Source organism: Streptomyces sp. S465 (assembly GCF_026898115.1).
In the GTDB taxonomy this organism is placed as follows: Bacteria; Actinomycetota; Actinomycetes; order Streptomycetales; family Streptomycetaceae; genus Streptomyces; species Streptomyces luomodiensis.
Window position 1 is genome coordinate 5737480 of the sequence record NZ_CP114036.1, and the last position, 112561, is coordinate 5850040.

Consider the following 112561-nt stretch of genomic DNA (forward strand, 5'->3'; position numbering starts at 1 on the left):
CCAACGAGCGGGAACCTGCCGTATCCGCCACGACTACTGAACCCGGGTGAGGAGCTCGGCACGGGGGGCAGCGGAGGGAATCTGGATGCTTGAGACATTGGGTCTCGACCCGACTACCGAGAACGTCTACCGTGCCATACTCGGCCAGCCGCAGATGAGCGTGGCTGATCTTCAGGACCATCTCGGCATTTCGGAAGAAACGTTACGTCTTGCTCTGGACCGACTCAGCGCGCTCGCCCTGGTGCGACCGTCCCTCCACGATCCGCAGCGCTTCCGGATCGTGGACCCCGAAGTGCCCATGCGCCTTCTGCTCGCCCGGCAGGAAGAACGTCTCGCCCAGGAACACCAGCGGATCGAGCAGACCCGTCTCGCCGTCAGCAAGCTCATGGTCGACTTCGCCGCCACGCAGTCCCGGAAGAACGCTCCGGGTGTCGAGCAACTCGAGGGAATCGAGGAGATCAGGGAGCGGATCAACGTCCTGAGCCATTCGGTGCGCACGGAGGTCATGGCCCTCGCTCCGGGCGGTGCGCAGAGCGCCGCGAGCATCGAGGCGGCCCGGCCGCAGGACGCCGAACTCCTCCGGCGGGGCGTGCTCATGCGGACCGTCTACCTGGACAGCATCCGTAACAACCCCCTGACCATGCAATACGCGAACTGGCTCCGCGAACAGGGCGGCCAGGTGCGGACGGCGCCGTCGCTGCCGATCCGCATGACCATCCTGGACCGCGAGATCGCCGTCGTGCCCACGGACGGTGAGAACAGCGCTGCCGGAGCCCTGGTCCTCAACGGGACCGGGGCCCTGGTGGCGCTGACCGCGTTCTTCGAGAACATCTGGGAGAGCGCCCTGCCGCTGGGCAACGAGCCCAACCGCCGTGACGAGCGCGGCCTCGTCGGGCAGGAGGCGGAGGCGATCAAGCTGCTGGGGCAGGGGCTGACGGACGAGGCGATAGCCAAACGCCTGGGCGTCTCCCCGCGCACCGCACGCCGGATCGCCGCCGACCTGATGGAGAAAATGGGCGCCCGCAGCCGGTTCCAGGCAGGCGCCCGCGCCACGGCCATGGGGTGGATCACCGGAACCGAGTAGCGCGTCCTTCGGTACGGCATACGGCATACGCCGCGTATGCCGTATGCCGCGCATCCCGTCGGCGAGCGGTGAGTCGTCCCCTCAGGCTCCGGCGCGGCTTCCAGGGCCGGTTTCCCGATGCGCGCCGATTGGGCAAAACCGCGCGGTCGGCGTCAGCATGGGGCGTCCCCCCGCCCGTACCGGCGCCTGTCAGGGCTTCGGGACGGGGACGCCCGCCCCGCCGCCCCGGAAGGACACCCGTGCCGACCCCATCCCCCTCCCGGTCTCAATCCCGGTCATCCCGCCGGGACTCGGCCACACCCCCGCGACCGCGCCCCCTGGACGCACTGCCGTACGCGCATCGGCTCTCGCCGTTCACCGGCGAGATCGAGCCCGAGGGCGTCTACGAGTGGCTCCACTTCGACGGCTCCGCTCTCGAGGACCTCGACGGTGAGAGCTCCCGCTTCAGCGAGTCGGCCTTCTCCTCGGTGACCTTCACCGGCGGCGGTTACCGGCGCTCACGCTTCGACGACGTCTGGCTGAACACGGTCCGCATGGTCGGCACCGATCTGTCGGAGACCACCTGGCTGAACAGCGAATGCTCCGCCGGCATCCTCGCGGGCACGGAGATCCACAGCGCCGGGATGCACCGCGTGGTCTTCCACGGCTGCAAGTTCGACTCGGTCAACCTGCGCGGTGCCGCGCTGCGGGACGTGGCGTTCGTCGACTGCCTCTTGCGCGATGTGGACTTCGGCGGGGCGACCCTGACCGGCACATCGTTCCCCGGCTCGACCCTGGACGGCGTGCACTTCCGCAAGGCCGCACTGGCCGACGTCGATCTCCACGAGGCGGCCGGACTGCACATCGCCTCCGGGCTGGAAGCCCTGAACGGCGCGACGATCAGCTCGACCCAGCTGCTCGACCTGGCACCCGCTCTGGCCCAGGTCATCGGCCTCACGGTGCGGGACGGTGCGGGCCGGCCGTGATACGCCGGTGGCCCGGCCCGGACGAGCCGGGCCAGGCCACTGACGCCCACTGACGGCGCTGTGCACGACGGCGTCGCGCACAGCGCCGCCGTACTACTTCGTCGCGGGCCCGGACAGCTCCGTGCCGAAGGCGGCCTTGGCCGCCGGGGAGCCGAGGTCACTCGGCCCGATGAGGGCGGAGCCCTCGGCGGTGAGGCCGTCGCCGCCCGCGTACAGGAGGGCTACCGCGCCCGCGCCGTCGGTCCGCTTCGGGACGCCGATGGCCAGGTCGGGCTTGCCGTCGCCGTTGTAGTCGGCCGGCGAGACGGACTCGCCGAAGTGGTCGTTGCCCTCCATGGAGCCGGGGACGCCCTCGGTGTCGAGGGAGAAGGTCTGCGCACCCGCGTCGGTCAGCCACTCCTTGGTGCCCTTGAGCACGGTGATGGCGCCGGCGTCGTTGTAGCCACCGGGGGCCTCGGCGGCGGTGTCGCTGACGACGAGGTCGTCGTAGCCGTCGCCGTTGATGTCGGTGAGCTGGGAGGCGGTGCCGTTCTGCGCCTCACCCTTCCAGGTCACCGGGTTGGCGGTGTCGAGCCCCGAGGCGGTGCCCGGGTACGTCCGCAGGCGGGCGTCGTCCGGACCGTCCGAGAAGCCGGTGTCGATGACGACGTCGTCCTTGCCGTCGCCGTTGACGTCACCCACCACGGCCCGGTACGAGGCGAACCACAGTGCCACGTCCTCGCCCAGCGGCGTGCTCTTCAGCCCCCCGGACGAGCCGGGCAGCACGCCGAGCGTGCCCTCGTCGGCGGGGTCGTCCTGGTAGGCGACGGTGACCAGGTCGGCGAAGCCGTCCCCGTTGATGTCGCCGGACGACAGGTGCTCGATGCCCGCTCCGCCACCGGGCGGGGTGACGGCGGACATCTTCGGGGTGGCGGTGTCGCGCAGGTTCGCCGCGCCGTTGACGACCTGGACCTTGTCGCCGTCGGAGATGGCGATGTCGTCACGGCCGTCGTGGTTGTAGTCGCCCACGGCCATGGTGTCGCCGAAGTACCGGTAGGCGGTGGCCGTCGGCGCGTGGAAGGCGATCGCGTCGCTGGAGAGGCCGTCCTTGGAGCCGAAGACGACCGTGACGGAACCGGCCCGCTCGGCGTCGCCGATGGACTCGTAGTTCGCGGCGACGATCAGATCGGTGTAGCCGTCCCCGTCCACATCGCCGCGCACCACGGCCGAGCCGAAGTGGTCCCCGGCCTCGGGCGTGCCGGGCACTCCCGGGCTGGCCTGCGTCAATGTGCTGTGCCGGGCGGTGTCGACACCGCCCTGGGCCCCGTAGGTCACGGCCACGTAGCCCGCCTTGGACTTCCCGGAGACGGTGCCGTCGGGCGCGCCCACGCCGAGGTCGGCATAGCCGTCCCCGTCGATGTCGCCCGTGGTCTTACCTGCCGCGGCGGCTGCGGGGGAGGGCTGGTTCTGGTCGGTTCCGTCGCCGTTCGACACCACGGCACTGGCTCCGGCGGCCACGGCGGCGGTCACGGCGGCGCCGACCGCCACACCGACCACAGCTCTGGTCCTGTTGCGCACAAATCCTCCATGTAGTAACGCATCGGGCGCCCTCGATCCCCGGCCGCCACATGTCTCCCCCGGCAGCGGGAACGGAAGGGTCGTGGAATGAGAGCTCTCTGGAAGCTGAACGGTTGCAGAACCCAAGGAAAACGAGACAGGGTCGTAATCTTGGCCCCGCCTCGCCAACTCCCGTGCGGACCAGCGCGTTTGTCGCCAAAGACGTCCCCTTGTCCCGTTGCGGTCCGACTCGTCACCGCCCTCCGCTCCGTCAGCCCCCGTCACCGACCGTGACGGGCCAGAGTGCGCCGCGCACCGCACCGGCGCACTCTGGACGCACGACGCACGACGCACGTACGACGCACGACGCGCGACGTACGAACACGACCTGACCGGATCGCAGTCCGCGCACCGGAACGACGCCCGCATCACCACGGGAGGTCTCACCATGTCGCACCACGAGTCGGCGGTAGGCGGCCCGGAGAGCCGGCCGCGCTCGGAAGCGTGGAAGACGGCGCTCACCGTGCTCCAGTCGGTGAAACCGCCGTTCGTACCGGAGGGAGCGGAGGCGATGACGGTTCTCGTCGCCTACCCGCCCGGCGACCCCGGCGCCCCTCCGCACCGCCACTCGGGGCCCGCTTTCGGCTACATGCTGGAGGGGGAGATGCTCTTCGAGCTCGAAGGCGAGCCGGAGCGGGTGATCAAGGCCGGGGAGACGTTCTGGGAGCCGGGCGGCGATGTCATCCACTACCAGGACGGGAACAACCGGACCGACTCCTGGAGCCGCTTCGTCGTCACCATGCTCTGCGCGCCGGGCCGCCCCATGCTCACCGTGGTCGACGACGAAGAACTGGCCCAGCGCCGACACCTGCGAGCCCCCCGCTCCACCAGCTGACCAGCTGACCCGCCCCTACAACTCCTCGCCGGGAATCGCCAGGTAGGTCTCGCGTAGCGTGCTCAGCACCGGGTGCTCGATGGCCATGGCCGTGTCGTCGATGGCCGACAGCGCACGGACGCCGATGGACGTATTGGTGGCGAAGGCGACCCGCATCTCCTTGGCCTGGCCGACGGTGACGGCGGCGACCTGGTGACCCACCCGCTCCCGCAGAAGGGCCATGGTGACGCCGGGCAGGACCGGCGCCGCCGGCCACACCACCGTGCCGTCGCCGTCGATGAAGCCCACGTTCCAGGTGCCCCCTTCGGACACGCGCCCGTCGGCCCCGACGAACAGTGCGTCGTCGAACCCGCTGAGCTGCGCGCTCCGGCGGGCGTGCAGGGGTCCGAACAGCCCGGTGTGCTTGACCTCGGGAAGGTCGCGCTCGTACCGCACGGTCATCGCGCGCAACGGCGGCGGAGACATCGCACCGGCCGCCCGCACGGTCACCAGAACGCGCGGCTGGTCGGCGGCCGCGGGGTGCCCCATGTCCACCGTGGGGTCGTAGACCGTGACGCGAACCACACACGGCCCGCTCCGCCCGCCGAGAGCCTGCCGGACCTGCTCCCGGACCCGCCCGATGTCCAGGCCGGCACCCCACACCGTCGCGCAGTCCCGCTCGAGACGTTCCATATGCAAGGCCAGCCCCCGGACCCGGCCGTCGGCGTCGACGCGCATCGACGTGAAGTGGCCCAGATTCGTGAGCGCCAGGGGCATCAGGTCATCGGCGGTCACGGGCCGTCCGTCGAGTGTCGCCATACCGCCCAGCATGTCAGCGCGCCCCGCGACTGTCAGAACTGTCGCTTACTGTTCCCATCATGGCGATGGCTGACATAACCCGTAGGGAAGTCGAACAAGCGATGGCCGAGTTCGATCGGCTGGAGCGCGACCCCTTCCTCCAGCACTACGGGTTCAGGCGCGCTCGTCGCTATATGGTGTCCCACGACGGCAAGCTCTACGACTCCAAAGCGATTGTCGGCGCAGCACACGGCTTTCTCCCTGGTCAACAGCCGCTGACGTGGCAACAGCTCTCCGGGGGAGCGAAACACGCCGCCCGCCTCCTCAGAAGGCTCGGCTTCGCCGTGGAGGAACCAGGAGGAGCCGGCCCCCACGAGGACCTGATCACCCGTGTCACCAACCTCAAGGTGAACCGCTCATCCGGGCAACCGGCCTTGTACCAACCGATCACGCTGCTGTGGGCCTTCGGCCGCGCCCGCCGCGGCGAAGCCCGACTGCTGTCCTGGATCGAGACCGAAGACGCGATCAAGGCGCTCCTGGAACGACACGGCATGCGGGGAGAGCGGCCACGCCCCGACTACCCCATCGCGGCGCTGCACCGCGCCGGTCTCTGGGAACTGCACGGCCACACCGGCTCGGTGCCCACTGCTCGAGGCGACAGCAAGCTGCGGCGCTGGTTCGCCGAACACCACCCCTCCGGCGGCCTCCCGGAACCCGTGTACCACCTCGTACAGCACTCAGCGCAGACCCGCCTCGCCGCGATCGACACGCTGCTGAGCACGTTCTTCCAGGACCTCGACTACGAGCCACTGCTCACCGAGGTCGGCCTTTACGACGACAACGTGGCCGACGACGTTCTCGACGCAGACGAGCAGGACGACGAAGGGAAAGGGTCGCTGAACCTGGCGGCCCAGTACGAACGGTGGTGCCGCATCGTCGACAACCGCGAGAACCAGAACCGAGGCAGACGAGTCCCGCGCACCAGATACGACCCCATACGCTCCGGCTCCGCCCGAAGAGCCGTTCTGCACCGCAGCCAGGGCCGCTGTGAGAACCCCAACTGCTCAGGGCAGCCCACCGACGTCACCGACGCCGGCCGGCCCATACTCGAAGTCGATCACGTCATGGACCTCGCCCTCGATGGGCGCGACCACCCGAGCCAGATGGTCGCCCTCTGCCCCAACTGCCATGCTGTCAAGACCCGTGGACGCACGCGCGAACAGCTTCGCGTGACCCTGCTCGACGTGGCGCTGGAGCGCCACACCGCCCTGCGTACGGCGCAGGAGGCCGAATGACCTCATTCGCTTCAGGTGAAGGGAAGTTGACGATGGACAAGTAGACTCCGTATTGCCCAGCCGTCTCGCAGCTCGGAGGAAGTGACCATGGCGAAGGTCCCGTTCGGTTCCCTGTCCGCCGCGATCGCGGCGCTCGGAACGGTGCTCGCTTTCTTCGCGCTCCAGCTTCGCGCGGACGGCTACGAGCAGTACGTCGAATCCGTGGCCAACTTCAGCGTCGTGATGTTCGTCACCGCGGCTCTGATCGTGGTGACGTGGGTCCGTGACGGTCGGCCGCACTCGGACTGAGCCCTTCGTCGGCCGCGTATCCCGCCATCCCCTCGGCCAGGAGCCGTTCGGCGAGGGCGTTGCGGAAGTCCCTGTCCTGCTCGGTATCGGCGACCGGCGACGAGATCCGGTGGGAAGTCCGATGGCGGCGTCGCACCGGGTACGGCCGGGGGAACCGAGATCCTCATAGGGGATGGTCCAACAAGGTCGTGGGTGAGGTGGTGGCGTCGGCGGCGGCCCGTAGGCGTTGCCGGGCCAGTTCGCCCGCCGCCTGCGCCGGGGTCCGGCCATGGCGCTGCGCGGTGTCCAGCAGGTGGTCGACGGTCTCCTCGATGGCATCGACCCGCGCACGGGCGTCGTCCGCACCGACGTGGTGGAGTTCGGTGCTGATGGCGTGGATGACGCCGCCCGCGCCGGCGACGAAGTCCGGTACCCAGATGATGCCGCGCTGGTGCAGCAGATCGGCGACATCCGGCGTGGCGAGCTGGTTGTTCGCCGGGCCGACCACGGCACGGCAGCGCAGCTCCGCCGAGGTCTGCCGGGTCAGGACGGAGCCGAGTGCCGCGGGGACCACGATGTCCACGTCCGCGGCGATGATCTCCTCGGGCGACTGCCAGACGGCGCCGAGCTCGTCGCTGACCGTCCGCTTGCCGGGGTCGATGTCCGTCACCGTCAGAGTGGCTCCGTCGGCCACGAGAAGGCGGGCCAGGCCGGCGCCCACGCGGCCCAGGCCGATCACGGCGAGACGGCGGCCCGCCAGGCTGGAGGTGCCGTACAGCCGCCGGCTGACGGCCCGTAGCGCGGCGAGCGTCCCCTGCGCGGTGTGCGGGGACGAGTCGCCGCTTCCCCCCAGATCCTTCGGCCTGCAGAACACGTGGGGGGTGGATTCCCCGATGACCGCCATGTCGGCGGGGCCGGTCCCGACATCCGGTCCGGTGGCGTACGCACCGCCCAGCGACGCGATGACCTCGGCCGCGTCACGCAGCACGTCGCGCCGCCGGTCGGGCCTGAGTTCCAGCCCTTCCGGCAGGGCTACGACGGCCTTCCCGCCGCCGCTGGACAGCCCGGCCACGGCGAACTTCGAGGTCATCGCAGCCGACAGGCGAAGGGCGTCGGTGAGACCGTCCCGCCAGTCGGCGTAAGTCCAGAGCCGGAGGCCGCCGGCCGCCGGACCGAGTGCCGTGGAGTGCACAGCCACGATCACCGGCAGACGGGAGCGCCGACCTGTGTGCATCACGACCTGCTCGTGATCGAGCATGGGACCTCTCCCTTTTCATTCATCCGGTTCGATGACGCCATGCTGCACAAACGTCTTCTCCGACACCCATCTGACCGAACGTATGGCAGATATTCGGGTACGGTCGTCGACCATGGACGAACTTGATTCGGAGATTGTCCGGCTCCTCCAGACAGATGCACGGCGGTCCAACCGCGAACTCGCCCGGCAGCTCGGCATCGCCCCCTCGACCTGCCTGGAGCGGGTCCGGGCACTCCACCGCCGGGGCGTCATCCGCGGCTACCACGCCGACATCGACCCCGCCGCCCTCAACCGCGGCGTTCAGGCGCTCGTCTCCGTTCAGGTGCGCCCCCTCAGCCGCGCCGCCATCGACGCGTTCAAGGGCTACGCCAGTGGTCTGCCGGAAGTCCTGCACACCTTCGTGCTCTCCGGAGGCGACGACTTCCTGCTGCACGTCGCCGTACAGGACCTCGACCGGCTGCACGCCTTCCTCACGGACCGGCTCAGCAAGCGCGGCGAAATCACCGGCTTCCGCACCTCGGTCATTTTCCAGCAGGTGAGCAACACCGCCCCCACCCGGCTTCCCGCGCCGGACTAGGCACCGCCCCGTGCGGATCGAGCGGTGCGGAGCGGGCGGTGCGGAGGATGGTCAGCCCGCCGGTGCCTCTTTTCGGGTGAGCCATGGGCGGCAAAACCGCCAGTAAAGTGACTCCCGATGCCGGAAACCCGCCAGCTCTCACCAACGCCCTCCGCACCGGACGAGCCGCTCTTGCAGGGAGGCGCGTGGCTGCCGCACGGCTATCAGCTCGACCCTCACTCGCACCTCCAGGGACAGCTCGTATACGCCGCTGCCGGCGCGCTGGCCACCGCGACCGAACGTGGCACCTGGGTCGCCCCGGCCAACCGTGTCACCTGGACACCACCGCGCTTCGCCCACTCCCACCGCTTCTACGGCCGGACCGACGTGCGCCTCGTCTCCGTCCCGCTCGATCTGTGCGGCGAGCTGGTGGACCACCCCAGCGTCTTCGTGGTCAGTCCCCTCCTCAGAGAGGCGCTTCTGGCGCTGACCGACAAGCCGGAGCGACGGCCCGGCGCGCACCGGCGGCTGCTCGCGGTGGTCGTGGATCAGCTCGCGGACGCCGCCGAGCACTCCCTGCACCTGCCCGAACCCCGTGACGACCGGCTGCGCGCCGCCACCGCTCTCCTCCACAAGGATCCCGCCCGGCCCGCCACCCTGGCCGAGCTGGGCCGAACGGTGGGGGCGAGCGAGCGCACCCTGAGCCGCCTGTTCCACACGGAACTGAGCATGAGTTTCCACCGCTGGCGCACCACCCTGCGCATCCACCACGCCCTGGCTCACCTCGCCGACGGCATGTCCGTCACCGAGACCGCGGTGGCGTGCGGCTGGTCCAATCCCTCCAGCTTCATCGACGCCTTCACCGAAGTCATCGGCCAGACGCCCGGCCGCTACCAGGCAGATCTGCGTAACCGCCGGTAGCAGTGGTCACCCCGCAGGTGTGCCGAGCGCCCACCCGCGAGGTTGGCGGCTTTCCGGTACTGGCCGTCCGTACACCGGTGGTTCGCAAGCCCCCGCCCGTTTCACAGTAAGAGCCGTACGCCGCACCACCACCGCGGCACCGTCGTTCGCGCCACCGGCGTGCCCGACCACCGCTTTGAGCACGAAAGGCTCGCACACCCATGGCAGAGACACGCGAACACACGGCCGTCGTCATCGTCGGGGCCGGCGTCGCCGGTCTGACGCTCGGCAACTTCCTGCTGCGCAACGGCATCGACTGCACCGTGCTGGAGAAGCACCCCCGCGCCTATGTCGAGCAGCGCCAGCGCGCAGGGACCATCGACACGTTCGGGGTGCGCATGTTCCGTGAGTGGGGCCTGGAAGAGGTGCTGGAAGGCGACCCCATCCCGCACCGCGAGGGCGGCTTCTACATCGACGGACAGGCGATGCCGATCGACGTGGACGACGATGACAACGACAGCCTCTACTGTCCCCAGCAGACCCTGGTGCGCAACCTCACCGACGTCTTCCTGCGTGACGGCGGAGACCTCCGCTACGAAGCCGTCGACGTGGCCCTGGAAGACATCACCGGCGAGCACCCCGTCGTCCGCTACCAGGACGCCGACGGCACGGCCAAGGCCATCGACTGCGACGTCATAGCCGGATGCGACGGCTTCCACGGCGTGAGCCGACGCACCATCCCCGCCTCCGCCCTGACCGAGTACTCCCACGCGTACGGGTACTCCTGGCTCAGCGTCCTGGCCGCCGTCCCGACCAACCCGTCCGGCATGGCGATCCACTCACTGGGACTCGCCGGCATGATCCCCCGCGGCCCGCACGCCAGCCGCGTCTACCTCCAGTGCGCCGTCGACGACACCCCCGAGCAGTGGCCCGACGAGCGCATCTGGAGCCAGCTGGAAGCCCGCTTCGGCACCCCCGTGTCAACCGGCGAGATCATCGACAAGCGGATCGTGCCGCTGCGCAGCGTGGTCTTCGACCCGATGAGTCACGGCAACCTCTACCTCCTCGGAGACGCCGCCCACATCGTCCCGCCGATGAGCGCCAAGGGCATCCACCTAGCCCTCCACGACACCGAGATCTTCGCCCGCGCCGTCATCCGCCAGCTCAAGGAGGGCGACCGAAGCCTCCTCGACAGCTACTCCGAGACCTGCCTGCCCCACATCTGGAACTACCAGGCATTCGCGACCTGGATCACCGACACCATGCACAACGCCGGCTTCACCGGCTACGAAGGCGAATTCCGCAAGCAGGTCGCCCGCGCCGAGCTCCAGCGCCAGTTCACCTCGGACGCGGCGAACAAGCTCTTCAGCGAACTCACCGCCGGAACCAACTAGCTAGGCCCTGTCCGGCGGATCATGGTCGGAGCCGTAGTCGGATCGCGGCTGCGGTGACTGTGCCGTGGAAGACATAGGCTCTCTTGGCCTAACGGGGCGGCGACCGCCCGGGAGTTCTTGAGCCGGTTGATGGTCCGCTCGACTTCGTTTCGGCGCCGGTAGTGCTCCTGGTCGAACCCGGCGGGCCTGCCGCCCGCGCTGCCTCTGCGCCGGGGGTGGGCCCGCTGGTCCCTCGGCTCCGGGATCGTGTGCTGCATCCGGCGTCTTCGCAAGGTAACTGCGGTTGCGGCGGGAACGCGCGGGGGCGGTTCGGGCAGTTCGGGCGGTCCGGTCGCTCACGGCGCGCGGGTCGGACCCTGCGAGCCGCACGGCAGGGTGGTCCTGGGTCCACCCCTGTGGGGGTGCTGGACCGCTGGTGGGCCGAACGGGCCGTTCATAGCGTGGTGTTCATGATGGATGACACGAACGAAGAACGAAAAGGTGCCACCCGGCGGACGGCGCTGCGTGGGCTGGGACTCGGGGTGGGAGGCATGGCGCTGGCCACCGGGCTCGGAACCTCGCCGGCCGCGGCGGCCCCGCGTCGCGGGCTCGGAACGTACGTGCTGGTGCACGGTACCCACAGCGCCGGCGCGTTCTGGATGCCGATTGCGCGGGAACTGGTGCTGCGCGGCCACCGCGTCGTCATGGTGGACCAGCCGCGGCACGGCGCGGAGGCTTTCGTGGCGGAGTCGTACCAGCGGCAGGACCTCACAGCGATGGCGGTCGAGCCCTCCCCGCTGAAGGGCCTCGGGCTGGACGACTACGAGGCGCGCGTCACGGGCATCGTGCGGCAGGCCGCACGGAACGGGCCGGTGGTGCTGGTCGGGCACAGCCTGGGTGGCGTGTCGGTCAGCCGTGTCGGTGACGCCGTCCCGCACCTGCTTCACCACATCTGCTACATGGCGGCCTTCTGTCCCAGCCGCGTCCTGCCCACGGCGGACGCCTGCACGGCGGCACCCGAGAACGCGAACGCCGTCAGCCCGGTGGAGCTGACGGTGGGCGACCCGGACCGGCTCGGGGTATTGCGGCTGAACTTCCGTACGGGTGTCAGCGGTGAGTTGGCCCTCCTGAAGGAGATGATCTGCGCGGACTACCCCGACGCCGACTTCCGCCGGATACTGGCCGGCATGCAGACCGACGAGCCCGTCGCCGCCTATGCGGGCCGAGCGGTCGGCCGGGCCGGCAACTGGGGACGCATTCCCCGCACGTACCTGCGTTTCGGCAGGGACCGTACGATCGCCACCGCGCTCCAGGACAGAATGATCGCGGAAGCCGACGCGGCCACCCCCGGCAACAGCTTCCGCGTGCACGATTTCCCCGATGCGTCACACGTCGGCCCTCTGGATCCCACCCCGGTTGCGGACGTCCTGGACACGCTCGCAGGGCAGGGGGGCTAGGTTCCGTCCGGGGGATTATGCGACCTTCTGATTGATCGCTCGTTGGTCCGGTCATGCGTCGGGGGGCTCTGACGAATCGCGAGTGGTCGCTTCCGGGGCCGCACCTGCCGCCGTCGGGTGGTCGGGGAGGCCGGTGGAGTGACCACCGCACGGTGCTGAACGGCAACCTGTTCCGGGTCCGGACCGGAGTTCCGTGGCGTGATCTGCCGGAACGCTACGGATCGATCCTGGAAATCCATGTACGAACGGCATCGCCGATGGTCGGCGGAGCGGACCATCAACTGGCTCAAGAACTCCCGGGCGGTCGCCACCCGTGACGACAAGAGAGCCTATGTCTTCCACGGCACAGTCACCGCAGCCGCGATCCGACTATGGCTCCGACCATGATCCGCCGGACAGGACTAGCCCACGTCCCAGCGGCTTCACCGGCGCGCTCGGCGTCGGCTCTCTGCTGGAGCGCAACATCCTGACATCCTGCCCCGGCCTTTCGGAACGCGGCAGCCTCGCCACCACGGCGCATGCCGGCGGCATCCCGTACTCCGAGCTGGTGCACCGTCTCGTACGGGCCGCGTTCACCAAGCCGGCGTACGTACCGTAGGCAAGACTGGGACGCATGAGCGTCCCGACGATCACTCATCCTGTCCCGTACTACTCACAGTGGGAGTCCGCGTCTTGGGTACCGGATTTCCTCTCCGGTACCAAGGACGCGGCGGATGACCCGCTGTGGCAGAAGTCCGGCGCCGGCTCCCCGCAGGAATACGCCTTCTGGGCACCGCGCATGTGTGGTGTGGCGTGTCTGCGGATGGCGCTGGACTTCTGGCGGCATCCGGTGCCGCCCTCTGTGCCGCTCGTGCGCGAGCTGTGCGAGGCCGGTGCCTACGTCCGCGAGGGGAACACGGTGAAAGGGCTGATCTACCAACCGTTCGCCGACCACGTACAAGCACGTTGGGGATTGGAGGCCCGCTCCGCCCCCGACCTGTCCGCCGAGCGACTTCCGGAGATCATCGCCAGTGGGCGCCTGGCCATGCTGTCCGTACACAACACGATCCGTACACCCCAAGCAGAACCACCGAGCAAGGGCGGACACCTGGTGCTCGCCATCGGCGTCAGCGAGGAGGGCGTGATGCTGCACAACCCCTCAGGGCTTCCCGACCTGTCCCAAGAAGCCGCAACGGTGTCGTGGGGCCGCTTGGACCACTTCTTCGCGGGGCGGGGCGTGATCCTCGGTGACTGATGAGAGCGACGCCAGGACCACGGAGAACGGACCCTGCACGCGGCGGATCGCCGTGCTCGGCGAGATGTACGAACTCGGAGACGAGGCGGCACAGGCGCATTGGACCATCGGCCAAGAGGCCGGCCGGCTCGGCATCGACATCGTGATCGCGGTGGGCGGGGCCATGGCCAAGCAACTCGCCCTCGGGGCTGCTCAAGCCGGAGCCGATACCGCCATCGTCAGCGACAACGAGACGGCTACGGCTCTCCTGGAAAAGATTGTCCAGCCTGATGACGTGGTCCTGATCAAGGGATCGCGAGGCGGGATGCGATGGCAGATCGCCCAGGCCCTCACCGGGCAGAAGATCACTGGTCTTCTGAGCTGATCTCGCCCGGACGGGGCTTGAACGGATCGTCCTCGCCTTCGATCCGACGCGCTCAGCCGGTACTCGGCGGTCGGGTAGTCGCCAAGCCCCAGGCGCGCTGGGCGTTTCGTCGTGCTCAGCCGTCGGGGTGGCGTGCGGCCTGGCACTCGACGGCGGCGTCATGCCAGCGCTTCCACTGGACGGCGTGTTCGTCGCCGTCGAGGCCGCGGAGCTTGGCGTGCTCGTTGTCGTCCGCTGTCCGGAGTTCGATGAGTCTGTTGGGAGTGTCCACTCGGGTGGATCATCAAACCGACGCATCAGACACCTGTGCGTTTTTCTTACCTCATCAGGAGCTTCAGCATTCTCTCAGTGTCGGCAAGGTCCTCGACGACCTCCGTAGCTCCGGCGGTCCGTAGGTCGTCCGCGCTGGTACGTCCGGTAGCTACGCCGATCACGCGCACGCCGCAGCTTCGCCCGCCCTCGACATCGAAAGAAGTGTCCCCGACGAGGACGGCGCGCTCCGCGGACATCTGGGCACGCTGAAGCGCAGTACTCACTAGCTGCGGCCGCTCGTCCGCGTCCTCACCGAACGCGCCAATGGACAGGTCGATGTACCGGTCGAGACCGAACGCGGACAGCTTCACTTCCGCAGCGGCCCGGATGTTGCCGGTCATTACGGTCTGTGTGACCTCATCGTGTGCAGCCAGGGCCGCGAGCAGCGACGGCGCCCCAGGGAGGGCGTGCCCGCGCTCGCGAAGCTCGGCCGCGCGCCGCACGTGTACAGCTCCCAGTGCCTGCGCGAACCGCTCGAACACCTCACGGCTGTCCCGCAACCCGTGCAGTTGCAGTGTCTCTCGAAGGATGACCGGCTCGGTCGATCCGTCGATCTTCGCTTGCTCCCGCATGGGTTGACCGGTGACCTCCTCGAACGCTTCAGCCCAGAGATCGCGGCCGACCCCTCGGGTATCTACGAGTGTGTGGTCGATGTCCCACAACACGAGCAGCGACACTGTCTCGCCTTCCGTTCGTTGGATACCGGCCCCCGGTTGGTGACGGGCGCCATACGCTGAGTGGGGATACGTACGGAGGTAGGCATGGTCGCATCCGATCTGCCCATCGGAGACAGGATCAGGCACTATCGCGGTGAACGCCGCCAGGACGTCGTGGCCGGGCTCGTCGGAATCTCGCCCGACTATCTGTCCCAGATTGAACGGGGCCTGAAAATTCCGTCGCTGCCCATTTTGTACGCCATAGCTCAGGAGCTCGGAGTGCCCACCGCCGCACTGCTCGCTGACGCACCCGCGCCCAGCCGTGTGCCTCCGGACACCACCGAACCCGCGATCGTGCAGGTCCTGATGGGCTACGGACCGCCTCGCAGTGCTGTCGCTGCGCCTCCGGCGGCGCTGCGGGAGCGAGTGGAGAGCGCCTGGCGAGCCTGGCAGAGAAGCAAGACCCGCTTCACGGACATGGCGGCGGTGCTCCCCAGTTTGATCGCCGATACCGAGCACGCCGCCCGTGCCCATCGGTCAGCTGAAGGCTCCGGTACGCGCCGCGACGTCATGCGCGTGGCCGCTGACCTGTACTTCCTGCTTCGGTCCTACCTACGGCGCACTGGCCGAGTCGACTTGTCGATGATAGCCGCCGATCGAGCCGTACGGGCAGCCCAGGAAGCCGACGACCCACTACGTATAGCGGCCGCTCAATGGAATTTGGGGCACGTCCTGCTTGCTGCGCATGAGCCGGATGGTGCCGAGCAGGTCGCGCTACGAGCTGTCGAGGAGCTACGCAGGGCGTCCATGACGGAGCCGGAACGAATCGCGATGTCCGGTGCCCTCCAGCTGGTGGCGGTCGTCGCGCAGGCTCGGCGCCAGGACTGGTCGGCGGCGCGGCAGCGGCTGCGGACCCAGGCTCGCCCAGCGGCGCAGAGCGTCGGCGAGGGCAACATCATGTGGACTGTCTTCGGGCCGACCAACGTGGACCTGCACGAGGTCAGCATCGAAATGGAGGCGGGCGACGCAAGCGAGGCGCTGCACGTAGCAGACGAGGTGGACACCAGCGGCCTGCCATCGGTGGAGCGGTCCTTCACCTTCAACCTGGAGGTGGCCCGCTGTCATAACCTGCGCCGCGAGGACGCGGCGGTGCTCCTGAGCCTCATGGAGTTGGAGGACTTGGCGCCGGAGGACCTGGCACGGACTCCACTGGCGCGGAAGTTGATGTTGACGGTGATCCGACGCGGTCGAGCAATGCACGCCCGGCAGGCGGAGAAGTTGGCGGAGCGGGTCGGAGTCTTCTGACCGGCGAGCTTGTGGTTCACCCGAGCTGTCAGTTCGGGTGAACAGCCTCGGGTGTCTCTACGGTCAGTCATCACCTGATCACCGATGACGCCCGGGGGCTACCGTGCCGACGAATCCCCAAGTCCTGCCGTGGACACCACCGAACACCGCGGACGTCGAGGCGTTACCCGTGGGCAAATGGTGGGACGCCATCTCCGCGCCCACTCCTGTCGCCGACCGCGCCCTGGAGCTGCTCGGGCGGGACTCGGGCGCCGTCATCCAAGACGACACCCACGGCAAGGCGTACTGGCTGATCGGAGTCGGCACCGCCCGCAGCTGGTGCATGCGACAGGTCCGCGTCCTCACCGAACTCGCCGACGAAAGCACCCTCCTCGGCGTACCGCCCGCATCCTGGGGAGCCGAGCACCGGACGTACTGGCGGATCCCGCTCGGCCCGGACCGGTACCTGACCGACACCCATCACCTGGCCCCCGCCCTGGGCCAGGCCGTTTACGACGTTCTCGGCCCGAGGCCGAACGGCCGCCAGCTGTGCTACCGATGCCAGCTGCCCACCGACGAGCCGGTCATCGTAGAAGTCCACCACAGCGTCAGCGGCGCCGGACGCACCACCTACTCCTGCCCGTCCCACGCCCCTACCTACCAGCGCGACCCGGTCGCCGAGGCCGCCGCCAGGCGCCGCGCCCTCGAACAGGGCAGGACCCGATGACAGACGACGTGACCACCCCTGATCGTGGACCCGCGCCCCTGGTCCTGGGCGCATACCTGCGGTCCCTACGGCTCGCCAAGGGCCTCACGCCCACCGCCGCCGCCGACGCCATCCGCAGCTCACCATCCAAGATCAACCGGATGGAAACCGGCCAGGCAGCACAGCGATGGCAGGACGTATCCACCCTGACCAGGCTCTACGGCGTGACCGACATGGACACCATCACCGGCGCAATGCGCTGGACAGGCCGGCAGACGACAGACCCCACACGCTTCCCAGGCCCCGTCCGCGATGACGCCGAGGGCTGGATGGACCGACTGCGCGCCTGCGAACACCACGCGTCCGAAATCTGCGTCTACGCCTCGGTCACCATGCCCCGCATCGTGCAGACCACCGGATACCCCGTGGACCACCTGACCCTGCTGACCTCGTCGGCCCAACCCCCGCGGGTCCCGGCGCACACCGTGCTCCCCGACAACCAGACGCAGGACGTCACCGTGCTCCTCGACGGAGCGATGCTCCTGCGGACGCGCGGAAATCCGCTGGCGATGGCAGCGCAAATGGCCTACCTGCAGCAACTGGCAACCTCCCCACACCGCCCGCGCGTCTTGGTGGTGCCCCTTCGGACAGGGACCGTACCGCCCCCTGGCACCCTGCACCGCTTCCACCTCCACGGGCAGGAGGTGTTCGCCGAGGAGACATGGAGCGCGGTCTACGCCAGCGGAACGGACGGCCAGGCAGCGCGCGACCGCCTCGCGGCCGGACTCCAGGCCGCCAAGGATCCCGAGGCCAGCGCCGCTCTGCTGGACGCAGCACGCCGGCGGTTCCAACTGCTGGCCGAGGACCCGGCGTCCGATCCTCTCCTCAAGGAGGTGGCGACATGACCGCGAGTCTGCTGGGCCCGGCCGCCGAGACCGAGTGGCGCGCAGCCCTGGAGCACGCCGCAGGCTGCCCGGCCTGCCGGACGCCCGGCACCAGGTGCGAGACCGGGGAGCGCCTGCTGGGCGCCTACGAGGAGGCCGCACGGCGGGCCCGGTCAGGAGCTACCGGATGAGGCACCGCCGACAGCCTCCCGCCGAACGAGCGGCGCTGCTCGCCGTCCGAGCAGCCCGGATGGGCCTGCTGCTCAGCGTGATCCCGCTGCTGCTGGCGCTCGCGGTCTACCTCTGCCTGGTCGGGGACCCGGCCCGATAGACGGGGCGGCTAGCTGGTGTTCCGGGCCCCCGTACCGGAGAGGACGGCGCCGGCGGCCCACCCTCCCAGACACCCTGTGGCCGGTGCAGCCAGGCACGGCCGCCGACCGCAGGGCAGGGACTCCGGCCCCGACGTGGGGATCGCCGGCCGGAGTTCCCACACAGAAAAGCCCCGCCCCGGACGCGCGCTTGGACGGCCGGCGACCGGGACGAGGACCACGCACCACCCCAACGAGAGAGAGGCACGCATGACCGACGTTACTGCGTTACTCGAACGCCCCGAGCGCAACGGAGTGATCCGGACCGTCCTCAACAACAACCGCGGCATGGAAGCCGAGATGGCCGAGCGGATCGTCGACGAGGCCGTCAAGTTCACCGCGACCTGCGCCGCGTTCCCCAACGCTCGGCTGCGCCCGTCCCGGGTGGTCGATGAGGGTTGGCACGCCCTGATCCTCCACACCCGCGTCTACAGCGAGCTGTGCGAGGGGCTCGGCCGCTTCGTACACCACAAGCCGGAGCCGCCGGACCCATCCCGGCACAACGCGGGCGAGCTGACACGCACCCAGGAGATGATCGCTCGGGTGGGTTCACGGTGGATGACGCGCTGTGGCTGGCGCCGACCGACCAGACCATCCCGGTCGCGGCCGACTGCGAGCACAGCGAGCCCGGCGGCGAGAACACATGCACTGGCGACTGCAGCAACACCGGCCCGAACTGACCCAGCGAGAGGAGCTGACACCCGTGCACGCCATCCGTACTCTCGACAACAGGAGGTGACCATCGTGTCGCAATGGGTGAATCCTCGTGCTGTCGAGACCGTGCGGTTCGCGAGCCAGTTCCAGGCGCCCGCCGCACTCCCGGATGACGCCTGCGGATGCTGGACTGGGCGCCGGCGGCGATGGGGCACGGCTCAGCGCCCTCGACGGCGGCTTGCGGCAACCGTGTTCGCCGCCCCCGACGGGGCGCTCTACGCCGTGCCGTGCAGTCGGTGCGGCGGCAAGGGCGTCGTTTCGTAGGGCAATGGTACGGAAACGCCCGTCCGCGTGTCGCTCTCGCGATGCGCGGACGGGCCTGCCCAGAGCACCCGGTCTGCCGCCGTTCCTGGCTCCGTTGATCAGCGTCCCGACCTTGGTTCCGGCTGCCTATGGCCCTCCCAAGGGCCCGCGTATCCAGCCGATTCCCCCGGGCACGCCACCCGACCCCCGCTTTCCACCCCTCACGCCCGGACAGCAGAAGAACTTGCGATGTCTCGAGTGGCAGGCCGGCGGAGATCGCCCGGCTTTCAACCCGGCTGCTGGCGTGGCCCTGCCCATAGCGGTACCGGCCAATCACGTCTACCTGGACGACGCGCAGGCTGAAGCGCTGGCCGACGCGGCGGGCGCGTACCGCGTGTTCATCCTGCTGCTGGCCTATACCGGGCTGCGTTGGGGCGAGGCGTCCGCGCTGAAGGTAGGGCCGGTCGACCTTGACACGTGCCGTGCGCACATCGTTGAGGCGTACGTCGAGGACAACGGCAAGCTCTACCTTGACAGCCCCAAGAACCACGAGCGCCGGTCGGTGCCGGCCGCAGAGGTTCTTCGCTCCTGCGGTGGACGCGGCGGGGCTGGGCCACCTGAAGCTCACCCTGCACAAGCTGCGGGACACGGAGGCTTCGCTCGCCATCGCCGGCGTTGCAGACGTCCACGTCGTGCAGACCATGCTCGGGCACAAGTCGGCGACGTTGACGCTGGACACGTAGGGACCTCTCGTCCCGGACCGCCTCGACGAGGTCTCAAAGAAGATGCACAAGCGCCGCACGATGCAACTCGCCAGGGTGCAGAAGAAGCTGGAGAAGGTGGAACGGAAGGCGCGGGAGGCGGTCGAGACTATGGCTGTCTTGGAGGGCGGTGCATCCTGATGCCCGCAACCGGGGGGCAGGGGTAGGTTCTGTCTGATCAATCCGGAAGAGCAGCCGCTGTGGTGTTCCGAGGTCGAGCCATTGGGCAATACACTCGCTCAGCAGGGCAGTTGCGGTCATATCGTGTTTGCGGCATCATCGCTGGCGGGCCGGATAGGCGGCCTGTCCCGGCACTGCGCTGCCCCGTCGGCGGTGCCATCAGAGGGACGAAGAAGCCAGCGCTGCACCTGTCGTAGACGAGCTCTGTCTTTGCGCGCCCAGACGCAGGCGCACTGATCAGTTTTCGAGTGCTCAGGGGCGGCAGTGCTCGGGGACGGATCGAACCATGGCCGCTGGCGGTCGTCTTACTCGCCTTGCTCGCACCCGAAGCTGCTACTCGGGGGAGCCGTATCAAAGCGCCTTGGAGGCTCTGCGGACGCATCGTCAAGCTCCCTTCCTCCCGGATGCTCGTGGCGAACAAGCGCTGCTTGAGGCTCAGGTGATGAAGGAGCTTGGCCGCGGAGGGGAGTGGTGGGCACACCCTGTCGGAATTGCCGGCGTGCGGTTGACGGACGGACGTCCTGTTGTGGTCCTTGATCCTCACAGTGGGTCCCGTCCTGGACGGAAGCATCCCACGGCTGACTACGCGCTGCGGCGAATGCTTCCCTATGCGGAACCCAGCGTTCAGGTCGGTGGCGTGGTGGGGCTCCGCGTTGCGGGTGTCCGCAAAGCGGACCTTCACCTCAAATTGGTCGGTACTGACAGTCGATTGGTGCTGAGAGCCGCCGCAAGTACGCGCTGGTGCCAACTACTTGCCGGGTTCAAGCGCGACCTGGGAGAGGACGGTCTCGTGCCCTTGTGGGACGTAGACGGGCCTTCGTCCCACGAGCTGGAGCATGAATGTGAGTTCGCCTCTCTCGCGCAGGTGGACCGAGACTTGGCATGGCTCGGCTCACGGCTTCTCCGACGCATCGCGACGTTCCAGAACTTCAGCACTGCCTATTCGACTCGGTCATGGATTACCGGGGATGAGTGGATCTTCGAGCTGGACACGCATCGCAACGTTCCTCTTGCGCACGACGCGTTCCTCGATCGCCTCATGGACGATGTCTGGGGTCTGCCACTGAGAATCGGGCGTCACTACTGCGACTGCAGGCTCCAAGCGACAGCACAGCGGGCCTACCAGTGCACGTTCTACTTGGAACACCAGGAACCCGGAGTGCCAGGAGTGATGCAGATCCGCTTCAGGTGGGGGGACCCCGCATACGGTGATGACGTGCGAGACAGGTTGGAAGCTCTCGACGCTGATCGAGACTGGCTCGACAGGGTGCTACCCCGCCGAACCGCCCAGCTCGGCCGCTCGGCTGCGGGGGAGGGTGGTGGTCGATGAATTGGGACAGCCTCGCCTTGGTCATCCTGGCCGCGTCAGGGGCATTGAGCCTGTTTCTCTCCCAGACGAGGGATCTGCTGGCGAAAATCGCGGAGGTCGTCCGTGCCTGGCATGAGCTCAGGCGTAGTGTCCGGGCGACCGACGGTGGCAGCGGGGACGGCGATCAGGCGTCTGACTGAGCACGCCCCTCTGCCAGGTTCCCCGTACAGGGGCGGTGACTGCGACCGGGTCAGTCGCCGTGATAGAGGCGAATTGGATCGATCAGCTGGATGGCGGGGTCATTCTCGGCGAGGTGGCGCAGTTCGTCGGTGAAGCCGGTGCCGCTGTAGCACTGCAGCCGGGTGACGTCGGTGGCGGTGCCGCGCGCGGTGAGGAGAGCACGGATGTGCTGGAGACGTTCGAGGTGGCCCTTCCCCATGACGTCGTTCCATTTGGCTTCGCCGATGGCGAGTAGTGTTTCGCGACCGTTGTCGGTCTCGCCATGGACTGCGACGTCGACTTCGTGGCTGGTCTTCGCGGCAGGATCGTTGACGGTCCCGCTGGCGACCCTTGTGACCTGCCCGCCGTGGGTTGCGGGGGATGCGTGCCAGCGGGCCCATTCGCGGCAGACCTGTTCGAAGTGCGGGCCGACAACCTTGCTGCGGAAGGTGGACTGGGCTCGGCGCCAGACGGCGGGGGCGCGTCCGGGGCGTTCCAGATCGCCCCAGGCGGGGCGCATGACCGCGTGGTAGAAGGCGATGAGAGGTTCAGCGATGCGGTAGGCGGAGCGGTTGCGGCGGAAGGCGTCGGCCTCGTGGGTGATCAGGCCGACGTCCTGGAGGACGCTGAGCGGGTGGGCGAGGTCGGTGGACTTGCGGCCGAGGTAGTCGGCGATGCCGCCGCGTGCGGCGTTTCCGGCGGCGATGGCGGCCAGGACGGAGTGGTAGAGCGCGGTGTCGTGGAGTTCGGGTTCCTCTGCGAGCAGGTAGCGGGCCTCGCGGAAGAGCGGACGGGCGGGATTGAGGACGGCGCGGGTGACCCAGGCATCGAAGTCATGGGGCCCGGCGGGGGCATCGCCCTGGGTGAACTCGCGACGGTAGGCGGGGGTGCCGCCGACGATGGCGTGGGTGAGCAGTGCGGTGCGCGGGTCGCTGATCTCCCAGAACTCGGCGGCGAGACGGAAGTCCAGGGTGGGGACGACGAGTTCCAGGCCGGCACGGCCGCGCAGCGGGGCGTTGCCGGCGAGGAGTCCGCCCATGAAGGACAGGGCGGAGCCGCACAGCAGGAGCCGTACGGGGGTGTTGGTGTGCTGGGCGGCGGGGTCGAGCGCGCGCTGGATGATCGAGGGGAGGGCGGGGGAGGCCTTGGCGAGGAAGGGGAACTCATCGATGACCGCGACGGTGGGGCCGCCCCTGTCGGCGATGCGCATGAGCTCGGTGACTGCCTCGTCCCAGTGGGCGAAGCGGAACGGGGTGGGCTGGTCGCGGTGGCGGGCGAGGGCTTCGCCGAACTGGCGCAGGGCGTCGGCTTCGGTGGTCTCGGTGGCGGTGAACATGAAGCCGCCGCTTGCCCGTGTGACGGCGTCCAAGAGGAAGGTCTTGCCCTGGCGGCGGCGGCCGGAGACCACACCGAGGGTGGCACGCGGGCCGGGTAGGGCGGCGAATCGGGTCAGCTCGGCCCACTCGAAGTCGCGGTCGAACATCTCGGCGGGTTTGTCCACGGCACACCCCTGTATAGATAGGTGGGCTTATTATATCTGGACTTATTCAAGACTCCTTTATTGCGTGAGTGCCCGGCGTGGGGCCCGGGCGGGGCGAGGGCAGGGGCCGAGGTGCAGGGGCGGGGGCGAGTGGAATGGGCCCCCGAACTTCCGGAGTTCGATTCGAGCCCGCTCCGGCGGCTGTTGTCGACGGATGCGGCGGCTGGACAGGGGCGCTGGCGTATGCGCCCGTCCGGCGTTGTTGCTGTCAGCTGTGGATGTCAGGCATGCCGAGGCGCAATGCTCACCGCGCAGTAGTCGTATCCGTCCTGTTTGAAGCCCGGAGCCTCCCACGTGAGGTCCACCTGTTGTCCGGGCGACAGGGTACGGAAGCCGGGCGCCTGGATGTCGGAGTAGTGGCCGAAGCAACCCCCGGGGGTCTCGGGGGAGTCGAGCACGCCCCACCCTTCCTCGTCGTTCCACTCGCGGACAGTCGCAGTCACCATGGGCGGCACCCTACGGGCATCGTCTGCGCCGACGCACTTGGTATCTCGGCTTGGAAGCTTGGGTTTCTTGGTAGCGGTTGCTGTGCTGACCTGCGCCGGGAGTGTCTGATCCGCAGCCGACGACAGTCAGCTATGACGGCGGGTGCGCCGACCGATCACGCACGCGTGTGCCTCGCCGCACCGCCAGCGGCCTCAGCCACGCCGCCATGTCGTCGACCAGAGCAAGCTGTGCCGGCGGAAGCGTGGCGGTGAGACGTTAAGTGAGGACCTCTTCCTCCCGAAGCAACTTGGGTGGGGGTGCTGCTTTGGGCTGGCGCGGCTCCCGCCTGCGCTGATGGTCCGCTGGCGTTCGCCCTCGTCCGCCGTAGTTCGTCGGCGTTGTCACGCAGTTAGACACTCATCGCCCATCGCCGCCCTCTATGCCGGTACAGGCCGTAGCGGTCCGGACGCCGCCGCTACAGCAACAAGGATCAGCTAACGAGCTTGCGAAACCGCTCAAAGAGCAGCCGAAACTCTCCTGGGTAGGGCGGCTCCTGATCTCCGTCATCGATCTGGTCCGGGTCGACAGGGGTATGTGCTGTGACGACCTCATCGACGAGCGCTGAGAGGTCGTTGTCGTCGAGAAGGAGCACGAACTCATGACGACTGAGAGCTGTGTCCCTACAGCGTTGCAGGAAGTGTTCCTTGTCAGCGAGAGACCGGCATAGCAGTAGCCCCACTTTTCCGCGTAGCGGTGAGAATCTGCCGCAGAGTTGATCCAACTCAGGATTCCCGAGCTCGGAATGATAGTTCTTGCATTCGACGAAAATATGCGAGCACGGATGTCCTTGTCGTGTTATCCATCCAAAGAATCCATCTGTTGCGTTGTTTGTGTAGGTGATATCAACTCGCTTTCGAGATTGATCCAAGGGATGTTCGACGACCGGATAGGTTAGCCAAGGATAGAAGATGGCCGTAAGGAGTGCGTGGACCTTATGATGATAGGTTGTAGCATTCTCGGCGCCGGGCGGTGTGTGGAGTACGTCCGTCAGGGCGGCCAGGGTGTGTGCTCATGGAAGTGCCCCGGGCCTATGGCCTGGGGATTTCGCGTGGAGCGGGTGACGAGAACCGAACTCGCGCTCTCAGAAATTGGGAAGCTGCGATCATTGGGGGACGGTTTGCGCACTGACCTGGGCAAACGCATGCTGAGCGGTCCCAGTGAGCCTGGCCGCTTTCACCGTGAGACCCCGCTGTTCCCCGCTCGGTCTGGTGCGCTTGCGGTGCGGCCGTGGGGGGTGCCCATGGGCACAACCTAGTCCGCGACGAGTCCGAGGCAGTGCGCCCTGCGCCACAGGGCACCATCGCGCGCACCGTCTTGCCACCGCCTGCCCTGCCGGTCACGGTCACCGAGCGAGCCAGCCGGTGAACCATCGGCCAGCCGAAGCCCCCGCCGCCGACCCGGTCCGAGATACGCCACTGCGGACGAACCAGGCTGGAGTCGCCCACGGCCACCTCGACGGCGTCCGGCAGAGCAGCCAGGCTCAGCACGCAGGAGCCTCCCGCGTGCCGCAGCGCGTTGGTGACCAGCTCCGACACCACCAGCGCCACGCTGTCGGCCGCCTCCCTACCAACATCGAATGGCAGGCACTCCACGAAGGCGCGGGCGCCATCACGGGCCATGGCGATAGAGCCCGGCCGGTTCATCGAGACAAAGATCGTCAGCGTCGCCGGTCCGGCCACCGGCAGGATCTCCGCCTCATCCATCAGCCTCACCCCGTACTCCGGCGCGTTCACCACGACGACTGCCCGCACTGTGTCGTGTGCCCCGCACAATCGGTCACTAACACAACAACCGCCCACGACGGGCAGCAGGAAAGTTGCGCCCAGGCTTGTCAATTTTCGCCGGGCGAGCTATACCGGAAAACGCGGTGAACGCACTGGCATCCCGGCGAAGGGAGTGATGACGATGCTGATGCGTACCGACCCGTTCCGTGAGCTGGACCGCCTCACCCAGCAGCTCCTGGGCACACCAGCCCACCCCGCCGCCATGCCGATGGACGCCTTCCGAGACGGCGACACCTTCGTGGTCGAACTGGACCTCCCCGGCGTCGACCCCGAGACCATCGACCTCGACGTCGAGCGCAACGTCCTGACCGTCAAGGCCGAACGCCGGCCCAGTGCAGGCGAAGGCACCGAAGTCGTGGTCGCCGAGCGATCCACCGGCTCCTTCAGCCGCCAGCTGTTCCTCGGCGAGACCCTGGACAGCGAGCGCATCGACGCCTCCTACGACGCCGGCGTGCTGCGCCTGACCATCCCAGTCGCCGAGCAGGCCAAGCCCCGCAAGATCGCCATCAGCGGCGGCAGCAGCCGCAAGCAGATCAGCAGCTGACCCCCTCAGGGGCGGGGGCCATCGCCCCCGCCCCCGCCCCCGACCAGCACACCCTTCCGAGACGCGGGACCGGGAGGAACCATGCCCATGCACTGGGACGCATTTCTGGCAGCCATCCAAGAACGCGGCGAGTACGACTCACCCGAAGAAGCCGAACGAGCCGCCCGCGTCGTCCTCGCCCTACTGGGCGCACACCTGGTCGGAGAAGTGCGCGCCGAACTCGCCGCCCGCCTCCCCGACGCCTTGGCACTGGTACTCCTCAACCCCCTCCACTGCCACGAACCGCTCCCACCCGAACGATTCATCCGGGCAACAGCCGCATGGATCGAAGGCGCCACCGAACGCACCGCAACCTGGGACGTCAGCGCCGTGCTCAGCGTCGCGGCCGACCTCGCGGGCGAAGAACTGATGAACCAGATCCTGCTCCAGCTCCCCCCGGGCTACGACCTTCTCTTCGGCCGCCCACAACCAGTCCGATGACCGCCTCTACCGATGACCACTAACTGACCATTTCAGAATGAGGTTCGGAGTCGTCTCAAGCAGATGATGCAGCAGGCGAGTTGGAGGAGGCCGAGGTGGAGGTCGGCGCGTATCTCGTAGCGGGTCCGGAGCCGCTTGAACTGATGGAGCCAGGCGAAGGTGCGTTCTACGACCCAGCGGGTCTTGCCCAGGCCGGAACCGTGGCTGGTTCCCTTGCGGGCAAGCCTCGGTGTGATGCCTCGGGCCGGAGGAGACGGCGGTACTTGTCGTGGTCGTAGCCCCGGTCGGCGAACACGCGCTTGGGGCGTCGGCGGGGCCGTCCACGCGTCCCGCGGATGTGCGGTATTGCGTCGAGCAAGGGGATGAGCTGGGTGACGTCGTGCCGGTTTCCACCAGTCAGTGAGACGGCGAGCGGTGTTCCGTACCGGTCGACGATGAGGTGGTGCTTGCTGCCCGGACGGGCCCGGTCGACCGGCGAAGGTCCGGTGTGAGCCCCCTTTGAGTGCCCGGACGTGCGAGCCGTCGACTGCGGCGTCGCACATTTCCAGCAGTCCTGACTTGCGCAGTTCGCCCAGGAGAATCTCGTGCAGACGTGGCCAGACGCCGGCCTCGGTCCAGTCCCGCAGCCGTCGCCAGGCCGTCACCCCGCTGCAGCCGATGCGTTCGGCCGGCACATCGGCCCAGCTCACCGCCTTGCACAGCACGTAGACGATCCCGCGGAGGGCAGCCCGGTCGTCCACTGGCAGACGGCCCGGATACCGACGACGCCGCGGCGGACGGGACGGGAGCAAGGGAGACACACTTCCCACAGATCATCAGGCACAAGATCATCCGACACCCGCAGAAGTCTGCCGCCACCTCACCCCACAGCCAAGAACCTCACCGAACTCATTCTGAAATGATCAGTTGAGGAGGACGGCACACAGAAGATCGGCTACCTGGAGAAGCGATGCCCCAAGCTCAAGCGGCGTGACCACGGCTCGTGGTACTACTCGATCGAACTGCCACCAGGCCCTGGCGGCAAGCGCGAAACCGCAAAGAAGGGCGGCTTCCGCACCCAGAAGGACGCGGCAACAGCCTGCAAGGAGATCTGGGAACTCGCCCACGGCGGCGTACAGGTCAAGTCCCATGAGACCGTCGCCGAGTTCCTACGCCGCTGGTTCGCCAAGCGCGTCGACCACAAGCGATCCACACGCAAAGGCTACGAAGACCACATCGAACGCGTCTTCATACCCACCCTGTGCCACCTGAAGATGCGCGACCTGCGCACCAGGCACATCCAGGACATGTTCAAAAAGATCTGGGCGGACAACAAGATCCACCAGCACAACCGCGAAGCAGCCGACGAAGCCCTTGCAGCCGAACGCGCCGCCCACACAGCATGGCGCACCTGCACGATCCGCCCCCGGCCGACCGAGCTGCGCCAGCACTGGAACGCCGCCAAGACCGCACTCCAAACAGCCCGCAGCAAGCCACGCCACATCACCGGCCCCGGCACCCAACTCAAGAACTGGGCCAAGACCGTCGTCCTGCCGAAATACGTACGCCCCAAACCACCCGTGTGGACCGACGAACGGGTCACCCGCTGGCGGACCACCGGCAAGAAGCCGGGCAAGGTCATGGTCTGGACACCCGAGCAGACCGGAACGTTCCTCGACGCCGTCGCCCCGCACCGGCTCTACCCGATGTTTCACCTGATGGTCTTCCGGGGCCTGCGCCGCGGCGAAGTCGCCGGCCTACCCTGGAGCGAAACCAACCTGACGAACGGCACCGTCCACATCAGCGAACAACTCGTCGCCGCCTCGTACGACGTCTGGGAAGACACGCCCAAGAGCGAGAGCGGCGCACGCACCATCTCCCTGGACTCACAACCCACGAACTACTCAAGCTGTGGCGGCAGCGCCAGCAAGCCGAGTGCGAGGAATGGAACCGCGCCTACGAGCTATGGCAGCAGCACCGCAAAACCCAGCCCGACGAGCCGAGCCGCAAGGCGCCGAAAGAGCCCTGGAAGGACACCGGCCTGGTCTTCACGTGGCAGGACGGACGTGCCTACCACCCCGAGTACCTGTCGCAAACCTTCGACCGGCTGATCAAGAAGCTGAACCTGCCTCCAGTGCGGCTCCACGATCTCCGGCACTGCGCTGCCACGCTCTCCCTGGCCGCAGGCATCCACATGAAGAAGATCCAAGCTCTCCTCGGCCACAGCAGCTACTCCCTCACCGCTGACACCTACACCTCGGTGTTGCCACAGTTCGAGAAGGCCGAGGCCGAAGCTCCGGTCGCCCTGGTACCGCGAGCCGAAAAGCCGCAGGAGCCACCTTCTGCCCCCGAGTCCGCCAGCGATGGCCTCGAAGAGTCCGAGGTTCCCAGCGATGAGGCCGGGCAGACGGCTGACTGACAGCATGTTCCCACCGCGTTCCCATACGACGCGAGAAGGCCCTCCGTGATCTTCACGGAGGGCCTTCGTTACGCCAGCACAGGCTCTGACCTGGTGTTTCTCTGTGCCCCCGGCAGGATTCGAACCTGCGACACCCGCTTTAGGAGTTCGATCAGCGCCCGGCTTTGCCGTGGATCCGCAGGGCTCACTGGCCACCAAGGGCCATTGGCGGCTGTCTGCGTTCGTACCCGTTGATGTCAGGCGTGGACGTCACGTGAGGTCCTTCAAGGTCCCAGGGATGCTGTCGAACATGCCCGGCGGGAACGACCTCATGCCGAGCTTCTCCAAGCCTGCCACCTTGGCAGCCAGAGATACGACCTGCCCTAGTGAGCTGTGCTTCTGGATGACGAACACGAACTCATTCTCGGATGGCGGAAGCGTCTTCGGCAGCGTCATCATCGTGCCTGTCAAGCTCCTTGCTGATCTGCTCGCGCAGCGCCGCGCTGAGCCAGTCTCTCTCCGGTGCGGCGTACTTGTTGATGAAGCGCATCGAGAGGCGTAAACCGCTGACAGCCAGCCACCACGGCGGGTTTGCCGACAGGCCGGGCGCGCGTGCGCCTCGCTGCACCCCCGCTGGCCTCAGCCACGTGATTATGCCGCCGACCAGAGCAAGCTGTCCCGTATGGGCCGCAGGGCACCTTCGGGTCCGCCTGCTGGTCTGTGCATCGCATGCCGGAGAAGGCATCAGCGCACTACACTGCCTCCATGTCTGCTGGCGCGTCACTCGAAAATCTGGAAGATCAGCTCCGAGGCGAGCGCGGGAAAGTTGATGTAGCCGTACACAACTTTTCTGTCCGCGAACTGGTGCGAATGATTGTCGACGAGGAGCTTAACGCCTCTCCGAATTATCAACGGAAGTTCCGCTGGGACGAGTCAGACGAGGCGCTGTTTGTAGAGTCTGTATTTCTCGGTCTTCCTGTTCCTCCGCTTTTTGTGGCCACTAATGTTGGCTTCCAATGGGAAGTTGTTGATGGGCTTCAACGCCTCTCCACCCTTGCTCATTTCCTTGCCAAAGATGCAGATGAGGCAAAGTTCATCGGCAGGAAAAAGCCGCTAGTTCTTCATGGTCTAGAGAAGCTCACCGAGCTGAACGAACAGGCTTTCGCTGACTTGCCAAAGAACCTTCAAGTTTATTTCGGGCGGCAGCCTCTTCAGGTTATCTCCCTCACGGACAAGAGTGACCGACAGGTCCGCTTCGACGTGTTTGAGCGACTCAACCGTGGCGGGATTCAACTCACTGCGCAAGAGGTGCGCGCTTGTGTTTACGCGGGTGCTTTCAATGATTTCATCGAGGAGTTGGCAGAAGATCCTCGCTTGAAGAAACTTGTGAAACTGCAGCGCAACCATGAGAATGACGGCACGCGAACCGAACAGGTTCTCAAGTTCTTCGCCTATAAGAACAATAGGGCAGATTTTGACGGTAAGGTCGAGCGGTTTCTGAACAGTTACATGGGCGCGGCTGATGAAGGCTTTGACTACAAGGCCGAGCATGCTATTTTCGATCACGCGCTTGAAATGCTCTACCAGGTATGTGGTCAAAAGCCCTTCTTGCGCAAGCAGACGAAGGTGACCCCTCTGGTCCAGTTCGAGGCCTGCCTCGTTGCAGCGGGCGACCTGGTCACAGAGGGAGCGCCGGTAGGCGATGTGGATTCAGGCTGGCTTGAAGACCAAGAACTTAGGATTTCCAGCGGGGCGGGCTCGAACACTAAGGCCATGCTGCGCCGCCGCCTCAAGAGGGCTAAGGAACTACTCAGTGGCAACGCATGAGGCGCTGATTGTTGATGTGCAATCACAGGGGGAGCGTCTCCTCCGGCGCTGCGACGATTTGAAGAAGTTTCTTGCACTTGTGAGGGACTCTCCTCAGAGTTCGCAGCCGGACGCGCGATGGACGTCCGAGGCGAGAGATGCAAGGGCTCTTTCTGTGGTGTGTAGCATGGCTGAACTTGAGGCCTTCACAAAATTCCTTATCCAAGAGACTCATCGAGAGCTGAATTCTTCCGGTGCGGCTGTCCGTAACTTCCGCTCCAGCCTTCGTCAACTTGCCGTGCATGCGACCTTTGAGAGCCTTCGCAGCCTTGCTGATCATTCTAAGCTATGGGAAAAGCGGCGGTATACCACGACGCTTGAAGCATGTGGTGACCCAATAACGTTGCCCATCGAGTTGAGGCATGCACAGCCGCCGCTAGACGGTAGAACACTGAGGCCCGAACACTTCAATCGTATCTGGGAAATCTATGGACTCCCCGGCACAGCCTTCCCTTTTGCCGCATGGGGCGCCTCGCTTCAAAAAATGGCGCTCTTTAGGAATGATGTTGCTCACGGGAATATTCCGTATGTGGAGATCTTTCAGCAGGCGGGAAGGTCGGTCGCGGATGTCGAACGCTATGTCAACGACATCAGCGAGTTCGCTATTCATTTAGTCACGGCGTGGGTGGATTATTTGTCAACGCAAGGATACCTTGGACCTGAGGGATGAATTCGCCGTGTTCTGCGACAGGTCGGCGGAGCGGCTTTGGGGTGGCGCTGCTTTGGTGCGAGTGATCATGGCCCCGTAAGCTTGCGGCGCGTCGGGCAGTCTGTGGACCTGCCCGATAAAGCACGACGTTGGGGCCATGATCTTAGAGGCTCGCGCCAAAGTGGCTCCGTAAAGCCGTGGAGCCGACCGCCCAGCCATGATGTACCCCTTCTTCGGGCGACGGTCTTGAAGCCGCTTTCTGGCACCATGACGACTGGGTGCGAGTGCTGGTGTCTGTTCCTGTCCACCCCCGTTGATGTCGCTAGTGCTGTGACCGGGAAGGTTTGCCGGGTTGCCTGTTGTGCTGGTCGCATGGGACGACTTCGGGGCGGACAGCGGCGCATCTTGAGCCGGTCGAACCACCAGCCATACCGAAGGCAAGGGTTACAGGCCACACTTGGGGTGTGACAGCTGCCATCATCACCGCCAGTGCAAGCATCGTCGTCGCAGTGCTTGCCTTTCTTCTCAGCCAGCGTGCCCAAATTCGACAAGAGCGCCGGCAGGCGCGCCTCGCACGTATCAACAGCCAACTCCGAGACCTTTACGGACCGCTTAACACTCTTGTCGACACGAATGAACAAATTTGGGAGGCGCTGCGTGCTACGATTCTTCCCGCGCGAGATGAAAGGAGCCCAGAGGCCAGCACAAGTGAGTGGCGAAAATGGCGTGATCAGGCTCTTATGCCTACCAATCGACGGATGCGCGAATTGATCATTGAACATGCGGATCTGATCATAGAGTCCGAAGTTCCGCAACCCCTTCGTGATTTTTGCGCCCACATCTCATCTCTGGAGGTTGCAATTTTCGAGGAGGCGGAAGGTGTAAGGCGGCGTACCTTGATCGAGCACCCGGGAAGTGACTTCACCAGCTACGTCCACACTTCCTTCGTTCGATTGAAGGAGGAACAACAGAGACTGCTTGGTAGATCTACGTGACCTGTTCGGATTTACTGGGTAGGCCCTTCGGAAGAGCGATTCCTTTCCCGGAGACATTGTGGACAGCACTTACCGGGCCCCCATCCAGCCTCCCCCATCCTCAACTCCCACCACAACTCCTCTCCCCTTGCCATCCTGCACTCAACATCGGTTTTTTCACAGTGCAATCGAGAGTGCTCCTTCGTAAGGGGCTGACGGCAGCATCCCACGGCTCCCAGCCCCCTCCTGATTTCCCCTGTAAGGGGCATTCCGTGCACCTGAAATAGGGTTCGCAGCGCAAGCGCCTTGACCAGATCTTGACTCGCGGAATCGAACCGAGTGTCCCACTTTACGGAAGTATGGTGTGCGATGCCCGAGCTTTCGAAGCAGATCACAGAAAAGTATTCGGTCTGCTCGGGGCGGTCGCCACGGCGACGCCCTCCCTTCTGACTGGCGTGTAGCGCAGCCCTGTGCTTCTCATAGGCTTCAGCCAGGTTCGGCGAGGCAGCGAAGTAGCCGTATGCTTCTTGCAGGAATTCCTGCTCATGCGTGCGGCGCGAGATCAATAATACAATTCGCTCTATTGGGACGTTCTTGGCGACGTGGCATAGCTCCCATTTGGTGTATTTTCCTTCGTGCAGCTGAATCATGACCAGGGACGCTCTAGAAGCAAGGTCTCTAACGAAGTCCTTCCACTCGCCATCTTCGGCATACAGGCGTCGCGCCCCAAGCCGCGGCAGGGACTCTCCCTTCTCACCTAACGCGACCACCTCACCGAATGCGCGCCGCATGGTGAGGCAGAGGAGCTCCTCCTCTGTGGGCGCAATAAAGAGGCGGTGCTCGTCATGTTCGACGTACTGAAATTTTGACGACTTACCATCAGTCTTGAATGTGCGTAGGTATAGCACAAATTCCCCCTTGACATCCCCTGGGGAATCGATGATTTCCGTCGACATTCTGCGCGCCAACCTCCCCAGCTTGTATGCTGGCAGCGACATTCGAAAAATTACTTGCGCCACAAGGAAGATGGATGCGAACGCAGGAAAGGCCCAGCCGGGGATTCTCCCGACGAGGGCGAGGCTCGAGAAAGACCAGAGAATAAGCACCGCAAGGCTCAGGAGGCAGTTCCCGGCGGCATCTCTCGTTAGAGTGAATAGCACGTATGGTGAAATTATCTCCAGGATTCTGGCGGTCACTCGACGCAACTTCCTGAGTATCTGCATTCTCAATCTACCCCCTAAGCTCGACGGCGCCCCGATACGTGAGCCAGGTCGTGGGCTTGTGGTCGTCGCCGACGACGAGACCCACGGGCTGCTGATGTCGATGATGCGCAGCCGAAGCTAGTGCTGTGACCGCATGGGTTCCGCCGGGTTGGGTCAGACTTCGACTTGGAGCGGCCTGCCGCCCCAGCGGATTCCCTTCTCGCTACGGATCCGGGCACGTTCACGGCGTTGAGCTGTGAGGACGTCTGGGTGGCGGGCGTTAGCGTTGCGCCAGCGCAGGTAGGCGTGGAGGGCCCGCGTCTGGGCGGCGTGGTTGCGGTGTTGGAGTTGGCGACGGTGAACTGCCGCAGCGGTCCGAAGTGGGCCTTGATCGGGTTGGCCCAGGACGCGTAGGTCGGGGTGAAGCACAGGTTGACCTTGTTCTTCTTCGCCCAGCGGCGGATGTCGGCGCCTTTATGGGCGGACAGGTTGTCCAAGATGAGGTAGATCGGGGCGCCGTCGGGGCGGGCGGCCCGGATCGACTTCAGCGCGGCCAGGGTGTTCGCGGCACTCTTCTTGCGGCGATTGACGCCCCAAATGGTGTCGTCGCCGATCGAGTAGCACCCGTGGAAGTAGCGGACCCCGTGGGTGCGGTGGTAGGTCGCGGGATGCCGCTTGGGCCGGCCTTGCTCGGCCCAGCACGACCCGGCCATGGGCCGGATGCCGAGCGGCCCGAACTCGTCAAACGCGAAGACACGGTCCGGGAAACGCTCCAGCACCTCCTCGATGCGGTCCAGCTTGGCGTCGCGCTCCGGATCGGGCGACTCCTTCCACGTCTTGGTTCGCTGGAAGGTGACGCCGCGGCGGGCGAGCAGGCGCCGTAACGCCTCGCGGCCGATCCGGATGACACGGCCGTGCGCTTTCCGCAGGTAGGCGGCGAGTTTGCGGATGGACCAGCGAGTGAAGGGCTGGCCGAGCTTGGTCGGGCGGGTGGTGGCCGTCTGCACGACGAAGTCTTCATCGTCAGAGCTGAGCAGGCGGGGACGGCCTCCCGCCCACCGAGGGTCCAAGCAGGTCAGGCCGATCTCGTTGAACCGGTGGATCACATCCCGGACCGTGTCCTCATCGGCCTGCACCAGCTTCGCGATCACCGGCACCCGGTTCCCGCCGGCCGAGGCTAACAGCATCATCGCGCGCCGGTAGCGCACCAAACTGGTGCTGCCCCGGCGCACGATCTGCTGCAGCTTTTGCCCCTCCTGGTCGGTCAGTCTGCGCACACGGACAGGCTCTGCCACCACACCCCCAGCCGTCGGACCGAATGTCACCGTGCATCCAACCGCCCGGACGACCACCCCGGCGAACCTTCCCGGTCAGAGCACTAGCGGATGTCAGGAATCGGGCTTGTTATGCCCTGTCGTCAGGCTGCCCCATGGCTTGTGCAGTGACGATCGCCCGGACCTCAGCCCCCAGATAACGCTGCTCCAGATCCTTGACCAGGGCCAGCACCCGGCGAACGGTCTCACGGGGGCTGACTGCCCGCAGCACGGGGAAGGACGGTACATCAAGGCTCCTGGCGCCCTTGGACCATGTCCCCTTAACGATCAGGTCCGGTCCGATGAGTCGCTCCCCGCGCTCTTTTGCCTCTCGCGCCGCGTGCTCCGGGGCCAGAGTCCGCGTCACTCGCAGAAGCAGCGTGTGGCCAGCGTACGGTCCCTCCCGGTCAGGCTTGATTAGCGCCGGCTCGGCGCGCCGAGGCCTCATGTAGTGGTCTCGGTCGATCGGCCACTGCCGCGGGGCATCCCGCTCACGGATGTGCTCTGGCAGGTACGGGCGTCCTGTGGCCGGGTTAATAGTCTTCCGGGCCTGCTCGATCCACCGCTCAAGTTTGCGGGTGTACTGCGCACGCTCACCAGGTATCTCCACCACCTTGAGGTCGTAGACGGCGGAGATGGCACGCTTGGGGGACAGTCCGAGATTCAGCGCGTATCGGTACATGGCCGCGATGGTCTCGGCGCGCAGCTGCTCACCGTTCGGCTTCTTCTTGTGGGGTGTGGGGAAAGCGAGCGATACGAGCCAAATCGAGCCGCGAGGCGCCTCACGAGCCGCCTCGGCCGCCTTCTTCATCCGGCCGACCAGTTCAGGGTCATCGCAAGGCCGTCGAGCGTTTGCCCGGGCTCCCGGTTTGCTGCACGTGACAACCCCGGCGCTCCAGGTCCGCCAGTCGATGTCGACCTTGACCACCCACTCGGGCCACCCCCAGAGATTCCGCAGGACAACGCCTTCCCCGGTCAGACTCATATCGGTATTCCCGAACATTTGCAGCATGCGACGAGTATCCCGCGTGCTCGGAGGCCTCCAGGCCCACGTGGCGCTCGCGAAAACACCCCCGATTTTGTCGGCCAGGACCGGGAAGAGATCCCCACGAGCCTGGCCACATGACGAAACTCCTCTCTGACAAGCAGGTTTGCCCCGACTGCGCGGGAAGTGGCCGACACCCGGTCACGCAGGACACGTGCGAGATGTGCCAAGGAGACGGTTACATCTCGCGCTGAAGTTCGAATGAATTACGACTGTCCGGTCCGGCTTCGGTCCGGGCCGGACACGTCGTCAGCAGCGTGGCTGGCGACCCCGCGACGGTCTGTTCGGGGGTAAGGGGACGCGCGGTCAGTTCAGCCGTAGTAACCGTCACGAGTGCTGCGGCATTTCCCTGGCCTCCGACTCGTACGAAGTCCGACAGTGCGCCCGGGGCACGCACCACCCCGCCGCCGCATAGCTGCCCCTGTCGTTACGGCACTTTCCGCACTTGTCACATGGCGGACGGGGCCCTTCATGCGCGGGCGATTGACTTCACTGACCCACCACTCACCCCAGCTTCCATCCCGTCTGCCGTCGACCCACACGTGTGTGGAGCGGGCGCGGGCCCTGGTGCCCAGGTGGAGCGCGCCACTGTACGAACGACCTGGACGCCAGGGCCCGTGTCTGCTCGGCTTGGGACTGTAAGACGTTCGGTGTAACTCCCGATCATGGAAGATGCATCGATGTCCAGTGAGAACGTGTCCGAGGCTGAGGCCGTCGAGCCTACGAAGGCTGCGCGGGTGAAGGCCGTGGACGAACAGTTGATCGACGAGCTGGTGAGCCGAGCGCAGGCCGAGAGTCTGCAGCTGACAGGCGAGGGCGGGCTGCTGCAGCAGCTGACCAAGCGGCTGCTGGAGTCCGCCCTGGAAGGCGAGATCACCGACCACCTCGGCTACGACAAGCACGAGCCGGCGGGCAAGAACGGCGGCAACTCCCGCAACGGCAAACGCTCCAAGACCGTGCTGACCGACGTGGGGCCGGTGGAGATAACCGTGCCCCGCGACCGGGAAGGCTCCTTCGAGCCCAAGATCGTCAAGAAGCGGCAGAGCGCCTGCCCGGCGTCGACGAAATGGTGATCTCGCTGGCCGCGAAGGGCCTGACCACCGGCGAGGTCCAGGCCCATCTGGCCGAGGTCTACGGCGCCGACGTCTCCCGCCAGACCATCTCCACCATCACCGACAAGGTCCTCGAGGGCATGGCCGAATGGCAGAGCCGACCCCTCGACACCGTCTATCCGGTGGTCTTCATCGACGCCATCCACGTGAAGATCCGCGACGGCGCGGTCGCCAACCGGCCCATCTACGTGGCCCTGGCCGTCACCACCGAGGGCCGGCTCGAGATCCTCGGGCTATGGGCCGCCGGCGGCGGCGAGGGCGCCAAGCACTGGCTGCACATCCTCACCGAGATCAAGAACCGCGGCGTGAGCGATGTGCTCATGCTCGTATGCGACGGTCTCAAGGGCCTGCCCGAGGCGGTGGAGACGGTCTGGCCCCGTACCATCGTGCAGACCTGCGTGGTCCACCTGCTGCGGAACTCCTTCCGCTATGCAGCCCCCCCAGGACTGAGACAAGATCGCCGAGCTCCTCAAGCCCGTCTGCACCGCACCGACCGAAGAAGCCGCCCTGGACCGGTTCGCCGAGTTCGCCGACGCGTGGGCAGGAAGTATCCGGCGATCGTGAAGCTGTGGGAGAACACATGGGAGGAGTTCACCCCTTTCCTGCGGTTCGACACCGAGATCCGCCGCATCGTCTGCACCACCAACGCGATCGAGTCGGTCAACGCTCGGATCCGGCGAGCGGTCAAGTCCCGCGGACACTTCCCGAACGAGCAGGCCGCCCTGAAGTGCGTCTACATGGCCATCATGTCGCTCGACCCCACCGGCAAGGGCCAGGCTCGCTGGACCATGCGCTGGAAGACCGCGCTGAACGCCTTCGACATCACCTTCGACGGCCGACTCTCAGCCCCCCGCCACTAACCAACCACCCCAGTTACACCGCTCGTTTGACAGACCCGCTATGTGCATCGCTCCGCTGCGCTGGCACCGGATGCGACAGGCCGAGATACGGGAGCGTGCGGGGGAGAAGTGGGAGGGCAGCGGGCACGTCTTCACCACCCGCACCGGGCGCCCGGTCGAGCCGCGCAACGTCTACCGCTCCTTCACCCGCATCGCCGAGAATGCCGGGCTCCGGGTCATCCGGCTGCACGACGCACGGCACGGCACCGCCACCCTGCTGACGGCGGCCGGGGTCGCGCCTCGCGTCGTGATGGAGATCTTGGGGCACAGCCAGATCAGCATCACCATGGACGTCTACACGCACGTCGTCCAGGACACTCAGCGGGAGGCCATCAGCCACATGGACCGGCTGCTCAAGCGGCGTCCCGGCCCTGCTGGAGGCTCTGGCTGACCGCCGCCGTTGATGTCAGACTTGGATGTCAAACGCCCCGGACCATGATCGGTCCGGGGCGTTTTGGCTGGTGCCCCCGGCAGGATTCGAACCTGCGACACCCGCTTTAGGAGAGCGGTGCTCTATCCCCTGAGCTACGGAGGCCGGGGCTTGTGGTCGGCCTTGTTGAAAACCTAGTGACGATCTTCGTTCTGGCCGGGCAAACCCGCAGGTCAGGCGGTCCGCGTTCCGATTGCTGAGGTTTCCCGGCAACAGGGGGCGGCGGAGGTCCCGACTGACCCCTCACAGGGTAGCGGATGCGCTCGCTGTGATCCGCCCCCGTATTGCGATTCGCTCGGAGAGCCGGGCGACGTGCGGTTTCGCGAGGGGTGAGCGTCGTGGAGCGAGGTGGTTGGCGGCATTGACTGTGCCCGCGGCCCTGATGTGGCGGTTGTCTCTGCAGTCATGCAGGGTCCTCATGGGTGCTCGCGCTGGTTGGCTGCGTCGAAGGCAGGGCCAGGTTCGGGGTGCGGGCCAACTTACGTGTCGCGGGGCGCTGTTGGCGGTTGGAGGGGGCGAGGCCTGCCAGCTTGGCGAGCTCGGGGCCGGCGGCGGGGTTCCGCTTCCGGAGCTGTGCGATCTGGGTGGGCGGCTTGGGGGTGCGGCGTCGTGGTGGTGGAGGTTGGGTGTCAGTGGATGGTGAGGCGGCGGCGTTCGAGGGCGTAGGCGCCGCCGCCGGCGAGGGTGAGGACCCAGTAGAGGCCGGGGGTGCCGAGGAGGAGTGCGGCGGCGGAGGTCAGGGCGAGCCAGACGCCGAGGACCATGCGCCGACCTTGGTGACCGCGGCGAAGCGGCGTCCGGCCATCCCGGCGTCCACGCCGGGGCCGGTGGCGGTGACGGTGCCCACCACGTCGTACCCGGGCACGAAGGGGAAGGGCGGCTGGTCGAAGTACGTGCCGAGGCGGCGCCTCTGCTGCTCGGCGAAGCAGACGCCGGTGGCGTCCAGGAGGACCTGGCCCGTGCCCGGGGCGGGGAGGTCGCGGGTCCGGACCTCCAGGTCCCTCGGCTCGACGGTGCCGGGCAGGACGATCTCGGTGGCGCGGGTGGTGACCGATGTGCTCATGAGGGGCTGACGACGCGATCGAGCACTACCGCCAAGCCTTCGGGGCGCTCCGGGACGGCGGCAACCGCTGGAACGAGGGTGAGACCCTCGGCCACCTCGGTGCTGGCCTCCTGGTCACGGGCGACCCGGAGGTCGCCCGTACCAGATGGCGGTAGGCGCTCGCGGTCTTCGCGGAGTTCGACCATCCGGGTGACGAGGAGATCCGGACGAGCCTCCGCCGCCTGGACGAACGTACGCCCGTCGCGGCCCCGGAGCCGACGTCCCCGCCGCCGCGCTGATGGCGGCGGGCGGGCCGTTTCGGTGGTGGGTCAGGTGGCGATGGTGGTGACGGCTTCGGTGTTGTAGGTGCGGGCGTAGCCGTTCTCGGCGCCGACGAGGATGTCGACGACCTCGAAGTAGCGGTCCCAGAAGGGGGTTTCGCGCAGGGCGTCGATGAGGAGCTGGTAGGCGTTGTGGTCGTCGGCTTCCCAGACCCAGACGTCGGTGACGCGGGTGGAGTAGAACTCCGTGTCGTAGAAGCGCGACCGGACGCCGGTGGTCTTGGCCTTGACGGCGGGCACGACCTGGGTGGAGAAGGCGTTCACCCGCTCCTGGGGGGTCATGGCGAGCCACTCGGGTGTGGTCTTGACGAGCATGAAAGCGGTGACCGGGGGTGCGGTTTCCGTGGTGGACATGACGGGGTGCCTCCAGGGCAGCAGGTGATGACGGTCGTGAAGACCTCGTGGGTCGTACCGGATCGGTACGCCTTTCATCCTGCGGAGGACCACGGTGTTGCCACAATGGAAACTTCGGCAAGGGATTGTTGCCGGAGGCGGAATGATGCTGGTCACTGGCCAGAGCGAGCTGTCGGCGGGGGCAGGACGCTCTGGCCAGTGGCGCGCACGGGAGGTAGGGCGGTGCGTCAGTCCGCGGGGCGGAAGTCCGCTATCGGGTTCTTCAGGGTGCCGATGAGCTGGAGGGCGCCGGCCGGGTCCTGGAGGTCGACCATCTCGCGGTTGTTGCGGAGCTGGAGGCGGTTGAGGCAGGACAGGGCGAAGTCCTCGGCGAACATGTCGTACTGGGCGAACTTGTCCGACAGGTGGGGGACGGACCGCTGGTAGGCCCGCACGCAGTCGGCGACCGTCCGCCAGAAGGCGTCCTCCTCCAGGAGGCCCTCGCTGACCAGGATGCCGTTGAGGAAGCGGAGGAAGCAGTCGAAGACGTCGGTGAAGATCGACAGCAGCTTCTTGTCCTCGGGGACGTCCACGCGGATGCGCTCGACGGCCGGGGGGAGAATCGCGGTGGGGTCCATGACGGCGATCTCCTCGGCGATGTCCTTGAAGATCACGCGCTGGACGGCGCCGTCCTCGATCACCAGGATGACGTTCTCGCCGTGCGGCATGAAGACCAGGTCGTAGGCGTAGAAGCTGTGCAGCACCGGGGTGAGGTAGGCGTCCAGGTAGCGGCGCAGCCAGGCGGCCGGGGTGAGGCCGGATTCCTCGACGAGGGCGCTGACGATGGAGGCGCCGTGGGCGTCGGTGTGCAGGAGGGAGGCCATGGTGGCCAGGCGCTGGCCGGGTTCCAGGGACGGGACGGGGCTCTCGCGCCACAGGGCGGCGAGCATCTTGCGGTACGGGGAGCCCTTGGCGGTGGCGGCCTCGTACTGGCGGTGGTGGTAGCCGATGGCGGCTCGTTCCCGGATGATCGAGAAGCGGGCGGCGCGGAAGACCTCGTCGGAGGCGATCAGGCCGGCCAGCCAGTCGTTGATGGCCGGGGTCGCCTCCATGTAGGCGGCGGAGAGGCCGCGCATGAAGCCCATGTTGAGGACCGACAGCGCGGTTTTCACATAGTGCTTGGACGGGTCGCTGGTGTTGAAGAAGGTACGGATCGACTGCTGGGCGAGGTACTCGTCGTCGCCGGGGCCCAGGCACACCAGGTGCTGCCGGGCGACCTCGGCGGCGAAGCTGACCGACAGCTTGTTCCACCACTGCCAGGGGTGCACCGGCAGCAGGCGGTAGTCGGCCGGGTCCAGGCCGAGGCCGGTGAGGGTCTCCGTGAAGCGGGCCAGGGTCCGCTCGCTCAGCTCGGAGTGGATCAGGGTGTCGTAGTCCAGGTCCGCAGAGGAGGTGAAGGTGGCGCGGTCGCGGCGGGCGGCGAGCCAGATGAGCTGGACGGGGCTCGCGGTCTCGGGGGCGTAGGAGAGGTACTCATGGATGCCGAAGCCGAGGCGGCCGTTGTTGGCGACGAAGCAGGGATGGCCCTCGGTCATCCCGGTTTCGATCTCCTGGAAGCCGGACTTGGCGAGCTGGGCCGCGCCCACCGGCTCGGCGGCCAGTTTGTAGGCCGCACCGGAGAGGGTGGAACTGATCTCCTCGAGGTAGACGGGGAGGATGTCCTGGCTGAGGCCGAGCCGCTCGCGCAGCTCCAGGAAGAAGTCCAGTGCGTCCAAGGGGAGTTCGGCGCCGGCGCGGTCGTGGCGGGTGATGCTGTCCGCCTCGACCAGCCAGTGGTCCAGGGAGAGCACCTGGGCGGCGAAGCGGTAGGTCACCGCCCCGTCGTCGCTGGTCACGGCGTAACGGCCGTCGGGGCCGAGCTCGGGGGCGAGCAGCCGTTCGTGGGTGAACTCGGCGAGGGCCTTGCGGATGAGGAGGCGGCCCGCCCGGTCCCACAGGTCGGGGGTGAGGTGGGCGACGGCGTCGCGGGGGCTCATCGGGTCACTCCTTGGGCGGCGCGGGCGGCTTCGGCGGTCCGTGCGGCTTCGGCGGGCTGGGCGGCTTCGGCGGTCCGGGTGGCATCAGCGGTGCGGGCGGCTTTGGCGGTACGGGCAGCGTCGGCGGGCTGGGCAGCGTCGGCGGTCCGTGCGGCTTCGGCGGTGCGGGCGGTCGTCCGGGCGGCTTCGGCGGCCAGGGCGGTGCGGGCGGCCTCGAACCGCTCGCGGGTGCAGACGCTGAGGTAGGCGTCTTTCTCCGGTTTGGCGATCTGCTCGACGATCTCGAAACCGACGGCCGCGTTGAGCGCGTGCACCGCCGTGTTGCGGACGTCGGGCTCGACGACGACGCGCCGGACGGCCGGCTCGGCGAAGCAGAACTCCATCACGGTGGTGATCACGGCCAGGGTGAAGCCGTGCACCGGGGTGTCGGTCGGCGCGCACAGGAAGTGCATGCCGACGTCGCCCGGCCGGGGCGGGTAGAGGCCCACGAGTTCCACCTGCGCCGGGTCGTAGCGTTCGGCCAGGAACGCCGGGCGGCCCTCGTGCAGGCCGATGTACGCGTCGTGGTGCGGATGCTCCGCGATCCTGCGGTACTCGGCGGCGACCTCCGCCTCGTCCGCCTCCTGCATCATCCAGAAGGACGCCTTGGGGTGGGTCACCCAGCGGTGCAGCAGCCCGGCGTCGGCCGCCGGGTCCAGGGTGCGCAGGGCGAAGCTGCCGAGACGTGCGTCGGTGCGCTCGAAGAGGCTCATGACATGGTCCCTTCGGGGTACGAAACGGCTCATGACACGGTCCCTTCCGGTGCGCCGAACTCCTGGAAGGCGATGGACTTCTCCACCGGATAGTGCTCACGCCCCAGGAGCTCGCGGATGATCCACGAGTTGCGGTACGGGCCCATGCCCAGGTCCGGGGAGGTCAGGCTGTGGGCGTGGGTGGCGCCGTTCTGGAGGAAGATGCCGCGTCCGGTGATGTCGATGCTGTAGTTGCGGGCGACGTCGAAGCGGCCGTGGCGGTCCCAGCGGATGCGGTCGCGTACGGGGTCCAGGAAGGCGGGCACCTGGTAGCGGTAGCCGGTGGCCAGGACGAGCCCCTGGGTGGTGAGCGAGAAGTCCCGCTCCTGCTCGGCGTGGTGCAGCCCCAGGGTGTACGTGCCGGTGGACGCGTCGTACGAGGCGTCGGTGAGCGCGGTGTTGGTCAGCAGCCGGGTGGGCACCGGGCCGCTCACGCTCTTCTGGTAGAGCAGGTCGAAGATGCCGTTGATGAGCTCGGCGTCGATCCCCTTGAACAGGCCCTTCTGCTCACCCTCCAGCCGGTAGCGGGTGTCCTCGGGAAGCGCGTGGAAGTAGTCCACGTACTCGGGCGAGGTCATCTCCAGGGTGAGTTTGGTGTACTCCAGCGGGAAGAAGCGCGGCGAGCGGGTCACCCAGTTCAGCCGGTAGCCGTGGATGTCGATCTCGGCGAGCAGGTCCTGGTAGATCTCGGCCGCGCTCTGGCCGCTGCCGACGATGGTGATGGACTCCTTGGCCTGGAGCGCCTCCTTGTTCTCCAGGTACCGCGCGTTGTGCAGCAGATCGCCGCCCAGGCCCCGGCACACCTCGGGGAGGTACGGCGGGGTGCCGGTGCCCAGTACCAGGTGGCGGGCGCGGTGCGTGGTGGTCTCGCCGGTGGCGGAGCGCAGGGCGCGCACCGTGTAGAGGCCGTCGGCCTCGTCGTAACTGACGCCGGTCACCTCGTGGCCGAAGCGGACGGAGGAGAGCTTCCCGGCGGCCCAGCGGCAGTAGTCGTTGTACTCGGCACGCAGCGGATAGAAGATCTCGCGGATGTAGAAGGAGTACAGCCGCCCGGATTCCTTGAGGTAGTTGAGGAAGGAGTACGGGGAGGTGGGGTCGGCCAGGGTCACCAGGTCGGCCATGAACGGGGTCTGGAGGGTGACGCCGTCCAGCAGCATGCCCGGATGCCAGTCGAAGTCCGGCTTGCTCTCCAGGAACAGTCCGTCGAGTTCGTCGATCGGCTCGATGAGGCAGGCCAGGCCCAGGTTGTAGGGGCCGAGCCCGACCGCGATGACGTCATGGGTGTGCGGGGTGGGCACGAGGGTCTCCGGCGGGGTGAAGGCGCTCAGCTGGCGCGCGAGTGGCGGGGGCGGCTGAGCTCGGGCTCGATGTGCAGGGCCAGGTACTGACCCGCGTGCTCGGCGAGGAGATCGAGGACGTGACGGATGTCGCTGACCGAGGTCTCCGGGTTGAGCAGGGTGAATTTCAGATGGTGACGGCCGTCGACGACCGTTCCGGCGACGACCGCCGCACCGGAGGCGGCCAGCGCCTCGCGGGCGTGCAGATTGGCGCGGTCGACGAGGTCCGGGTCGCAGGGCCCGTCGGACGGCGGGACATACCGGAAGACGAGCGTGGACAGCTGGGGCTGGGTGACGACCTCGTAGCGCGGATCGGTGTCCAGCAGCGCCCATGCCTCGGCGGCCCGGTCCACCACCTCGTCGAAGAGCGCCCCGACGGCGTCCGCGCCCATGATCCGCAGCGTCAGCCACAGCTTGAGCGCGTCGAAGCGGCGGGTGGTCTGGAGGGACTTGTCCACCTGGTTGGGGATGAGGTTCCGGACGCTGCGCTCGGGGTTGAGGTAGTCCGCGTGGTACGTGGCGTGGCTGAGCGTGGCGCGGTCGCGGACCAGGACGGCGCTGGAGCTGACCGGCTGGAAGAAGGACTTGTGGTAGTCCACGGTCACCGAGTCGGCGCGCTCGATGCCGTCGAGCAGTCCGCGGCGGGTCGGGGAGACCAGCAGCCCGCAGCCGTACGCGGCGTCCACGTGCAGCCAGGCGCCGTGCCGGGCGCACAGCTCGGCGATCTCGGGCAGCGGGTCGATGGAGCCGAAGTCGGTGGTGCCGGCGGTGGCCACCACGGCCATGACGATCAGGCCCTCGCGACGGCAGCGGTCCAGCTCATGGGCGAGGGCGACGGTCCGCATCCGGCGGTCCTGGTCGCAGGGGACCGGGATGACGGCCTCGTAGCCGAGCCCCAGGATGGCGGCGGCCTTCTGGATGGAGAAGTGGCTGGCCTGGGAGGTGAGGATGCGCAGCCGCGGCAGGATCGCGGATTTGGCGATCGTCCGGCCGGCCGCGGTGGCCTCCTTCTCCACCAGCGTGCACGCCTCGTCGCGGGCGAGCAGCATGGCCTGGAGATTGGACTGGGTGCCACCGCTGGTGAAGATGCCGTCCGCGGCCTCGCCGAGCCCGATCCGCTCGGCGGTCCAGTCGATCAGCCGGCGCTCGATCAGGGTGCCGCCGGCGCTCTGGTCCCAGGTGTCCAGGGAGGAGTTGACGGCGGACAGGACCGCCTCGCCCAGCAGCGCGGGGATGACTACGGGGCAGTTGAGGTGGGCGAGATAGCGCGGATGGTGGAAGTAGACGGCGTCCTTGAGGTAGACGCTCTCCAGCTCCCTCAGCGCGGCGTCCGGGTCGCCCAAGGGCCGGTCCAGGTCGATAGCGGAGATCTCGGGGGCCAGCTCGGCGGGGGTGATACCGGTGAAGGGGCGCTCGACTCGGGCGACGGTGGAGGCCACCAGGCCGACGCCGTCGGTCACGGAGCGCCGATAGCGCTCCGCCGTACGGTCGTTGAAGAGGTGGGCCCTGCCATCCGCCGCCCCGGGTATCGGCTCCGGCGACGGGTCCTCAGCGGTCTGCGCGAGGAAACTCACGGTCTGTCCCTTCTGGAAATGTGCATGCGGGCGGGCGGCTTCGCGGGCATGCGGCTGGTGGGGGAGAGGGGGTGGTCAAGCGGCTGACGGCCTGGTGGCGTGCGGCGACGCTGGACGCGGCGGCGGGGCGCGCGGGGGCACGCGGGGGCGCCACCCGAGCGGTCGGCCGCCCGTCGTCCAGTCGTCGGTGTCGTCAGGGGGGAGAGGAGGGGAGAGAAGGGAGGAAGGAGGGGCGCGGGGATCAGTCTTCGGCCTTCGGGCGGGCGCCCGATACGGCTTCCTCGACGAGCTGTTCCTCACAGGCGCCCAGGCGCCAGTAGCCGGTGAAGGTCACGGCCTTGCGGTCGAAGCCGCGTTCGCGCACCAGATGGCGGCGCATCTCCTTGACGGTTCCGGCCTCGCCCGCGATCCAGGCGTACGGCGTGCCGGAGGGCAGCCCGGTGGCGCGTACGGCGTCCACGAGCGGGGCGGAACGCGGGGTGCCGGGGGTGACGGTGTTCCGGACCAGCCAGGTGATCTCGGCGTTCGCCGCGGTGCGCAGCTCCTGGATGTCCTGGGCGTGCTGGACCTCGAGCCACACCTTGGCGGGCAGGCCGGCGGGCAGCCATTCGAGGATGCCCGCGATGGCGGGCAGCGCGGTCTCGTCGCCGCTGATCAGCACCCAGTCGGTGCCGGGCGGTGGCCGGAAGTCGATGCCGCCGTTGTCCTCCACGACCGGGCCCAGCAGGGTGACGCGGTCGCCGGCCTCGGCGCGCGCGGCCCAGCGGGCGGCCGGGCCGCCGTCGTGGTGCAGCGCGAAGTCCACGTCGATCTCGTCCGGGTCGCGGCGCTGCCCGCGCACGGTGTACGAGCGCATGATGCCGCGTACGGCCGGGTCCATCGCCCGCCAGACGGGGAACCAGCTCTCCCCGGCCTCGACCGGCACCACCGGGGCGGTCTGGCCCGGGTGCGGCAGGAAGAGTTTGATGCGCTGGTCGCGGCCTCCGCTGACGAAGTCCTTGAGACAGCCGCCGCCGAAGGTGATCCGCGCCATGGACGGCCCGAGCGAGCGGGTGCGTACGACCCGCGCGTCGAAGAAGCGGTACGGAACGGCGGTGGTGGGCGTGGTGGTGGGGGCTGCGATGGTGGCGGTGGTCATGGGAGGAGGGTCTTCCCTTCGCTTGCCGTGGGGAGGCCGGGTCAGCGTGGTCGACTGACCGTTCAGCTGACCTTCTTGGCGTCCTGGATGGCCTTGGTGAGGGACTCGACGAGGGGGGCGGCACCGGCGTACGAGAAGCGCGGCTCGCTGCTCCAGGGGGTGATCTGGCCGGCCTTGACCGCCGGGAGCTTGGACCAGGTCGGCTTGGCGGTCAGGTCCTTGGGCTGGAGGGTCGCCGTACGGTTGTCGAGGAAGAGCACATCGGCCTCGTACTTGTCGGCGTTCTCCCAGCTGAGGCTCTCGAAGTAGCCGCCCTTGTCGGTGTTGTCGGGGACGACGAAGTCGACGCCCAGCTCGCTGAAGTAGATCAGGTCGGTGTTGATCTTCGGGTCGGAGACGTAGAAGAGGTCGGCGCTGGCGGAGCAGGCCATGACCTTGATCTTGTGCGACTTGACGGTTTTGCGCAGCGTCTCCGCCGCCTTCTCGAACCGTGCCTTGGCGTCGGTGACCTTCTTGGCCTTCGGGTCGGCGCCGAGCGCCTCGGCCAGTTCGGCGTAGCGCTTGATGGGCTCGAGCATGGAGATCCGGCCGGTTTTGATGGCGAGGCTGGGGGCCAGCTGGAGGATCTTCTCCTTGCTGTCGTCCGGGAGGTAGAAGAGCGCACCCGGGTCGTACATGTTGGTGATCAGCAGATCGGGGTTGAGCGAGGCGTACTTCTCGACGTTGAACTGGCCCCAGGTGTTGCCGAGGGAGGTCGCCTGGTCGACCGGGAAGTCACCCGCCTGGACGTCCGGCTTGCCGTTCTTCAGCGTGGTCGGCCCGAAGACGCCGGTGATCTGCTTCTCGACGCCGAAGTCGTAGAGGGCGGCCGCCGCGCCGATGTAGGCGACGATGTGCTGGGGACGGCCGTCGAGGCTGATCTTCTTCTTGCGGTCATCGGTGAAGGACCAGGAGCCGCCGCCGTCATCGCTCCCGGAGCCCGAGCCCTTGTCGTCGCCGCAGGCGGTGAGCAGGGCTCCGAGTCCGATGGCACCCCCCGCGGTGAGCAGACCGCGGCGGGAGAGGGGGAGGGCTCTGGCCTGGCGCATGAAGGTGCTCTCTCTCGATGCATACGGGGGCATGGCCACGGGACGGCGACCCGAGGACGTAGTTAGGTTAGCCTAACCAACCCGTTTGTCCAGGGGGCGGGGGCGTTCCGAACCTCACATCGAGAAGTTCACGCGGTGGTTCAGCGCGGATTCACAGGCCCAACACGCACAGGCTCAACACGCACAGGCCCAACGCTCATAGGTCCAACGCTCATAGGTCCAGCACCAGTCGGGAGCCGCGGCAGCGGGAGACACAGATCATCATCGTCTCGCCCGAAGCACGTTCCTCATCGGTGAGCACCGAGTCCCGGTGGTCCACCTCCCCTTCGACGACATCGGTCTCACAGGTTCCACACGTGCCCTCCTCGCAGGAGTACAAAACCGGCACCCCCGCCGCCTCGACCGTGCGCAGCACGCTGTGCTCCGGCCGCACGGTGAGGGTCAGTCCGGAGCGGGTGAGCACCAACTCGAAGGCGCCGCCTGCCGGTTCGGCCTCCGCGTCGGTACGGGGGGAGGGCTGGAAGCGCTCGGTGCGCAGGGCGCCGTCCGGCCAGTCGCGGCACGCCTCCTCGGCGGCCTGGAGCAGCGGTTCGGGACCGCAGCAGTAGACGAGGGTGCCGGGCCCGGACCGGGCGGTGAGATACGGCGCGAGGTCCAGCAGCCCCTCCTCGTCCTGCGGCACCAGGCGCACCTTGTCGCCGTGGCGGGCGGCGAGCTGGTCCGCGAAGGCCATCGAGGCGCGGGTGCGCCCGCCGTACAGCAGCGTCCAGTCGGCGCCCGCGGCCTCGGCGGCGGCCGTCATGGGGAGCAGGGGCGTGATCCCGATGCCGCCCGCGATGAACAGATAGCGGGCGGCCGGGCGCAGCGCGAAGTGGTTGCGCGGCCCGCGCACCCGCACCTCGGTCCCCTCGGCGAGGGTGTCGTGCACCCGGGCGGAGCCGCCGCGCCCGGCGGGTGCGCGGAGCACCGCGATCCGCCAGGAGGCGCGGTCGGCGGGGTCGCCGCACAGCGAGTACTGCCGGGTCAGGCCCGTGTCGAGGACGAGGTCGAGATGGGCGCCGGGCTCCCAGGCGGGGAGTTCACGACCCGTCGGATGGCGCAGCGTGAGCGCCACCACGTCCGACGCCACCTGGTCCCTGCGGGCCACCACCAGGGTGTCCGCGTACTCGCCGCCGGGCTTCATGGCGTCCTTCCCTTCTCGTCGTGGCTGGTGGAGTCGTGGCCGGTGGGGTGGGCGAGCATCCAGCCCCACAGTTCGACCGGGTCCTCGGCGGTGCGCTCGGCGCCGCAGTGGCAGACCCCGTGCAGCACATCGGTGCCGGGCAGCCAGTCGATCCGGTACACCTCGGCCGTGGGCGCGCCGGTCATCGTTCCGCCGCGGCGGCGGACCGCGGGGTGCCGGTGGGCTCCTCGCCCGCCGCGGCGAGGCGGACGAGGATGCGGCGCGCGGCCAGGCCGCCGGTGTCGATGTTGATGCTGAGCTCCTGATAGCCCGCGCGCTCGGTGTCCAGGGCCTGCTGAAGCTGGTTCAGCGCCGCCACGTCCTGGAGCACCACCGTCCGGTTGAAGTCGTGGAGGAAGGTGGTCACCTCCTCGTCGTCCTGCGCGAAGTCCCGTGAGACGGCCCAGAAGTCGTACACATGGCGGTCGGTGGACGGGGTGATGGCGTAGGTGATCTCCACATGGAAGGCGTTCGGATCGGAGCCGTCCGGTTCCGGCACCACCCCGACCGGGGCGATCCGGCTGTGCAGCAGATACAGACAGGGCGCGTGGTACTCGATGTCCTGCCAGCGGGTGATACGGCCGTCGATCCCGGTGGAGCGGGCGTAGAAGGGCGGACACTCGGCGTCGTCCATGTGGCGGCTGACCCGTACGACGCCCGCGCCCTCGTCGACCTCCGTGGTGATCGGGGTCTCGGCGACCTCGGGGGTGCCGATGTAGCCGCCGTGCAGATAGGTCTCGTGGGACAGATCCATCAGATTGTCGACGAGCAGGCCGTAGTCGGCGTCGATCGGCTCCATGCCGCCCACGGTCGTCCAGCGCGGATCGGCCAGCCAGGGCGCGCGCGGCACCGAACGGGCGTCGGCGAGCTCCGGGTCCCCGATCCACACCCAGACCAGCGAGTCCTGTTCGACGACGGGGTAGGAGCGGACCCGGGCGGTGCGCGGGACGCGCTTCTGGCCCGGTACGAACACGCAGCTGCCGCCGGTGTCGTAGGTGAAGCCGTGGTAGCCGCAGACGACCGTGTCACCGTCCAGACGGCCGGCGGTGAGCGGATAGCGGCGGTGCACACAGCGGTCGGCGAGCGCGACGACCCTGTCGTCGGACTCGGTGCGGTAGAAGGCGATGGGCTCGTTCAGGATGGTGCGCCCCAGCAGCTCACGGCCGATCTCGCGGCCGTAGGCGGCGACGTACCACTGGTTCCTCGCGAAGGCGGTCATGCGTGCCAGCGTGGTGACGCCCGTCACGCATGGGCAACGGCCCTTCCGCTGAGTGGAAGGGCCGCTGAGGTGAAGGGCCGCTGGGCGGACGGGCCGCGCGGGGTGGTGTCGGCGCCGGGGCGCCGGGCGGGCGGGTCAGCCGCCGAACTGCCAGAAGACGGAGTGGTTCAGCGTCAGCAGGACGATGAGCAGGACCACGTCCGCGATGCCGAGCGTGATGCCGAGCAGCGCCCGGCCCTTGCGGGCGGTCTCCCGGGCGATCGCGAGCGTCCCCAGGACGATCGCGCAGGGCCCGAAGACCGCGTTGAAGAGCAGCAGGCCGATCAGGCCGAGCACGAAGGAGGCGACGGCCATGCCGTCGGCGTCCCTGCGCGCCCTGGCCGGTGAGATGCGGGACGGTGCGGTGAGTGCCATGGGTGACTCAGCTCCCCTTGTGCCCGATGCGTTCGCGGATGAAGAAGATGAGCAGCCAGGCGCCGATGACGCCCGCTGCGGCCAGGAAGAGGGGGAGCGGGGTGTGCGCCGCCGCCCCCAGCAGGACCCCCATCAGGGCGAGTGCCGCGACGATGAAGAGCATCTGTGCCTCTCTCGAAGTGACGATCCGGATGCGGTTGGCGTGCGAGTGGTCGTGTCGTGCGGTGAACGGTCGCTCGTGATTCGGTGAACAGTTGGAATCACAAGTGTTCACTGAGTTCTAGAGTACCCCGCCGGGGCCTGGAAAAATTCAGCGAACAGATGTTTACTGAATGATATGAGTCACACGCCCGGGGTCCGGCAGGCCCAGAAGGAGAAGACCCGGCGCGCCCTGATGGACGCGGCGTTGCGGCTGCTGGAGGACCAGAGCCTGAGCAGCCTGGGCCTGCGGGAGGTCACCCGGGCGGTGGGGGTGGCGCCGGCCGCCTTCTACCGGCACTTCCGGGATCTGAGCGATCTCGGTGTCGCTCTGGTCGAGGAGTGCCTGGGCAGTCTGCACCACATGATCCGCGCGATACTCGCCGGTCAGGACGGTGACGAGGAGCGGATCGACGCCACCGTCGAGGCGGTCGCCGAGCATGTCCGCCGCTATCCCGCCCATATCCGCTTCATCGCACGTGAGCGGCACGGCGGGGTGCGTGCCGTACGGGAGGCCATCGCCGCCGAGCTGGACCGGTTCGCCGACGAGGTGGCCGCCGCCTTCGTCCCGCAGCTCTCGCCGGAGAGCTGGCCGCCGGAGGATGTCCGGATGCTCGCGGAGCTGTATGTGGACCACATGGTGATGACGGCGACGGCGTTCCTGGAGGCCCAGGCGGGTCACGGGGAGGCGCGAGTGGGTCAGGGGGAGGCTCGAGCGGATCAGGGGGAGGTCCAAGCGGATCACGGGGAGCCCCAGGCGCGTCAGGGAGATACCCGGTCCGGCCGTGCGGAGGACGAGCGACGGGTGGCCGACACCGCGCGCAAACAGCTGCTGCTGATCAGCCTCGGGCGCCGCCACTGGCGCGACGGGTGATCTCCACGAGATAGTCACCGGCCGCGTTCCGGCCGGTCACGCGGACGCGCACCCGTATGCCGTTCGCCTCCGCGCCGAAGGTCTCGCCGGGTGCGTAGGGCGCGTCGCTGAGTCCGGGGTGCACATTGCGTTCCCGGGTGCAGCCGTGGCCGTGCGGGGTGGAGTCCATGACGGTGATGGGGCCGCCGCCGGAGTCGACCCCGGTGTCCACCCGGGAGACCAGCACACCCGGCTTGCATATGCCCTCGTCGTTGCCGCCGTCTGCCCGCGCCTCGATCGCGTAGCCGGTGGTCGGCGAGACGGGGACGAAGACGAGTTTGGTCCCCTCCGGCCGGCCCAGCGGGGACAGGGAGTGCGCGAAGACCCCGGAGCGGGCGGCGCAGGCGATCTGCCCCGGGCCGAGCCAGCCGAGCTTCCACTTGTGCCAGGCCATCAGGTCGTTGCCGGCCCCCCAGTCCTCGGACATCACGTCCCAGTGGCCGGCCTTGTCGCCGCCGTCCCGGGTGTAGAGGTCGGGCAGCCCGAAGACGTGGCCGTTCTCATGCGGCAGGACGCGGAAGCCGGTGCGGCGCAGCGAGCCGGAGCCGTCGTCCTGGCGGCTGTAGACGAACGAGACGTTGGCCAGCGGAACGCCGTCGGCGGTCGGGGCCTGCTGGTTGGCGGCGTAGGTGACGGACAGTACGGCATGTGCGGCGGGCGGCCCCGCGTTCGGAGTGACCAGGACGTTCACCAGGTCGTAGCGGCGGAAGTCCACTTTGGGGTCGGCGGCCTCGGCGATGTCGGCGACCAGTTTGCGATAGCCCGGATCGAAGGGGCTGCCGCGCTTGATGCCGTACGCGCGGAACGAGCGCGGCATCCGCAGCCAGTGGGTGATCGGCATCTCGGGGCGGTAGTCCAGCCGCCCGTACGAGCTCTGCGCGAACCACCGGGTGGTCTGGGGGAAGAACTCCTCGAACCGCTGGCGGGCGGTGCCCTGGCCGTGGACGTCCGGAAAGTCGATCATGAGGTTGAGGGCGTGGACCGTGCCGGTGCTGCGGCTGTAGCCGCGGCCGGTGGGGATGCCCTCGGACATCTGTAGCCCCGGCCCGGGGCCGAGGGCGCAGGGAGTGAGCGAGCCGAGGGCCGGTCGCGCGGAGGGCGCCGGGGCCAGCTCGGGGGGTGCGGGGGGTCCGGGACGCGGAGTCGCCGCCGGGGTGACCACCGCCACCGTGAGCACGGCGGCAGTGGCGAACGCGCCGCCTCGGCGGGGCCGGCGTATTCGGATGCGGGAGCGGGTGGTCCCATGCGTCTGGTTCATTGCCGACCACGGTGTGCCGACGCGGGCCGGGGCGCCCGTGGGGGGCCGCCGGGCGGGGGAATCGGCTGCTCCGTCGGGGTGACGGAGGGCGCCGGACAGGTGTGAGGCAGGTCACCTGCGGACGCAGAAATTCCGGGGAGTGATTCCCCGTTTAACCGAGTGATCGCGCAAACGGGGACTGAATCCCCGGAAAGTTGAACTTCGTCACTTCGTAGCTCATACCTCGTACCTGGATACCTCGTACCTCATGCCTCAAGGCCGGGGGCCTGGCATCGCCGCCGAGTCACCGGAGAAACCGTGCGCGCGAATGCCGTACGTACGCAGAAAGGAGTGCTGTCATGACCGCCGACACGACGACCGCGAAGTCCGCACAGCCCCGGCTGCGCGCGGACGCCCTGCGCAATCGGGAGCGCATCGTCGCGGCCGCCCGTGAGGCGATCGTCGAGTACGGGGCGCACAGCCCCCTCGATGAAATCGCTCGACGGGCGGGGGTCGGCAATGCCACTATCTACCGGCACTTCACGGACCGCCGTGAGCTGATCCACCACGTGGCGCTCTCGGTGATGTCCCGCGCCGCCGACCAGGCCGAAACCGCCCTGGCCGAGGAGGCCGACGCCTTCTCGGCGCTGGGGCGCTTCGTGCACGCCGCGGCGGACGAGCGCATCGGCGCGCTGTGCCTTCTGCTCTCCGACGGCATCGACAAGGAGCACCCTGATCTCATCGCCGCCCGCGACCGTCTGACCGCCGATGTCGAGGCCCTGATGGGGGCCGCGCGAGCCGAGGGGCAACTGCGCGCCGACATCGGTGTCGGAGATCTCATGGTCGCGCTCAACCAGCTCACCCGGCCGCTGCCCGGCAGCGTCTGTGTGAACTTCGACGTCTTCGTGCACCGGCATCTGCAACTGTTCCTGGACGGTCTGCGGGCCCCGGCGCGCTCCGAACTACCCGGTAAATCCGTGACCTTGGAGGATCTCCAGCGGCGGCCGTGACGTAGATCGCACTCGGCGGCTTCCGTACCACCGCTTATTCCACGCGCGTTCACAAGTCTTCTGTATGTGTGTACGGGCGTTGTCGTCTCCCGCTACCTGTTACCCAACGTCTTGAGCCGGTCCGATGACGACCGGTCACACTCGTCCCATTTATCACTCTCCGCATCGCTAGGTAGGCCCATCCATGCCTGAAACGGCTTCATACGTGGACCCCAGACGCTGGAAAGCGCTGATATTCATCGCTCTGGCCCAGCTGATGGTCGTGCTCGACGCGACCATCGTGAACATCGCGCTGCCCAGCGCCCAGGCCGATCTCGGCATCTCCGACGGCAACCGGCAGTGGGTCATCACGGCCTACGCCCTCGCCTTCGGCGGACTGCTGCTGTTCGGTGGCCGGATCGCCGACCTGTGGGGTCGTAAGCAGACCTTCCTCGTCGGTCTCCTCGGCTTCGCGGCCGCCTCGGCCATCGGCGGTGCCGCGCTGAACACCGGCATGCTGCTGGGCGCGCGTGCGTTGCAGGGTGTGTTCGGCGCGCTGCTCGCCCCCTCGGCGCTCTCGCTGCTCGCGGTGATGTTCACCGACCCCAAGGAGCGCGCCAAGGCGTTCGGCGTCTTCGGTGCCATCGCGGGTGGTGGCGGTGCCGTCGGCCTGATCCTCGGCGGTGTGCTCACCGAGTACATGGACTGGCGCTGGACCTTCTTCGTGAACATCCCGTTCGCCGTCATCGCCGCGGTCGGCGCGATCGCCGTGATCCGCGAGCCGGTGGAGAGCCGCAACTCTTCCCGGCTGGACATCCCCGGTGTGCTCCTGGCCACCTCGGGTCTGGTCGCGCTGGTCTACGGCTTCACCCGCGCCGAGTCCGACGGCTGGTCCGCGGGTCCGACCGTCGGTCTGTTCATCGCCGCGGCCGTGCTGCTGATCGCCTTCGTGGCCGTCGAGTCGCGGGTGAGGGCTCCGCTGCTGCCGCTGCGCGTGGTCGCCGACCGGAACCGGGCCGGTGTCTACGCCTCGCTGGGCCTGGCCGTCATCGGGATGTTCGGCCTGTTCCTCTTCCTCACCTACTACATGCAGGTCGTCAAGGGATTCAGCCCGGTCAAGACAGGTTTCGCCTTCCTGCCGATGGTCGCGGGCATGATCACCGGCTCGACGCAGATCGGTGCCCGGCTGATGACCCGGGTCCCGGCGCGGCTGCTGATGGGTCCGGGCTTCCTGGTCGCCTCGGTCGGCATGCTGCTGCTGACCCGGATCGACCTGGACACCTCGTACCCGACGCTGATCCTGCCCGGGTTCCTGCTGCTCGGCCTCGGCATGGGTACCGCGTTCATGCCGGCGATGAGCCTGGCCACACACGGCGTCGAACCGCGTGACGCGGGTGTCGCCTCGGCCATGGTCAACACCTCGCAGCAGGTGGGCGGCGCCATCGGCACCGCGCTGCTGAACACCATCGCGGCGAGCGCCACCACCGACTACGCCAGGTCGCATATGGCGGCCGCCCCTTCGCGCAAGGCGCTGGAGCTCCAGTCGATGGTGCACGGCTACACCACCGCCATCTGGTGGGCGGTCGGCATCCTGGCGCTGGCCGCGGTGCTGGCCATGACGCTGGTCAACGCCGGCCGGCAGGACGGCGGCGGCGCGGTCGCGGGCTCCGGGGACGGGGCGGCGGAGGACGCCGTTCCGGTCCTGGCGCACTGACGCCGGGAACGATGTCCTGGCGCGCTGACGCCGGGAACGATGGGCGAAGCCCCGCTCCCTCTGGATTCCAGGGAGCGGGGCTTCCGCTTGGATGCCGGGATGCCGGGGCGGCGCCGGCGTGGCCAGGGCCGGCGGCCTGGGGTCGTCAGCGCCGGGGGTCGTCAGCGCGGCCGGGGCCCGGCCCAGGGCGTCAGCGCAGCCAGGGGAGGTCGGCGCCCTCCGGCTGAAGACCGTCCGCGATGATCCGGCATATCTCGCCGAACTGCTCGACCTGCTCGGGGGAGAGCCGGTCGAAGATGGCCAGCCGTACGGCGGAGACATGACCGGGAGCGGTCTTCCGCAGCACCTCGAACCCCTCGTCGGTCAGGACCGCGTTCTGCCCGCGCTTGTCGTCGGGGCAGTCCTCGCGCCGGACCCAGCCGTCCTTCTCCATCCGGGCGATGGCATGGGACAGCCGAGAGCGGGTGATCTTGGCGACCTGGGCGAGTTCGGTCATCCGCATCCGGTGGCGAGGCGCCCAGGAGAGCGCCACGAGCAGCCCGTAATAGACATGAGGCATGCCCGCGTCGCGCTGTAGCTGGCGGTCGAGGTGATCCTCCAGCAGCATGCTGGCGTGCCTGTACGCCAGCCAGCTGCGCTGCTCGTCATCGGTCAGCCAACGCGGCGCGTCGGCGTCTGCGGGGGTTTTCATGGCGTCGTCCACGCGTCCATTCTAGGTATTGCTCTTTGAATTTTAAACAAGTGTGCGGTACAGTTGGCATGCTGATTGCTTGATACTTCAAGTAGATTGTCGAGCTCCGCACTGCCGAGGAGTCTTCATGTCCGCGCTCGACGGGCGCATGCCCGCCCTCTACCTCAGCCATGGTGCTCCGCCGCTCGCCGACGATCCGGTCTGGCCCGGACAGCTCGCCGCCTGGGCCGCGGGCCTGCCCCGGCCCAAGGCCATTCTCATGATCTCCGCCCACTGGGAGGAGGCACCCCTGGCCATCGGGGCCACCCGACAGGTGCCGCTGGTATATGACTTCTGGGGCTTCCCCCAGCACTACTACCAGGTGCGGTACGCCGCCCCCGGCGCTCCCGAGCTGGCCGAGCGGATCCGCAAGACACTGCGCACGGCGGGCACCCCGGTCCAGGACATCCCCGACCGGGGGCTTGACCATGGCGCGTATGTGCCGCTGGTCGAGATGTATCCGGAGGCCGACATCCCGGTCCTCCAGGTGTCGATGCCGACCCTCGATCCGCGGAAGCTGATGGAGATCGGGCGGAAGCTGGCGCCGCTGCGGGACGAGGGCGTGCTGATCGTCGGCAGCGGTTTCTTCACCCACAACCTGGCCGCACTGCGGCACTCGGGTCCGACGCCGCCCGGCTGGTCGACCGAGTTCGACGACTGGGGGCAGCGGGCCCTGGACGCCCAGGACATCGACGCGCTGCTGGACTTCGAGCACGCGGCGCCGGCGGGGCAGCTCGCCCATCCGCGTACCGAACACTTCGCGCCGTTGTTCGTCACGCTGGGCGCGGCGGAGGGGGAGCTGGGCAGCCAGCGGAGCGTGATCGACGGCTTCTGGATGGGGCTGGCCAAGCGGTCGCTCCAGTTCGGCTGAGCCGGTACGGGCGGGTCGGCCGGGGCGGTACGGGCGGGTCCACCGGGGTCCAACCGGGGGGACCCGCTCGGGCCGTTGTGGTCGTTGTCGTGGTCGTCAGAGTGCCGGGTCGATCATCGCGCAGGCGCGCAGCGCGGCGGTCAGGGCCGTCGCGTCCGTTCCCCCGCCGACGTCGAGGGCGGTGTCCGTCAGCTTGATGGCGTGCTCGTCGCCGTGTGCGGCGGCGCGGGCGAAGACCTCCTCGGGGGTGACGCCGGCCGCGGACGGCAGCCGCCCGGCCGGGCCTGCCGGGTCGGCCGCACCTGCCGGGAGCGGCTCCGGCGGCGCGTACGCCGCCGTGACCGCGGCGCTCGCCGCCCACGCCGCGTCCAGACTCGGCGCCCACAGCTCACGGGGCAGCGCGGGCAGGACGCGCAGTACGGCATTGGGCGCGGTCGCGGCGTGGACCAGCATGACCGGTTCGCCGTGGCCGTGGGTGGCGTAGCGGTGCGTCGCGGCCCGTACCAGCTCGGCCAGTCGCCGGCGCGCCTCCTCGGGCCGCTCGGCGAGGCCGGGGGCGGGCAGGGCGGGCGGCCAGGCCGGGAAGGCGGTGAGCCGGGGCAGCCGCTCCCGTATGCCCCCGCTCTGGTCCGCGATCGGCTCCACGGCGGCCAGCGCGTCGGCCGCCGAGCCGGAGCCGGGGCCCGGCCGCTGCCCGAGCGGCGGCAGCGGGGCGTGGCGGGCGGCCCAGTAGCCGAGGGCGTGGGCCAGCTCGGCGGTGCGGGGCGCGGTCGTACCCTCCGGGTCGTCCAGCAGGGTCCGCACGGCGTGGCCGACCCGGATCACCGGATGCGTCGCGCCGCCGGCGATGCCCGGCAGCAGCCGCGGCCACCACACGGCGAGCACGTCCCGCCAGGGGCGGTCGGCCAGTTCCCGGTCGAAGTAGGCGGGCCAGTCGGCGAGGCGGCGTGGATCGCCGAGCGCCTCGCGCCAGTTCTCCTCGGTGATCCGGGCGTACGAGCCCGGCATCTCCTCCAGCTTGTCGCGATAGCGGTCCAGCCACCGGTGCACGACGCGCCCGTGACCGTGGCGTACGAGCGCCTCCACGGCCATCGGCGCGTGATTGCTCAGCCATCCCCGATGCTCGGGCCCGGCGGCATGCAGTCGCTCGAGGGCCTCGTCGAGGGTTCCACTCGTGTCCTCCGTCATGGCCTCACGCTAGGGACGGCGGGGGCGGCCCCGGAACGGACCGTGGACGGAAGCGTGGGGGGACCGTCGACCTAAGCCGCACAGGGGGAGGACTAAGCCGGAGGCCGCGGTTTCCACACGTGGAAGACGTAGTACGACATGGCCGCCATCGCGAGCCCCGACCCGAGCCCGATCCCCGCGGACCGGAGGACCGAGCCTCCGCTCACGGAGTGCAGGAAGCCGAGCGCGCAGCCGAGGACCGCCCCGTACAGCATGGCCCGGATCTCCGGCATCACGCCCGGCGTCCTCCTGCCGAGCGCGTAGCAGAGCGCTCCGAGCACGACCGCCGACACCACGCCGAGGACGGCGGCCGCGGGGATGCTGGAGCCCTGGTTGTGGTCCACGAACATCACCCAGCCGCCGAAGAGCACGGCCAGCACGGCCGGCACGCCCCAGGAGGCGGAGGGGTGGAGCGGGAGGTGGAGCCGCGGATGGCCGGGGTGGCTCACCGGGGCTGTGGGGGCGTTCATGACCGGACCTCCTCGTCGCCGCTGCCTCGCCCTGACCCGTCACTCTCCAGCGCACACCCGTGTCGGGGGGCGGGCAAGCCGGGCCGAGGGGGGTACCCGGGCAACCAGGGGGCCGCGAGATTCGTCTTGAAGGACGGGAGAGGGGTGAGCGAGCCGTCGGAACGCGGCTGAGCACAGGCTCTGACCTGCGATTCCGGGTGTTTTGGCAGCGAGCCGACCCCCGTGTGGGTGGACAGGATACTGCATGATCGTAAAAAGGTGGGCGCGTGATGGGAATTCTGTCCTGATTCCAGTCGTTGTTTCCTTCGGACGGGGCACCCGGCACCGGAGAAACCGTCCATAGTCCGCGCCCGATCCATCTGTAAGGGAGCACGCATGGCAACCCGTGCCGTCGCCCGTAATCAGTCCGCCACCGGTGGTGGCGCTGATGGGGCCAACAGTGTTCGCGCCTCAGGCGGGGAGATCGCCGATCGCGACCTGGTCGGCATGTATCTCGACGAGATCGCTCGCACCCCGTTGCTGGACGCGGCGAAGGAGGTCGAGCTGTCCCAGTCCATCGAAGCGGGGGTGTACGCCCAGCAGATCCTGGACGGGGAGGTTGAGGACGCCCCTGCCGCAGGCGCGAGCCGCGAGGAGCTGGAGGCGATAGCCGCCGAAGGTGCCCGTGCCAAGGACATCTTCATCCGCTCCAACCTGCGTCTCGTGGTGGCTGTGGCACGCCGCTATCCGCGCAGTGGACTGCCGCTGCTCGACCTGATCCAGGAGGGCAACGCGGGCCTGGTGCGCGCGGTGGAGAAGTTCGACTACACCAAGGGATTCAAGTTCTCGACCTATGCCACGTGGTGGATCCGCCAGGCCATCACGCGCTCGATCGCGGACCAGTCCCGTACGATCCGGCTGCCCGTCCACCTGGTCGAGGAGCTCGGCCGGATCCGCCGGGTGCAGCGGGAGTTCAACCGTGAGCACGGCCGCGAGCCGGAGCACGCCGAGATCGCCGAGGAGCTCGGCTCCACGATGGAGCGGGTCTCGGACGTGCTGGACTGGGCACGCGACCCGGTCAGTCTGAACATGTCGGTCGACGACGAGGGGGAGACCCAGTTCGGCGACCTGCTGGAGGACACCTCGGCCGTCTCGCCCGAGCAGTCGGTGATGACGCTGCTGCGCAGCGAGGAACTGGAGGACCTGATCGGCCGCCTCGACGACCGCACCGCCTCCATCATCAAGGCGCGGTACGGCATCGACGACGGCCGGGAGCGCACTCTGACCGAGGTCGGCAAGCAGCACGGCCTCACCCGTGAGCGCATCCGGCAGATCGAGAAGCACGCCTTGCTTGAGCTGAAGAAGATGGCCCGCCAGACCGGTTTTGACGCAGCGGCTTGAGTTCCCCGTCCAGCAGCAGACCGCAGCCACCACCAGACCCCCTTCCTCCCCGGACCGAGCCCCGGCGCCCTTCCCCCCCCGGCGCCGGGGCTCGCTTATGTCCGCACGCGATGTCTGTCCGTGACGTCCGTGCGCGATGTCCGTACGCGATGTCTGTTTGCGACATCCGTACGCGATGTCTGTTCGCGATGGTTGGGGCCGGGGGCGGCCGGTCAGGCGGTGAAGCCGCCGTCCACGGCGATCGACGCCCCGGTGATGTAGCGGCCGTCGTCGCCCGCGAGATGGGCCACGGTCGCGGCGATCTCCGAGGGCCGGCCGTAGCGGCCGAGCGCGGTGAAGCCGCTCTGGGTGGCGGCGCTCTCGCCGTCGGCCGGATTCATCTCGGTGTCCACCGGACCGGGGTGGACCAGGTTGGCCGTGATCCCGCGCGGGCCGAGCTCACGAGCCAGGGCCTTGGTGAGGCCGGTGAGCGCGGACTTGCTGGTCGCGTAGAGGGTGCCGCCGGGGAAGGCGACCCGCTCGGCCATACAGCTGCCGATGGTGATGATCCGCCCGCCGTCGGTCAGCTGCGCGGCGGCCGCCTGTGCCATGAGGAAGGGCGCCCGGACATTGACGGCGAGGACGTGGTCCACGTCGTCCAGCGACAGCTCGGCGAGGGGGCCGAGGACACCGGCGCCGGCGTTGTTGACGAGGATGTCCAACCGGCCGAACTCGGCGGCGGCCCCTGCCACGGCGGCGCGCACCGCCTGTGCGTCGGCGCTGTCGGTCTGTACGGCCCAGGCGCGACGTCCCAGCGCCTTGATCCGGTCGACGACATCCGCCGCGCGTCCGGCCTGGCGGTGGTAGGTCAGGGCGACATCGGCGCCGTCCTCCGCGAGCCGGATCGCCACGGCCTCGCCGATGCCCCGGCTGCCGCCGGTGACCAGAGCCGCCTTGCCGTCCAGTGTCATGTCTTCTCCCCGTTCACGGTGATGTTCCTGTCGTGCGGTGGTCCCCCTGATGAGGACATGACCCGATCCTGGCCGGGCGGGCCGGGGAAGTCCGGCGGGATTCGGACGGTGCGCTGGTCCGTGCCCGGTCAGGTCTGTTTGATGCCCGAGTCTGTTTACTTTCCTGCATCGCCCACGTAATGTGGCCGCGAAAATCACAGGTTCGGGTACGGAAGGGACGTAAACCCACATGTACGCACCGGAGCGTCAGCAGGAGATTCTCCGGCTCGCCCGTGAAAGCGGGCGGGTGGATGTCCTGTCTCTCGCCGAGGAGTTCCAGGTCACCGCCGAGACCGTGCGGCGGGATCTGCGTGCCCTCGACCGGGCGGGGCTCGTCCGCCGTGTGCACGGGGGCGCCATCCCGGCCGGCCGTCTGGACTTCGAGCCCGATCTCGCCGAGCGCGAGTCCACCGCCGCCGACGAGAAGGACCGCATCGCGCGGGCCGCCCTCGCCGAGCTGCCGTCCGACGGCAGCGTGATCATCGACGCGGGGTCGACGGCGGCCCGGTTCGCCGCGGTCTTCCCGCTGGAGGCCCAGCTCACCGTGGTCACCCACGCCCTGCCGGTGGCCGCGCGCCTCGCCGACCACCCCGGTATCGCGCTGCACCTCGTCGGCGGGCGGGTCCGCCACCGCACCCGGGCCGCCGTGGACGCATGGGCGCTGCGCGGCTACGGCGAGATCAAGGCCGATGTGGTCTTCCTCGCCACGAACGGCTTCTCGCCGGAGGGCGGGCTCACCACCCCCGATCTCGCGGAGGGCGCCGTCAAGAGCGCCATGATCGCGGCGGCCCGGCGGGTGGTGCTGCTCGCGGACTCCGCCAAGTTCGGCCAGCAGCACTTCGCCCGGTTCGGCGGCCTCGACGACGTCGATCTGCTCATCACGGACACCGGGCTCAGCCCGCAGGACGCCCTGGCCATCGAGCGCCAGGGCACGGAAGTGGCACGCGCATGATTCTCACCGTCACCCCCAACCCCAGCCTGGACCGTACGTACGAGATCCCGGCCCTGGAGCGCGGCGCCGTACTGCGGGCCACCGCCGACCGGGTCGACCCCGGCGGCAAGGGCGTCAATGTCTCGCGCGCCGTGGCCGCCGCCGGGCACCGCACGGTGGCCGTGCTGCCGCTCGGCGGACCGGAGGGCGCGCTGCTCGCCCGGCTGCTGGAGGAGCTGGGCATCGAGGCGGCGGGCGTGCCCGTGGCGGGCTCGACCCGGGTCAACATCTCCGTGGCCGAACCGGACGGCACCCTCACCAAGCTCAACGCGGGCGGGCCCGAGCTGAGCGACGCCGAGGCCGAGGCGGTGCTGGAGGCCGTCCGGACCAGGGTCGACGGCGCCGACTGGATCGCCTGCTGCGGAAGCCTGCCCCGAGGACTCGCACCCGAGTGGTACGCCGAGCTGGTGGCGCGGGCCCACCGGGCGGGCGCCCGGATCGCCCTGGACACCTCCGGCCCCTCGCTGACCGCGGCCCTGCGCGAGCGTCCCGATGTGGTGAAGCCCAACGCCGAGGAGCTGGCCCAGGCGGTGGGCCGTCCGCTGGCCACCGTCGGCGAGGCGGTCAAGGCGGCCGAGGAACTGCGGGAGCTGGGTGCCCGCGCCGTCCTGGCCAGCCTGGGCGCCGACGGTCAGCTGCTGGTCGACGACACGGGCGCCTACTTCGGCACCGCGAGCGTCGCCGCCGTGCGCAGCAACGTCGGCGCGGGCGACGCCTCGCTCGCCGGATTCCTCACGGCGGGCGGCGCCGGGCCCGCCGCCCTCGCCTCGGCCGTGGCCCACGGGGCGGCCGCGGTGCAGCTGCCGGGCAGCGCCATGCCGACCCCGGCCGACCTCGACCCGTCCGCCGTCGTGACCACGGCGGACATCCCGCTGGACCGTGTGCTCAAGGAGCCCGCGTGACCGGCCGGCCCCACTCCCACCCCCCAGTCCCCACTCCGTCCGCCCGCCTGCCCCAGGGCGGCACCGCACACAAGGGAGCCGCGAGATGAGTGAGCTGATCACCGCGGATCTGGTCGACCTTGACCTGTCCGCCGACACCAAGGAAGCCGCCGCCCGGTCGCTCGCCGAACGCATGGTCGAGGCCGGCCGGGTCACCGACCTCGACGGCTTTCTCGCCGATGTGGCGGCGCGCGAGGAGCAGATGCCCACCGGCCTGGACGGCGGCATCGGCATACCCCACTGCCGCAGCGCACATGTCACCGAGCCCACCCTGGCCTTCGGGCGCAGCGCGGCCCGGATCGACTTCGGCGCGGCGGACGGACCGGCCGATCTGATCTTCCTGATCGCCGCCCCGGCGGGCGCGGACAGCGATCACCTGACGATCCTGTCGAGCCTGGCCCGGCAGCTGATGAACGCCGACTTCACCGATGCGCTGCGCTCGGCCGACCGGCCCGAGCGGGTGGCCGCACTGATCCGCGGTGAGGAACAGAGCGCACCCGCGGCCGAGCGGACGGGGGCCGAGAAGCCGGCCACCGCCGACGCTTCCTCTGCTTCCTCGGATGAGCCTGCCCCCGCCGAGCCCACGGACGCGGCCACCGCCGCGTCCGCGACCTCCGCCCCGACCGCCGCCGCGACCTCCGCGTCCGCGTCCGCCGCCGAGCCGGTGGCCCCCTTCCGGATCGTCGCCGTCACGTCCTGCCCCACCGGTATCGCCCACACCTACATGGCCGCCGAGTCGCTGGAGAACGCCGCTCGCGAGGCCGGTGTCGAGCTGGTGGTCGAGACGCAGGGCTCGGCCGGATTCGACAAGCTCCCCGCCGCCACCATCGCCGCCGCCGACGCGGTGGTCTTCGCACACGATGTGGAGGTCCGGGACAAGGCCCGCTTCGCAGGCAAGCCGACGGTGGACGTCGGGGTGAAGGCGGCCATCAGCCGCCCCGCCGAGCTCATCGCCGAGGCGCGTGAGAGGGCCGCACGGGGGGAGACCGGCGCACCGGCCGGGACCTCGGCGGAGCGCTCGGCGCCGATGGACGCGGACGGGGCGGCCGGTGACGGCTTCGGCACCAAGCTGCGCAAGTGGCTGATGACGGGCGTCAGTTACATGGTCCCGTTCGTCGCCGCGGGCGGTCTGCTGATCGCACTCGCCTTCGCGATCGGCGGTTACGAGATCGCGAGTGCCAAGTCCGTCGCGGACCACTTCGTGTGGACCGAGACCAGCAGCTGGGCCGCGCTGCTCTTCCAGATCGGCAGTGCGGCGTTCACCTTCCTGGTGCCGGTCCTGGCGGGCTATATCGCCTACGGCATGGCCGACCGGCCCGGTCTGGTCCCCGGTTTCGTGGGCGGCTACATCGCCACCACCATCAAGGCCGGATTCCTCGGCGGTCTGGTTGCGGGCCTGATCGCCGGCGCGGTCGTCATGGGCATCCAGCGGTTCAAGGTCCCGGCGGTACTGCGCGGCATCATGCCGGTGGTGGTGATCCCGCTGATCTCCTCCGCGATCGTCGGCGTCCTGATGTTCGTGGTGATCGGCAAGCCCATCGCCTCCGCGCAGCAGGCCATGACCGACTGGCTCAACAGCCTCTCCGGCGCCAACGCCATCGGTCTCGGCGTCCTCCTGGGCCTGATGATGTGCTTCGACCTGGGCGGCCCGGTCAACAAGGTGGCTTACGCCTTCGCGACCGGAGGTATCGCGGTGTCGGACCCCTCCGCCGGAAGCCTCAAGATCATGGCCACGGCGATGGCCGCCGGTATGGTCCCGCCGCTGGCGATGGCCCTCGCCACCACCGTGCGCGGACGGCTGTTCACCAAGACCGAGCGGGAGAACGGCAAGGCCGCCTGGGTGCTGGGTGCCTCCTTCATCAGCGAGGGCGCCATTCCGTTCGCGGCGGCGGACCCGCTGCGGGTGATCCCCTCGTCGATGGTGGGCGGAGCCATCACCGGTGCCCTGTCGATGGCCTTCGACTGCACCCTGCGCGCCCCGCACGGCGGCATCTTCGTGGTCCCGCTGATCGGCCAGCCGTTCCTCTACCTGGTGGCCGTCGTGGCGGGCACGGTGGTCTCGGCCGGTCTGGTGGTGTTCCTCAAGGGACTGCGCAAGACGGCGGAGCCGGAGGCCGCGGACCAGGCCGGTGCCGAGGCCACCGAGGGCGCTACCGAGGAAGAGTCGAAGGTGGCGGTGGCGGTCTGACCGCGTCTTCGTCACCTCCTGTCCGATCCGGCGGTGGACCGCCCACGTCCGTGGGTGGCCCACCGCCGGCTGTCCGTGAGTGGTCCATCGCCGCTGTCCGTGGGCAGGCCGCGCGAGGCGCAGTAGGCGCACCGAGCGCGGCCTCGCCAGGCCCCGGCTGGAAGACCGGGGGCACCGGACCGGTACCGGGGCACTGCCCAGCCGGGGCACCGTGGCACTGCCCAGGTCCAGGACGGCGAGATCGGCCGTGCGGGTCCGCCGCTCGCCCTGCACCGTCCGGACCCCGGCGGTGACCGGCGCCGAACGCCGACCCGAACCCCAGCCGAACCCCTTCTTCGCTCCGGTCATTCCTCCGGTCATTCCTCCAGCCTCCGGCTTCGGCGGATCAACTGCTGTAAAGATCCCGATAGGCGGGGAAGACACCGCCCGGACCGTCCACCGTCTCCGCCGCGAGCACCGCCTTGACCACCGCTCGGGTCAGCACATCCGCCCCGGCCGCCAGCACCTCGTTCAGCGCCCCGGCCTCCCGGTGCACCCCGAACGCCGGATCGCCGGCGTCCTCGGGGCCACCCTCCGGTATCAACGGGCGCCCGCAGGTGGCCAGGGCGAAGACCGTGTCGCCGTCGGACAGCAGATGCACCGGCCGGACGGCCCGTGCCAGCCCGTCATGCGCCGTGCCCGCGAGCTTGTGCGCCTGGGCTCGCGTGAGCAGGGCATCGGTGGCGACCACGGCCAGCGTCGTGTTCAGCGGAGGCCGCACCGACGCGGCCTGCCGCCGCTCCGACTCGGCCCGCGCGGCAGCCAGCCGGCGCATCGCCTCCGCGTGCTCGGCCGCACCGGGCCTGCGGGGCCCACCCTCCTCCCACGGCCCATGGAGCTCCCCGTACAGCACCCCCGTATCGGGATCGATGACCGAGCCCGCGGCGTTGACCACCGCCAGCGCGGCCACCGTGGTGCCGGACGGCAGCACCGTGGAGGCCGAACCAGTGCCGCCTTTGAGTCCCCCGGCCACCGCGCCCGTGCCCGCCCCCACATTGCCCTGCACGACCGGCGCACCCGGTTCCGAACGGGCCGCCGCCTCGATCGCCGCACGCCCCAGCGCGGCGTCCGGGCGGGCCCGCCAGTCGCCGCCCCGGCCCAGGTCGAAGAGGGCGGCGGCCGGGACCACCGGAACGACCTGCGCCGGATCGGGGCCGACCCGGAAGCCCCGGCCGTGCTCCTCCAGCCAGGCGGCCACCCCCGAGGCGCTGTCGAGCCCGAACGCGCTGCCGCCGGTCAGCACGACGGCATCGACGCGCTGGACCAGATTGCGCGGATCGAGGGCATCGGTCTCCCGGGTGCCGGGGCCGCCGCCGCGCACATCGACCGCGGCGACCGCACCGCCCTCGGGGGCCAGCACCACGGTCGTCCCGGTCAGCCGGCCGCCGCCGGACCGCTGGGCATGGCCCACCCGCAGCCCGCGGACATCCGTCAGGCTGTCGTCCGGGCCGGTGGGGACTGGTTCGGGGTTTGCCCGCTCGGCATTCATGGAAGCTATGCGTAGCACGGGCAGCCGTGGCATGGTCGGGTACCGAGGCGCGGACCACCCCCGTATCCACCGTCGCACGATCGCCGCCGAAGGGTTCGGAGCGGGATGAGAGCCCTTCCAGGTGGGGTGAAGGCACCTCGGAGTGGGGTGAGGCCCCCTCATATAGAGGGCGTTCATCGAACGTTGATGACGTGGCAGCAGGCTGAGCCGTATGCCGTTCGCCCCCGTCCAGAAGAAGACCGCCGTGCCCCATACCTCTCGGACGGAGGAGCTCCCGACACTGGCCGCCGACACTCGGCGGGCCGCCCGGGTCGCCCTCCGATGGATCAGCGAGCCGGACTGCACCGAGGAGCTCACCCATGCCCAGCTGCTCGACCAGGCGGCCCGAGCCGCCGCGGCCCTCACTCGGCTCGGCGTCCGCGCCGGGGACCGGGTGGCGGTGCATCTGCCGCTGGTGCCCGAGTCCGTGATCGCCACGCTCGCCTGCGGCCGGCTCGACGTCGTCCGCGCCAGCCTCCCCGTGGGGCTGTGCTCCCACGAACTGCGCGACCGGATCAGGGAGGCCGGTGCCAAGGTCGTCATCACCGCTGACGCCGGACTGCACCGCGGGGAGCCACAGCCGCTCAAGCGGCACATCGACCGGGCGCTGACCGGCTGCCCCGAGGTGCGGTCCGTGCTCGTCGTCCACCGGCTCGCCTGCCCGGTGTCCTGGACCCCCGGGCGCGACCTGTGGTGGCACGACGAGCTCGGCCGGTACACCGAGCCGCTGACCGGGCCGTACTCTTGAGGCATGAGCACCGCCCCTGCCTCCGGACCGCGCGATCCGGCCGCCGCGCTGAACTTCGACGATCCACTGGCGGAGCGGTCATCGGACGATACGGACCACGGGTGGGGTGAGCGGATTCCCGGCGGCGACAGCGCGGACGACGCCGCCGACCTGGCCCGGTTCCTCGCCGAGAAGCCGCCCCACCACCTCTGACGCATCCCTAGGCGCTGGAGCCGCTGCCACCACCGCCGTGGGCGGCGCCGCGCCGCGCCACCAGCTCGTCGCGAATCTGGCGCAGCAGAATGATCTCCTCGGCCTCCGCGACGGCCTGCTCCTCCTCCACCTTCGCGTCCTTGGCGGCCTTCCGCGCCAGATAGCGCGACATCGGCAGCACCATCAGGAAGTACACCACCGCCGCTGTGATCAGGAAGGTCAGCACGGCTGACAGCACGCTTCCCCACAGGATCGGTATGCCGTGGACCACATCGCCCGTGGCATTGGTCTCGCAGGGCGCCTTGAGACAGGAGCGGTACTTCTCGAGATCCTTCGTGCCGAAGGCTCCGACTATGGGATTGATGAAGCCCTTCACTATCGAGTTCACGACGGCGGTGAAGGCGGCTCCGATGACGACCGCGACGGCCAGATCGATCACATTGCCGCGCATCAGGAAGGCTTTGAACCCTTCCATGACGCTCTGCTTCTCCTCGGTCACCTTCTCTTGACTCAACCCACTGCCTCTCTTTCGCCGCGTCGGTGCTGGAGCGGACGGTTCCGCAACCTACACCCGCAGGTGAAAGGGGAATCAGGGGAGCCGGGTGAGTCAGCAGCGGCACAGCGTCACCGCCAATCGGGAGCCGGCCGCGGCCCCGGCGAGCGCGGTGGCGTCCGCTCGCGGCACTGTCAGCACCACCAACGCCCCGCCGCCGTCCGCCCCTTCGCCGAACGTCCCGCCGTCGGCTCCGTCGTCCGCCGTGCGGATGCCCCGGGATCCACGGGCTCCCGGCACTTCGGCCACCCGGACCCCACGCGCGACCACCCGCGCCGCGGAACCGGACGACCGGGTGCGCGCGGCGTCCGGAAGCGGCGTGGCCAGCACATCCACCCGGTCGCCGGGGTGCAGCAGCCGCACCGCCGCCGCGTCCGCGATCCGGACCGGCGCTGACACCATGACCGGGCGCGGCGCACCGCCCGGATCCTCGCGCGCCGGGGCGGGCGGCGAGGACACACCGTCCGTGTGCCCCTTGCCGGAGGGTGCCGCGGCGGCGAGTGCGGCGGCCGTCAGCGCCAGCCCCGCCGCCATCGCGCGGCGCCGCCGCCGCATGGCCCGTCCGAGCCGGAATCCGCCGTCACGCCCCGTGCGCACCGGAGCGAAGCGTGGCACCGCACGGGCCGGGGGAGCGGAGCGGGGTAACGCGAGAGTGGGGGACGGATGGGACATGGCACATCACCGCCTGCCGTGAGGGACCGGGTGCTTCTGGCTCCCTCACCATGCCCGTCTCCGCCCGATCCCGCTCGGGCCTGTGGACGGCCACCGGGCTGTGGACAACCCGGTCACCCGAGCGAGGGACACCCGCCCGTGGCGCTCGCCTCAAGCGACACCCGCCCCGACTGACACCGGCCCCATCCGGCACCCGCCTCGACCGGCACCGGCCCCGTCCGGCACCGGCCCCATCGCGAGTCGTGCCCGCAGGCACCAGCCGCCCTGTGCCGACCCGCCGTCCCGGACGCGGCTTTCCCCTACGGAAGCTCTATCCCCAGGTCCCAGCCGTCATGGGCATGCGTGCACAGGCAGTCCCGCGCGGAGTTCTCCGGCAGCCTGCCCACCGCGTCGAAGAGCACCTCACGCAGTCGGCCCACATTCTCCCCGAAGACCTTCAGCACCTCGGTGTGGGTGACGCCCTCGCCGGTCTCCACGCCCGCGTCCAGATCGGTGACGAGCGTCAACGAGGTGTAGCAGAGACCCAGTTCACGAGCGAGCACCGCTTCCGGGTGGCCCGTCATGCCGACCACCGACCAGCCCTGTGCCGCATGCCAGCGCGATTCGGCCCGGGTGGAGAAGCGCGGACCCTCGACCACGCACATGGTCCCGCCGTCCACCGGCTCCCAGCCGCGTCCGCGTGCCGCGTCCACGGCCGCCTTCCGTCCCAGCGGGCAGTACGGGTCGGCGAAGGTGGTGTGCACCACGTTCGGCACCCGTCCGTCCGGCAGCGGCTCACCGTCGAAGAACGTCTGCGTGCGCCCCTTCGTACGGTCCACCAGCTGGTCCGGGACGAGCAGTGTCCCCGGCCCGTACTCCGGCCGCAGCCCACCCACCGCGCAGGGGCCGAGGACCTGCCGCACCCCGAGCGAGCGCAGGGCCCAGAGGTTGGCGCGGTAGTTGATGCGGTGCGGCGGCAGGTGGTGCTTGCGGCCGTGCCGCGGGAGGAAGGCGACCCGCCGTCCCTCGATGTCGCCGAGGACGAGCGAATCGCTCGGCGCCCCATAGGGGGTCTCCACGGTGATCTCAGTCACATCGTCGAGGAACGTATAGAACCCCGAACCCCCGATGACCCCTATGTCTGCTTGCCTGCTGGTCTCGACCATGTGGTCACCCTAGCCAGCCGCATGCGCGCGAACGACACCCCGCCGCTTCCCGGAGGGGGCGGCGGGGCGTCGGTGAAGCCCAAGAGCGGGTGGCCGGATCAGGCGGCCGAGCTCGACGTCGAGGACGCCGAAGACGACGAGGACGAAGACGAAGGCGTCGAGGAGGAGGACGAGGATGAGGAGTCCGAGGAGGACGAGGACGAAGAGGACGACGAACTGGAGCTGTCGCTCTTCGCCGCCGGCTTGCTCGAACCGCCGCTCGTGCTGCTGGAGGAGGAGCGGCTGTCGTTCCGGTAGAAGCCGGAGCCCTTGAACACGATGCCGACCGCCGAGAACACCTTCTTCAGGCGTCCCTTGCAGTTCGGGCACTCGGTGAGCGCGTCGTCGGTGAACTTCTGCACCGCCTCGAGGCCCTCGCCGCACTCGGTGCACTGGTACTGGTAGGTCGGCACGTTCTTCCTCCTGGCACTCTCACTCAATGAGTGCTAACGACGGTCCATAGTGCAGTATTCCCGCGCGTCAGTCCACTGCGGCGGGGCCCACGGTGATCGAGCCCACCTCCGTCCGGGGCGGCTCCGGCTGCCGTCCCCGGTGCTCGTCACCCCGCTCCCATGCCCAGCCAGCCCGCCAGCTTGCCGCCCCGGGCCACCGCCCGCAGCCGCCGTTCCGCCGCGTCGCGCACCGGGTCCGTGGCCACCACCAGCAGCTCGTCACCACGCCGCAGCACGGTCGAGGGCAGCGGCACGAAGCTGGTCCCGTCCCGGACCACCAGGGTGACGGCGGACCCGGGGGGCAGCCGCAGCTCGCCGATCTCAACCCCGTGCATCTTGGACGCCTGGGGGATCGACACCGACAGCAGATGCCCGCGCAGCCGCTCCAGCGGCGCCGACTCGATGCCCAGGTCGGCGGGCTCGGCCTCCTCGAGCCGCAGCCGGGGGGCGAGCCAGGGCAGCGTCGGTCCCTGGACCAGGGTGTAGACGATCACCAGCACGAAGACGATGTTGAAGATCCGGCGGCTGCCGGGCACGTCGTTGACCATCGGGATGGTCGCCAGCACGATCGGCACCGCACCGCGCAGCCCGGCCCAGGACAGCAGCGCCTTCTCCCGCCAGGGCATCCGGAACGGCGCTGTGCTGACCAGCACCGACACCGGCCGGGCCACCACGGTCAGCACCAGCCCGACGGCGAGGGCGGGCCAGATGTCATCGCCCAGCTCATGCGGGGTGACCAGCAGCCCGAGCAGGATGAACATCCCGATCTGGGCGATCCAGCCCAGCCCCTCGGCGAAGCCGCGCGTCGCCGGCCAGTGCGGCAGCCGGGCGTTGCCCATCAGCAGCGTGGCGAGGTAGACCGAGAGGAAGCCGGACCCGTGCGCCAGGGCGCCGCCCGCGTAGGCGGTCACCGCGATGGCGACCACCGCGATCGGGTACAGGCCCGAGGCGGGCAGTGCCACGTGCCGCAGACCGTAGGCTCCCAGCCAGCCGATCGCCAGGCCGGCCGCCGCGCCGATCGCCAGCTCCAGGGCGATCGTGCCGACCAGGGCGTACCAGGACTCCATGGGGCCCTGGCTGGAGAAGGCGACGACCAGGATCACCACGGGGGCGTCGTTGAAGCCGGACTCGGCCTCCAGGACGCCCGTGAGCCGTTTGGGCAGCGGCACCGTGCGCAGCACCGAGAAGACCGCGGCCGCGTCCGTGGACGACACCACCGCACCGATGATCAGTGCCTGCTGCCAGCCCAGTCCCACCACATAGTGCGCCGCGGCCGCGGTGACCCCCACGCTCACCGCGACCCCCGCGGTGGACAGTACGGCGGCCGTCGGCAGTGCGGGTTTGATCTCGCTCCACTTCGTGCCCAGACCGCCTTCGGCCAGGATGACGACGAGCGCGGCATAGCCGATGTTCTGCGTCAGCGCGGCGTCGTTGAAGGTGACGCCGATGCCGTCCGTGCCGATGGCGACGCCCATCCCGAGGTAGATCAGCAGCGTGGGCAGGCCGCTGCGCGAGGAGACCCTTACGGCCGCCACCGCGACGAGCAGGACGAGCGAGCAGATCAGCAGCAATTCATTGAGGTGGTGAACAGTCAGGGGCCGACCCTTTCTCACGGGAGCGGCGGAAACGCTGCGAAGGGTTCCCGGCCGACCGGAACTTCATTGCCTTATCTAACATTTTACGGGATCTTGACGCGAGCCTTCCGCGAGAAGTCTTCGCCGCCGGTGTAGAAGCCCGGCCAGTGGCCGGTGGATGGCGTCAGTCATGACTCCGCGTAGGGGCGGCGACAGCGCTGCGCCTATGGTTGCTCCAGCACTCCAGGATCACCCTGCCCCTCGAAGGACAGCGATGCCCGCCAACACAACCGGCTCTTCTCCCAAAAAGAAGAAGAGCCGACGTCTCCGCCTGATCGTGATCGCAGTCGTGCTGCTGCTCGTCGGGGGCGTCGGCTACGGCGCGTACTGGAGCGTCAGTACAGTTCGTGCCTCATTCCCGGAGACCACGGGATCGCTTCAGCTCAAGGGGTTGGACGGCCCCGTGCAGGTCAAGCGCGACGGCTATGGGATACCTCAGATCTACGCCGGCACCCCCGAGGACCTCTTCCGCGCCCAGGGATTCGTCCAGGCCCAGGACCGCTTCTGGGAGATGGACGTCCGCCGTCATATGACGGCCGGCCGGCTCTCGGAGATGTTCGGTTCCAGCCAGGTGGAGACCGACGCGTTCCTGCGCACCCTGGGCTGGCACCGGGTGGCCCAGCAGGAGTACGACACCAAGCTGTCGTCCACCACCAAGAAGTATCTGCGGGCCTACTCCGACGGCGTCAACGCCTACCTCAAGGACCACCAGGGCGAGGAGCTGTCCGTCGAGTACGCGGCCCTGGACTTCAAGAACGACGGCTACAAGCCCGAGAAGTGGACCCCGGTCGACTCGGTGGCCTGGCTCAAGGCGATGGCCTGGGACCTGCGCGGCAACATGCAGGACGAGGTGGATCGCGCCCTGGCCTCCAGCAGGCTCAGCGCCAAGCAGATAGAAGAGCTCTACCCGGCCTACCCGTACAGCCGGAACAAGCCGATCGTCCAGGGGGGCGCCGTCGACGAGCTCACCGACGAGTTCGACCCCCAGGCCACGCCGACCGGATCGACGAGCTCCACGGGCGGTAACGGCACGGTGGACGGAGGGGCCACCGGCGCCACGCAGGGGCTGCAGACCCAGCTGTCCTCGCTCTCCAAGACCCTGGATGACGTCCCGGCGCTGCTCGGCCCGAACGGGACCGGTATCGGCTCCAACTCGTGGGTCGTCTCCGGCAAGTACACGACCACCGGTAAGCCGCTGCTCGCCAACGACCCGCATCTGGCGCCCCAGCTGCCGTCCGTCTGGTACCAGATGGGGCTGCACTGCAAGCAGGTCACCAGCGCCTGTCCGTACGACACGGCGGGCTTCACCTTCGCCGGTATGCCCGGTGTGGTCATAGGCCACAACCAGAACATCAGCTGGGGCATGACCAACCTCGGCGCCGACGTCAGCGACCTGTACCTGGAGAAGGTCACCGCCGACAGCTACCTCTACGACGGCAAGCAGGTCCCGTTCACCACGCGTGAGGAGACCATCAAGGTCGCCGGCGGCAAGAGCCGTACGATCACCGTCCGCACCACCAACAACGGCCCGATCGTCTCCGACCGTGACGACGAGCTCACCTCCGTCGGCAAGAGCGCCCCGGTCGGCAGCGGCGCCGATGACGTGGCTCCCGACCGCGGCGACGGCTACGCGGTGGCGCTGAAGTGGACCGCGCTCACCCCGTCCAACACCATGGACGCGGTCTTCGGGCTCGACGCGGCCAAGAACTTCCAGGACTTCCGTAAGGCGGCCCGCGACTTCGCGGTCCCCTCCCAGAACCTCATCTACGCCGACACCGAGGGCAACATCGGCTACCAGGCGCCCGGCCAGATCCCGGTGCGCTCCAAGGGCGACGGCCGCTACCCGGCGCCCGGCTGGGACTCGCGCTACAAGTGGAGCAAGTACATCCCGCAGTCGGCGCTGCCCTGGGAGCTCAACCCCGACCGCGGCTACATCGTCACCGCCAACCAGGCCGTCATAGACGAGAAGACCTACCCGTATCCGCTGACCGACGACTGGGGGTACGGCGCGCGGAGCCAGCGCATCGCCGACCTCATCGAGTCGAAGATCAAGGACGGTGGGAAGATCTCCACGGACGACATGCAGTCCATGCAGATGGACAACAGCAGCGAGGTCGCCAAGCTGCTGACGCCCTATCTGCTGAAGATCAACATCAAGGACGACTACGTACGCGAGGCGCAGAAGCTGCTGGAGAGCTGGGACTACACCCAGGACTCGGACTCGGCGGCCGCCGCGTACTTCAACGCCGTCTGGCGCAACACCCTCAAGCTGGCCTTCGGCGACAAGCTCCCCAAGGAGCTGCGGGTCGAGGGCGAGTGCCTGCGGGTGCGCCCGGCCGACGACTCCGGTCCGCTGGAGGACCTGAACGGCAACACCCGGCTGGTGCGCGAATGCGGTAAGCGCGCCCCCGACATGGCCCAGCCCGACGGCGGTGACCGCTGGTACGAGGTCGTGCGCAACATCATCAAGGACCCGAAGAACAACTGGTGGAAGACGGAGGGCACCCGCAACAAGCCCGGCGCCACCAACCGCGACGAGTTGCTCGCGCAGGCCATGCGGGCCGCGCGCTCCGAGCTCACCGCCAAGCTGGGCAAGGACATCGACAGCTGGAGCTGGGGCCGGCTGCACCGGCTGACGCTGAAGAACCAGACCCTGGGCACCGACGGCCCCGGCGTGGTGCAGTGGCTCCTCAACCGGGGGCCCTGGAACCTCTCCGGCGGCGAGGCGGCCGTCAATGCCACCGGATGGAACGCGGCCGGCGGCTACGACGTCACCTGGGTCCCCTCGATGCGCATGGTCGTCAACCTCGACAACCTCGACAAGTCGCGCTGGATCAACCTCACCGGCGCCTCCGGCCACGCCTACAACGCGCACTACACGGACCAGACCGAGAAGTGGGCGAAGGGCGAGCTGCTGCCCTGGGCGTTCAGCAAGAGCGCCGTGGACAAGTCGACCGACGACGAGCTCGCGCTCACCCCGTAGCGCGGCTGAGCTCCGTGGAACTCGACGCCTTACCCCCAGGGCCCCCGTCGGGCCCCGAAGGGCCCGGTGGCCGTCTGAGGGGCGTTCGCGCCCCCGGCCGGTCCCCGGTGCCCGCCAACCCTCGCGGCCCCGCCGGGAGGCGCCTCCGGGCGCCCTCAGCGGGGCCGCGGCGTGAAGCGGTGGAGGCCCGACGGGGTCACCGCCGCGTGCACCGGCCGGTCGTGGCCCTCCTCGGGCACCTCGTCCAGCAGCTCACCGTCGTACAGCAGCACCACCAGCGCCGGATCGGCCCCCGCCTCCGCCAGCCGGGCCAGCACCCGGTCGTACGAGCCGCCGCCGCGGCCCAGCCGCATCCCGCGCCGGTCCACCGCGAGGCCGGGCAGCAGCACCACGTCCGCCCGGGTGACCGCCTCGGGGCCGAGCCGCGGCCCCTCGGGCTCCAGCAGGCCGCGCCGCGCGGGCGCCAGCCGATCGGGCCCCTCGTCCTCGCCCCAGTCGAGATCGTTGTCCGCGCGCAGCACCGGAAGCAGCACCCGGACCCCGCGGGCGCGCAGAGCCTCCCTCAGGGCGCGCGTACCGGGCTCGCTCCCCATGGACACATAGGCCGCCACGGTGGCCGCCTTGGCGATCTCGGGGAGCTCAAGGGCGCGACACGCCAGAGCGGTGCCGGCCTTCTCGATGTCATCCGCCGTCAACCTGGACCTCACCGCCAGGTGACGTTTCCGCAATGCGTGCTTACTAGCGTCGGTGTTGATCACTGGGTGCGCAATCTCCCTGTCTCATGCCATATTCACCGAATACTCATCATTTGCCCCAAAGGCACCGGATAGGGTTCGGTACATGACTCAATCGCGTACTCGGATCAGCAAGGCTGTCATCCCTGCCGCGGGCCTCGGAACCCGCTTTCTTCCGGCCACCAAGGCCACCCCCAAGGAGATGCTGCCGGTTGTCGACAAGCCGGCGATCCAGTACGTCGTCGAGGAAGCCGTCACCGCCGGGCTGTCCGACGTTCTGATGGTCACCGGCCGTAACAAGCGGCCCCTGGAGGACCACTTCGACCGCAACTACGAGCTCGAAGAGGTCCTGGTCCGCAAGGGCGACGAGACCCGACTCGCCCGCGTCCAGGAGTCCAGCGACCTGGCGACCATGCACTATGTCCGCCAAGGCGACCCCAAGGGCCTCGGGCATGCCGTGCTCTGCGCCGCTCCGCACGTCGGTGATCAGCCCTTTGCCGTCCTCCTCGGCGACGACCTCATCGATGCCCGTGACCCCCTTCTGGCCCGTATGGTCGACGTCCAGGAGCGGCACGGCGGCAGCGTCATCGCCCTGATGGAGGTGGACCCGGCCCAGATCCACCTCTACGGCTGCGCGGCGGTCAAACCGACAGTGGACGACGACGTCGTCCAGGTCACCGGCCTGATCGAGAAGCCCGACCCCGCCGACGCGCCCAGCAACTACGCCGTCATCGGCCGCTACGTGCTCGACCCGGCCGTCTTCGGGGTGCTGCGCGAGACCGAGCCGGGCCGCGGTGGCGAGATCCAGCTCACCGACGCCCTGCAGGCGCTAGCCTCCAGTCCGGACCTCGGCGGCCCGGTGCACGGCGTCGTCTTCAAGGGGCGCCGCTACGACACAGGCGACCGTGGCGACTATCTGCGTGCCATTGTCAGACTCGCGTGCGAACGTGAAGACCTGGGCCCGGAGTTCCGGGAATGGCTTCGCAGGTACGTCACCGAGGAGATGTAGCACCTTGAGCAGCACCGCAGCACGGGCCGCCGATCGCGGCCCGGACCAGGACCGGGTCTGGACGGTGGCCGAGCACCTCGACGACATCCTCGGGCACGTCCACCCGCTGGAGCCCATCGAGCTGCAGTTGCTCGACGCCCAGGGCTGCGTCCTGGTGGAGGACGTCACCGTCCCCGGCGCGCTTCCGCCCTTCGACAACAGCTCCATGGACGGCTATGCCGTCCGTACGGCTGATGTCGCGGCCGCGACCGAGGACCACCCCGCGGTGCTGACCGTCATCGGCGACATCGCGGCGGGCAGCGGTGACCTGCCCGTCGTGGGCCCCGGCGAGGCGGCCCGGATCATGACCGGTGCCCCGATCCCGCCCGGCGGCCAGGCCGTCGTCCCCGTCGAGTGGACCGACGGCGGCCTCGACAGCGGGCCGGTCACCCATATGCCCGCACGCGGCTCGGACCCCCACGGCGGAAGCGGCAGGGTGCGCGTCTTCCGCCCGGCGACGGAGGGCCGGCACATCCGCACCCGGGGCAGCGACGCGGACGCGGGCGAGCTCGCGCTGCGCGCCGGCACGGTCCTGGGGGCGCCGCAGATCGGGCTGCTGGCCGCGCTCGGCCGCGCCACGGTGAAGGTGCGGCCCCGGCCGCGGGTGGTCGTGCTCTCCACCGGCAGTGAGCTGGTCCAGCCGGGCGAGGAGGCGGGCCCCGGCCGGATCCACGACTCCAACAGCTTCCAGCTCACCGCCGCCGCCCGGGAGGCCGGCGCGATCGCCTACCGGGTGGGTGCGGTGGCCGACGACGCCGCCACGCTGCGCGCCGCCGTCGAGGACCAGCTGGTCCGCGCCGACATCGTCGTCACCAGCGGCGGGGTCAGCGTCGGCGCGTACGACGTGGTCAAGGAGGCGATGCACGAGGTCCACTTCCGCAAGCTCGCCATGCAGCCCGGCAAGCCCCAGGGCTTCGGCCTCGTCGGCCCGGAGAACACCCCGCTGATCGCCCTGCCCGGCAATCCGGTGAGCTCGTACGTCTCCTTCGAGCTCTTCGTGCGCCCCGTCATCCGCACCCTGCTGGGCGGCGACGACATCCACCGCACCGTCGAGCAGGCGGTCTGCCCCCAGGGCGTCGCCTCCTCGCCCAAGGACCGACGCCAGTTCCTGCGCGGCTGGTACGAGCCCGCCACGACCGACGGCCCGGCCACCGTCACCCCGGTGGGCGGTGCGGGATCGCACCTGATCAAGGCCATGGCCCACGCCAATGCGCTGATCGTCGTCCCCGAAGGCGTCACCGAGGTAGCCCCCGGCGCCGAGGTGGACGTCGTCCTGCTGGCCTAGCCGCCGGGCACGGCGGGTACGGTGTCGTCCCACACAGGAGCCACCTGGCCCGGACCGGGAGAACCATGAGCAGCGCCCAGGACCATCTCACCCACCTCGACCCGTCTGGTGCCGCGCGCATGGTCGACGTCTCAGCCAAGGACGTCACCGCGCGCACCGCTCGGGCGAGCGGCCGCGTACTCGTCGCGCCGCGCGTCGTGGAACTGTTGCGCGGCGAGGGCCTCCCCAAGGGCGACGCCCTCGCCACCGCCCGGATCGCGGGCATCATGGGCGCCAAGCGGACCCCGGACCTGATCCCGCTGTGTCATCCGCTCGCGGTGTCGGGCGTCACGGTGGACCTCGAGGTCGCCGATGACGCCGTCGAGATCACCGCCACCGTGAAGACCACGGACCGCACGGGCGTGGAGATGGAGGCCCTGACGGCGGTCTCGGTCGCCGCGCTCACGGTGATCGACATGGTCAAGGCCGTCGACAAGGGGGCCGTCATCACCGACGTACGGGTGGACGAGAAGACGGGCGGCAAGTCCGGCGAGTGGAGCCGGGCATGAGCGGGTCAGCGGCGCCGCGCCGCGCCCTGGTCGTCACCGCCTCCAACCGCGCCGCCGCCGGGGTCTACGCCGACACCGGGGGCCCGCTGATCGCCGAGGGCCTGGCCGCCCTCGGCTTCGCCGTGGACGGCCCGCGGGTGGTACCCGACGGCGATCCGGTGGAGGCCGCCCTGCGGGACGCCGTGGCGGCCTCGTACGACGTCGTGGTGACCACCGGGGGCACCGGCCTCACCCCCACCGACCGCACCCCGGAGGCCACCCGCCACGTCCTGGACTACGAGATCCCTGGGATCGCGGAGGCCATCCGGGCCGAGGGGCTCGCCAAGGTGCCCACCGCCGCGCTCTCCCGGGGGCTGGCCGGAGTCGCCGGCACGACCCTGGTCGTCAATCTGCCCGGCTCCACCGGAGGGGTGCGTGACGGCCTTACGGTGCTCGGCCGCCTCCTGGTCCACGCGGTCGACCAGATCCACGGCGGGGACCACCGCAGACCCGCCGACCAGGCCGGTGTCACCGATCCCTCGGGGCCGGCCGGGAGCGCACGCTGAACGCCCCCTGGCCGGTCGTGCTGGCGGACGGAGACACCGTCCTCCGCCCCATAAAGCTGCGCGACCAGCGTCCCTGGCGTGAGGTCAACCAGCGCAACCGGGAGTGGCTGCGGCCCTGGGAGGCGACCATCCCACCGCCCCCGCCGGGCGGCCCCGTCACCCACCGGCCGACCTTCCGGCAGATGGTCCGCCATCTGCGGGCCGAGGCGCACGCCGGACGGATGCTGCCGTTCGTCATCGAGTACCAGGGGCGGCTGGCCGGGCAGTTGACGGTCGCCGGGATCACCTGGGGGTCGATGTGCTCCGGCCATGTCGGCTACTGGATCGACCAGGCGGTGGCCGGGCGCGGAGTGATGCCGACCTCGGTCGCGCTCGCCGTCGACCACTGCTTCCGCACCATCGGACTGCACCGCATCGAGGTGTGCATCCGGCCCGAGAACCTGCCCAGCCGCCGGGTGGTGGAGAAACTCGGATTCCGCCAGGAAGGGCTGCGGCCGCGCTATCTCCACATCGACGGCGCATGGCGCGACCACCTGGTCTACGCGCTCACGGTGGAGGAACTGTCCGAGGGGCTGCTGGAGCGGTGGCACCGGACGCGACCAGGCGCATCACAGAAATAAAATGCCTGTTCGATTAGCGGGAGAACATTTCCAACCTGATCATACCAACAATCACAAAAAACTTTCGAGATATCAGCCAGATCGTGCGACACACCGCGCCAATTGGCAGATGGCCTCATGCGGACCCCTCTACCGTGTGAGCGTGAGCAGCAGTGGCCTCATCTACGCAGTCATCGTCGGGGCCTGGGCCGCCTATTTGGTGCCGATGTGGCTTCGTAGGCAGGACGAGCTCAATGAGGCCCGTCCGACGGAACGCTTCAGCACCGCCATCCGGCTGCTGTCCGGACGGGCGGGCATGGAGCGCCGTTACGCCAAGAGCCGTGCGGACCTCAGGCGCCCCGGGAACCCGACGGATGACCTCGCGGAGCGCACCGCCGAGGGCGCGGACGCCCCCGCCACGGGAGGCGCCTCCGCCGAGCCGGGGCGCTACGCGGCCGACCCGGAAGCGGTGACCGACGCGATCGACGTCCGGGCCTTCGCCGAGCCCGTAACCCTGCGCGCACCCGTCTCCATGGGCGCCGACACCCCCGCCGAGGCGGCGTCGGCACCGGCGGCCGGGGGTGCGGGCGGTGCGCGCGGCGGGGCCGGCGCGGCCGGTGCGGTCCGCGCGAGCGGTGGCGGCTGGAGCGCGCTGGACCGCGGACGGCGCGCGCGAGTGCTCGCACGCCGCCGCCGCACCACCGTGCTCCTCTTCCTCGCCTTCACCCTCGGCGCCATCGTCGCGGCCGTCGGCGGCCTCGCCTTCCTGTGGGCCCCGGGCATCCCGGCCATACTGCTCAGCGCCTATATCGCCTACCTCCGTGCCCAGGAGCGCCGCCGCTTCGCCTTCACCATGGACCAGCGCCACGCCGAGCAGGCCGCGCAGCGGCTGCGTGAGCGCCGTCCGCGGGCGCATCCGCCCGCTGAGGGCCCCTCCGCCGACGACGGCCCCGCCGACCCGCCCGCCCCCGCCGAGGCCGAGCCCGCGCCCGCACCGGCGCCCTCCCCGCACGCGGCCGGGCGCCGCGCGCTGGTCGAGCAGACCGACCACGCGGAGTGGGTGGACCAGGAGCGCGAGCGCGAGCGGGGCCCGGCCGCCGGGGAGGGCTGGGAGCCGGTGCCCGTCCCGCTGCCCACCTACGTCACCGCGCCCGTCGCCCCGCGCGCCACCGGCAGCGTCGACCTGGCCGCCCCCGACGCCTGGAGCTCCGCCCGCTCCAGCACCGTCGACCCCACCTCCGCCCAGGACCCCGCCCCTGCCCCGGACCCGGTCGCCACCCCACCCCGCGGCGCCCGCGACCGCGGCCGTACCCCCCTCTTCGACCAGTACGCCGACGAGGACCGGCCGCGCGCCGCCAACGAGTGACGGGCCCTTCACTGACCAGCGGGGAACGGATTACCGAGCACCCCGCAGGGGATGCTAGAGTTTCACTCGTCGCAAGGGCCTGTGGCGCAGACTGGTAGCGCACCTCGTTCGCATCGAGGGGGTCAGGGGTTCAAATCCCCTCAGGTCCACGCACATCAGAGCCCCCGCCGGGGAAACCTGGCGGGGGCTTTCTGCTGCCGTACAACAGCGACGTACAGCAACTACTTACGATCTTGCTTACCCAGGTTGCTGCGATCTTGGTGGGCCGCAGGATCCGTATCGCGATGCGAGGGCGCACGCCGAGCGCGGCGAGCAGCGAACCGCAGGTGTGACGTGTGTCATGCGGGGCGGGGCTACCCGGGACGCCTCCAGCGGCGTGCTCACTTCAGCCGCGGCGAGATCGATTCACTCGTATCCCGGCGGGCCGGCCGTAACCTGAAGCGGTGCTGACCTACGACGAACTGACCGCGGCTGAGCGCGCGTTGTGGGATGCCTTCCCCGAAGGGCGGTGGGTGGATCTGCGTACGGGGACGGCTGAGGACGACGATCCCGCCAGGGGAGCACAGTGGGGACCCGAGCGCACGGTCCGTGCCGAGGTCGTGGCCGCCCTTCTGCTGGGCGGCAACACGGAGCAGTCCAGCAGCGTCGCTTCCCTGCGCCTCGCCGGCGCACATGTCACTGGCTGTCTCGATCTGGCCGGTGCGGACATCAGCCATCTGCTCTGGTTGAAGGAATGCCGGTTGGAGCAGGAGGTCAGTCTCTACGCCGCATCGACGCGCACGGTACGGATCACGGACAGCTGGATTCCCGGAGTCAGGGCCGAACTGGCTCGCGTCGACGGCCACCTCGACCTCGGCGGCTGCGTGATGGAACCGGGCCATCTCTCCCTCATGAACGCTCACGTGGCCGGGGAACTGGACTTGGACGGGACGCTGATATCGGCGCCCGGGGGATGGGCGGTGTGGGCTGGGGGCCTGGCCATGGGGGGCGGCGTCTTCTGCCGGGGATTCATCGCGCGGGGCGGGGTACGGCTGCCGGGCGCACAGTTGCCCGGCGGTCTGTTCATGCCGGGCGCACGCCTGGAGAACCCTGGCGGCGTGGCACTGTTCGCGGACAACGTGACAGCCCCGGTGGTGGACATGTCCAAGGGGTTCAGCGCGGCAGGAGTCCTGCGGATCCGGGGCGCTCGGATATCGGACCTGCTGACCCTCGAGGAAGCCACTCTCGGCGGCAGCGACACGGCGCTGCTTGGTGTGGGAATGCAGGTGGGAACCTTCGACTTCACCCTTTCCGCGCCGCCCGCGGGAGCGGTGGACCTTCAGGGTGCCAGGGTCGCCGTTCTGCACGACCGCGAGCAGAGCTGGCCCGAGGAGGTGCGGATGGATGGCTTCGTCTACGGCTCCCTCCGCCCCGACAGGACATGCCCGCAGAACGATGTGGCCCACCGCTTGGCGTGGATCCGCAGGAATCCCGGCTATGCCCCGCAGCCGTACGAGCAACTCGCCACCTGTTACCGCCAGGCCGGCCACGACGACGACGCCCGGAGGGTGCTGCTGGAGAAGCAACGCCACCGCCGCCACACCCTGAAGCCAACCGGTCGGCTGTGGGGGTACCTGCTCGATGCCACCGTCGGGTACGGCTATCGCCCCTGGCTGGCCGCCCTGTGGATGACGGCACTCTGCCTGCTCGGCACCCTGGTGTTCAGCGCCCGCTCGCCGGTCCAGACGAAACCAGGAGAGGGAGACCCGTTCAGTCCCTTCGTCTACACCATCGACTTGCTCTTCCCTATCGGTGACTTCGGCCAGCGCGGCGCATGGCACTGGACAGGGGCGACACAATGGCTGTCGTATCTCCTGATCGCCGTCGGCTGGCTCCTCACCACAGCTGTCGTCGCCGGCGTGTCCCGTACTCTCAACAGGAACTGACAGCCCAGGACCCGGCTTGATGCCGCTGCTCGCATCTCCTGGGCGTTCGGGGGCGCGATGTCATGGAATCGTGCTGACCGCGTTCGTGTTTGGTGCGGGCTGTGAGACGGGTGCTGGCGTGGGCCGGGGGCGCGGGCATAGTAGGTGGCTGTTCAGTGGCCGTGGCGTGAAAGAGCCGTACGGCACTAACGCATCACAGCACAACAGCTGCACCACAACAGGGGGATAAGGCTCCATGCCACTCATACGCCGATCCACCGTGGCGGCCGCGGCCATGACCGCGCTGCTGGTGGTCTCCGCTTCGGGCTGCGGGTCCGGTGACGACAAGGCGGCTGCCACGCCGAACTCCTCGGCCGCGTCCACCGGGCAGCAGGCCAAGGACGGGATCCAGCTGCCGGAAGGCGTCCCGACGAGTCTGGACGACCTGAAGAAGTGGAAGGAGGGCGGCTGGAAGGACTGGGACAAGTGGGCTCGTAAGGCGGCGGATTTCGCCAACCCGGTGATCAAGAACTTCTGGCAGCCGTCCAGGATGGCCAAGGCGAAGGACTCGCCGAACACCGTCTCCGCGCAGAGCGCCGGCCAGAACCAGACGGCCACTGATCCCGAGCCGCCCGCCGTGCCGGCCAAGGAGGTCTCACGGCCGTACCACCAGAACATGGCGCCGGTCGGGAAGGTGTTCTTCGACAGCCCCGACGGGCCGATGGTGTGCTCCGGTACGGTCGTCGACGATCCGGCCCACCCGGGGAAGTCCAACCTGGTGTGGACCGCGGGCCACTGCGTGCACTCCGGCAAGCAGGGCGGCTGGATGCGCAACATCGTGTTCGTGCCCTCGTACAACGACGACGGACTGGCGGCCGATCAGGCTCAGACGGCGGCGCAGAACGAGGTCAGCCCGTACGGGGTGTGGTGGGCGGACTGGTCGCAGACCTCGTCCGAGTGGATCGCGGACGGCGGTGAGACCGGCGGGGTGGGGTCGGCGTACGACTTCGCGGTGCTGCATGTGAAGCCCGAGAACGGCAGCGGCAAGTCGCTGGAGGAGACGGTCGGGGCCTCGGTGCCGGTGTGGTTCGGGGCGCCGTCGGCGGACCAGGTGAGCTCGATCGGCGCCTACGGCTATCCGCAGGCCGCGCCGTATGACGGGGCGAAGATGTTCAGCTGCACCGGCCGGCCCGGCCGGCTGTCGTTCTCGCCCACCTCGCCGACGATGTACCGGATCGGCTGCACGATGACCGGCGGCACCTCGGGCGGCGGCTGGTTCGTCAACCGTGACGGCAAGACGATGCTGGTGTCCAACAGTTCGATCGGCTCGTACGGACACACCTGGCTCGCCGGGCCGCATCTGGGGGCCGAGGCCAAGGGCGTGTTCAACGCCATCAGCGAGAAATTCGCCGGGCAGGGCTGACGCGAACCCAGCCGCATGGCAGCCGTAAGGGGCCCGCTCCGGATCCGGAGCGGGCCCCTCGTCATGGCCTTACGGGCGGCGCGTCCGTAAGGGGCTTGGCGTAGCAGCGGCTGGTCTCCTCGAAGCGGTAGAGCCCGAACTTCGTCACCGGCGCGTAGCCGGACGAGGTGTAGAGCCCTATGGCCTCGGGCTGCTCGAGGCCGGTCTCGGCGACCATCCGCACCCGGCCGGCCTCCCGCGCGCTCTCCTCCAGCGCCGCCAGGATCCGCCGGGCCAGTCCCCGCCCGCGCGCCGCGCGCACCACGAACATCCGCTTGATCTCGGCGTCCCCGTCCTCGTAGCCCTCCTCGCCGCGCTCCTGGCTGCGCCAGCCGCCGCTCGCGACCGGGGTGCCGTCCATGTCGTAGGCGAGGAGGTAGAGACCGTGCGGCGGGGCGAAGTGGGCCGCGTCCATGGGCGTCGCATCGCCCTCGCCGTAGCGCACGACGTACTCCGCCTGCACTTCCTCGTCGAGTTTGAGGGCGTCGGGGTGGTCATAGGGAATAGATCGGATATTCATGCGACGGATCGTACTTCTATGCGGTAGGGGAGGCGCGTGGTTTTTGTGGCGTATCGTGCCGGGGTGCTCACCGTGACAACCGTGAATGTAAACGGGCTGCGCGCCGCCGCCAAGAAGGGCTTCGTGTCCTGGCTGGACGGTACCGCGGCCGATGTGGTGTGCCTCCAGGAGGTACGTGCCGAACCCAAGGAGCTGCCCGAGGCGGTCCGCGAGCCCGATGGCTGGCATGTGGTGCACGCCCCCGCGGCGGCCAAGGGCCGGGCCGGGGTGTCGGTGTACGCCCGGCGCGAGCTGGAGGGCGTCCGGGTCGGCTTCGGGTCGTCCGAGTTCGACGGCAGCGGCCGCTATGTGGAGGTCGATCTGCCCGGCGTGACCGTCGGCAGCCTGTATCTGCCCTCGGGTGAGGTCGGCACGGACCGTCAGGACGAGAAGGAGCGCTTCATGGCGGAGTTCCTTCCGTATCTGAAGGAGCTGCGCGAGCGGGCGGCGGCCGGTGGGCGCGAGGCGCTGGTGTGCGGCGACTGGAACATCGCCCACCAGGAGGCCGACCTCAAGAACTGGAAGGCCAACCAGAAGAAGTCCGGCTTCCTGCCGGAGGAGCGGGCCTGGCTGACCCGTGTCTTCGAGGAGGCGGCGTACGTGGACGTGGTGCGCGCCCTGCACCCGGACGTCGCCGGTCCGTACTCGTGGTGGTCCTACCGCGGCCGGGCCTTCGACAACGACGCGGGCTGGCGGATCGACTACCAGATCGCCACCCCCGGGCTCGCCGGGCGCGCGGTCAAGGCGGCCGTGGAGCGGGCCGCCGCCTACGACCAGCGGTGGAGCGACCACGCCCCGGTGACGGTGGTCTACGGCCCGGCGCACTGAGCACTGGGGGCCGGGTTCTTCGCCTCCGTGCGCTCACTGACGCCCGGAGGCGCCCCCGCGCGGCTCGCCGCCCAGGTCCGCGGGCATCCGGCGGTTCAGGGCCATGGTCAGCTCGGCGTCCACCGCGCTGGTGGCCAGCGGCCGCAGCCGCTCCACCGTCTCGCCGGCGTCCTCGCCGCGCTCCAGGGCGTCCGGCAGCACGTGGTCGCGCAGGAGTGTGACGTAGATCTCGGCGATCGCTTCCACGTGTGCGCGCATCTCGCGCGCCGCCGTGAGGACGGCGGCCAGCGGGATGCCCTGCTCGACCAGGGTGTGTGAGACGTCCAGCAGGCGGCGGCTGAGGTGGACGATCTCGTCGCCGTCGGCGGCCAGATATCCGAGGTCGAGCGAGGTGATGAGGTTTTCCGGGGTGACCTGGCCCTCGAAGTAGTCCGCGAGCGCCTCGGGGGCGAGCCGGACCGGGGTCTCCGCGGGCCAGGAGGGCTCGCCGCCGGGCAGGCCGAGCAGCTCGCCGACATCGCGGCGGCCGCTTTCGAAGGCGGCGAGCAACTCGGCGATGCCGCCGAGGGTGTGGCCGCGCTCCAGCAGTGCCGCGATGGTCCGCAGCCGGGCCAGATGGTGGTCGTTGTACCAGGCGATCCGGCCCTCGCGGCGCGGTGGCGGGATCAGCTTGCGCTCCCGGTAGAAGCGCAGGGTGCGCACGGTGATCCCGGCCTTCTCGGCCAGTTCCGCCATGCGGTACTCGCGTACCTCGTCCGCTTCGCTCTTCGCCACGAGGGAAGCCTATGCCGCGGCCGGTCGGGTGCGATCGTCGGCAACTTCTTTGTCCACAGCCCCTACCGCTCGGTAGATCCCTGTCCTACGCTCCCATTGTGCCAGTGATTGCTGGCACGGTCGTTTCGAGCGTTCATGGGAGGCGGCGGCATGGCTGGGCTGACGCGTGAGCATGTGCGGGTGGCGGTGATCGGAGCCGGTTTCGGCGGGCTGGGAGCGGCGGTGCGCCTGCGCCGCGCGGGCATCACCGACTTCGTGGTCCTGGAGCGGGCGGACGCGGTCGGCGGGGCCTGGCGGGACAACACCTATCCGGGCTGCGCCTGCGACGTCCCGTCCCATCTGTACTCCTTCTCCTTCGCGCCCAACCCCGACTGGCCCCGGAACTTCTCCGGCCAGCCGCATATCCGGGCGTATCTGGAGCGGGTCGCCGACACCTTCGGGCTGCGGCCGCACCTGCGCTTCGGCGCCGAGGTGCGGTCCATGCGCTGGGACGCCGAGGCGGTCCACTGGGAGGTGGACACGGCGCGGGGCTCGCTGACCGCCGATGTCGTGGTCAGCGCCACCGGTCCGCTCGCCGATCCCCGGACCCCGGACATCCCGGGGCTCGACGGCTTCCCCGGCGCCGTTTTCCACTCCGCGCGCTGGGACCACACCGTCGACCTGCGCGGCAAGCGCGTGGCGATGATCGGCACCGGTGCCTCGGCCATTCAGATCGTCCCCGCCATCGCACGCGAGGTCGGCCGGCTCACCCTGTTCCAGCGCACCCCGGCCTGGGTGCTGCCGCGGATGGACCGCCGGATCAGCGGCGTCGAGCGCTGGCTGCACACGAAGATCCCGGCCACCCGGGTGCTGCGCCGCGGGGTGCTGTGGGGCATCCGGGAGTTGCAGGTGGGGGCCTTCACCAAGCGGCCGGGCGAGATGCGGTTCGTCGAGCGGCTGGCCGCCGCCCATATGCGACGGGCCGTCAAGGACCCCGCGCTGAGGGCGGCGCTGACCCCCGACTACCGCATCGGCTGCAAGCGCATCCTGCTCTCCAACGACTACTATCCGGCGCTCGCCCAGCCGCATGTGGACGTGGTCCCGGCCGGGCTGAAGGAGGTGCGCGGCACCACCCTCGTCGGCGCCGACGGCACCGAGGCCGAGGCCGATGTGATCATCTTCGGCACCGGCTTCCATGTGACCGACCTCCCCATCGCCCACCGGGTGACCGGGGCGCGCGGCACCACGCTCGCGGAGGAGTGGAAGGACGGGATGGAGGCGCTGCGCGGCACCAGCGCGGCGGGCTTCCCCAACTTCCTGACCATCATCGGGCCCAACACCGGCCTCGGGAACAGCTCGATGATCCTCGTCATCGAGGCGCAGCTGGCCTATATGGCCGACTATCTGCGCCAGTTGGACACCCTGGGCGGCAAGGTCGCGCTGGACGCCCGGCCGGCCGCGGTGCGCGCCTACACCGACATGATCCAGGAACGGATGAAGCGCACGGTGTGGAACACCGGCGGCTGCGACAGCTGGTACCTCGACAACGGCCGGAACACCACCCTGTGGCCCGGGACGACCACCGAGCTGCGAAAGGTCACCCGGCGGGTGGACCTCGCCGAGTACACGGTGCTGCGGCCGCGCACCGGCCCGGCCAAGGCCACGGTGTCCACGGCCGAATCCACGGCCGGCGCGGGGAAGGGGGCGCTGTGAGGCGGCCTCCTGCCCTGCCCTTCGGGCCGTACACCCCGCCCGTCCCGGTGCGCGACCTGACCGTCGTCTCGGCCGACGGGAGCCGGCTCTACGCGGAGCTGCACGGGCCCGATGACGCTGACGCCCCGGCCGTCCTCCTCGCGCACGGCTGGACCTGCTCGACGGCCTTCTGGGCGCCGGTGGTGCGCGCCCTGTCCGCCGACCACCGGGTGATCGTCTACGACCAGCGCGGCCATGGCCGCAGCCCGGCCCCCGGCCCCGGCGGCTACAGCACCCACGCCCTGGCCGACGACCTGGTGGCGGTGCTGGAGGCGACCCTTCCGCCCGGTCGGCGGGCCGTCGTGGCGGGCCACTCCATGGGCGGGATGACGCTGATGGCCGCCGCCGACCGCCCCGGGCTGCGCGAGCGGGCTGCGGCCGCCGTGCTGTGCAGCACGGGCGCCGCACGGCTGGTGGACCGCTCGCGGGTGGTGCCGCTGCGCTCGCCACGGGCACGGGCGTGGGCGCACCGCGCGCTCCTCGGCTCACGCGCCCCTCTGGGCCCGGTCACCCCGCTCTCCAAGCGGCTGGTGCGGTACGCCACGATGGGCCCCGGTGCCGACCCCGCCACGGTGGACGTGTGCGCGCGCATCCTGCACGCCTGCCCCCGTGCCGTACGCGCCGGATGGGGCCGGGTCCTGCTCGACCTCGCACTGGACGCGCGGATCGGCGAGCTGACCATGCCCACGGCCGTCATCGTCGGCACCGCCGACCGGCTCACCCCGCCCGAGCACGCCCACGCCCTCGCCGCCGGGCTGCCGCACTGCACCGGCCTCACCGAACTCCCGGGGCTTGGCCATATGACTCCGGTGGAGGACCCCGGGGCGGTGGCCGGGGTGATCCGCGCACTGGCCGAGGAGTACGGGGGCGTAGGCGAACCCCGGGGGAGCGTGCCAGAACCCCGCGCGGATGCCCGCGAACCCCGCGAGGACCCCCGCGAACCACGCAAGGACGCCCGCGAGCCCCGTACGGATGCCTACGAGCCCCGCGGGGATGCCGGCGAGTCCCGCCCCACGACAGCGACGGAAGCCGGTCACCCGGCAGCGGAAGCGAAGGAGCAGACGACATGAGCGTGCGCAGAAGCCTTCAGGGCCAGGTCGTGGTGGTGACGGGGGCGGCGCGGGGGGTCGGCGCACTGCTCGCCCGCAAGCTCTCCGCCCGTGGCGCCAAGGTCGCCCTGGTGGGCCTGGAGCCCGATGAGCTGAAGCGGGTCTCGGAGGGGCTGCCGACCGACTCCGCCCACTGGTACGCCGATGTCACCGACGCCGAGGCGATGGCGCGGGTGGCGCGGGAGGTCGTGGAGCGGTTCGGCGCGGTGGACATCGTCTGCGCCAACGCGGGCGTGGCCCAGGGCGGTCCGTTCCTCGACTCCGACGAGACGACCTGGCGGCGGGTGATCGAGGTCAATCTGCTGGGCAGCGTCACCACGGCCCGCGCCTTCCTGCCCGCGCTGACCGCCAGCCGCGGCTATCTGTTGCAGATCGCCTCGCTCGCCGCGATCACGCCCGCGCCCATGATGACGGCGTACTGCGCGTCCAAGTCCGGGGTCGAGGCGTTCGCCCACAGTCTGCGGGCCGAGGTGGGTCACCGTGGGGTGCGGGTCGGCGTGGGCTATCTGAGCTGGACGGACACCGACATGGTGCGCGGCGCCGACCAGGACGAGGTGATGCGGGAGCTGCGGCAGCGGCTGCCCTGGCCCGCGGGCCGCACCTATCCGCTGGGCCCGGCGGTGGACCGGCTGGTGGCAGGCATCGAGCGGCGGTCGGCGCATGTGTACGCGCAGTGGTGGCTGCGCGGTATGCAGTCGGTGCGCGGCTATCTGCCCGCGTTCATCCACGCCATGGGGCGGCGCGAGATGCGCCGCGCCGAGCCGCGGCTGGCGGCCACCCGGGAGGCGCGGGGCGGCCTGGTGGGCGAGGGCGGCGCGGCGGACGAGAAGGCGCGCGCGGTGGGCACGGAGGGTCACCCGTAACGCTCCGTCAACCGTTCTGACCTGCGTTTTCTTCGCGCTCTGCGGTCCGGGGCGCATCCGGAACGCGCCCGGAATGCGGAGGAAGTCGGCTCATGTCACTCTTGTCGGGCCCGACGCCATTCACCCGATGAGGAGTGACACATGGGCACCAAGGACCAGTCCAATGAGAAGGCTCAGCAGGCCAAGCGGAAAGCGCAGGGCGAGCGGAGCCAGGAGCCGCGGCGCGGCCGACAGTCCGGTGAGCGCATGCAGCGCGTGCAGGAGCGGCCCCGCCCGGAGCCGGGGCAGGAGCAGCGCCGTGGCCGGCAGGAGGGGCCGGAGGCCGGGGGACAGGCCCAGCGGATGAGCCGTGAGCGTGAGAGCCGTCAGCCGGGCATGGGCGACGAGATGGGGGACCAGGAGCCGTTCGAGGAGATGTGACGCAACAGGGCGGGAGGGGTGCATCCCCATGGGCGGCCATGGGGATGCACCCCTGCGTCTGCGCCCTGCACCGTGCGTCTGCGCAACGCCTATCGCGCTTTTTTCTTTCCCTGCGCCTCTTTCTTTCCCCGTGTCTCTTTCTTTCCCGGTGTCTCTTTCTTTGCCGGTGGCTCCTGTCGTGCCTTCTTCCCTTGCGTCTCCTGTCGCGTTTTCTTCCCCCGCGTCGTCCGCGTTCCCTTCTTCCCCTTGCGCGGCGGCAGTTCGGGCCGGCGCAGATCGGGGACGTCCGCGTAGCCCGGCGGGGCCGCGGCCGGATGCCGTTCCAGCAGGTCGAGCGCGGTGCGGACGGCGACCCCCAGCTGTGGGTGGCGGCCCTCCGCCCAGTCCACGGGGGAGCGCGGTGCCTCGATGTCCGGCTCCACACCGTAGTTCTCCACGCCCCAGCCGTACGCGTCGAACCACGCGGCGTTCATCGGCACCGTGATCGATGTGCCGTCGCCCAGGCGGTGACGGCCGGTCATCCCGACCACCCCGCCCCAGGTGCGCAGCCCCACCACCGGTCCGATGCCCTGGATCTTGAAGGCCGCGGTGATCATGTCGCCGTCGGAGGAGGTCGCCTCGTCGGCGACCGCGACGATCGGCCCGCGCGGGGCGGTGCTGGAGTACGACACGGGCTGGGCGTTGCGGGTGAGGTCCCAGCCCATGACCTTGCGGGTGAGCTTCTCGACCACCAGCTCGCTGATGTTGCCGCCCGCGTTGCCCCGGACGTCCACGATCAGCGCGGGCAGGGACATCTCGCGGCGCAGATCGCGGTTGAACTGCGCCCAGCCCGAGCCGCCCATATCGGGGATGTGCAGGTAGCCGCAGCGCCCGTCGCTCAGCTCCCGCACCACGGCCCGGCGCTGGGCGACCCAGTCCTGGTAGCGCAGCGGCCGGTCGTCGATCAGCGGGGAGACCGCGACCCGGCGCGGCGGCCCCTCGCCGTCCGGCGGCTCGAAGGTCAGCTCCACCGTCGTGCCGCCCGCCGCCGTCAGCAGCGGATACGGACCGGCCACCGGGTCCACCGGGCGCCCGTCGACATGGGTGAGGACGGCGCCGTCCCGGATGCCCAGACCGGCCAGCGGCGAGCGGGCCCGGGAGTCGGAGGACTCACCGGGCAGGATGCGGGCCACCGCCCACCGGCCGTCCTTGGTGCGGGTGAGGTTGGCGCCGAGCAGTCCGATGGGGCGCTGGTAGTGGGCCGGGCCCTCGTTGCGGCGCGCGGCGCTGACGTAGGCGTGCGAGGTGCCCAGCTCACCGAGGGTTTCGCGGAGCAGGTCGGCGAACTCGTCGGGCGAGGCGACCCGTTCGACCAGGGGCCGGTACTGGTCGAGCACCCCGTCCCAGTCGACACCGCACATCCCCGGGTCCCAGTAGTAGTGGCGGGTGATGCGCCCGGCCTCGGCGTATGCCTGCCGCCACTCGGCCGCCGGATCGACGGTGTGCTGGATCCGCCGCATGTCGATGTGGACCGTGGAGTCGCTGTCGGGGGTGTCGGTCGCGGGCACCGCGCGCAGATCGCCGTCGTCGTAGACCACCAGCCGGGTGCCGTCGCCGCTGACCGCGAACCAGTCCAGCTCACTGGTGAGTTCGGTCCGCTTGGCCTTTGCCAGGTCGAAGTGTTCCAGGGTGGGACGGCCCGAGGTCTCGGCCGGGTTGGCGAACGTCTCGCCGAGCGCGCCGGAGATCGGCCAGCGCAGCCACACCAGCCCGCCGCCGCTGACCGGGTACAGCGAGGAGTACTTGGAGGCGGCCACCGGGAAGGCGGTGACCCGGCTGGCCAGCCCCTCCACCTCGACGGTCACGGTGCCGTCGCCGTCGCCCCCGCTGTCGTCCGGGTCCAGCCCGCCCGCCGCCGGGCGCCCCTCGGGGGACAGCGCGAAGGGCGAGGGGGTCGCGGAGGACAGCGGGACCAGGTGGGGGCGGCAGCCCAGCGGGAAGGAGAGGTCTCCGGTGTGCACGTCGTAGACCGGGTCGAAGCCGCGCCAGGAGAGGAAGGCGAGATAGCGGCCGTCGCTGGTGAAGACCGGCTCCTCGTCCTCGAACCGCCCACTGGTCACATCGACCACGGTCCGGTCGGCCAGCCGCGCGATCTTGATCGAGCGCAGGGTGCGTCCTATCCCGGGGTGGGACCAGGCGAGCCACCCCGAGTCGGGGGAGAAGGCCAGGTCGCCGACCGGGCCGTTGTCGGACCGGATCAGCTCGGTGACCTCGCCGTCCCCGTCGGGAGAGGTGTCCACCAGCAGCAGCCGCCCGTCGTGGGCGGCGACGGCGAGCCGGTCGCCGTCGGGGGAGGGCTCCAGTTCGTGCACCCGTCCGAGCCGTCCGGCGGCCAGCCGGCGCGGTTCGCCGGGACCGCTGGCCCGGGGCAGCTGCGCGATCTCGATGGAGTCCTCGCCCTCCGCGTCGGTGAGGTAGGCGACCCGGCCGGTCGAGCCCAGCATCACGGGCCGCCGCACCCGGACGCCCGGGGTGTCGGCGAGGGTGCGGGCGGGGCCGTCGCGGTGGGTGAGCCAGTAGAGGCTGCCGCGGACGCATACCGCGCTCGCCCGGCCCGTGGTGTCCACCGACAGCGAGTCGATGTGCGAGGCGGCCGGCACCTGGTAGGGCCGCCGCCCGGTGCGCGCCCCGCCGAGCCGTACGTCCAGCTTGCGCGGCCGGCCGTCCGGGCTGAGGTCGTCGACCAGCCACAGCTCGCCCGCGCACTGGTAGACGACGCGCGAGCCGTCGGTCGAGGCGTGCCGGGCGTAGAAGTCGGCGTGGTCGGTGTGGCGGCGCAGATCGGTGCCGTCGGGCAGACAGGAGTAGAGGTTGCCGATCCCCTCGTGGTCGGAGAGGAAGGCGATCCGGCCGCCGACGAACATCGCCGCCTCCAGATGGCCGTTCAGCTCCTCCACGAGCCGGGTGCCGTGCAGCCACAGCCGGCCCGTCGCACCGCCCCGGTAGCGCTTCCAGGTGGCGGGCTCGTGCGGGGGTTTGCCGGTCAGCAGCAGGGTGCGGCGCTCCCCGTCGAGGTCGGCCACGGCGATGTCGGCCACCGGCCCCCAGGGCAGCCGCCCGCCGGGGCTGCCGTCGGTGGGCAGGCTGTACGCCCAGGAGAAGTGCGAGAACGGCTGCTCATGGGAGGAGACGGCGAGGATCTGCGAGACGCCGTCGCCATCCGGCGGGGTCCAGCCGCAGACCTGGGCGTCCGTACTGCCCCAGTACGTCAGCCGGCGGGCCGGGCCGCCGGCGACGGGGACGAGGTGGATCTCCGGGTCGAGGCTGCGCCAGGTGGTGAACGCGATCTGGGAGCCGTCGGGGGAGAAGCGGGCGGGGCCCACGCGCGTTCGGTCCACGGTCAGCCGCCAGGCCCGCCCCGGGGGTTCGCCGGGGGCGGTCAGCGGGGCGATCCACAGATCGTCCTCGGCCGCGAAGCACAGCAAGTCGCCGTGCAGATGCGGGAATCGCAGGTACGCGTGGTCGTCGTCGCTTGCGTAAGGCTCCACCCCACCCATGTTTTCGAGCTACGCCATTCGGAGCAACTCGGTTCTGTGACCGACACCACGATCGAAACGGCGAAGTTTCGATAGCGCGTGCGCTTATGCTGGAGGTGTACGAAACCGTTTCGTTCGGAGGGAGGCGGCGCGCCGTGCGGACCATGGACCAGACGACCGAGGACCGGGACACCGCCCGGGTGCGCCGCAGCAGGCTCTCCCCCGAGCGCGAGCGGGAGCTGTACGAGGCGGTGGTCGAGCTGCTCGGCGAGGTCGGGTACGACGGACTGACGATGGACGCCGTCGCGGCCCGTACGCGCTCCAGCAAGGCCACGCTCTACCGCCAGTGGAAAGGCAAGCCGCAGCTGGTCGTGACCGCGCTGCGCCACACCAAGCCCGTTCTGCTCGAGGGTGTCGACACCGGAACGCTCCGCGGTGATCTGCGCGAGATCGTACGGTGCACGGAGAGCTCCCGAGAGCGGGACGCCGCGCTGATGAGGGGACTCGCTCAGGCAGTTCACGACAACCCGGACCTTCATGAGGCCCTGCGAGAGCTGATGATCTACCCCGAGATCGACGCTCTCAACGTGCTGCTGGGGCGCGCCGTGGAACGGGGCGAAATCGCCTCGGACCGGCCCGCCTTGAACTACGTCGTGCACATGGTGTGCGGCGCGTTCATCACCCGACCGCTCGTCGAGGGCAAGCAGCCGGACCAGACCTATCTCCTGGAATACATCGACGCCGTACTCCTCCCCGCACTCGGCGCCGCATAGCCCTTCCGACTCACCCTTCGCCACTCCCCAGGCACTCACTCCCCGCACAACCCCATAAGGCCCCGGCCGGCGCGCCGCTCTCGTCGCCGGTGCGGTGCCCAACCCTGCCCAGTGCCAACCAATTCCGACGGGAGCACCTCTCCTCGTGGCCACCTTCCTCTATAAACTCGGCCGGTTCGCCTTCCGGCGCCGCGGCCTCGTCGCCCTGATATGGGTGGCGCTGCTCACGGTCGTGGGCGTCGGCGCCGCCACCGCCTCAGCGCCTCCCAACGACAGCTTCTCCATCCCGGGCACCGAGGCCCAGAAGGCGTTCGACCTGCTGGAACAGCGGTTCCCCGGCGGTAACGCGGACGGCGCCACCGCCCGTGTGGTCTTCCGCGCCCCGAGCGGCGAGAAGATGACCGACCCGGACAACAAGGCCGTGGTCACCAAGACCGTCGCCGACCTCGAGGCCAGCTCCCCGCAGGTCGCCTCGGTCGCGAACCCGTACCAGACCGGAGCCGTCAGCAAGGACGGCTCCACGGCGTACATCCTGACCACGTACAAGGTCAACGCACTGGAGCTGAAGGACCCCGCCAAGGACGGTCTGGAGGAGGCCGGGAAGAAGGCCCAGGAGTCGGGTCTGTCGGTGCAGATCGGCGGTGACGCGCTCCAGGAGATGCCGGAGACCGGCGCCACCGAGGTCATCGGCATCGCGATCTCCGCGGTCGTCCTCGCCATCACCTTCGGCTCGCTGGTCGCCGCCGGACTGCCGCTGCTGACCGCGCTCATCGGCGTGGGCATCGGCATCTCCGCGATCACCGCGCTCGCCACCACTCTGGGGCTGTCCTCCACCACCTCGACGCTGGCGATGATGATCGGCCTCGCGGTCGGCATCGACTACGCGCTGTTCATCGTCTCCCGCTACCGCGCCGAGCTGACCGAGGGGCGGGACGGGGAGGAAGCCGCCGGACGCGCCGTGGGCACCGCGGGCTCCGCGGTCGTCTTCGCCGGCCTTACGGTCGTCATCGCGCTCGTCGGCCTCGCTGTCGTCAACATCCCGATGCTGACCAAGATGGGCTTCGCCGCGGCCGGCACGGTCGTCATCGCCGTCCTCATCGCGATCAGCCTGATCCCGGCGCTGCTGGGCTTCGCGGGCAAGCGGGTGTTCGGGCGCAAGGCGCGCCGGCGTCTGGAGGAGCGCGCCGCTGCGGCGTCGAGCACCGGCTCCGCCGCGTCCGACGGTGCCGAGGAGAAGCCCAACATGGGCACCCGCTGGGCCCGTTTCGTGCTGCGCCGCCCGCTGACGGTGCTCCTGGTGGCCGTGATCGGCCTCGGCGCCGCCGCGGTGCCCGCCCTCAGCCTGGAGCTCGGCCTGCCGGACGACGGCTCGCAGCCGACCAGCAGCCAGAAGCGGCAGGCGTACGACGCGATCTCCGACGGCTTCGGCCCCGGCTACAACGGTCCGCTGATGGTGGTCATCGACACCAAGGGCAGCGATGACGCCAAGGGCGCGGCCGAGCAGGTCCGTAAGACCATCGCCGGTCTGGACGATGTGGCCGGTGTCACCCCCGCCGCGTTCAACAAGGCCGGCGACGCCGCGACGCTCACCGTCATCTCCAAGTCGAAGCCGAGCAGCGTCGACACCGAGGACCTGGTCGGCGACATCCGCGACAAGGCGGGCGACTTCAAGTCCGACACCGGCGCCGAGGTGCTGGTGACCGGTCAGACGGCGATGAACATCGACATCTCGCAGAAGCTCAACGACGCGCTGGTGCCCTATCTGGTGCTCGTCGTCGGACTGGCCTTCCTGCTGCTGATGGTCGTCTTCCGGTCCGTCCTGGTCCCGCTCAAGGCGGCGCTCGGCTTCCTGCTCTCCGTCGTCGCGGCGCTCGGCGCGGTGGTCGCGGTCTTCCAGTGGGGCTGGCTGGCCGACCTGTTCGGCGTCGAGGAGACCGGCCCGATCATGAGCATGATGCCGATCTTCATGATCGGTGTGGTGTTCGGTCTCGCCATGGACTACGAGGTCTTCCTGGTGACCCGGATGCGCGAGGCGTTCGTCCACGGCGAAGGCCCCGGCCAGGCCGTCGTCACCGGCTTCCGGCACGGCGCCCGGGTGGTCACCGCGGCCGCGGTCATCATGATCAGCGTCTTCGCCGGATTCATCGGCTCCACCGAGTCGATGATCAAGATGATCGGCTTCGGCCTCGCCACCGCCGTCCTCTTCGACGCCTTCGTGGTCCGCATGGCCATCGTCCCGGCGGTCCTGGCACTCCTCGGCAAGACCGCCTGGTGGCTCCCGCGCTGGCTGGACAGGGCGCTGCCCAATGTGGACGTGGAGGGCGAGGGCCTGCGCAAGCTGCTCGAAGGGTCCGACCCGGCCCAGCAGCACGACAAGGACTCCGACCCGGATGCGGCACTGACCCGCGTCTGAGCGACGACGGCGGCCTTCCGACCACGGAAGGCCGCCGTCGGCGTGTCGGATCCCGCGATGTGCACGCTCTTGCGAATGGGTTGCAGGTACGGGCTACCATCGATCGGTTAGTTGCAGCTCAGGAGCGGAGTCCGCGATGCATGTGCCCGACGGATTCATCGACGCCCCGGTGTCGGTGGCGACCGGTGTGGTCGCCGCCGGGGCCGTCGCGGTCAGTTTGCGCGGTGCGCGGCGGGAGCTCGACGAGCGGACCGCGCCGCTGGCCGGGCTGGTCGCTGCGTTCATCTTCGCCGTGCAGATGCTGAACTTCCCCGTCGCCGCCGGGACCAGCGGGCATCTGCTGGGCGGGGCGCTGGCCGCCATACTCGTCGGGCCGTATACGGGGGTGCTGTGTGTCTCCGTGGTGCTGCTGATGCAGGGCGTCCTGTTCGCGGACGGCGGCCTCACCGCGCTCGGCGTCAACATCACGGACATGGCCCTGGTCACCACGGTCGTGGCGTACGCGATCTTCCGCGCGATCGTGAAGCTGGCCCCGCGCCGGCGCCGTACGGTCACCGTCGCGTCCTTCGTGGCCGCGCTGGTCTCCGTACCGGCCGCCGCGGTGGCCTTCACCGCGATCTACGCGTTCGGCGGTACGGCGGACGTGGCGCTCGGCAAGGTCTTCACGGCGATGGTCGGGGTGCATGTACTGATCGGCATCGGCGAGGCGGCCATCACCGCGCTGACGGTCGGCGCCGTCGTGGCCGTACGGCCGGATCTGGTGCACGGGGCGCGCGGGGTGACCGCACGCCTCCTGGAGATCCGGAGCAGTCCGCTGACCCCGGCTGCCCCGGGGGCGGTGGCGTGGGCCGAGGGCCGCCCGGCGGCGGACGCCGCGCCTGAGGCCGCGCCTGGGCGGGAGGCTGCCGCGCCCGCGACTGAGGCGGAGGCTCCCGTGCCCGCCGCCGCTGCCACCGCCTCCGCGCCCGCCGCCCCCGCGCCCGCGCCCAAGCGGTCGGCGCGGCGCGTGTGGTGGGCCGGGCTCGCGGCCGCGCTGCTGTGCGCCGGGGTCGTCAGCTTCTACGCCTCCGCCAGCCCCGACGGGCTGGAGAAGGTCGCCCACGACAAGGGGATCGACAAGAAGGCCGAGGACCACGCCGCCAAGGACTCCCCGCTCGCCGACTACGGCGTCAAGGACATCTCCGACACCCGGCTCTCCGGCGGGCTCGCCGGGGTGATCGGAGTGGGGGCGACGCTCGCCGTCGGGTCCGGGGTGTTCCTGGTCGTACGGCGGCGCAAGGCGGCTACGGCCGAGAGCGAGCGAGGCTGACCATGGGCGCGGGACACGCGCACAAGCTCTACCGGGAGGGGCGGTCGCCGGTCCACGCCCTCCCACCGCACTGCAAGATCGCCGCCGTCTTCTGCTTCGTCCTGGTCGTCGTCGCCACGCCCCGCGAGGCCGCCTGGGCCTTCGGGGTGTACGCGGCGCTGCTGGCCGGGGTGGCGGCGGTGGCCCGGATACCTGCCGGTTACCTGCTCAAGCGGTTGCTGATCGAGATCCCGTTCGTGGCCTTCGCCGTGCTGATGCCGTTCATCGCGGAGGGCCCGCGCACGGACGTGCTGGGGATGTCGCTCAGCGAGTCCGGGCTGTGGAGCGCCTGGAACATCCTCGCCAAGGGCACCCTCGGCGTCGCCGCCTCCGTCCTCCTGGCGTCCACGACCGAGCTGCGCGCCCTGCTGCTGGGGCTCCAGCGGCTGCGGATGCCCTCGCTGCTGGTGCAGATCGCCTCGTTCATGATCCGCTACGGGGACGTCATCTCCGACGAGATGCGCCGGATGCGGATCGCCCGCCAGTCGCGCGGTTTCGAGGCGCGCGGGGTGCGCCACTGGGGCGTGCTCGCCAACTCGGCCGGTGCGCTGTTCATCCGCTCCTACGAACGGGGCGAACGGGTCCACCTGGCGATGGTCAGCCGGGGCTACGCGGGCACCATGCCGGTGATCGACGATGTGACGGCGTCCCGCGCCCAGTGGACGTACGCCGCCGCCCTCCCGCTGACCGCGCTGGCGGTCTGCCTGACCGGATGGATGCTCATATGACCGACCCCGCCGCTGCCCCGCCATCGCTCCAGGTGTCCGGTCTGGCCTACGCATACCCCGACGGCCATCAGGCCCTCTTCGGCGTCGACCTGACCGTGGCCCGCGGCGAGCGCGTCGCCCTGCTCGGTCCCAACGGCGCCGGCAAGACCACCCTCGTGCTGCACCTCAACGGCATCCTTACGGCGGGCGCCGGGACGGTCACGGTCGCCGGACTGCCGGTGGCGAAGGCGCATCTGGCCGAGATCCGCCGCCGGGTGGGCATCGTCTTCCAGGACCCGGACGACCAGCTGTTCATGCCGACCGTGCGCGAGGACGTGGCCTTCGGCCCGGCCGCGGCCGGGATACGCGGCCCCGAGCTGGAGGAACGGGTGCGGCGCGCCCTGGAGCGGGTCGGGATGGCGGAGTTCGCCGACCGGCCGCCGCACCACCTCTCCTTCGGGCAGCGGCGGCGGGTGGCCGTGGCGACCGTGCTGGCCATGGAGCCGGAGATCCTGGTCCTGGACGAGCCCTCGTCCAACCTCGACCCGGCCTCGCGCCGCGAACTCGCCGACATCCTGCGGTCCCTGGAGGTGACCGTGCTGATGGTCACCCACGACCTGCCGTACGCGCTGGAGCTGTGCCCGCGCTCCGTGGTGCTCAGCGGCGGGGTGATCGCGGCGGACGGCGGGACGCAGGAGCTGCTGTGCGACGAGGAGCTGATGCGCGAGCACCGGCTGGAGCTGCCGTTCGGCTTCGACCCCCGCTCGGTGACCGTTCCGGTGCGGTGACCGTCCTGGTGCGGTGACCGTTCCGGCGCGGTGACCGGTGGTCGAACCGCCGCAGGCGGTCGGCACCGGGGCGGTCGGCCGGAGCAGCCGCCGTTACGCGCCTCCCGCCGTTGCCCCGCCGCTACCCCTCCCGCGCCGCCAGACTCGCCCGTACCGCCCGCACCAGCGCCTGCGCACGCGGGTCCGCGGTGACACCGCGCCGCATGCCGTTGGTGACGTAGGCGAAGCCGATGCGCGCCTCCGGGTCGGCGAAGGCGAGGGAGCCGCCGCGCCCCGGGTGGCCGAAGGAACCCGGCCCCAGCATCGGGCAGGCCGGGCCGTGCAGCATGTAGCCGAGACCGAACCGGGTGCCGACGACCAGGACCTCGTCCGGCCCCGCGGACTCCTCCGTACGGGCCATCGTCAGCGTCGCCGGGGCGAAGAGCCTGCCCCCCGAGCGGGCCGTACGGGCCGAGGGCAGCGGGCCGATCAGCGCCGCGTAGAAGCGGGCCAGCGCCTCGGCCGTCGCCACCCCGCCCGAGGCGGGCAGCTCGGCGGCGAGATACGCGGGGTCGTTCTCGTCCGGCATCGGGGTGATCGCGGCGAACGCCCGCCGGGTCAGCGACTCGGGGTCCTGGTACGCCTCGGCGACCGACCGCTTGGGGCGCAGCCGCAGCCCCTGGGCGGCGGGCGCGGTGGGAGCCTCCACCGCCGCGATCCGGCCGACCCGGCCCCGCTGCTCCTCGGGCAGCCCGAGCCACAGATCGAGCCCGAGCGGACGGGCGATCTCCTCGGCGATCCAGCGCCCGATGGTCCGCCCGGTGACCCTGCGCACCAGCTCGCTCAGCAGCCAGCTGTACGTCTGGGCGTGGTAGCCGTGCGCCGTACCGGGCTCCCACACGGGCCGCTGGGCGGCCACGGCCAGCGGCCCGGATATGCCGTCGATGGCCTCCTCGGGGGTCAGGGGGGTGTCGAGGACGGGCACGCCGGTGCGGTGCGCGAGCAGATGCCGCACCAGCACCCGCTCCTTGCCGCCCGCCTTGAACTCCGGCCAGTAGGTGCTGACCCGGCCGTCCAGGTCCAGCTGACCGCGCTGATGCAGCAACAGCGGCACGGCGGCGGCGACGCCCTTGGTGACCGACCGGACGACCTGGGCGGTGTCCTGGGTCCAGGGCTCACGGCCGCCTCCCCCGCCGGCCGCCCCGGAGCCCTCGGAGGTCCCAGAGCCCCCGGAGCCCTCGGAGGTCCCGGAAGCCTCGGTATCGCCGGGGTCCCCGGGGCCGTCGCCGTCGGGGGTCTTCGTACCGCCCCACAGGTCGACGACCTTCTCGCCCTCCCGGTACAGGACCACGGCGGCGCCGCGCTCGCCGTGCCGGGTGAAGTTCGCCGCGAAAGCGTCCCGGACCGGTTCGAAACCGTCGGCCACCGTGCCCTGGACGTCCACCACTGTTCCGACTCCCGCCATGCCGACCCGAGCGTGTGCTGTGTTTCTCCTTATGGTGCAACGTTCCGCGGGTGAGGATCATGCCGGGGCCGGGCAGGATCTCCGGCGGACGCGCCGCCATGGGGCGGCGGCGCTCCGGAGCCGATAGGCCAGAGCCGACCAAAAGGGGCACAGGGTGCGGAGATTCGAGGGCTACGCGGTCATGCTCACCGGCGCGGGGCGCGGCATCGGGGAGGTGACCGCCCGCCGCTTCGCCGACGAGGGCGCCCGGGTGCTGATCACCGACCTGGACGGTGAACGGGCCGCGAAGGCCGCCGAATCCATACGGGCGGACGGCGGCGCGGCCGAGTCGCTGGGCTGCGACGTGGCCCGGCGAGCGGACGTCGAGGCGGCCGTGGCGCACGCCGTAAGGAGCTTCGGAAGGCTGGACGTCCTGGTCAACAGCGCCCACTCATGCCATGCCGACACCCCGCTGTTCGAGGACCAGCCGGACGACGAGTGGCAGCAGGACATCGATGTCACCCTCGGCGGCGCCTTCCGCTGCTCCCGCGCCGCGCTGCCGCATCTGGCCGCCGCGGACGGCCGGGGCGCGATCGTCAACGTCGGTTCGGTCAACGGCATACAGGACTTCGGCAACCATGCCTACAGCGCCGCCAAGGCGGGCCTGGGCAGCCTCACCCGCACGCTGTCCGCCCACGCCGCCGGGCGCGGCGTCCGCGTCAACCTCGTGGCCCCCGGCACGATCCGCACCCCCGGCTGGGACGGCCGGGAGGACACCCTGCGCCGTGCCGCCCAGGTCTATCCCCTCGGCCGGGTCGGCGAACCCAGCGACATCGCCGCCGCCATCACCTTCCTGGCCTCCTCGGACGCCGCCTGGATCACCGGGGTCACCCTCCCCGTGGACGGCGGCATCACGACCACGAACGTGGCGGTGCGCAGGGCCTTCGGTCATGTGGCGACGCCGAGCGAGACGTAGTCGTAAAGGCCCCCGTAGGGTTCGCTCGCATAGACGTTGGTCAGCCGGGAGCCGCGCCAGACCGTGCTCTTCTGGAACAGGATGGGCAGATACGCGGCGGACTCGGAAACCCGCCGATTGGCCGCCCTGTAGTCCTTCTCGGCCTTGGCCGGGTCCTGTTCGGCGATCGCCTTGTCGAAGAGGTCGTCGACCGTGGGGTCGTCCAGCTCCCCGAGATTGATATTGGCGGATTGCGAGATGAAACGGCTGTCGACGAGCGGCTGGAGAAAACCCTGACCGGTGGGGAAGTCGGGGAGCCACCGGGAGATGACGATGCCGTAGCCCTCCTTCTCCACGGTCGCGGGCGAGCCCACCGTTTCGTAGTAGTCATTGCCGTCGATCTGCTCGATACGGGCGTCGATTCCGACCTTCCCCAGTGAGGACTGGAGCGACTCGGCGACGGCCAGCTCGGCGGGGCGGGTGTTGCGCACCGCGATGGTGGTCGTGAACCCGTTCGACTCTCCGCACGCCGCCAGTTCCTGCTTCGCCTTGGCGGTGTCCGGCTTCCCGTTGTTGTCGAGCTTCTCGTACGGGTCGTAGGAGGAATCGGAGCCCGCGATGGTGGGCGGAAGCATATGGGGCGCGATGGCGCCGCTCTGCGTTCCGCCGGCGGCGGTCCGCAGGTTCTCCATGTCCGCCGCGTAGATGACCGCTTTACGGCAGTGCAGGTTTTGCAGGGGTTCGACGGAGCGGGGGAAGGCGGCGAACAGGAGCCCTCCGGTGTACGGGTTGTCCAGCCGGGCCCGGAGGTCGCGGCTGTTCCGGGCCTGTGCGAGGGCGGCGTCGGTGAGTCCGGTGGACGTCAGGTCCAGGTCGTAGGTGCCGGAGAACAGGGCCTGCGCCCGCACCTCGGCGTTGTCTTCGAAATTCACCGTGATCCGGTCGGGAAGGGCGGTCCGGACCGGGTCGGAGGACTGGTTCCACTTGTCGTTGCGGATCAGCTCCAGCGACTTGCCCGGCGTGTAGGAGCCGAATCTGTACGGCCCCGAGGAGAACGGCTTGTTCTGGTATTTGCTTCCGGTGTCCTTGTCCCTTTTGACGGGTGAGCCGGCCGGCATCGCGAGCATGCGCTCGAAGTCGCCGTTGGGCTTGGGGAGTTCGAAGACGATGGTTTTGTCGTCCGGCGTCCGAATGGCCTTCAGGCCCAGCTTGTCCTTGGCGGTGTCCTTGTACGGCCCCTTGTAGGTGTGGCCGGGGTCGAGCACCTGCTGGAGATAGGTCGGGCCGCCGGAAATCGGGTCGGTGGCCCAGATCCGCTCGATGCCGTATTTGATGTCCTTGGACGTGATCTCGGTGCCGTCCTCCCAGGTGATTCCGTCGCGCAGGGTGTAGGTGTAGGTCTTGCCGCTGTCGGTCACCTCGGCCGTCTTCTCCGCGAGGTCCCCGACCAGTTCGGTGCCCTTCTCGCCGGGCTTGGGGGCGTAGGTGACCAGTTGGCGGGCGTAGTAGCGGGAGAAGTTCCAGATGGAGCCGAAATAGGTGCGCTGCGGGTCCCATGAGTCCGCGTCGCTTCCGCTGACGAACTTCAGCGTCCCGCCCTTTTTCTTCGAGGCGTTGACGACATCCTTGGCCGCGGCGTCGTACCCGGCGATGGGGCCCGGTGCCGGGGTGCCGGACGACTCCGACTGCTGCCGGCCGGAGCGGTCCTCGGGGGAGCCGTCGTCCTTCATCCACGACGTCGCCAGGGGGATGCCCGCGGCCACCAGGGCGACGAAGAGCGCTCCCGCCAGCCCGTAGCGGACGGCCCGCCGGCGGCCCGGCGAGACGCCGTTGGGGGAGGGGGCCGGGGCGGACGACGGCAGGGCCACCGGCGACCAGGTGGGCCTCGGCGGTACGGCGGACGGTCGGGTGGGCTCCGGGGCCGGTTCGTGGCCGTCCGCGGACGGCGCGGGAACGAGCGGCGGTTCGTACGGCGGGGGCGGGGGCGGAGGCGTCCGGGCGGGTTCGTGGCGATACGGCCGCGGCGCGGGTTCCGGGACCGGTGCGGCGTCGTACGGCGGGGGCGGCGGGCCGAAGCCGGGCGGGATCCACGCCGCGTTGCGGGTCAGGGCGAGTCCGCCGGCCGTATTGCGGTCGCGCTTCTGCGGCAGCGGCCGCCCCTTCGCCCGCAGCGCCGCGTACACCTGCGCGTAGACCGTGTCCAGGTCCAGGAACTCCGGCCCGCCCGGCACCCCTTCGCGTAGCAGCCGCAGCAGTTCGCCGGTGAAGGCCGTATGGGGCTCACCGGGCGGGGCGAGCGCGAAGCTGGTGTCGGGGACGGAGGCCAGCAGATAGGTGCCCTCGATCTCCACCTGGCTGATCACCGCCTCGGCGCCCGCCGCGCTCATGAAGCCGAGCACCCGTCCGCTGAAGCAGCAGTCGAGCAGCATCACCTGGCGGGCGGCCCGCCCGTCCAGCACCACATCGCGCAGCGTGCCGTAAGGCAGTCCGGTGTAGGAGCGGTGCGGTATGGACCCGGTCAGCCCCAGGAAGAGCTCGCCGCGGCGCGGTTCCACGAGACCGTGTCCCGCGAAGTACACCAGCAGGGTGTCCGTGGCCTCCTCGGCCGCGGTCCTTACGGCTTCGAGGACCTCCACGGCGGTGGTGGGGTCCTCGATCACCGTGCAGTGTACGGGTGCCAGCCCCCATGAACGCGGGGCGCACAGGGCGGCGGCCAGCGCGCTCAGGTTGTTGGCCACCGCCGGGATCCGCTCCAGATGGGCGTAGCGGCTGGTGCCGATGAGCACCGCGCGGGTGGCGGCCGGGTCGGGCAACACGGTCACGGCCGGCGCCCTTCCCCGCCGTCGGGCTCCCGTTCCCCTTCCGGTTCGGGGGCGGCCGGTTCGGGGGCGGCCGGTTCGGGGGCGGAGGCATCCGGTTCCGCTTCGGGCGCGGACGGGCGCTGGAGCGCGTCGATCAGGCGCCGCACGTCTTCGTCGCCGCCGCCGTCGAGGGAGACCGTAAGGTCACCGCGGCGCACGGTGATCCGCCGGGCGTGCGGGCGCGTCTGCCGCCAGGTGGACAGCGCCAGCGCGAAGGAGGCCGCGCTCCAGGCGTTGTCGGTGACCAGTTGCAGCACATCGGTGAGCACGCCCATCTGGCCGGGCGCCGGAGCGGCCCGGACCAGCTCCACGCGCGCGCCGCGGCGCGTGTCCGGGTCCCGTCTCAGCCAGTCGTGGAGCGAGCGCAGCTCCGCCTCCCCGCCGCTCACCGCGATGTCGATCCGCACCAAGCCCCCCTTGTGACGACAGTGCCGACAGAGCCCCGATTCTTTCCTACCCGGAGCCTCTCCGCAGGAGCAACGGATCAACGAAGCACCGATCACGGAGCGCCGGTCACGGGGCATGCGTCAACCGGCGTGCAGCATCAGCCCGATGCCCACCACCAGCAGACCCGCCGCCGCGATCCTGGGACCGCCGAACCGCTCCTTGAAGAACAGCGCCCCGATGCCCGCGCCCACGATGATCGACGATTCGCGCAGCGCCGCGATCGGTGCCAGTTCGGCTCGCGTCTGGGCCCACAGGACCAGGCCGTAGGCGAAGACCGACAGCAGCCCGCCGAGCAGGCCGCGCGCCGCGACCGGACGCAGCTGCCGCAGGAGCGCACCGCGCCGGATCGTCAGGGCGCAGGCGGGGATGGCGATGCCCTCCAGAATCATCAGCCAGGCGATATAGCCGAGCGCGCTGCCGGAGGCGCGCACGCCCAGACCGTCCACGACGGTGTACGCGGCGATGGACAGCCCGGTGGCGATGGCGGCCGTAAGGGCGAGCCACTGGGGCGCGCCCCCGCCACCTCCGCCCCTCTCCCCGGTCTCCGCTCCCTGCCCGGCCGCCCCGATCCCCTCGGGCGCGGGACGCCGGGAGCCCCGGATGCCCCACAGCGCCACGCCCACCAGCCCCGCCGAGGCCAGCGCGATCCCCGCCGCCTGCCAGTGGTCCGGCCGCTCGCCGACGAAGACCGCGGCGGCCACGGTCACCACCAGCGGTGCGGTGCCGCGTGCGATGGGATACATCTGGCCGAAGTCGCCCAGCTGGAACGAGCGCATGAGCAGCAGCTGATAGACCACGTGGATGGCCACGGAGGCCAGCAGATACGGCCAGGCGTCCGCCTTGGGCAGGGGGGTGAACGGCGCCAGCGCCAGTCCGCACAGCGTCCCGCCGCCGCCCACCAGGGTGAAGGCGAGCAGCTGGTCCCTGATGCCGTGCGCGATGGCGTTCCAGCTCGCGTGGGTGACGGCCGCGATGAGCACCGCGACCGCGACGACCGGGGTCACGCGGAGCGCTCGCGCACATCCACCACAGCGCCCTCGGCATGCGCGATCAGCGTCTTGGGAGCGAGCGGGAAGACGGTGTGCGGGGTGCCGGCCGCGGCCCATACGGTCTCGTGGTCCAGCAGCCGGCGGTCGGCCAGGACGCGGGTACGGGTGCGGTGGCCGAAGGGCGGCACCCCGCCGATGGCGTAGCCGGTGGTCTCGCGCACCAGCGCCGCGTTCGCCCGGCGGACGCTTCCGGCGCCCAGCTCCTGCCGTACGAGTTCGACGTCGACCCGCGAGGCCCCGTCCATCAGCACCACCACCGGCTGCCCGTCCGCCTCGAAGACCAGCGACTTGACGATCTGGCTCAGTTCACAGCCGATGGCCGCGGCGGCCTCGGCGGCGGTGCGGGTGGCATCGGGGAAGCGGCGCACCTCGACGTCCAGGCCGAGCTCGCGCAGGGCCTCGGCGAACCGGGGGTGGGCCATGGTGCCGGCGGAGGCGGGGGTCTCAGCGGTGGCGGGGGTCTCAGACGTGTCAGGGATGGGGTTGGCCATGGGCCGACGCTATCGACGGGCCCGCGGCCCGCGCCAGGACATTTCCCTGGCCGCACCAGCGTTCAAGAACTCGGCGGGCGGCCCGGAGAGGATCGGGCCATGGATACGAGACCCGTCAATATCGACGAGGCGCTGGCCTCCTTCGACGATGTCTACAGCCCGCGGATCGTGGCCCGGATGAACGACTACGACGTCCGGATCGCCCATACGCTCGGCGAGCACGTCTGGCACGCCCACGATGACACCGACGAGTTCTTCCTGGTCCTCGACGGCCGCTTCGACATCGCGCTCAGGGACGCCGACGGCACCGAGACGACGGTCGTGCTGCACAAGGGCGACACGTTCGTGGTCCCCCGGGGCACCGAGCACAAGCCGTCCTCCCCGGGCGGGTCGGTCCTGATGTTCGAGCCCTCGGGGACCAGTTCGACCGGGGACCGCCACGACGGCGAGATCCCCGATCACGTGGACAGCACCACCGGCCACGCGCTCGGCTGAATCCCGCGGAACGCGAAGGAGCCGGGCGGCCGCGGGGAAGTCCCCGCGCCCGCCCGGCTCCCGGGCCTGCGCCGGCGGCCTGGCCGCGGGCTCAGCCGTCCGTGCGTCAGCCGCCCGCGCGCAGCAGCGCCGCCACGATCGGGCCCGCCGTGTCGCCGCCGTGGCCGCCCTCGGGGACCACACCGGCGGCGGCTAGGTCGTCGCGGTAGGCGGTGAACCAGCCGTTGGGCTTGTCCTGGTTGTCCACCTCGGCCGAACCGGTCTTGGCGCCGAAGTCACCGGTCATCCCGGCCATCGCCTCGGCGGCGGTGCCCGAGGTGGCCGTCAGCCGCATCAGCTTGCGCAGCTGGTCCTTGGTGCCGGACTTCATCGTCTTGCTCGCCTTGGCCAGCATCCGGTTGTCCAGGGACGGCGAGACCAGGTACGGCTGGCGGAAGGTGCCGGTGGAGGCGGTGGCCGCGACCGACGCCATGTTGAGCGGGTTCATCCGCACCCCGCCCTGGCCGATCAGCGAGGCGGCCTTGGAGGCCGCGGACTGCACCGGTACCGCGCCGTCGAAGGTGGGCACGCCGATCTGCCAGTTGAGCCCGATGCCGAAGACGTCCCGGGCCTCGTTGGTCAGGTCGTCGTTCTTCAGCTTCCCGGCCTGGCTGATGAAGGCCGTGTTGCAGGAGCGGGCGAAGCTCTGCTCGAAGGTGCCGTTCTTGATCTCGAACTTGTCGTCGTTCTGGAACTTCCAGCCGCCGTAGGAGAAGTACTTGGGGCACGGATGCGCCTTGCCGTACGCCGCGAGACCCTTGTCGATCAGCGTCGCCGAGGTGATGACCTTCATCGTCGAGCCCGGTGCGTACGAGCCCTGGAGGGCGGTGTTGAAACCGTTCGCGGGCGAGTTGGCCAGCGCGAGGATCTCACCGGTGCTGGGCTTGATCGCCACCACCGACGCCTTGGCCCGCTTGTTCACCTGCTGCTCGGCGGTGCGCTGGAGCGACGCGTCGATCGTGGTGCGGAGCGTGCCCGGGGTGCCCTTGGAGAGCACCTTCAGCGTCTTGTCGGCGGACTTGGAGCCCTTGGCGCGGGCGATCCAGGTCTCCACGCCCGCCTTGCCGCCCGCCTTGTCGCCGTACCGCTCGCGCAGCGAGGCCAGGACGGTCTTGAGGGTCGGGTGCTCGGCGGCGGTCAGCTCCTTGCCGTCGCGGTCCACGGCCTTGATCGGCGGCGCCTCGGACGCGCCGGTCTTCAGCGTGTCGCCCACGGCGAGGTCGGGGTGCACCACCGAGGGCTTCCAGGCGACGACCGGCTTGCCCGTGTCCGTGTCGCGCGTCACGGTCAGCGAGGACCCGTACGTCCAGGGGGCGCTCTCACCGTCGTAGGAGATCTGGGCGTTGACCGAGAACGGCACCTTCGCGCCGCTCGCCTCCTCCGGCCGCAGCGTCACCTTGGCCACATGGGCCTTCTTGCGGTAACCGCTCAGCGCCGTGGTGGCCGCCTCGCTGTCGTCCGTAAGGGCGGCGGCCTTCGCCGTCTCGCCCGCCGACCAGGCCGCCAGGAACGCGCGGGCGGTGGTCGTGACCTCGGCCGCGCTGGGCGGGCCGGTCTTCACCTTCTTCAGGGCCGGCTTGTCATCGCCCGAGCCGGCGCTCGCGCCGTCCTTCGGACTCGACGCGTCGTCCTGGCCGCCGCCGCAACCGGCCACACCGACCATGGCGGCGAACACCGCACCGACGATCGCGGCTCTCGCGCCACTCCGCATTGCAGAACCCCCACTGTGTTCTCGATTCCCTCCATCAGCCGATGGAGGCCGCGGTGCCCGGCACTCTACCGGCACCACGACACGCCCCCGCGCCCTCAGGTGGGCAGGCGCGGGGGAAGCGTGGGGCCGGCGGGGAGGCCGGCTAGATCCAGGTGTCCAGCCACATCCGGGCGCGCCAGGCGTCCATGGGGATCGTCTGGCCGGTGTAGAGCGGGAAGAAGTAGATGAAATTCCAGATGATCAGCAGGACGAGCGCGCCCGAGCCGACCGCGCCGACCACCCGGCGGGTCTCGCTCGCCCCCGGCGGTCCCAGCAGCGCCCCGATCATCATCGCCACCGCCAGACACAGGAACGGCACGAAGACGACGGCGTAGAAGGAGAAGATCGTCCGGTCCTGGTAGAGGAACCACGGCAGATAGCCCGCGGCGACCCCGCACAGGATCGCGCCGGCCCGCCAGTCGCGCCGCAGCGCCCACCGGAACAGCAGGTACAGCAGGGCGAAACAGGCCGTCCACCACAGCAGCGGGGTGCCGATGGCCAGCACCTCGCGGGCGCACTTCTCGGCGGCGTCCTTGGGGCAGCCCTCCTGGCCCGCCCGCGGGGACTCGTAGAAGTACGAGACCGGGCGGGACTGCACCAGCCAGCTCCACGGGTTGGACTGGTAGACGTGCGGTGAGTCGAGGCCGACGTGGAACTTGTAGACCTCGGACTCGTAGTGCCACAGGCTGCGCAGCGGGTTGAGCAGCCAGTCGAAGGTGCCGCCGGTGCCGTAGCCCCCGCCGCCCGGCTCCGGGGAGTCGGCCCAGTGGCGGAAATAGCCGCTGTGCCGCCAGCCGTGCGCCCGGTCGAAGGTGCCGCTCGCGGCGAACCAGCCCGACCAGGAGGCGAGGTACGTGACGAGCGCCACAGGCACCAGCGACAGGAACGCCCAGCCCAGATCGCGCCGCCCCACCGCCCGGTAGGGCCGGTGGGCGCCCGCGGTACGGCGTGCACCCACGTCCCACAGGACGGCCATCAGGCCGAAGGCCGCCAGGACGTACAGTCCGTTCCACTTGGTGCCGACGGCCAGGCCCAGCAGCACCCCGGCCGCGATCCGCCACGGCCGCGCGCCCAGCTTCAGGCTCTGGGCGACCGCCGGGTCCGGCCGCGCCGTGCCGTCCTCACCGGCCGGCAGCGCCGCCGCCAGCCTGGCGCGCGCCTTGTCCCGGTCCACGAGCAGACAGCCGAAGGCGGCCAGCACGAAGAACATCACGACCAGGTCGAGCAGGGCCGTGCGGCTCATCACGTAGTGCAGCCCGTCCACGGCCATCAGCGCGCCCGCCAGACAGCCGAGGAACGTCGACCGGAACAGCCGCCGCCCGATCCGGCACAGCATCAGCACCGAGAGGGTGCCGAGCAGCGCGACCATGAACCGCCAGCCGAACGGGTGCAGCCCGAAGAACTGCTCGCCGAGCCCGATGACCCACTTGCCCACCGGCGGGTGCACCACGTACGAGGCCGCGTCATCGAGCGGGATGTGCTGCGGGGTGTCGAGGATCCGCTCGTTGGCGTTCTTCGGCCAGGTGCCCTCGTAGCCGTACTCCCAGATCGACCAGGCGTCCTTGGCGTAGTACGTCTCGTCGAATATGACGTTGTCCGGGCTGCCCAGCCGCCAGAAGCGCATCAGCCCGGCGCACAGCGCGACGAGCAGCGGCCCGCCCCAGCCGCTCCAGCGGGCGATTCTGGCCGCCGCCGAGGGGGTCGCGCCGAGGATCTCCCAGAGCCGGGTGCCCGGCTCCGCGTACGGCGGGACCAGCCGCTCCCGTACGCCGGGCCCGGTCCGGCCCGCGTATCCGAAGCGGCGCAGCCGGCGCTGCCAGGCCGGCGGCTGATGGCCGGTGGCTTGGCCCGGCTGGGCGTGGGTCGCGGTGTCACTGCTCACCGGGCCATCGTAGGGAAGGGGTCTGTGAGTGTGGCGGGGAAAGGCGGCGAACCGGGGATTCGTGCCGGGGGTGGCGCCGCCGGGCGGCGACGGTGCCGGGGGGCCGTGCCTGGGGCGGCGGTGGCGGGGGTGCCGTGCAGGCGGTGGCCCTGCCGGGGGAGCCGTGCCCGGGGGGGGCGTGCCTAGGGGCGCTG

At 69.8% G+C, this 112561-nt stretch carries 105 protein-coding genes, 2 tRNA genes and 8 pseudogenes; 63 read left to right on the forward strand and 52 right to left on the reverse strand.

The window, feature by feature from the left end:
* The first annotated feature begins 85 nt into the window (after positions 1 to 85).
* Positions 86 to 1084: a helix-turn-helix transcriptional regulator gene (locus N6H00_RS24120; protein WP_268973923.1), complete on the forward strand. Its 999-nt coding sequence runs from the start codon at positions 86 to 88 to the stop codon at positions 1082 to 1084.
* 239 nt (positions 1085 to 1323) lie between these two features.
* Complete coding sequence (locus N6H00_RS24125; protein ID WP_443073024.1) at positions 1324 to 2049, forward strand: pentapeptide repeat-containing protein; 726 nt, start codon at positions 1324 to 1326, stop codon at positions 2047 to 2049.
* 93 nt (positions 2050 to 2142) lie between these two features.
* Here N6H00_RS24125 and N6H00_RS24130 read toward each other — a convergent pair whose 3' ends face one another.
* Complete coding sequence (locus tag N6H00_RS24130) at positions 2143 to 3606, reverse strand: FG-GAP and VCBS repeat-containing protein (RefSeq protein ID WP_268973924.1); 1464 nt, start codon at positions 3604 to 3606, stop codon at positions 2143 to 2145.
* Between the two features lie 427 nt (positions 3607 to 4033).
* Here N6H00_RS24130 and N6H00_RS24135 point away from each other — a divergent pair, with 427 nt between their 5' ends.
* On the forward strand, positions 4034 to 4480 hold the full coding sequence (locus N6H00_RS24135) for a cupin domain-containing protein (RefSeq protein ID WP_268973925.1): 447 nt from the start codon (positions 4034 to 4036) through the stop codon (positions 4478 to 4480).
* A 15-nt stretch (positions 4481 to 4495) separates the two neighbouring features.
* Here the strand turns inward: N6H00_RS24135 and N6H00_RS24140 are convergent, their stop codons facing one another.
* Positions 4496 to 5278, reverse strand: a complete 783-nt coding sequence (locus N6H00_RS24140; protein WP_268973926.1) for an aminotransferase class IV family protein — start codon at positions 5276 to 5278, stop codon at positions 4496 to 4498.
* 59 nt (positions 5279 to 5337) lie between these two features.
* Here N6H00_RS24140 and N6H00_RS40210 point away from each other — a divergent pair, with 59 nt between their 5' ends.
* The gene (locus tag N6H00_RS40210) at positions 5338 to 6552 is read left to right on the forward strand and encodes an HNH endonuclease signature motif containing protein (protein ID WP_329618549.1); all 1215 of its coding nucleotides are present in this window, start codon (positions 5338 to 5340) and stop codon (positions 6550 to 6552) included.
* A gap of 87 nt (positions 6553 to 6639) precedes the next feature.
* Complete coding sequence (locus tag N6H00_RS24150; protein WP_268973927.1) at positions 6640 to 6840, forward strand: SCO3870 family protein; 201 nt, start codon at positions 6640 to 6642, stop codon at positions 6838 to 6840.
* A gap of 163 nt (positions 6841 to 7003) precedes the next feature.
* On the opposite strand, the gene N6H00_RS24155 is transcribed toward N6H00_RS24150, so the two are convergent.
* Positions 7004 to 8077 carry a Glu/Leu/Phe/Val family dehydrogenase gene (locus tag N6H00_RS24155; protein ID WP_268973928.1) on the reverse strand — a complete coding sequence of 358 codons (1074 nt, stop codon included), beginning with the start codon at positions 8075 to 8077 and terminating at the stop codon, positions 7004 to 7006.
* Between the two features lie 112 nt (positions 8078 to 8189).
* Here N6H00_RS24155 and N6H00_RS24160 point away from each other — a divergent pair, with 112 nt between their 5' ends.
* From N6H00_RS24160 to N6H00_RS24170, 3 genes are all read left to right on the forward strand, one after another.
* Positions 8190 to 8654, forward strand: coding sequence for an Lrp/AsnC family transcriptional regulator (locus N6H00_RS24160; RefSeq protein WP_268973929.1), 465 nt, complete (start codon positions 8190 to 8192; stop codon positions 8652 to 8654).
* 117 nt (positions 8655 to 8771) lie between these two features.
* The gene (locus tag N6H00_RS24165) at positions 8772 to 9554 is read left to right on the forward strand and encodes a helix-turn-helix domain-containing protein (RefSeq protein WP_268973930.1); all 783 of its coding nucleotides are present in this window, start codon (positions 8772 to 8774) and stop codon (positions 9552 to 9554) included.
* Positions 9555 to 9754: 200 nt separating this feature from the next.
* Entirely contained in the window at positions 9755 to 10927 is a 1173-nt protein-coding gene (locus N6H00_RS24170) for a 4-hydroxybenzoate 3-monooxygenase (RefSeq protein WP_268973931.1), read from the forward strand.
* Positions 10928 to 10946: 19 nt separating this feature from the next.
* Here N6H00_RS24170 and N6H00_RS24175 read toward each other — a convergent pair.
* Positions 10947 to 11221 (reverse strand): annotated as a pseudogene (locus N6H00_RS24175) (IS5/IS1182 family transposase); the annotation flags it as partial.
* 149 nt (positions 11222 to 11370) lie between these two features.
* On the opposite strand from N6H00_RS24175, the gene N6H00_RS24180 reads away from it, so the two are divergent.
* The 6 genes and pseudogenes from N6H00_RS24180 (at position 11371) to N6H00_RS24200 (ending at position 13961) form a co-directional block, all read left to right on the forward strand.
* A complete protein-coding gene (locus N6H00_RS24180) occupies positions 11371 to 12363 on the forward strand; it encodes an alpha/beta fold hydrolase (RefSeq protein WP_268977090.1) in 993 nt (330 codons plus the stop codon).
* Between the two features lie 53 nt (positions 12364 to 12416).
* Positions 12417 to 12639 (forward strand): annotated as a pseudogene (locus N6H00_RS24185) (transposase); the annotation flags it as partial.
* Positions 12616 to 12750 (forward strand): annotated as a pseudogene (locus tag N6H00_RS40580) (IS5/IS1182 family transposase); the annotation flags it as partial. The pseudogenes N6H00_RS24185 and N6H00_RS40580, both read left to right, overlap by 24 nt.
* Positions 12695 to 12961: a hypothetical protein gene (locus tag N6H00_RS24190; protein ID WP_268973932.1), complete on the forward strand. Its 267-nt coding sequence runs from the start codon at positions 12695 to 12697 to the stop codon at positions 12959 to 12961. The pseudogene N6H00_RS40580 and the gene N6H00_RS24190, both read left to right, overlap by 56 nt.
* 15 nt (positions 12962 to 12976) lie before the next feature.
* Positions 12977 to 13597, forward strand: coding sequence for a C39 family peptidase (locus tag N6H00_RS24195; RefSeq protein ID WP_268973933.1), 621 nt, complete (start codon positions 12977 to 12979; stop codon positions 13595 to 13597).
* Positions 13590 to 13961, forward strand: coding sequence for a glutamate ligase domain-containing protein (locus N6H00_RS24200; protein WP_268973934.1), 372 nt, complete (start codon positions 13590 to 13592; stop codon positions 13959 to 13961). Before N6H00_RS24195 ends, N6H00_RS24200 begins: the two co-directional genes overlap by 8 nt.
* A 115-nt stretch (positions 13962 to 14076) precedes the next feature.
* Here the strand turns inward: N6H00_RS24200 and N6H00_RS24205 are convergent, their stop codons facing one another.
* On the reverse strand, positions 14077 to 14232 hold the full coding sequence (locus N6H00_RS24205) for a hypothetical protein (RefSeq protein ID WP_268973935.1): 156 nt from the start codon (positions 14230 to 14232) through the stop codon (positions 14077 to 14079).
* Positions 14233 to 14278: 46 nt separating this feature from the next.
* Complete coding sequence (locus N6H00_RS24210; RefSeq protein WP_268973936.1) at positions 14279 to 14950, reverse strand: HAD family hydrolase; 672 nt, start codon at positions 14948 to 14950, stop codon at positions 14279 to 14281.
* Positions 14951 to 15034: 84 nt separating this feature from the next.
* On the opposite strand from N6H00_RS24210, the gene N6H00_RS24215 reads away from it, so the two are divergent.
* The 5 genes from N6H00_RS24215 (at position 15035) to N6H00_RS24235 (ending at position 18134) form a co-directional block, all read left to right on the forward strand.
* Entirely contained in the window at positions 15035 to 16234 is a 1200-nt protein-coding gene (locus N6H00_RS24215) for a helix-turn-helix domain-containing protein (RefSeq protein ID WP_268973937.1), read from the forward strand.
* 103 nt (positions 16235 to 16337) lie between these two features.
* Positions 16338 to 16940: a hypothetical protein gene (locus N6H00_RS24220; protein WP_268973938.1), complete on the forward strand. Its 603-nt coding sequence runs from the start codon at positions 16338 to 16340 to the stop codon at positions 16938 to 16940.
* Positions 16937 to 17824 carry a Scr1 family TA system antitoxin-like transcriptional regulator gene (locus N6H00_RS24225; protein WP_268973939.1) on the forward strand — a complete coding sequence of 296 codons (888 nt, stop codon included), beginning with the start codon at positions 16937 to 16939 and terminating at the stop codon, positions 17822 to 17824. Before N6H00_RS24220 ends, N6H00_RS24225 begins: the two co-directional genes overlap by 4 nt.
* Positions 17821 to 17994 (forward strand): hypothetical protein, encoded by a 174-nt coding sequence (locus N6H00_RS24230; protein ID WP_268973940.1) that lies wholly within the window; start codon positions 17821 to 17823, stop codon positions 17992 to 17994. Before N6H00_RS24225 ends, N6H00_RS24230 begins: the two co-directional genes overlap by 4 nt.
* Positions 17991 to 18134, forward strand: a complete 144-nt coding sequence (locus N6H00_RS24235) for a hypothetical protein (protein WP_268973941.1) — start codon at positions 17991 to 17993, stop codon at positions 18132 to 18134. Before N6H00_RS24230 ends, N6H00_RS24235 begins: the two co-directional genes overlap by 4 nt.
* 265 nt (positions 18135 to 18399) lie before the next feature.
* On the opposite strand, the gene N6H00_RS24240 is transcribed toward N6H00_RS24235, so the two are convergent.
* A complete protein-coding gene (locus N6H00_RS24240) occupies positions 18400 to 18576 on the reverse strand; it encodes a hypothetical protein (protein WP_268973942.1) in 177 nt (58 codons plus the stop codon).
* 149 nt (positions 18577 to 18725) lie between these two features.
* On the opposite strand from N6H00_RS24240, the gene N6H00_RS24245 reads away from it, so the two are divergent.
* Entirely contained in the window at positions 18726 to 18851 is a 126-nt protein-coding gene (locus tag N6H00_RS24245) for a hypothetical protein (protein ID WP_268973943.1), read from the forward strand.
* An 870-nt stretch (positions 18852 to 19721) separates the two neighbouring features.
* Positions 19722 to 19871: a hypothetical protein gene (locus tag N6H00_RS24250; protein ID WP_268973944.1), complete on the forward strand. Its 150-nt coding sequence runs from the start codon at positions 19722 to 19724 to the stop codon at positions 19869 to 19871.
* A gap of 1757 nt (positions 19872 to 21628) precedes the next feature.
* Here the strand turns inward: N6H00_RS24250 and N6H00_RS24255 are convergent.
* The 3 genes from N6H00_RS24255 to N6H00_RS40215 all read right to left on the reverse strand — a co-directional run bounded on the left by N6H00_RS24255 (position 21629) and on the right by N6H00_RS40215 (position 25326).
* A complete protein-coding gene (locus N6H00_RS24255; RefSeq protein ID WP_443073235.1) occupies positions 21629 to 23080 on the reverse strand; it encodes an AAA family ATPase in 1452 nt (483 codons plus the stop codon).
* 278 nt (positions 23081 to 23358) lie between these two features.
* Positions 23359 to 23583, reverse strand: a complete 225-nt coding sequence (locus tag N6H00_RS24260; protein WP_268973946.1) for a cold-shock protein — start codon at positions 23581 to 23583, stop codon at positions 23359 to 23361.
* A 1068-nt stretch (positions 23584 to 24651) separates the two neighbouring features.
* Entirely contained in the window at positions 24652 to 25326 is a 675-nt protein-coding gene (locus tag N6H00_RS40215; RefSeq protein WP_329618550.1) for an ATP-binding protein, read from the reverse strand.
* 202 nt (positions 25327 to 25528) lie between these two features.
* Between N6H00_RS40215 and N6H00_RS24270 the strand changes: the two genes are divergently transcribed.
* Positions 25529 to 25951, forward strand: a complete 423-nt coding sequence (locus tag N6H00_RS24270) for an Hsp20/alpha crystallin family protein (protein ID WP_268973947.1) — start codon at positions 25529 to 25531, stop codon at positions 25949 to 25951.
* Positions 25952 to 26032: 81 nt separating this feature from the next.
* On the forward strand, positions 26033 to 26431 hold the full coding sequence (locus N6H00_RS24275; protein WP_079115615.1) for a DUF2267 domain-containing protein: 399 nt from the start codon (positions 26033 to 26035) through the stop codon (positions 26429 to 26431).
* A gap of 32 nt (positions 26432 to 26463) precedes the next feature.
* On the opposite strand, the pseudogene N6H00_RS24280 reads toward N6H00_RS24275, so the two are convergent.
* A pseudogene (locus N6H00_RS24280) lies at positions 26464 to 27269 on the reverse strand (IS5 family transposase).
* A 157-nt stretch (positions 27270 to 27426) separates the two neighbouring features.
* Here N6H00_RS24280 and N6H00_RS40220 point away from each other — a divergent pair.
* Both N6H00_RS40220 and N6H00_RS40225 read left to right on the forward strand, forming a co-directional pair.
* Positions 27427 to 28521, forward strand: coding sequence for a hypothetical protein (locus N6H00_RS40220; RefSeq protein WP_443073236.1), 1095 nt, complete (start codon positions 27427 to 27429; stop codon positions 28519 to 28521).
* Positions 28452 to 28829, forward strand: a complete 378-nt coding sequence (locus N6H00_RS40225; protein WP_443073237.1) for a tyrosine-type recombinase/integrase — start codon at positions 28452 to 28454, stop codon at positions 28827 to 28829. Before N6H00_RS40220 ends, N6H00_RS40225 begins: the two co-directional genes overlap by 70 nt.
* Before the next feature lie 397 nt (positions 28830 to 29226).
* On the opposite strand, the gene N6H00_RS24295 is transcribed toward N6H00_RS40225, so the two are convergent.
* Positions 29227 to 29436 carry a hypothetical protein gene (locus N6H00_RS24295; protein ID WP_268973949.1) on the reverse strand — a complete coding sequence of 70 codons (210 nt, stop codon included), beginning with the start codon at positions 29434 to 29436 and terminating at the stop codon, positions 29227 to 29229.
* Positions 29437 to 29573: 137 nt separating this feature from the next.
* Between N6H00_RS24295 and N6H00_RS24300 the strand changes: the two genes are divergently transcribed.
* From N6H00_RS24300 to N6H00_RS24310, 3 genes are all read left to right on the forward strand, one after another.
* Positions 29574 to 30635 (forward strand): DUF262 domain-containing protein, encoded by a 1062-nt coding sequence (locus N6H00_RS24300; protein ID WP_268973950.1) that lies wholly within the window; start codon positions 29574 to 29576, stop codon positions 30633 to 30635.
* 16 nt (positions 30636 to 30651) lie between these two features.
* Positions 30652 to 31344, forward strand: a complete 693-nt coding sequence (locus N6H00_RS24305; protein WP_268977091.1) for a HEPN domain-containing protein — start codon at positions 30652 to 30654, stop codon at positions 31342 to 31344.
* A gap of 443 nt (positions 31345 to 31787) precedes the next feature.
* A complete protein-coding gene (locus N6H00_RS24310) occupies positions 31788 to 32318 on the forward strand; it encodes a hypothetical protein (RefSeq protein ID WP_268973951.1) in 531 nt (176 codons plus the stop codon).
* Between the two features lie 11 nt (positions 32319 to 32329).
* On the opposite strand, the gene N6H00_RS24315 is transcribed toward N6H00_RS24310, so the two are convergent.
* From N6H00_RS24315 to N6H00_RS24330, 3 genes and pseudogenes are all read right to left on the reverse strand, one after another.
* On the reverse strand, positions 32330 to 33493 hold the full coding sequence (locus N6H00_RS24315) for a hypothetical protein (protein WP_268977298.1): 1164 nt from the start codon (positions 33491 to 33493) through the stop codon (positions 32330 to 32332).
* 180 nt (positions 33494 to 33673) lie between these two features.
* Positions 33674 to 34794, reverse strand: a pseudogene (locus N6H00_RS24325) (IS630 family transposase).
* Positions 34795 to 34903: 109 nt separating this feature from the next.
* Complete coding sequence (locus N6H00_RS24330) at positions 34904 to 35824, reverse strand: hypothetical protein (RefSeq protein ID WP_268973952.1); 921 nt, start codon at positions 35822 to 35824, stop codon at positions 34904 to 34906.
* 713 nt (positions 35825 to 36537) lie between these two features.
* Between N6H00_RS24330 and N6H00_RS24335 the strand changes: the two genes are divergently transcribed.
* The 3 genes and pseudogenes from N6H00_RS24335 to N6H00_RS24345 form a co-directional block, all read left to right on the forward strand.
* On the forward strand, positions 36538 to 36930 hold the full coding sequence (locus N6H00_RS24335) for a transposase (RefSeq protein ID WP_268973953.1): 393 nt from the start codon (positions 36538 to 36540) through the stop codon (positions 36928 to 36930).
* Positions 36924 to 37829: an IS256 family transposase gene (locus N6H00_RS24340; RefSeq protein WP_268973954.1), complete on the forward strand. Its 906-nt coding sequence runs from the start codon at positions 36924 to 36926 to the stop codon at positions 37827 to 37829. Before N6H00_RS24335 ends, N6H00_RS24340 begins: the two co-directional genes overlap by 7 nt.
* Positions 37830 to 37863: 34 nt before the next feature.
* Positions 37864 to 38259, forward strand: a pseudogene (locus N6H00_RS24345) (tyrosine-type recombinase/integrase); the annotation flags it as partial.
* Between the two features lie 68 nt (positions 38260 to 38327).
* Here N6H00_RS24345 and N6H00_RS24350 read toward each other — a convergent pair.
* The 15 genes and pseudogenes from N6H00_RS24350 to N6H00_RS24420 form a co-directional block, all read right to left on the reverse strand.
* Positions 38328 to 38403 (reverse strand) — tRNA-Arg (locus tag N6H00_RS24350).
* 524 nt (positions 38404 to 38927) lie between these two features.
* Positions 38928 to 39062: a hypothetical protein gene (locus N6H00_RS24355; protein WP_268973955.1), complete on the reverse strand. Its 135-nt coding sequence runs from the start codon at positions 39060 to 39062 to the stop codon at positions 38928 to 38930.
* Positions 39053 to 39361, reverse strand: a pseudogene (locus N6H00_RS24360) (alcohol dehydrogenase catalytic domain-containing protein); the annotation flags it as partial. The gene N6H00_RS24355 and the pseudogene N6H00_RS24360, both read right to left, overlap by 10 nt.
* Before the next feature lie 308 nt (positions 39362 to 39669).
* On the reverse strand, positions 39670 to 40035 hold the full coding sequence (locus tag N6H00_RS24365; RefSeq protein WP_268973956.1) for a darcynin family protein: 366 nt from the start codon (positions 40033 to 40035) through the stop codon (positions 39670 to 39672).
* A 227-nt stretch (positions 40036 to 40262) separates the two neighbouring features.
* Complete coding sequence (locus N6H00_RS24370; RefSeq protein ID WP_268973957.1) at positions 40263 to 42050, reverse strand: IucA/IucC family protein; 1788 nt, start codon at positions 42048 to 42050, stop codon at positions 40263 to 40265.
* Positions 42051 to 42247: 197 nt separating this feature from the next.
* A pseudogene (locus N6H00_RS24375) lies at positions 42248 to 42802 on the reverse strand (GNAT family N-acetyltransferase); the annotation flags it as partial.
* A 29-nt stretch (positions 42803 to 42831) separates the two neighbouring features.
* Complete coding sequence (locus N6H00_RS24380; protein ID WP_268973958.1) at positions 42832 to 44139, reverse strand: lysine N(6)-hydroxylase/L-ornithine N(5)-oxygenase family protein; 1308 nt, start codon at positions 44137 to 44139, stop codon at positions 42832 to 42834.
* A 26-nt stretch (positions 44140 to 44165) separates the two neighbouring features.
* Entirely contained in the window at positions 44166 to 45752 is a 1587-nt protein-coding gene (locus tag N6H00_RS24385; RefSeq protein WP_329618551.1) for a pyridoxal phosphate-dependent decarboxylase family protein, read from the reverse strand.
* A 241-nt stretch (positions 45753 to 45993) separates the two neighbouring features.
* The gene (locus N6H00_RS24390) at positions 45994 to 46890 is read right to left on the reverse strand and encodes a siderophore-interacting protein (protein ID WP_268973959.1); all 897 of its coding nucleotides are present in this window, start codon (positions 46888 to 46890) and stop codon (positions 45994 to 45996) included.
* A 62-nt stretch (positions 46891 to 46952) separates the two neighbouring features.
* Positions 46953 to 47978, reverse strand: coding sequence for an ABC transporter substrate-binding protein (locus N6H00_RS24395; RefSeq protein ID WP_268973960.1), 1026 nt, complete (start codon positions 47976 to 47978; stop codon positions 46953 to 46955).
* A 211-nt stretch (positions 47979 to 48189) separates the two neighbouring features.
* Positions 48190 to 49161, reverse strand: coding sequence for a PDR/VanB family oxidoreductase (locus N6H00_RS24400; protein WP_268973961.1), 972 nt, complete (start codon positions 49159 to 49161; stop codon positions 48190 to 48192).
* Complete coding sequence (locus N6H00_RS24405) at positions 49158 to 49346, reverse strand: hypothetical protein (RefSeq protein WP_268973962.1); 189 nt, start codon at positions 49344 to 49346, stop codon at positions 49158 to 49160. Before N6H00_RS24405 ends, N6H00_RS24400 begins: the two co-directional genes overlap by 4 nt.
* Positions 49343 to 50419, reverse strand: a complete 1077-nt coding sequence (locus tag N6H00_RS24410) for an aromatic ring-hydroxylating dioxygenase subunit alpha (RefSeq protein WP_268973963.1) — start codon at positions 50417 to 50419, stop codon at positions 49343 to 49345. The genes N6H00_RS24405 and N6H00_RS24410 overlap by 4 nt, the downstream gene beginning before the upstream one ends.
* Positions 50420 to 50554: 135 nt before the next feature.
* Positions 50555 to 50833: a DUF4190 domain-containing protein gene (locus N6H00_RS24415; protein WP_268973964.1), complete on the reverse strand. Its 279-nt coding sequence runs from the start codon at positions 50831 to 50833 to the stop codon at positions 50555 to 50557.
* Between the two features lie 7 nt (positions 50834 to 50840).
* The gene (locus N6H00_RS24420; protein ID WP_268973965.1) at positions 50841 to 50996 is read right to left on the reverse strand and encodes a hypothetical protein; all 156 of its coding nucleotides are present in this window, start codon (positions 50994 to 50996) and stop codon (positions 50841 to 50843) included.
* 174 nt (positions 50997 to 51170) lie between these two features.
* On the opposite strand from N6H00_RS24420, the gene N6H00_RS24425 reads away from it, so the two are divergent.
* A complete protein-coding gene (locus N6H00_RS24425; RefSeq protein ID WP_268973966.1) occupies positions 51171 to 51905 on the forward strand; it encodes a TetR family transcriptional regulator in 735 nt (244 codons plus the stop codon).
* Here N6H00_RS24425 and N6H00_RS24430 read toward each other — a convergent pair.
* Positions 51871 to 53202, reverse strand: coding sequence for a M6 family metalloprotease domain-containing protein (locus N6H00_RS24430; RefSeq protein WP_268973967.1), 1332 nt, complete (start codon positions 53200 to 53202; stop codon positions 51871 to 51873). The two genes, N6H00_RS24425 and N6H00_RS24430, sit on opposite strands and share 35 nt — an antisense overlap.
* A gap of 338 nt (positions 53203 to 53540) precedes the next feature.
* Here N6H00_RS24430 and N6H00_RS24435 point away from each other — a divergent pair, with 338 nt between their 5' ends.
* Both N6H00_RS24435 and N6H00_RS24440 read left to right on the forward strand, forming a co-directional pair.
* Positions 53541 to 54191, forward strand: a complete 651-nt coding sequence (locus N6H00_RS24435; RefSeq protein ID WP_268973968.1) for a TetR/AcrR family transcriptional regulator — start codon at positions 53541 to 53543, stop codon at positions 54189 to 54191.
* 184 nt (positions 54192 to 54375) lie between these two features.
* The gene (locus N6H00_RS24440) at positions 54376 to 55884 is read left to right on the forward strand and encodes an MFS transporter (RefSeq protein ID WP_268973969.1); all 1509 of its coding nucleotides are present in this window, start codon (positions 54376 to 54378) and stop codon (positions 55882 to 55884) included.
* A gap of 190 nt (positions 55885 to 56074) precedes the next feature.
* Here N6H00_RS24440 and N6H00_RS24445 read toward each other — a convergent pair whose 3' ends face one another.
* Complete coding sequence (locus tag N6H00_RS24445; RefSeq protein WP_268977093.1) at positions 56075 to 56575, reverse strand: MarR family winged helix-turn-helix transcriptional regulator; 501 nt, start codon at positions 56573 to 56575, stop codon at positions 56075 to 56077.
* A gap of 127 nt (positions 56576 to 56702) precedes the next feature.
* Here N6H00_RS24445 and N6H00_RS24450 point away from each other — a divergent pair, with 127 nt between their 5' ends.
* A complete protein-coding gene (locus tag N6H00_RS24450; RefSeq protein WP_268973970.1) occupies positions 56703 to 57485 on the forward strand; it encodes a dioxygenase family protein in 783 nt (260 codons plus the stop codon).
* Positions 57486 to 57581: 96 nt separating this feature from the next.
* On the opposite strand, the gene N6H00_RS24455 is transcribed toward N6H00_RS24450, so the two are convergent.
* Together N6H00_RS24455 and N6H00_RS24460 are read right to left on the reverse strand one after the other, a co-directional pair.
* The gene (locus N6H00_RS24455; protein WP_268973971.1) at positions 57582 to 58673 is read right to left on the reverse strand and encodes a questin oxidase family protein; all 1092 of its coding nucleotides are present in this window, start codon (positions 58671 to 58673) and stop codon (positions 57582 to 57584) included.
* Between the two features lie 92 nt (positions 58674 to 58765).
* On the reverse strand, positions 58766 to 59182 hold the full coding sequence (locus N6H00_RS24460) for a hypothetical protein (RefSeq protein ID WP_268973972.1): 417 nt from the start codon (positions 59180 to 59182) through the stop codon (positions 58766 to 58768).
* A gap of 375 nt (positions 59183 to 59557) precedes the next feature.
* Between N6H00_RS24460 and N6H00_RS24465 the strand changes: the two genes are divergently transcribed.
* Positions 59558 to 60562, forward strand: coding sequence for a sigma-70 family RNA polymerase sigma factor (locus tag N6H00_RS24465; protein ID WP_191069838.1), 1005 nt, complete (start codon positions 59558 to 59560; stop codon positions 60560 to 60562).
* A gap of 212 nt (positions 60563 to 60774) precedes the next feature.
* On the opposite strand, the gene N6H00_RS24470 is transcribed toward N6H00_RS24465, so the two are convergent.
* Positions 60775 to 61512: an SDR family oxidoreductase gene (locus N6H00_RS24470; RefSeq protein ID WP_268973973.1), complete on the reverse strand. Its 738-nt coding sequence runs from the start codon at positions 61510 to 61512 to the stop codon at positions 60775 to 60777.
* Positions 61513 to 61741: 229 nt separating this feature from the next.
* On the opposite strand from N6H00_RS24470, the gene N6H00_RS24475 reads away from it, so the two are divergent.
* From N6H00_RS24475 to N6H00_RS24485, 3 genes are all read left to right on the forward strand, one after another.
* A complete protein-coding gene (locus tag N6H00_RS24475) occupies positions 61742 to 62503 on the forward strand; it encodes a DeoR/GlpR family DNA-binding transcription regulator (RefSeq protein ID WP_268973974.1) in 762 nt (253 codons plus the stop codon).
* Positions 62500 to 63444: a 1-phosphofructokinase gene (gene pfkB, locus N6H00_RS24480; RefSeq protein WP_268973975.1), complete on the forward strand. Its 945-nt coding sequence runs from the start codon at positions 62500 to 62502 to the stop codon at positions 63442 to 63444. Before N6H00_RS24475 ends, pfkB begins: the two co-directional genes overlap by 4 nt.
* An 85-nt stretch (positions 63445 to 63529) precedes the next feature.
* Positions 63530 to 65671, forward strand: a complete 2142-nt coding sequence (locus N6H00_RS24485) for a PTS fructose transporter subunit IIABC (RefSeq protein WP_268973976.1) — start codon at positions 63530 to 63532, stop codon at positions 65669 to 65671.
* A gap of 385 nt (positions 65672 to 66056) precedes the next feature.
* On the opposite strand, the gene N6H00_RS24490 is transcribed toward N6H00_RS24485, so the two are convergent.
* Complete coding sequence (locus tag N6H00_RS24490; protein WP_268973977.1) at positions 66057 to 67199, reverse strand: P1 family peptidase; 1143 nt, start codon at positions 67197 to 67199, stop codon at positions 66057 to 66059.
* A 211-nt stretch (positions 67200 to 67410) separates the two neighbouring features.
* Here N6H00_RS24490 and N6H00_RS24495 point away from each other — a divergent pair, with 211 nt between their 5' ends.
* Both N6H00_RS24495 and N6H00_RS24500 read left to right on the forward strand, forming a co-directional pair.
* The gene (locus N6H00_RS24495) at positions 67411 to 67986 is read left to right on the forward strand and encodes an AMP-binding protein (RefSeq protein WP_268973978.1); all 576 of its coding nucleotides are present in this window, start codon (positions 67411 to 67413) and stop codon (positions 67984 to 67986) included.
* A gap of 3 nt (positions 67987 to 67989) precedes the next feature.
* On the forward strand, positions 67990 to 68178 hold the full coding sequence (locus N6H00_RS24500) for a hypothetical protein (RefSeq protein ID WP_268973979.1): 189 nt from the start codon (positions 67990 to 67992) through the stop codon (positions 68176 to 68178).
* 7 nt (positions 68179 to 68185) lie between these two features.
* Here N6H00_RS24500 and mscL read toward each other — a convergent pair whose 3' ends face one another.
* From mscL to N6H00_RS24525, 5 genes are all read right to left on the reverse strand, one after another.
* Positions 68186 to 68677 carry a large conductance mechanosensitive channel protein MscL gene (gene mscL / locus N6H00_RS24505; protein ID WP_268973980.1) on the reverse strand — a complete coding sequence of 164 codons (492 nt, stop codon included), beginning with the start codon at positions 68675 to 68677 and terminating at the stop codon, positions 68186 to 68188.
* 108 nt (positions 68678 to 68785) lie between these two features.
* Positions 68786 to 69328: an RcpC/CpaB family pilus assembly protein gene (locus N6H00_RS24510; RefSeq protein WP_268973981.1), complete on the reverse strand. Its 543-nt coding sequence runs from the start codon at positions 69326 to 69328 to the stop codon at positions 68786 to 68788.
* A 374-nt stretch (positions 69329 to 69702) separates the two neighbouring features.
* Positions 69703 to 70548 carry an S-methyl-5'-thioadenosine phosphorylase gene (locus N6H00_RS24515; RefSeq protein ID WP_268973982.1) on the reverse strand — a complete coding sequence of 282 codons (846 nt, stop codon included), beginning with the start codon at positions 70546 to 70548 and terminating at the stop codon, positions 69703 to 69705.
* A gap of 98 nt (positions 70549 to 70646) precedes the next feature.
* On the reverse strand, positions 70647 to 71000 hold the full coding sequence (locus N6H00_RS24520; RefSeq protein WP_268973983.1) for an FmdB family zinc ribbon protein: 354 nt from the start codon (positions 70998 to 71000) through the stop codon (positions 70647 to 70649).
* 146 nt (positions 71001 to 71146) lie between these two features.
* Positions 71147 to 72652 (reverse strand): potassium/proton antiporter, encoded by a 1506-nt coding sequence (locus N6H00_RS24525; RefSeq protein WP_268973984.1) that lies wholly within the window; start codon positions 72650 to 72652, stop codon positions 71147 to 71149.
* 235 nt (positions 72653 to 72887) lie between these two features.
* On the opposite strand from N6H00_RS24525, the gene N6H00_RS24530 reads away from it, so the two are divergent.
* Positions 72888 to 75656 (forward strand): penicillin acylase family protein, encoded by a 2769-nt coding sequence (locus N6H00_RS24530; protein WP_268973985.1) that lies wholly within the window; start codon positions 72888 to 72890, stop codon positions 75654 to 75656.
* A gap of 155 nt (positions 75657 to 75811) precedes the next feature.
* Here N6H00_RS24530 and N6H00_RS24535 read toward each other — a convergent pair whose 3' ends face one another.
* On the reverse strand, positions 75812 to 76411 hold the full coding sequence (locus N6H00_RS24535) for a 5-formyltetrahydrofolate cyclo-ligase (protein ID WP_268977094.1): 600 nt from the start codon (positions 76409 to 76411) through the stop codon (positions 75812 to 75814).
* An 85-nt stretch (positions 76412 to 76496) separates the two neighbouring features.
* Here N6H00_RS24535 and galU point away from each other — a divergent pair, with 85 nt between their 5' ends.
* The 9 genes from galU (at position 76497) to N6H00_RS24580 (ending at position 85108) form a co-directional block, all read left to right on the forward strand.
* Positions 76497 to 77399: a UTP--glucose-1-phosphate uridylyltransferase GalU gene (gene galU, locus N6H00_RS24540; RefSeq protein WP_268973986.1), complete on the forward strand. Its 903-nt coding sequence runs from the start codon at positions 76497 to 76499 to the stop codon at positions 77397 to 77399.
* 4 nt (positions 77400 to 77403) lie between these two features.
* A complete protein-coding gene (glp, locus tag N6H00_RS24545) occupies positions 77404 to 78723 on the forward strand; it encodes a molybdotransferase-like divisome protein Glp (protein ID WP_268973987.1) in 1320 nt (439 codons plus the stop codon).
* A gap of 65 nt (positions 78724 to 78788) precedes the next feature.
* Positions 78789 to 79271 (forward strand): cyclic pyranopterin monophosphate synthase MoaC, encoded by a 483-nt coding sequence (gene moaC, locus N6H00_RS24550; protein WP_268973988.1) that lies wholly within the window; start codon positions 78789 to 78791, stop codon positions 79269 to 79271.
* A complete protein-coding gene (locus N6H00_RS24555; protein ID WP_268973989.1) occupies positions 79268 to 79816 on the forward strand; it encodes a MogA/MoaB family molybdenum cofactor biosynthesis protein in 549 nt (182 codons plus the stop codon). The genes moaC and N6H00_RS24555 overlap by 4 nt, the downstream gene beginning before the upstream one ends.
* Positions 79813 to 80436, forward strand: coding sequence for a GNAT family N-acetyltransferase (locus tag N6H00_RS24560; protein WP_268977095.1), 624 nt, complete (start codon positions 79813 to 79815; stop codon positions 80434 to 80436). Before N6H00_RS24555 ends, N6H00_RS24560 begins: the two co-directional genes overlap by 4 nt.
* Positions 80437 to 80578: 142 nt before the next feature.
* A complete protein-coding gene (sepX, locus tag N6H00_RS24565; protein ID WP_443073027.1) occupies positions 80579 to 81781 on the forward strand; it encodes a divisome protein SepX/GlpR in 1203 nt (400 codons plus the stop codon).
* Positions 81782 to 81856: 75 nt separating this feature from the next.
* Positions 81857 to 81930: transfer RNA gene (locus N6H00_RS24570), tRNA-Ala, on the forward strand.
* A gap of 294 nt (positions 81931 to 82224) precedes the next feature.
* Positions 82225 to 83706 carry an oxidoreductase gene (locus tag N6H00_RS24575; protein WP_268973991.1) on the forward strand — a complete coding sequence of 494 codons (1482 nt, stop codon included), beginning with the start codon at positions 82225 to 82227 and terminating at the stop codon, positions 83704 to 83706.
* A gap of 235 nt (positions 83707 to 83941) precedes the next feature.
* Positions 83942 to 85108, forward strand: a complete 1167-nt coding sequence (locus tag N6H00_RS24580) for a trypsin-like serine peptidase (RefSeq protein ID WP_268973992.1) — start codon at positions 83942 to 83944, stop codon at positions 85106 to 85108.
* 61 nt (positions 85109 to 85169) lie between these two features.
* Here N6H00_RS24580 and N6H00_RS24585 read toward each other — a convergent pair whose 3' ends face one another.
* The gene (locus tag N6H00_RS24585; RefSeq protein ID WP_268973993.1) at positions 85170 to 85667 is read right to left on the reverse strand and encodes a GNAT family N-acetyltransferase; all 498 of its coding nucleotides are present in this window, start codon (positions 85665 to 85667) and stop codon (positions 85170 to 85172) included.
* 63 nt (positions 85668 to 85730) lie between these two features.
* Between N6H00_RS24585 and N6H00_RS24590 the strand changes: the two genes are divergently transcribed.
* Entirely contained in the window at positions 85731 to 86534 is an 804-nt protein-coding gene (locus tag N6H00_RS24590; protein ID WP_268973994.1) for an exodeoxyribonuclease III, read from the forward strand.
* A gap of 33 nt (positions 86535 to 86567) precedes the next feature.
* Here N6H00_RS24590 and N6H00_RS24595 read toward each other — a convergent pair whose 3' ends face one another.
* Positions 86568 to 87269: a MerR family transcriptional regulator gene (locus tag N6H00_RS24595; protein WP_268977096.1), complete on the reverse strand. Its 702-nt coding sequence runs from the start codon at positions 87267 to 87269 to the stop codon at positions 86568 to 86570.
* 189 nt (positions 87270 to 87458) lie between these two features.
* On the opposite strand from N6H00_RS24595, the gene N6H00_RS24600 reads away from it, so the two are divergent.
* The 4 genes from N6H00_RS24600 (at position 87459) to N6H00_RS24615 (ending at position 91431) form a co-directional block, all read left to right on the forward strand.
* Positions 87459 to 89000, forward strand: coding sequence for a flavin-containing monooxygenase (locus tag N6H00_RS24600; protein WP_268973995.1), 1542 nt, complete (start codon positions 87459 to 87461; stop codon positions 88998 to 89000).
* On the forward strand, positions 88997 to 90109 hold the full coding sequence (locus tag N6H00_RS24605; protein ID WP_268973996.1) for an alpha/beta fold hydrolase: 1113 nt from the start codon (positions 88997 to 88999) through the stop codon (positions 90107 to 90109). Before N6H00_RS24600 ends, N6H00_RS24605 begins: the two co-directional genes overlap by 4 nt.
* Positions 90106 to 91011 (forward strand): SDR family oxidoreductase, encoded by a 906-nt coding sequence (locus tag N6H00_RS24610; protein ID WP_268973997.1) that lies wholly within the window; start codon positions 90106 to 90108, stop codon positions 91009 to 91011. Before N6H00_RS24605 ends, N6H00_RS24610 begins: the two co-directional genes overlap by 4 nt.
* A gap of 141 nt (positions 91012 to 91152) precedes the next feature.
* Entirely contained in the window at positions 91153 to 91431 is a 279-nt protein-coding gene (locus tag N6H00_RS24615) for a hypothetical protein (RefSeq protein ID WP_268973998.1), read from the forward strand.
* An 89-nt stretch (positions 91432 to 91520) separates the two neighbouring features.
* On the opposite strand, the gene N6H00_RS24620 is transcribed toward N6H00_RS24615, so the two are convergent.
* Complete coding sequence (locus tag N6H00_RS24620; RefSeq protein WP_268973999.1) at positions 91521 to 94967, reverse strand: S41 family peptidase; 3447 nt, start codon at positions 94965 to 94967, stop codon at positions 91521 to 91523.
* A 143-nt stretch (positions 94968 to 95110) separates the two neighbouring features.
* Between N6H00_RS24620 and N6H00_RS24625 the strand changes: the two genes are divergently transcribed.
* The 5 genes from N6H00_RS24625 (at position 95111) to N6H00_RS24645 (ending at position 100975) form a co-directional block, all read left to right on the forward strand.
* The gene (locus tag N6H00_RS24625; RefSeq protein WP_268974000.1) at positions 95111 to 95719 is read left to right on the forward strand and encodes a TetR/AcrR family transcriptional regulator; all 609 of its coding nucleotides are present in this window, start codon (positions 95111 to 95113) and stop codon (positions 95717 to 95719) included.
* Positions 95720 to 95864: 145 nt separating this feature from the next.
* Complete coding sequence (locus N6H00_RS24630; RefSeq protein ID WP_268974001.1) at positions 95865 to 98132, forward strand: MMPL family transporter; 2268 nt, start codon at positions 95865 to 95867, stop codon at positions 98130 to 98132.
* 136 nt (positions 98133 to 98268) lie between these two features.
* The gene (locus tag N6H00_RS24635) at positions 98269 to 99441 is read left to right on the forward strand and encodes an energy-coupling factor ABC transporter permease (RefSeq protein WP_268974002.1); all 1173 of its coding nucleotides are present in this window, start codon (positions 98269 to 98271) and stop codon (positions 99439 to 99441) included.
* A 2-nt stretch (positions 99442 to 99443) separates the two neighbouring features.
* Positions 99444 to 100208: a cobalt ECF transporter T component CbiQ gene (gene cbiQ / locus N6H00_RS24640; RefSeq protein ID WP_268974003.1), complete on the forward strand. Its 765-nt coding sequence runs from the start codon at positions 99444 to 99446 to the stop codon at positions 100206 to 100208.
* Complete coding sequence (locus N6H00_RS24645) at positions 100205 to 100975, forward strand: energy-coupling factor ABC transporter ATP-binding protein (RefSeq protein WP_268974004.1); 771 nt, start codon at positions 100205 to 100207, stop codon at positions 100973 to 100975. Before cbiQ ends, N6H00_RS24645 begins: the two co-directional genes overlap by 4 nt.
* Positions 100976 to 101096: 121 nt before the next feature.
* On the opposite strand, the gene N6H00_RS24650 is transcribed toward N6H00_RS24645, so the two are convergent.
* The gene (locus N6H00_RS24650) at positions 101097 to 102419 is read right to left on the reverse strand and encodes a serine hydrolase domain-containing protein (RefSeq protein ID WP_268974005.1); all 1323 of its coding nucleotides are present in this window, start codon (positions 102417 to 102419) and stop codon (positions 101097 to 101099) included.
* A 154-nt stretch (positions 102420 to 102573) separates the two neighbouring features.
* Here N6H00_RS24650 and N6H00_RS24655 point away from each other — a divergent pair, with 154 nt between their 5' ends.
* Positions 102574 to 103374: an SDR family NAD(P)-dependent oxidoreductase gene (locus N6H00_RS24655; protein ID WP_268974006.1), complete on the forward strand. Its 801-nt coding sequence runs from the start codon at positions 102574 to 102576 to the stop codon at positions 103372 to 103374.
* Here N6H00_RS24655 and N6H00_RS24660 read toward each other — a convergent pair.
* The 4 genes from N6H00_RS24660 to N6H00_RS24675 all read right to left on the reverse strand — a co-directional run bounded on the left by N6H00_RS24660 (position 103347) and on the right by N6H00_RS24675 (position 108201).
* Positions 103347 to 106175: a caspase, EACC1-associated type gene (locus N6H00_RS24660; RefSeq protein ID WP_268974007.1), complete on the reverse strand. Its 2829-nt coding sequence runs from the start codon at positions 106173 to 106175 to the stop codon at positions 103347 to 103349. The genes N6H00_RS24655 and N6H00_RS24660 overlap by 28 nt on opposite strands.
* Positions 106172 to 106621 carry an effector-associated constant component EACC1 gene (locus N6H00_RS24665; RefSeq protein ID WP_268974008.1) on the reverse strand — a complete coding sequence of 150 codons (450 nt, stop codon included), beginning with the start codon at positions 106619 to 106621 and terminating at the stop codon, positions 106172 to 106174. Before N6H00_RS24665 ends, N6H00_RS24660 begins: the two co-directional genes overlap by 4 nt.
* 120 nt (positions 106622 to 106741) lie before the next feature.
* A complete protein-coding gene (locus tag N6H00_RS24670) occupies positions 106742 to 107665 on the reverse strand; it encodes an EamA family transporter (RefSeq protein WP_268974009.1) in 924 nt (307 codons plus the stop codon).
* Positions 107662 to 108201: a YbaK/EbsC family protein gene (locus tag N6H00_RS24675; protein WP_268974010.1), complete on the reverse strand. Its 540-nt coding sequence runs from the start codon at positions 108199 to 108201 to the stop codon at positions 107662 to 107664. Before N6H00_RS24675 ends, N6H00_RS24670 begins: the two co-directional genes overlap by 4 nt.
* A gap of 99 nt (positions 108202 to 108300) precedes the next feature.
* On the opposite strand from N6H00_RS24675, the gene N6H00_RS24680 reads away from it, so the two are divergent.
* Entirely contained in the window at positions 108301 to 108696 is a 396-nt protein-coding gene (locus N6H00_RS24680; protein ID WP_268974011.1) for a cupin domain-containing protein, read from the forward strand.
* 106 nt (positions 108697 to 108802) lie between these two features.
* Here N6H00_RS24680 and N6H00_RS24685 read toward each other — a convergent pair whose 3' ends face one another.
* Both N6H00_RS24685 and N6H00_RS24690 read right to left on the reverse strand, forming a co-directional pair.
* Entirely contained in the window at positions 108803 to 110446 is a 1644-nt protein-coding gene (locus N6H00_RS24685; protein WP_268974012.1) for a penicillin-binding transpeptidase domain-containing protein, read from the reverse strand.
* A gap of 142 nt (positions 110447 to 110588) precedes the next feature.
* On the reverse strand, positions 110589 to 112367 hold the full coding sequence (locus tag N6H00_RS24690; RefSeq protein WP_268974013.1) for a dolichyl-phosphate-mannose--protein mannosyltransferase: 1779 nt from the start codon (positions 112365 to 112367) through the stop codon (positions 110589 to 110591).
* Positions 112368 to 112561 lie beyond the last annotated feature (194 nt).

Coding starts and splice junctions, on each gene's coding strand:
- N6H00_RS24120 (WP_268973923.1), top strand. CDS start 86: ATGCTTGAGACATTGGGTCTCGACCCGACTACCGAGAACGTCTACCGT.
- N6H00_RS24135 (WP_268973925.1), top strand. CDS start 4,034: ATGTCGCACCACGAGTCGGCGGTAGGCGGCCCGGAGAGCCGGCCGCGC.
- N6H00_RS24140 (WP_268973926.1), bottom strand. CDS start 5,278: ATGGCGACACTCGACGGACGGCCCGTGACCGCCGATGACCTGATGCCC.
- N6H00_RS40210 (WP_329618549.1), top strand. CDS start 5,338: ATGGCGATGGCTGACATAACCCGTAGGGAAGTCGAACAAGCGATGGCC.
- N6H00_RS24150 (WP_268973927.1), top strand. CDS start 6,640: ATGGCGAAGGTCCCGTTCGGTTCCCTGTCCGCCGCGATCGCGGCGCTC.
- N6H00_RS24155 (WP_268973928.1), bottom strand. CDS start 8,077: ATGCTCGATCACGAGCAGGTCGTGATGCACACAGGTCGGCGCTCCCGT.
- N6H00_RS24160 (WP_268973929.1), top strand. CDS start 8,190: ATGGACGAACTTGATTCGGAGATTGTCCGGCTCCTCCAGACAGATGCA.
- N6H00_RS24165 (WP_268973930.1), top strand. CDS start 8,772: ATGCCGGAAACCCGCCAGCTCTCACCAACGCCCTCCGCACCGGACGAG.
- N6H00_RS24170 (WP_268973931.1), top strand. CDS start 9,755: ATGGCAGAGACACGCGAACACACGGCCGTCGTCATCGTCGGGGCCGGC.
- N6H00_RS24190 (WP_268973932.1), top strand. CDS start 12,695: ATGTCTTCCACGGCACAGTCACCGCAGCCGCGATCCGACTATGGCTCC.
- N6H00_RS24195 (WP_268973933.1), top strand. CDS start 12,977: ATGAGCGTCCCGACGATCACTCATCCTGTCCCGTACTACTCACAGTGG.
- N6H00_RS24215 (WP_268973937.1), top strand. CDS start 15,035: ATGGTCGCATCCGATCTGCCCATCGGAGACAGGATCAGGCACTATCGC.
- N6H00_RS24225 (WP_268973939.1), top strand. CDS start 16,937: ATGACAGACGACGTGACCACCCCTGATCGTGGACCCGCGCCCCTGGTC.
- N6H00_RS24230 (WP_268973940.1), top strand. CDS start 17,821: ATGACCGCGAGTCTGCTGGGCCCGGCCGCCGAGACCGAGTGGCGCGCA.
- N6H00_RS24235 (WP_268973941.1), top strand. CDS start 17,991: ATGAGGCACCGCCGACAGCCTCCCGCCGAACGAGCGGCGCTGCTCGCC.
- N6H00_RS24255 (WP_443073235.1), bottom strand. CDS start 23,080: ATGTTCGACCGCGACTTCGAGTGGGCCGAGCTGACCCGATTCGCCGCC.
- N6H00_RS24260 (WP_268973946.1), bottom strand. CDS start 23,583: ATGGTGACTGCGACTGTCCGCGAGTGGAACGACGAGGAAGGGTGGGGC.
- N6H00_RS40215 (WP_329618550.1), bottom strand. CDS start 25,326: ATGGATGAGGCGGAGATCCTGCCGGTGGCCGGACCGGCGACGCTGACG.
- N6H00_RS24270 (WP_268973947.1), top strand. CDS start 25,529: ATGCTGATGCGTACCGACCCGTTCCGTGAGCTGGACCGCCTCACCCAG.
- N6H00_RS24275 (WP_079115615.1), top strand. CDS start 26,033: ATGCCCATGCACTGGGACGCATTTCTGGCAGCCATCCAAGAACGCGGC.
- N6H00_RS24300 (WP_268973950.1), top strand. CDS start 29,574: ATGTCTGCTGGCGCGTCACTCGAAAATCTGGAAGATCAGCTCCGAGGC.
- N6H00_RS24330 (WP_268973952.1), bottom strand. CDS start 35,824: ATGCTGCAAATGTTCGGGAATACCGATATGAGTCTGACCGGGGAAGGC.
- N6H00_RS24335 (WP_268973953.1), top strand. CDS start 36,538: ATGTCCAGTGAGAACGTGTCCGAGGCTGAGGCCGTCGAGCCTACGAAG.
- N6H00_RS24340 (WP_268973954.1), top strand. CDS start 36,924: ATGGTGATCTCGCTGGCCGCGAAGGGCCTGACCACCGGCGAGGTCCAG.
- N6H00_RS24355 (WP_268973955.1), bottom strand. CDS start 39,062: ATGGTCCTCGGCGTCTGGCTCGCCCTGACCTCCGCCGCCGCACTCCTC.
- N6H00_RS24365 (WP_268973956.1), bottom strand. CDS start 40,035: ATGTCCACCACGGAAACCGCACCCCCGGTCACCGCTTTCATGCTCGTC.
- N6H00_RS24370 (WP_268973957.1), bottom strand. CDS start 42,050: ATGAGCCCCCGCGACGCCGTCGCCCACCTCACCCCCGACCTGTGGGAC.
- N6H00_RS24390 (WP_268973959.1), bottom strand. CDS start 46,890: ATGACCACCGCCACCATCGCAGCCCCCACCACCACGCCCACCACCGCC.
- N6H00_RS24395 (WP_268973960.1), bottom strand. CDS start 47,978: ATGCGCCAGGCCAGAGCCCTCCCCCTCTCCCGCCGCGGTCTGCTCACC.
- N6H00_RS24400 (WP_268973961.1), bottom strand. CDS start 49,161: ATGAAGCCCGGCGGCGAGTACGCGGACACCCTGGTGGTGGCCCGCAGG.
- N6H00_RS24405 (WP_268973962.1), bottom strand. CDS start 49,346: ATGACCGGCGCGCCCACGGCCGAGGTGTACCGGATCGACTGGCTGCCC.
- N6H00_RS24410 (WP_268973963.1), bottom strand. CDS start 50,419: ATGACCGCCTTCGCGAGGAACCAGTGGTACGTCGCCGCCTACGGCCGC.
- N6H00_RS24415 (WP_268973964.1), bottom strand. CDS start 50,833: ATGGCACTCACCGCACCGTCCCGCATCTCACCGGCCAGGGCGCGCAGG.
- N6H00_RS24420 (WP_268973965.1), bottom strand. CDS start 50,996: ATGCTCTTCATCGTCGCGGCACTCGCCCTGATGGGGGTCCTGCTGGGG.
- N6H00_RS24425 (WP_268973966.1), top strand. CDS start 51,171: ATGAGTCACACGCCCGGGGTCCGGCAGGCCCAGAAGGAGAAGACCCGG.
- N6H00_RS24430 (WP_268973967.1), bottom strand. CDS start 53,202: ATGAACCAGACGCATGGGACCACCCGCTCCCGCATCCGAATACGCCGG.
- N6H00_RS24435 (WP_268973968.1), top strand. CDS start 53,541: ATGACCGCCGACACGACGACCGCGAAGTCCGCACAGCCCCGGCTGCGC.
- N6H00_RS24440 (WP_268973969.1), top strand. CDS start 54,376: ATGCCTGAAACGGCTTCATACGTGGACCCCAGACGCTGGAAAGCGCTG.
- N6H00_RS24445 (WP_268977093.1), bottom strand. CDS start 56,575: ATGAAAACCCCCGCAGACGCCGACGCGCCGCGTTGGCTGACCGATGAC.
- N6H00_RS24450 (WP_268973970.1), top strand. CDS start 56,703: ATGTCCGCGCTCGACGGGCGCATGCCCGCCCTCTACCTCAGCCATGGT.
- N6H00_RS24455 (WP_268973971.1), bottom strand. CDS start 58,673: ATGACGGAGGACACGAGTGGAACCCTCGACGAGGCCCTCGAGCGACTG.
- N6H00_RS24460 (WP_268973972.1), bottom strand. CDS start 59,182: ATGAACGCCCCCACAGCCCCGGTGAGCCACCCCGGCCATCCGCGGCTC.
- N6H00_RS24465 (WP_191069838.1), top strand. CDS start 59,558: ATGGCAACCCGTGCCGTCGCCCGTAATCAGTCCGCCACCGGTGGTGGC.
- N6H00_RS24470 (WP_268973973.1), bottom strand. CDS start 61,512: ATGACACTGGACGGCAAGGCGGCTCTGGTCACCGGCGGCAGCCGGGGC.
- N6H00_RS24475 (WP_268973974.1), top strand. CDS start 61,742: ATGTACGCACCGGAGCGTCAGCAGGAGATTCTCCGGCTCGCCCGTGAA.
- pfkB (WP_268973975.1), top strand. CDS start 62,500: ATGATTCTCACCGTCACCCCCAACCCCAGCCTGGACCGTACGTACGAG.
- N6H00_RS24485 (WP_268973976.1), top strand. CDS start 63,530: ATGAGTGAGCTGATCACCGCGGATCTGGTCGACCTTGACCTGTCCGCC.
- N6H00_RS24490 (WP_268973977.1), bottom strand. CDS start 67,199: ATGAATGCCGAGCGGGCAAACCCCGAACCAGTCCCCACCGGCCCGGAC.
- N6H00_RS24495 (WP_268973978.1), top strand. CDS start 67,411: ATGCCGTTCGCCCCCGTCCAGAAGAAGACCGCCGTGCCCCATACCTCT.
- N6H00_RS24500 (WP_268973979.1), top strand. CDS start 67,990: ATGAGCACCGCCCCTGCCTCCGGACCGCGCGATCCGGCCGCCGCGCTG.
- N6H00_RS24515 (WP_268973982.1), bottom strand. CDS start 70,548: ATGGTCGAGACCAGCAGGCAAGCAGACATAGGGGTCATCGGGGGTTCG.
- N6H00_RS24530 (WP_268973985.1), top strand. CDS start 72,888: ATGCCCGCCAACACAACCGGCTCTTCTCCCAAAAAGAAGAAGAGCCGA.
- galU (WP_268973986.1), top strand. CDS start 76,497: ATGACTCAATCGCGTACTCGGATCAGCAAGGCTGTCATCCCTGCCGCG.
- moaC (WP_268973988.1), top strand. CDS start 78,789: ATGAGCAGCGCCCAGGACCATCTCACCCACCTCGACCCGTCTGGTGCC.
- N6H00_RS24555 (WP_268973989.1), top strand. CDS start 79,268: ATGAGCGGGTCAGCGGCGCCGCGCCGCGCCCTGGTCGTCACCGCCTCC.
- N6H00_RS24580 (WP_268973992.1), top strand. CDS start 83,942: ATGCCACTCATACGCCGATCCACCGTGGCGGCCGCGGCCATGACCGCG.
- N6H00_RS24585 (WP_268973993.1), bottom strand. CDS start 85,667: ATGAATATCCGATCTATTCCCTATGACCACCCCGACGCCCTCAAACTC.
- N6H00_RS24595 (WP_268977096.1), bottom strand. CDS start 87,269: ATGGCGGAACTGGCCGAGAAGGCCGGGATCACCGTGCGCACCCTGCGC.
- N6H00_RS24600 (WP_268973995.1), top strand. CDS start 87,459: ATGGCTGGGCTGACGCGTGAGCATGTGCGGGTGGCGGTGATCGGAGCC.
- N6H00_RS24610 (WP_268973997.1), top strand. CDS start 90,106: ATGAGCGTGCGCAGAAGCCTTCAGGGCCAGGTCGTGGTGGTGACGGGG.
- N6H00_RS24615 (WP_268973998.1), top strand. CDS start 91,153: ATGGGCACCAAGGACCAGTCCAATGAGAAGGCTCAGCAGGCCAAGCGG.
- N6H00_RS24620 (WP_268973999.1), bottom strand. CDS start 94,967: ATGGGTGGGGTGGAGCCTTACGCAAGCGACGACGACCACGCGTACCTG.
- N6H00_RS24625 (WP_268974000.1), top strand. CDS start 95,111: ATGGACCAGACGACCGAGGACCGGGACACCGCCCGGGTGCGCCGCAGC.
- N6H00_RS24635 (WP_268974002.1), top strand. CDS start 98,269: ATGCATGTGCCCGACGGATTCATCGACGCCCCGGTGTCGGTGGCGACC.
- cbiQ (WP_268974003.1), top strand. CDS start 99,444: ATGGGCGCGGGACACGCGCACAAGCTCTACCGGGAGGGGCGGTCGCCG.
- N6H00_RS24645 (WP_268974004.1), top strand. CDS start 100,205: ATGACCGACCCCGCCGCTGCCCCGCCATCGCTCCAGGTGTCCGGTCTG.
- N6H00_RS24650 (WP_268974005.1), bottom strand. CDS start 102,419: ATGGCGGGAGTCGGAACAGTGGTGGACGTCCAGGGCACGGTGGCCGAC.
- N6H00_RS24675 (WP_268974010.1), bottom strand. CDS start 108,201: ATGGCCAACCCCATCCCTGACACGTCTGAGACCCCCGCCACCGCTGAG.
- N6H00_RS24680 (WP_268974011.1), top strand. CDS start 108,301: ATGGATACGAGACCCGTCAATATCGACGAGGCGCTGGCCTCCTTCGAC.
- N6H00_RS24685 (WP_268974012.1), bottom strand. CDS start 110,446: ATGCGGAGTGGCGCGAGAGCCGCGATCGTCGGTGCGGTGTTCGCCGCC.